Origin of the sequence: Micromonospora sp. NPDC049257 (genome assembly GCF_040678915.1) — a bacterium.
Taxonomy (GTDB): domain Bacteria; phylum Actinomycetota; class Actinomycetes; order Mycobacteriales; family Micromonosporaceae; genus Micromonospora; species Micromonospora antibiotica.
Genome location: NZ_JBFAQU010000001.1, coordinates 144,582 through 259,924 on the forward strand (window position 1 = coordinate 144,582; position 115,343 = coordinate 259,924).

Sequence of the window (115,343 nt, forward strand, 5' to 3'; positions counted from 1 at the left end):
TGTTCGAGCGCATCGCCTTGCAGATCGAGGGCTCATTACTGTTCGTTCACGTCTTCGCCCGTGCGCTCGAATCCCTCGGCCACGTGCAGATCCGTCGGGACCCTCGGAGCCTCGAGCCGCTCGACTGGGAAATTGCTCCGTCCACGCTGGCTGAGCTCGTTGATGGCTCGTACCTTCTGGTTGGTTACTGGCCTGCCGGGTACGTGAAGATGGTCGAGGACTGGATCACTGGCACGTCGGGTCGCCTGAGCGTAGAACCCGACCCAGAAGGACCGAGCCGGCGTACGCTGCGCGGCCTGACCACCGAACAGGTTCATGAGCTGGCGGCCGAGCTTGGGGTCAGCGTCGCGATCCGACCGGCGGCGGCGATTCTCGGCGCGGTGCCCGGGATCAGTGAGGTGCTGGCCGCGCTGCCTCGGGTTAGCATGCCGGGGGCGCGTAGCGTTCAGCAGTTTCACCTCGGCTCTGCCGCCTGGGTGACGCAGTCCCAGCCGGACGAGCCAGGTGCATACGCGTTGGAGTCCTTTGGCAGGACATACGTGTTCCGCGACGCTGAGGACGTGTCCGCCGGCACCGCGCGCCTCGGTGCTGCGAACCTGGTCAAGCATCTCGCCGCCCTGCAGGCCGGCCGCCCGCTGCTGGCCTACCGTGCGGAGGAGCGCGCCCTTGACGTGCCCCTTGGTGCCGAGTTGCCCGGGCTGTACGGCCGCGCCGCAGTGATCTGTTTCGGCCGCCCGCCTAGCAGATTCGACGACGCCTTACGGGTGCTGCGGTATCACGACGTGCCTGCCGAAATCGCCGAGATGTTGACCGCTCGTCTCACCAGCTGATCCACAAACCGCACCGAGATGAGGACTGAATATGCCGCAGAACGGCACCGCCACGCCAAGGCCGCGCTTCCCGGTGCCGACGCAGGTCTACCGAGAGCTGCAGGATGCATACCTGCGATACTTCGACACGGCCTACTGGCTGCGCGACAAGCCGCTGCGCGACGAGCGCCGGCAACTGCTGGAGACGCCCGGGCTGCTGTTCACCGACGTGCTGCTCGAACCCGTAGTCCCTTACGACGCCGACTACCCGCTGGCCGAGGCAGCGCAGCGAGGCGGCTTGGACCCGGTCGCGGCGCGTATCGTCGGCGAGGCGCTGTTCGGTGATTTCGTCAAGCCGGGACAGCAGATACTGCTGCGCCGCCACCAGGCCGAGGCGCTCATCCGTTCACTGAACGACGCTGATGACGAGCCTCGCAACGTTGTCGTCACCTCTGGCACGGGCTCTGGCAAGACCGAGTCCTTCCTGCTGCCCGTGCTGGCACGGCTGGTTCAGGAGGCCCTCACTTGGGCTAGACAGCCTGAGGCGGACCGCTGGTGGGAAGCTGGCGGCAGCGCTCTCGATTGGCGGCCGCTGCGTGCCCCGGAGACCCGGCCGGCGGCGCTGCGCACCGTCGTGCTCTACCCCACCAACGCGCTGGTCGAGGACCAAGTTTCCCGGCTGCGCCGCGCGCTGCGCCGGATTGCGAAGACCGGTGAGGTGCCGCCGCTGTGGTTCGGCCGCTACACGGGTGCTACCCCCGGATCGGGCGACCTGCCCGGACCTAAAGATAAGGATAAGGTGCGCGAGACTGCTGCCGAGATCAACAGCACCGCCCAAGACTTCCTGCAGCTGGCTAACGCGTACGAGAAGGATCCGGACCGCCGCGCCGTGGAGCAGATGCTCGCCCAATTCGCCGATCCTCGGCACCTGGAGATGATGACCCGCTGGGACATGGTCGAGTCGCCGCCGGACCTGATGGTCACCAACTACTCCATGCTCAACGCAATGCTGATGCGCGACATTGAACAACCGATGTTCGATGCCACCGCAGACTGGCTCGCTGCTAACGAAAACAACAACTTCACCATCGTCATCGATGAGATGCACCTATACCGCGGCACTCAGGGCAGCGAGGTCGCGATGGTGGTCCGGAATCTGCTGTCCCGACTCGGCCTTGATTCGGATTCTCGGCAGCTGCGCTGCCTGGCCACCAGCGCATCGCTCACTGATGACGACAATAGCGGCGCCTATCTGGAGGAGTTCTTCGGCGTCGACCGGCGCAGCTTCTTTGTCACCGCCGGCACCCCTCGAACGATCCCCGAACGCGAACCTCTATCACGCGCCGTTTTCGAGACGTACGCCAAGAGCCTGCCCGCCGACGGAGCCGACCGCGCGGCCGCGCTCAGCGCCTTAGCAGCCGAGTACCGGCTCTCCGAAGCCGTCTCCGCCGCTTGCCGCGCCGGCGCTGACGCGCCGATGCGCGCTAGCCGGCTGTCCGACATCGAGCGGCGCCTCTTCGACGAGCCGCCGGTCACTGCCGACGGCGTCACGAGCGAGGCATTCGACCTCGTGCTGGAAGCAGGAGCGGAAGCTTGGAGTGACCCAGCCACGATACCGCTGCGCGCTCACATGTTCGTGCGCCCGGCAAGCGGACTGTGGGCCTGCGCCAACCGGGCCTGCAGTGATGTGCAGGTGGAGCACGCGTACGCGGATCGGAAGATTGGCCGGCTGTACAGCCGGCCCGCCACAACGTGCCCCTGCGGCGGGCGGGTTCTCGAGCTGCTGTATTGCTTCGACTGCGGCGAGGTCAGCCTCGGCGGCTACGTCATCGACCGCGTCCCCGACAGCAACCCGCCAATGATGGCCCTCGGTTCGCTGGCCGACAAGATCCCCTCTGACCAGACCCGCCCGGTCAACCGCAGATCACACGGCGAGTACATCTGGTACTGGCCGGAGCCTAAGGTGCCAGCCGCGGGCAGGCCGTGGAACCATAAGCTTGAGGGCCCTGGAACCAAGGGACGCCAGATCACCTTCTCGTTCGCCCAGGCGCAGCTCGACCCGACTTCCGGGCTGATCGTCGAAAATGCCCAGAACCCTACCGGGTACGTTCTACGAGTCAGCCCGACGGGAGATAATGGGGCTAAGGCACCCGCGCTGCCAGAGAAGTGTCCGCGCTGCGGTGCCCAGAACATCAATAGCGACCTGCAGAAGTTCTGGCGCGGTATCGTGCGGTCGCCGATCCGGGCCCACCGTGCTGGGCAGTCACAGTCGATCCAGCTCTATCTCGCTCAGCTGTTCCGCAGCATGGGCACGACCGCCGCCGAATCGCGCACCATTCTGTTCACCGACAGCCGTGATGACGCAGCCCGCACCGCCGCCGGCGTAGCCAAGAACCATCACCGTGACCTCGTGCGCCAGCTCATCCGGCACGAGCTGGCGCAGCCCGAGGTCGACGGGGTAGATGCCGTACTGGCGATGCTCACCGGAGCCTCAACGCCCGAGGATCAGGCGGCGTTTACCGCCATGAAAAGCGGACATCCTGAGCTGTTCCAGGCGCTCATGATGAAGGTAGCGCTGGGCACCGCCCCACCTGGGTTGGAAGCGCTGATTGCGGCGTACCGGGCAAGCCGCAAGACGGCTCAGCTGCAGTGGTCGGTCGCGGCCACTCGGCTCGAGAAGGCCATGCTGCAGCGCGGCATCCATCCCGCCGGCCCCGGCGCGTCGATGCAAAAGTGGCATGGGGAACCCTGGTATCGGGTGTACGAGCCGCCGCAGCCGGGCCTCTGGACGCCACTCCACCCCGAAAATCAAATGAAGGGCTACGAGCGCTACCGCCGCGAGTTGGCCACGACAATGGCGGAGGCAATTTTCGACCGCGCTGCCCGCGACCTGGAATCCACGGGCTTGGTGGTGGTTGACCCCCGCAACCCGCGGCTGGACGATGCTGGCGTCCCCGAGGATGTCGCACTGCAGATCCTCCGTTCGGTAATTAGGATTCTCGGCATTCAAGGGCGCTACGCTGGCAGCAGGTATTTCTCGCCCGCCTTCGAGGTGCCGGGCTCCGTGAAGCGCTACCTGAAAGCGGTCTCCGAACGGCATGGCCTGGCCGGCTCGGGTCTCCTGGATACCTGGGTGGCACGTGAGATTGGTACGCGGGTGGCACCGGAGTGGGGACTACGCGTCGACAGTCTGGAAGCGCCATTCCTGTTAACCAGGGCGGGTGCCGAAGTGTGGGTCTGTCGCCGGTGCAGCTACCGGCATCTGCACGCCTCTGCTGGGGTATGCGCTGCCCGCAGCTGCCACCACCCAGATCTGGAACGGCGCGAGACTGTCGACCAGGAGAAGGACTACTACGCATGGCTCAGCGAACTGGAGCCGCGCCGGATAGCCGTTGCCGAGTTGACAGGGCAGACCAAGCCCTTGGCGGTTCAGCGGCAACGCCAACGCTGGTTTAAGGAGGCATTGCTCAAGGAGCCGCTCGAGAACCAGCTGACGACGCCGCTCGACGTGCTCAGCGTCACCACCACAATGGAGGTCGGCGTCGATATCGGTTCACTGCGCTCGACAGTCATGGCTAACGTGCCGCCGCAGCGGTTCAATTACCAGCAGCGCGTCGGCCGGGCCGGGCGTCAGGGACAGCCGTACTCATACGCCCTCACTGTCGCCCGTTCCCGCACCCACGACGACTACTACTTCAACGCCACTGAGAGGATGACTGGCGACGTTCCGCCGCAGCCGTTTCTTGACCTGCAACGTACCCGGATCGCCCGCCGCGTGGTAGCGGCTGAGCTGCTGCGCCGGGCCTTCGCAGTGTGCCTGCCCAAGCCGGTGCGCACCCGCGAGAGTATTCACGGCATCTTTGGCGTCCGCGACCAATGGGTCACTTCCTACCGGTCGCAGGTCAAGTTGTGGCTCGCCCAAGCGCCTGAGGTGCCGGACGTCATCGTCGCGCTGACCGTGCGCACCGGCATGACCGCGACAGAAGTCGCGGAGTTGGAACGCTGGGCCCGCCACGACCTCGTGACCTACATCGACGCCGCTCTCGACAACCCGTTTTATCAGCAGAACGAACTTAGCGAATTACTAGCCAACGCTGGCGTCCTACCGATGTTCGGTTTCCCCACCCGCGTCCGCAACCTCTACAAGGACTACCCGAGGGATAAGCGCGACCTCAGCGACTTGGTCGTGTCCGACAGGTCCTTGGACATGGCGGTGGCCAGCTTCGTGCCCGGCGCGGAGGTCGTACGCGACGGCGAGATCCACACAGCCGTGGGCTTCGCCGCCTACGAGGTTAAGGGGCGGCGAGTGCTGCCCATCGACCCGCTGGGCAAGCCCATCGACATCACCAAGTGCCAGAATTGCGGCCGGACGTCGGTCGGGGTGGACACCGGGCAATGCCAGGCCTGCCAGGAAGAACTCACCACGTTCGTGATGTTCCAGCCGCTCGGGTTTCGCACCGACTACCGCGCCCGGGACTACGACGTTGATGGCGAGACGGTGGCCGTCATGGGCTTCCCGGAGTTGGCCGTCGCTTCCAACCCCCACCGTTCGGAGACGATCAAGGGTCTGCGCGTCGACGTGTACGAGCTGGCCGACATTTTGCGCGTTAATGATAACCTGGGCCGGCTGTTCGCAATGGAGGAGGCGGCCGGCCGGTCAATCGTCGTCAATGACAGCTCGTTGTACGGCAACGACGTCAGACTGCCCAACACTTTGGGACACCGTATCGACGCCGCGATCGGCGAGGTCCGCAAGACTGATGTGCTGGTTGTGACCGCCGACCACTTGGACGTCCCCGGCAGCGTCGTGCCTACCGACCCGGCCGTGCTGCCCGCCGGTCTGCCGGCGATGTGGTCGTTCGCCGAGGTGCTGCGCCGCGGCGTGCAGGCCGAGCTGGACATCGACCCGAACGAGCTGTCTGCGGGCCTGCACTCCGCCCGGATCGCCAACGTCCAAGTGCACCGTGTGTTTCTTGCCGACGCTCTCGAGAACGGAGCCGGGTACGCAACCCTGCTCGGCGACCCCCAATTCCTCGCCAGGGTGCTGGAAGGCGCTCTCGACGACCTAGGCGCAATGTGGCAGTCCGGGCACCACGCTATGGAGTGCACCGCGTCGTGCCCGGATTGCCTGCGCTCCTTCGACAACCAGCGCATCCACGGCGCACTCGACTGGCGACTGGCCCTGGACGTGGCCGAGCTGGGGCTGGGCCGGCCGGTCAGCTGGGAGCGCTGGATGAGCCGCACCGGGCCGCTGGTCGCCGGGTTCATGAGCTCCTTCGCGTCCGTGGGCATCCAGCACTACGAGGTCGAGGGGATCGCAGTGCTCGCCCACTCGGGCAACCGCAGGGCGGTCATCCTGCGGCACCCACTCTGGCGTCCTGAGCCGGAGCTGCGTACGCCGCGTCATGAACGCGCGGCAAGCTGGGTCATCGATGAACTCGGCTACCAGATCGAGCGGGGCGACCTGTTTGAACTGGACCGCAACCCGATACGGATCGCCCAGCGCCTGCTGATGAACTGACCAGACCGCACACGAGGGGAGGATCCGAGACCGTTATTACCAGATGATGCTGCGTCATGCCGCTACGCGGGGCCACCCCCGCCGGATGTGCGCAAGGAGGACGGCCTGGTCCATCAGCTCATCAAGATGACCGCCCCCGTGCCCGATTCGGGTTGGCCATTGCGGAGTGCCGCTGCGAAGCCCTGCCGGCGGCAAGCAGGCTTCTGCCCGGCCGGCTTCCCTTATCAGATACGGCATGTTCAGGTGCCCTGAAGTACCGCTCCGCTTATCAGTCGTCGCCCCAATCTGACAGGCTTAACGGCTTCTTCGACGGGCTTGGACTGCATCGGCGATTCGGCGTGCTGCTGTCTCTGGGTCCTCATGTTCCCACACGATGATCAACAGCCAGCCGGCTTGCTCGAGTTGCTCGCGGGTCTGCACGTCGCGGTTGACGTTCTTGGTGATCTTCTCAGTCCAGTACTGGTTGTTCGCTGTTGGCGGGCGGTGGTGTTGGGGGCAGCCGTGCCAGAAACAGCCGTAGACCTCGACAGCTACGAGGGCTGAGTGGAAGACGATATCGATCTTTCGTGGGATGTGCGGCAACGGTTTGGCGCAGACCCGATACCGCAGCCCTTTGGCATGCAGCGCGCGCCGAAGGGCCATCTCGGGGCCGGTGTCGCGGCTGCGGTTACCCTGCATAGCTCGTCGGGTTGCCGCGCTTGAGGCCCAAGACCTTTCTGGCATACCACACGGTAGAACACGGGCCAAAGGCCTGCGGCGGTCGAGAGGGCGGTCCGCTCATGATCGCGGTGACGAGGCCTCGGAAGTCGCAGACTGCTGCGTGGGAAGGGAGCTGCGGGCTGGGCGTGGAACTCTAGGCACCCACCACCGCGAGTTGGGGCGGTTCGGCGGCGCGCAGCTCACCACGAACGAGAGGCATCAGGTACTCGCGGGCGAGCCAGGAGACCACTGGCACGCAGACAGCATCACCGAAGCCGAACAGCGCCTGGTTTGTGCGCAGCCCGTCGAGGCAGTAGTCGCCCGCACCCATGAGGCGGGCGTACTCACGGGGGGTCATCCAGCGCACACGAACCTGGCCGTGGCCGGCCTCGACGACAGCTTGTTTAGACGAGCCACCTCGGGCAGTGCGCAGGCACCCCGCGATGTCGTCTGGCCGAATCTCCCACATCGGCTTTCCGCCTCGGGTGCGGCGGTAAGCGGTGCGGCGAGAGATCCTCCGGTCCTTGCGCAGTGCTTCAAGCCGTTCAGCCTGGATGCGCGACAGGGAGTCGAGGAACGCAGTGCGGCGCTGGTCATCCCACCACAGGTCACTGCCGGGTGGCACCTTCTCCGCAAGCTCGGTCAGCCCAGTGGTCCGGGGAGGAGGCGGGGCCGGCAACAGCGCACGATGGGTCGTGAGACTCGGATCTCCGAACGGCGCTTGCAGCCAGTCGGGCCGCAGCTCGCTATTGGGCACCGGCTCGTCCTCAGGTGGCTCCAACGCGCCGACCAGAAACAGCCGTGGACGAGACTGCGGCACGAAGCGTCGCGCGTCGATCGTGAGCACGTCAACGGAGTAGTCAAGCTCGTTGAGCGCGCGGATCGCAGCGGCCAGGTCCTCCCCGCCGTGGCTGGTCGCCAAGCCCACCACGTTCTCCAACGCCACGACGGGAGGCTGTCTGTCGCCCATCTCCCTCAGCACCCGCTCGAAATGCCAGAACGTGCCCGACTCGCTGCCCGCCAGACCACGGCGAGCGCCAGCGAGCGACAGGTCGGTGCAGGGAAACGATGCCCACGCGAGAGTCAGGCCATCAACCATCTGAGAGCCCTTCACGTCCGCTACGTCCCCGGGCTCGAAGGTGTGCCCGCCCTCAGGATCGTCGAAGTGCCGCTCGTACATCTCCTGCTTGGCTGGTTCGATGTCGTTCGACCAGACCACCTTGAACCCAGCGTCCTCCAAACCCATCCGAACCAGCCCAATCCCCGCGAAAAACTCGGCTGCGGTGGGCTTGCTACTGCCGACATCGGAAGGGATCAACGCTAGCTGGGTCACGGGCCCAACCTTACAAACCTAAGCTTCGCTGGTCGCCTAGCGGGGCCGCAGTCGACCAGGCTGGTCAGAACACGTGTGCGCGATCATCGAGCGCCACGATCTGGGCTGGAAGTAGACACGGGCTTGGACGCCGACCCGCGCGAAGCCCGTCACAGATTCTCGGGCAGCTCGATCAACAAGGAAGGGTCTGTCTCCGCTGCGGCAGCGCGCTCGTTGTAGGTCTCCAACAGCAGGCGCAATCCCGAACGGATGCCCTGCTCACGGAACTCGCCCATCTCCTCGACGTTGGTGCCCACGAAGTCCTCGACCGACTGAACCACCACGTGCTCTCCCACCTTGGCCAAGTCCGCCAGTTGCACGGCGGCGGCGAGCTTGGACTCGGGGACCAGGACCCGGGACCGATACCCTGCGACACCGTTGGCTTTGCATCGCCCCTCGAACAACGGCTGTCCTGGACTCATCGTCACGTGGATTGCCGTGTCGCCGACCAGGAAGTCACCCGGACGGGAAGTCTGCACGTCGGCTGTCGTGTAGCTGTCGTTACCGATCGTCATCTGAGGAAACCGCAGGGCGAGCTTCGCGCCCACGAGATGCTGCGCCACTGCGCCCGCCGTGTTGCCGCCTCGCTCCTGCGCCGCCTTAAGTAACGCGGCGACAGCCGCCCTGACCGGGGCGGTGGGAGAGAAGTCCGCCTTGATCCGCTGCTTGCCGAAGTACTCGGCACTGATCTGCTCGACGAACCACGCCTGCAGAGTCCAGGCCACCTGGCTCAGTTCGGTGGCGGGCAGGGACCGAAGGTCCAAGGCCCTTGGATGAGCGTCCAACAAGGCAACGAGTTCGACCGCGACTTCCTTGGTCATCCGCGAGGTCCTGCCGCCCTCCTTCAGGAACGGCCGATCCTCGCCGTGCTTATGGAGGATGCCTTGGGCTGCCCGCCCCCCAGCCCCCTTCACCTGAGAATCCGCGAGGTAGTCGGACCGCTTCAGCGGATAGGTCCGGGCAAGGTGCTCCGAGACGTAGAGGCCTGCACAGAAGACGTTGGCGTTGATGCCGCCTTTGCTGTTGCGCTTGGCCTCACGCCAACTCTCCAGTCCGTCGATGAGGTCACTCGCTATGGCCTCCACGGCGCGAGAACCGGAACCCACGAGAAACCCCCCGGACTTTCGACTGCACAACCCCGAGCATGGTACTGAACGAGCGAGCGCTTCACCGTCGCGACGTGGCCTCGCGGAGTCGTCACGGTACCGGCTTGTTGAGCTTTCGAGGTGGACGAGTACACGCGTTTCATGCGCGAAGCGTCTGGCTAGCGCCATGGCGGCGGCTCGGGCTCAGTGATCCGGCGGTGCAGGGCTTTGCGGTGTTCGGCTGCGAGTTCGCCGGTGGCGAGTAGGTCCTTGGCGCACTCGTCGGTGCCGTCGAGGTCGCCACGGCTAGCCAGGATGTTGAGCTTCTCCTGGAGCGCCTTCAGCGTCCCGTATCCCGTCCAGGTCTCGTCGCACGCGGCGAGGGCCTCGTCGTAGCGTCCCGCCTCGCGAAGGACCTCGATCAGCAACTCCCCGCAGCGGGTGACCAGGCAGATCGCCGCAGCGTGACAGCGCCGTCGAGGTCACCGCTACCAGTGGCGTTGCGTGCGGTGTAAGCGACACGGTCGCCGTCGTCGAGATTCGCCAACACCGCCACCCGGTCGAGTTCCGTCGCGTCGAGGGTGCCGGCCACGCCTCGAAGGCAACGCGGAACACGCCCCACACACCTTCTTAGAACATTCGTTCTAGTTTCGCGGTTTCGTCCTGGGGTGACCGCTCCTGACGCGCCGCCCTGCGTCCCGGGTAGCGATGCCGCCGCAGTGGTCGGGCGGCAGCAGCGGCTCGATACGTTAGGAGTTCATAGCCACCCAGTGCGGCAACGGTCGCCGACATTCGATCATCCACCGATCACCGCCGGGGCGTCGCCACTCAATCCACCCGCGTCGTCGACTCGCCGAACGGCGCTGTGACCGTCCGCAACTGAGCCGTCGGCGGCACCACCAAGGTGGAGCCGACGGCAGGCTGTCAGTAGCCGGTGCCGTCGTTCGTCTCGATGTCCTGGTTTGCGAGGCGTTCCTGGCGGGTGAGGTCTTCGAGTCGCTGCCGGAAGGTCGGGAAGTCGGTGATGGTTCTTGTCGGGTCGGTCCGCAGGGTGAAGTCTCGCCGTAGCGCTGCGATCTTGATTCTGAGGTCGTCGTGGGCGGCGGAGTCGTCGAGGCTGCTCTCGATCTCGCGGAGACGGCTCTCGGCGATCGTGCGGGTGGCACCGTCGCGGTAGTCATCGAGGAAGCTGCGGACGATGCGGCCCATCCGCTTCTCACGCCGCCGCTGGGTTTCGCTGATCGCGGCGTCCTCGAGCAGGTCGGTCAGATCGCTCAGGAGCGCGATGAAGTTGTCTTCCAGCGTCTTGACCTCGGGCGGGCGTCTGCTGCTGAGCGGAACCTGGTTGAGGTGGCTAACGACTTCACGGGCGAAGCCCACCTTGTCGATCCCGGCACCTATAGCTTCGCCGAAGCTGTCCTTGAGGCTGTCCCATAGTGGCCGGCCCTTGTCGAGCCGAGTCTTGAGATCCGTCTCCTTCAGCTTGGCAGCCTCGTCATCGTTGAGGCCCAGCAGCCGGATGGCGTAGTTCCTCGCGGCGTAGACAGCGATGCGTACGGGAACGAGATCTTCGATCTCGGTCACGTCACCAGACTTGGTGGAAGCGGCGACCTTTATGTCATCGGGTGGTGAAGCTGCGCGTTTGGTAGCCCAGGTGTCGAGACAGACGACGAACTTCGCGTCCAGGACGGGCTTGCGATTCGCCTCGCTGCGCCTGATCTTCTCGACGGCCATCCGGCCGGCGCTGTCACCGTCGAGAAGCGCGACGCACGGGGGCTTGATCGGATCGCGTCCGCGTGCGAGGTAGGCGATGTAGGGGACGCTGTCAGCGCTGCCGGCCGGCACGATCGTGACTTCGTTGAGGTCCAGCATCCGGGCGACGTCGGGCCGCCGGATCCGCAGAGCGTTGGACATTCCGGCCAGCATCACCTGGTCGGCGGATCCTTCGACGATGAGGTTTTTGCCGCCGATGAAGGCGGTTTCGGCCACGTAGCTGCCGAGTGAGGAGCGCAGCGGCTCGTAGTGGGTGCGGGCAACGTCGCGGACGACGCGGGTGCCCTCTTCTTGGGTGCCCTTGTCGAGGACCCTCAGCCGCTCTGCGGCGTTCTTGTTGATCAAGAAGGGTGAGTGGGTGACATAGATGACCTGGTCGGCGCGGACGCGGTCGTCGGGAATCGCGAAGTTCTCCAGCACCCGCAGCAGGTCCTGCTGCCCGGAGTTCGACAGGTAGGCGTCGGGTTCGTCCATGAGCAGGATCTCGTCGCGGTCCCCGGCCGGCCGGTGGGCTTTGAGCTGGACAAAGTAGGCGAGGAAGTGGGTCAGGCCGCGGCTGCGTTCGCCGAAGGAGTACTCCGCTCCGGTGCGGTCGCGGATGGTGAAGACAAGTTCGCGTTCCCGAGTGGTGACCCGGAGCTGGAAGTCGCTGTCCTGGCTCCACCAGCGCGACAGGTTCAGATGCCGCGCGAGGCTTTCGTTGATCTTGCCTTCGAGGCCACTGACCTCGCCTTCCTTGCCTTCGATAATGGCCTTCTGGAGCTCCTTGAAGATGCTCTCGTCGACGCGGGCAACATCGACGACCAACTTCTTGGCCAACGCCTGCGCTTCACGCTGACGCTTCTGCTCACGGCTCTCCGTCGTCGGAGTGGAGCGGCGGAAGAACCCCCACAGGCGCTGACCCCAGGCCGGCACGTCGGCGTCGTCGGCGGCTTCCTCTGCGGCGTCGAGGAATTCTCCCCGGACGCGACGGTCGGCGAGGTTGCCCAGCCGGCCGCCCCACAGTGACGCGATCGGCACGCTGTCGGGCACGGCGATGCTGGTGGAAAACCGCAGGACCTGCGGCAGGATGGCTTCGAGGGCTTTCACCTTGGCCGGATCGTCGAGTTCGACGAGGTCTTCGTCGGCGAGGATAAAGGGGTGTCCGTGGCCTGGCCGCATGAACAGGAAGGTCTGGCCCACCTCCCTGGTGACTTCGAGTGTCGCAAGGGTCTCAGCGTCGGCCTGCCGGGTGACGGTGAAGACAGCACCGACGTCGGGTACCCGGACCTCGTCGGTCTCGACCGAGAACAGCTGCGAGTAGCGACAGAAGTCGCTGCGAGTGACCTCACGGACGCCCATCACGCATTCGATGGCGTCGAGCAGGTGGCTCTTGCCGGACTCGTTCGCCCCGACGATCGCGGTGATCTGCGGTTCGACGTCGAGGCGCACGTGGGGATACCAGCCTTCCGGCAGGACCTCCCACGGCTGGCGCTGGGCCCTCTCGTTGGCCCGGCGCTCGTAGTCGAAGTTGAACGACTTGAAGAATCTGATGTACACCCGCGAGAGGCGCACGGGCTCCTCCTCGACAACAACACATCCGCCTGGCACCGATGCCAGCGGCCTGCGAGGAATCTAGCCAAGGGGTACGACAGAAACGCTCATTCACCAGGGCGATCGCCTTCACCGGAACTTCGGTCGAAGCTCGCACTGGAGGTGAGACGCTATCGCGTCCGACCTGGGAGGGGGTCGGCTGCCGCCCCGGTCGGTCAAATGTCGATCTCGGCGGTGACGAGGTGGTGGTCGGACGGGAACGGTGGCCCGTCGGGGATGTGGACCTGGTAGCTGTTGGGGATGACGTGTGGGCGCATGGTCTTGTTGACCAGGAGGTAGTCGATGAGGTCGGGGCCGCCTTCACCGGGCTTGTCGATGACGGTGGGCGCGATGGCGAGGTCGGGGTTGGCGAGCCAGGTGAGTTCGGCGATGGCGTGGTAGCCGGCACCGTCGAGTCGGCGGTTGGCGGTGGGATCCCATCGGCCGATGAGGTGGTCGAGGGCGGCGGTGTCGGCTTCCCAGTGTCCTTCGGGGGTGCCGTCGTCGATCCGCTTGCCTTTGTGGGTGCGGGTGTGGTGGTTCGCGGTGTGCCAGTTTCGTTGGGGGAAATGCGGGCCGCTGGCGGTGGAGTTGAGGTCTCCGCCGCCAATGAAGGGGAGCGGGTCGTTGCCGTAGCAGTCGAGGAGTTTCGCTTCGTCGAGGCGGGCGGTGCCGCTGCGGGAGTTGAAGTGGGCGACCTAGGCGCCGAACTCGGCCCCGGTGGCGTTGGTGCGGAAGCGGCCGACGTTGCGTTTGTCGGGGAAGACGTCGGGGTCGTGGGGGTCGTCGCCTGGCCAGGCCAGGTGGGTGACGAGGTAGGTGTTGTAGAAGATGGCGGGTGGGATGGGTCCGTGTTGGCTGGTGCCGAGGAGGCCGGTGTAGGGGGCGTGGAGTGCCTCGGTGAGGGTTTTCTCCGCCAGGCGTAAGCCCTCATGTTGGTTTCGCCGGTAGTGCTTGGCCTCGCAGAACAGGATGATCGCAGGCGGAGTGTCGAGGCCGGCGAACGTCTGTTGCAGGGGCCGCATGTTGAAGGCTCCGTCGCGGTAGCCGCCCGCCTCGTAGTTGTAGGTCGCGATCAGCAGGCGCGTCATAGGTGGGTCCCTTCGGGAGTGGTGGATGGCGTTGACTGGCGCGAATGCCCCGTGGGGCCGGGCACAACGTGGGGGTGTGGGCGCAGAGCCGGCCCGCCTGGACGGTGCGGTGCGGGACGAGGTTCGGAGGGCTCGTTGTCGTCGGGACACCCGTTGTCGCTGCTGGTGCGGCGGTTTCGGTTCGCGGTGAGGTGGTGTACTCCGGTCCAGCCGCTGGGGATCTCCCATTGCATGCCGATGGCGTCGAGGGCGGCAATCTTGTCTCGGGGGAGGTTGTCGTCGCGTCGTGCGATGCGTTGGGTGTGGATCCACCGGGATAGGTCGATGTCGCCTTCGCGGTGGCCTCTGCGCGGGAGCAGGTGTCCTTCGCGGTGGGTGAACGTGGTAGCGGTGGCGAGGTTGCGGTGCCAAACGGCGTCGCGGATTGACCAGTGCATGCCGAGTGCTTCCAGGGCACGTGTGCGGTCGTCGTTGAGGCGTCCGAGTCGGTGGTCGGTGCGTCGGGCGGCGAGCCAGTCGTAGAGGTTGATGCCGTTGACGGTCATGCCGTAGGGGACCTGGATGTGGCCGTGGGTTGTGTGGAAGTGCTGCAGGGCCGCGAAGCCGACCTCGTAGGAGCGCTGTCTAGCGGTCCAGTCGATTCCGAGGGCGGTGAGGGCGGCGACCCGGTTGTCGGGGAGGGTGTTCTTGCGGTGGTAGCGGCGCTGTTGTCCTAGCCACAGGTTGAGGTCGAGTCCGTCGATGACGTGGCCGGTGGGCACGTCGAGGTGGCCGTGTTGACGTGGAACGCGCTGGCGGCGGCGATGCCCCGTTCCCAGGCCCGCGTCATGGGTGTCCAGTCGAAGCCGATGTCGTTGAGGTGCTGGACCCGGTCCTGGGGAAGCCTGTGTGCCTCGTGCTCGGCGCGTTGCCGGGCGACCCAGCGTTCCAGTCGCACCCCGTGGCTGACGTGTCCGGCGGGCACCCGCAGGTGTCCGTGCTCGGCGTGGAACGCGCGCAGGGCGGCGTACCCGACGAGCCATTCCGAGGTGGTTTCCTCCAGCACCCGCACGGTGAGCGTGCGTAGCAGGTCCTCGGAGGCGTAGCCGTCGGGGAGGCGGACGAGCAGTCGCGGCGGCAGCGTCGCGGCGCCCGTGGACAGCTTGGTGCGCTGGTTGTCGAGGTCGGCGGCCAGGCCCTGGTCGTGGGCGCGCAGCGCGCGCAGTACCTGCAGCAGGGTGGTCCATTCGGTCAGGTCCGCGTTCAGGTCGCTGGTGGTCTCGGCCGGGTCGTCAGGCAGCAGGACCGGCAGGAGGATGGTGGCGATGCCGGACCCGGCGGGGTTGCGGCGCAGTGTCCGGCCGACGGCCTGGATGACGTCGGGCTCGGACTCCTTCGGGGCGGTGAAGACGACGGCGTCGACGGCGGGCACGTCGACGCCTTCGCCGAGGCACCGCGAGTTGGAGATCACCGTCCAGCCGTCCTCGGGCGGGTCGGTGAGGTGGGCCAGGTGGATCTGCCGCTGCGTCATCGTCTGGGTGCCGTCGACGTGTCCGACGGTCAGGCGGCCCTTCGGGCGGTCCTGCTCGGGCAGGGCCGTCAGGGTGGCCGGCAGGGTGCGGGAGAACTCCTGGGACTGGGCCACCCGTGGGGTGAAGACCAGTATCCGGCGAAGGCCGAACTCGGCGGCGGCGCGGGCGAGCGCGGTCTGCACCACCGCGGTGCGCAGCGGCGCCGCCCCCGCACGGACGACGGCGTGGGGGTCGAGGCGACGCAGGTTCGACAGTGCTTCCGCGGAGGTCACCCCGATGACCACGATGCGGTAGTCGTCGAGCCAGCCATCGGCGATCGCGCTCGCGAACGGGTAGTCGTAGTGGACCGGGCCGAAGGTGTCCGCGTCGTCCATCGACAACACGTCCTCACCGCGACGGCCCGCGCGGCGTCGTGCGCTGAGCACTCGTGGTGTGGCGGTCATGTACAGCCGTCGGGTGGCGGGCAGGTGCTCGTCACGGTGCACGAGGGCGACGTGTTTGCCGGGCCATCCGGCGGTGTGGTGCGCCTCGTCGATGACCAACAGACTCGCGAAGGTGTCGGCGGCGTGCAGCCCTTCACCCACCAACGCGGCGGAGGCGTGGGTGACCAGGATGAGCCGCATCCGGTTGGTGGGGGTTCGTCGGACCCAGTCCGCGATCTCGCCCGGCCGGGTGGTGACCGGACAGTGAAGGTCGGTCGTGTGCACCGCCGTGTCGGCGATGGTGTCGTCGCTGCACACCGCGAGTACCTGCGCCGCCATGCCGGCGGCGGCCCACACCGTCAGGGTCTGCGCGAGCAGGGGCAGCGACGGGCAGGCCACCACCACCAGCCCGGTCGGGCACAGCCGTACGGCGGCGTGCACCGCGACAAGTGACTTGCCGCTACCGCAGGCGGCCCGGAACTGGCCACGACCACCCTCGGCCTGACCCTTCACGATCGCCTCGACGGCCTCCTGTTGGTAGTCCCGCAGCGGCGGCAGCTTCCCGACCGGTCGTGAGCCGCTCACCGTCGGGCCCTCCTCCGGCGCGTTCCGACCGATGGGTTGCGGGGACTGCGCAGCCCCAGCGCAACCGGGTCGACACCCTGATCCGGGCGCGAGGAGCCGCCAGGGGGCCGAAGATCCGGACGGGCGTAATCCCCGCCCACCGCTGCGAGACGTTGTCCTGCGCCTGCCCGGAGGGTGGGGTGCTGGCAGCCGGCCGCCGGGGTGTGGGTGTTCGGGGTGCGGCGGCTGTCGACGTAGAGCCGGTAGCTGGCCGCTTCGGCGATGATCACCGCTGGGAAGTCGGGTCCCAGGCGCGGGTCCTGGGGTGGGATGGGGCCGGCGAGGACGCTGTGGGCGGCGAGGAGGATCCCGCTGTGCTCGTCGATGGTGAGGATGTCGCGCCACGGCACGCCGGAGCGGTTGGTGTACGGGAGGATGACATCCATGCCGGGGCGCCCGACGCGGTCGGTGACGCCGCTCTGCGCGAGGAGACCGGGCTGCTCCGCGAGGAGCCGCAGGACCGCGGCCCGAACCGGCCGGGTGAGCGCGTGCCGTTCGTAGAGCATCGCGATGCCACCGACGATGTCCTGGGGGCGGGTCTCACCGGGACCGCCCGCGATGAGCAGATGGGTACGCAAAGCGTCGGGTTGTCTCGGTGGTGGCTGGTCGAACCGGTCCCCGGTCCGGCCGGCCCAGCTGCCGCTTCCGCCGTCGGGGATGCAGCTTCCGCTCTCGACGTGCACGCTGACCAGCCGCCCGTCGGCGGCATCGTCGGTACGCCACAGCTGGTCGACGCGGACCCGTTCGGGCCATCCGGTCGGGCCGGGTGGCCCGATGACGTCGCGGTACCAGGTGCGGCGCTCGACGTACTGGAAGTCGCCACGAGTGGTGTCAGCGGGTGCGTCGGCGAGGGTGCCGGCCAGGCGGGTCAGGACCGGTCCGGCCGGGACCGGTGGGGTACTGCTCGGGGGCGTTGTCGGCCCCGGCGGCGTGGGGTTCACCTCGACGGGCGGTCCGGCGCAGGCGGTGAGGAGAAGTGACACGGCGAGCAGCAGCGCGCCGGTCCGGGTTCGGGTCATCGCGTGGCCTGTGCCGTGTCGATCGTGGGTTCGTGGGAGCGGTCGACGATGAGGGTGTATGAGCGCAGGTGTGGTGCGTTCTTGTCCATGCCGGGTGGCGGGCCGAGGTCGGTGCTCTCGTGGGCGAGGACCCCGCCGGCTCGGTCGATGATCAGGGTGTCGCGGGCCTGTCGGTGTTCGACGGCGACGGTGATACCGGCCCGGCCGGCCCGGTCTGCGGCCGTGCCCTGGCAGATGACGGCCTCGGCGGTGGCGAGGAGCCGGAGCAGGGCGATCCGGGTGGCCGGGGCGGGGTGTTGGGTGAGATGAACGTCCACGACCGCGCGGATGATCCACTGCGGGCCCATCTCGGGCGGCTGGGCTGCGGCGAGGTGGGTGGCGAGGGTGTGCGGGTCGGTGGGGGTCGGCTCGGGGAGCGGTGCGGGGATTCCCCCGGCGGGATGGTCGGTGACGGTGTGGCTGGCGGAGCCGGGTGTGGTGCTGACAGTGCGACCGGACCCGTCAGCGGCCCGCCACTGCCACGTCTCGGTGATGATGATCGTGCGGCTGCTGGTCCCCGACGGGATCATGGTGTCCTGCGCGGCCCAGGACCGAGTGTGTGTGCGGGTGTACGCGGCGGGGCTCGCCGGGGTGGCGTTGGCCGAACGGCTGGCGTTGGCCGCCGTGGCGAGCGTGTCGGCCAACTGCGCGAGGCACGGTGCGGTGATGACGGCTGCGGCCGGCGTGCCGCCGGGGACGGTGCTGAGGCCTGCGGGGATCACCGCCGGCTCGGCGCCCGGGCGGTCGCCTCCGGTGCGGACCGGATATGCGATGACTGCCGTCAGGGCGATGGTGACGGCGACCAGGGCGACCAGCAGTGGCGGACGCCACGGGTTGCCCCTGCGCCGGTGCAGGGTCTGCGCGTCGAGTGGAGTCATGACTGTTGCCTCATCGTCGGTTGTCTGGACGTGACGGAGGAGCTGATCGGCCCGTGCCGCGGGGCTGGCCGGGTCAGCTAGCCGTGGCTGCGTTCCGGCGGTGCCGGAGAGAGAAGCTGCAGGAGGTCGCGGATGGCGTGGGTGACGGTGGGATACGAGGGCACGGTTGGTGGTTGCGGCGCGGTGGCCGCCGGCTGGCGGGTGATCCAGATCGGGACCATGCCGGCGGCGAGGGCGCCTTCGACGTCGGCGTGCCAGCTGTCGCCGATGTGGAGAAACCGGCTCGGGTCGACGTTCAGCGCTCGGCTGCACGCGTGGAAGAGTCCGGGGTCGGGCTTCGCGAGGCCGCTGTCCGGACCGCAGACGATGGCCGTGACGAACTCGGTGAGAGCCGCCTTGTCCAGCTTCCGCTGGACCGAGGCACGGTGCCCGTTACTGCAGACCGCTACCGGCACCAGGTCGGTCAGCTCTCGCAGGAGGCCACGTAGTTCCGGGTCCGGGGCGATCATGGCGAGCTGGGCGCCGACGCAGGTGTGTACCACACGGTCCAGGTCGCTGGTGTCCAGCGTGACGCCCACGCTCCGCAGAGCTGTCCGCCAGACGCGTCGACGAAGGTCTTGCAGGCCGCAGGCGCCCGCTGCGGCGGGATGCCGCCAGTGGGCGGCGAATGCCGCGTGGTAGGCGTCGATCAGTGCGCCTGGGTCGACGCGGGAGGTGAGGGTGGCCGCGAGTTGGGCTCCCGCCCGCACGCCGTGAGCCAGGCTGCTGCTGGCGTCGACGAGTGTGTCGTCGACGTCGAAGCTGATGGCCTCGAGTGGTCGTGGCGGCGTCGTGCCGAGTCGCGTGTGCAGGTACGCCGCCAGCACCGGCAGCGTGTCGGTGGGCTGGTCGCTGACGAGGGTGCGGGAGTTGGTCAGCATGCGATGGACCCCGTTGCGCTCGTTCCTGCCCGCGGCGTGGGCTTCACCTCGCCACGCTTTCGCCTCCGCGGGGGAACGGAGGAGTGGAACCGGGTTGACCAGGGTTGGTTGGTGGTGCCGAGGGCGTGTTCGGCCAGTCGGAGAAGTTGGATGTCCGAGGTGCCGGCGGGGGCGACGATGTGCAGGGCGTCGCGGAAGTAGCGTTCGATGGGCGACTGGGCGGGGTGGAGGCCGTGCGCGGCGTGGATCTCCATCGCGGTGCGGGCGGAGTCGATCGCGTGTTCGGCGTTGACCAGTTTGGCGTTGACAAGTTCCGCGTCGCAGGGCCGCCCGCTGTCGAGCAGGTGTACGGCGTGGTAAGCGGCCAGGCGGGCGGTCATCAGCCGGGACTGGATGGCGCCGATGCGCTGTTTCACCGTGGGCAGCTCGGCCAGGGGTTTGCCGTAGCGGCGCTGGCCGGTCGCGTACGCGACGGTGATGTCGAGGACGGCCTGGTGGATGCCGAGGGCGACGGCCGTGAGGTTGGGTCTGCCGTACAGGACGCTGGAGGAGTAGGCCACGTCGAGGCCGTCGCCTTCGGCGCCGAGCCGGTTCGCCGCCGGGACACGGCAGTTGTCGAAGACGATCTCGCCGAAGCTGAAACCGTGCAGGCCCATGCTCGGCTGGTGCGGGGTGAGACGCACGCCGGGCCGGTCGGCTTCGACGAGGAACGCGGACAGCCCACGGGAGCCGGGGCCGGTGCGGGCCACGACGCCGTGCAGATCACCGATGTGGCTGTTACCGACGAAGGTCTTCGTGCCGGTGAGGAGGTAGTCGTCGCCGTCGCGCACGGCGGTGGTGGTGATACCGAGGACGTGGCTGCCGGATCCGGGTTCGGTGACGGCGATGGTGGGCAGGCAGGCGCCGGCGGCGATGGCGGGCAGCCAGGTCTGTTTCTGCGCCTCGCTGCCGAAGTGGATGATCTTCGCGGTGCCGAGTTGGGATGCCTGGAGCATGGCGCCCATGGCGGCCGAGACCCGGGACAGCTCCTCGATGATGAGTGTCTTGGCGAGGTGACCGAGTCCGAGGCCTCCGTAGGTGGGGTCGATCGTGGCGCCGAGCCATCCTTGGCGGGCGATCTGCCGGGACAGGTCCTGCGCCACGCTGCGGTCCGCCTCCAGCTCCGTGATGCGGGGCCGGACCTCGGCCTCGGCGAACGCTCGGACCGTGTCCCGCAGTCGGGTGTGGCGGGGGGTGAGGTGGTAGCCGTCGACCATCTGCCGCTCTCCTCGTGGGTCGCCAACGGTGTCCGTCGGTGGCGGTGGGTTACGCCATGGGCAGGGCCGTGGCGGGGTCACCAGCAGTTCCTGGGATGTGAGCTGCCGGTCTGGGCAGCGAGGCGACGAAGGATGTCTCGTGCGCGGGGGCGCGATCAGGGCTGTCGGGCTGTGGGCCCGTTACCGGGGGTGGTGTTCTCGCTGGCTGATCCGTGCGGACAGCTCGGCCGCCCAGGTCTTGATGGTGGTGAGTCCCTGCTGTCCCCAGGTGCGGGATTCGGTGCCGACCACGCAGATCGTTCCGAGGGTGGTGCCGGTGTGGTCGATGAGCGGGGCGCCCATGTAGGTGCGGATGCCGAGTTGGTCGACGACCGGGTTGCCGGCGAACCGCGGGTAGGAACAGACGTCGTCGAGGACCAGCGCGCGTCGCCGGTGCACGACGTGCGGGCAGAATCCCTGGTCTCGTGACATCCGGCGACCGGTTTCGAGGGGCGTGGCCGCTGCCGACACGCCGGGCTGCGTGGTCCGGCCGGTGTAGAGGCCGGCGAAGAACTGGCCGTTCTCGTCGAGGAAGTTCACCATCGCCCACGGCATCTCCGTGACGTCGGCGAGGTTGCGGGCGAAGTCGTCGAACTCCCGCTCCGGTCTGCCGAGACCGAGCGCCCGCAGCCGGTGGAGCCGCTGGGGTGCCTCCGGGTCGGGCGGAGTCAGGGGTGGGGGTTCGAAGTTGTCGCTGGTCATGCGCGATCACCTACCTCGGTCGGTGCGGAGCTGGCGTGTGTGGGAGAGGGAGCGGCGAGCAGGTGCCGCACGAGTGTCACCAGGACGGTGGTCGCGGACCACCGGTCGCGGGCGTCACACATCACGATCGGTGCCGCGGGCGGCAGGCCGAGGGCTTCGCGCACCTCCTGCGGGTGGTGCCGGTAGGCGCCGTCGAACTCGTTGACGGCAACCAGGAACCGCATGCCGCGGGACTCGAAGAAGTCCACGGCGGCGAAGCAGTCCGGCAGGCGGCGGGTGTCGACCAGCACCACCGCGCCGAGGGCGCCGTGGCTCAGTTCGTCCCACAGGAACCAGAACCGGTCCTGCCCGGGCGCGCCGAACAGGTACAGCACGCTGTCGCGGTCGATGGTGATGCGACCGAAGTCCAGGGCCACCGTGGTGGTCGTCTTCGCTGCTATCCCGGCGAGGTCGTCGGTGCCGACGCTGGCGGTGGTGAGCAGTTCCTCGGTGCGCAGCGGCGGGATCTCGCTGGTGGCCGTGATGAAGGTGGTCTTCCCGACCCCGAACCCGCCGGCGACCAACACCTTGAGCGCGTTCGGCGCCCAGTCAGAGTCGCTGTTGGAGGCCGACAAGGAGCTTCTCCAGGATCGATCGGTCGGTGGGGTCGGCGGCCGGGCTGGGTGGGCGGGTCAGGACCGCGCCGACTGCGACAAGGTCCGACAGCACCACCTTCGTGACCGCGGCCGGCAGCCTCATCCGGGCGGCCACCTCGGCGACCGTGGTCGCCACGCCGCACAGGCCCAGCGCCACGTCGTGGTCCGGCTCCAACCGCCCTCGGGGACGCACACCGGTGGCGACCACCCACGACAACAGGTCCATCGCCGTGGTGGGGCGGGTCCGTCCCGCGCTGACCGTGTAGGGGCGCACCAGGCGCCCGGCCGCCTCGTCGAGCCACGTCTCTCGATGCGCGCTGCGGGAGGTCATGACGGGACGGGAGACGGTGCGCCGCTTCGGGCCGGTGTCGCCAGATACGGTCGGACGCTCTTGACCATCTGCGACATCTCGTAGCCGAGCACGCCGACGTCGGCCTGGCGGCCCGCCAGCACCGCCAGCACCCCGCCTTCGCCCGCCGCGGTGACGAACAGCAGCGTCTCGTCGAGCTCGGCCACCACCTGCCGCACACCAGAACCCCCGTTGAACATCTGTCCGGCGCTGCGGGTCAGGGAGAACAGCCCGGAGGCGATCGCCGCCAGGTAGTCCGCGTCGTCGTCGGCCAGTCCGTGAACGGCGCGAGGCAGCCCGTCGGAGGACAGCAGCAGCGCGCTGCGGGTGTGCGGCACCCGCTCGACCAACCCGGACAGCAGCCACGCCAGTTCCTGGCCAGACGTACCGGTCATCGCAGACAACTCCTTCTCCTATCAACAGTCAGTGGCGCGGGACAGTACGCGCGGCGGGCGGCTCGCCGCTGTCGGAACTGGCCCCGCGCAGGAAGTCGGCCATCAGCGTCGGGTCGTGATCACCAGCCGGCTGGTTCACCGCCCCCGGGCGGCTCCGCCCTAACGGGGCCGCCAGATGCGCCTGCCGAGTCCGGCGCGGCAGCAGCGGACCCGCGGCGCCGGCTTCCCTGGGCGCCTGTCCGACCGCGGCACCGTCGCGGGGCACGGGCGCCTTCGCAGGTGACGCGACCCGTGTCAGCGCTGGTGGCGGCGCAGGTGGGTGGTGGCGAGCGCCGATGGGCGAGGGCGGGGTCGCCGTCCCTGTCGGCTCGCCGCGCGGTGGCATCCGGCCGGCCTCCACAGCCGGCGGGTGGCCGGCGGTTCGGTCCCCGAGCAGGGGTGTCGGCAGGATCACCACCGCCTGCAGGCCGCCGTAGACGTTGCTCTGCAGCTTGACGGTGATGCCGTGCCGGCGGGCCAATGCCGAGACCACCCACGCCCCGATACGGCCGTCGCGCAGCAGGTCACCGACGTCCACCCGGCCCGGGTCCGCCAACAGCGCGTTCACCCGGTCCTGCTCCGGATGCGGCATCCCCAGACCGCGGTCGTCCACCTCAACCGCCACGCCGAGTGCCACCCGCCGGGCACGTACCGTCACCTCAGTGTGGGGAGGCGCGAACGCGGTCGCGTTCTCGACCAGCTCGGCGAGCAGGTGCACCACGTCGGCGCCCGCGTGGCCGCGTACCGTTCCCTCGACCGGAGGCACGACCCGCACCCGCGCGTACTGCTCCACCTCGGCGATCGCCGAGCGGAGTACCTCGACCAGCGGTAGCGGCCGGCTCCACTGCCGCCGCGGCACCGCCCCACCGACCACGGCGAGGTTCTCCGCGTAACGGCGGATGCGGGTCGCGAGGTGGTCGACCTGGAACAAACCCTTGAGCAGGTCGGGGTCCTCGACCTGCGCCTCCAGGACATCCAGCAGTTGGATCTCCCGGTGCACCAAGCCCTGCAGCCGACGGGCGAGGCCGACGTACACCTCCACCTGCTGCCCCACCACGGGCTGGCCCGCGGCAGGTGAGGCGCTCACCCTGGTGCGGACATGCGCTCGGGCGAGTCGATGAACGCACACGGCCGCGCCGGCAGTGATCGCTATGCTGGCCGCCGCCGCGCACACCAGGGCAAGGCCGGCCGCCGTCGGAACAGGTCCCGGTGACTGCGCAAGCGCCCATGCAGCCGTGCCCAGGGCGATCGCCGCCACCCCAGCGGCCAGTGCCACACACACCCACACCAGGCGAGCGGGCAGGCCAGCCCCAGACGGACCTCCGTCCGACGCGTCGAGTCGCACCCTGCCTCCCTGAGTCGCAGATGACGTTGCCAGCGGCTCCGCCGACGGTGGGGACCCGGCGGGCTCTGGCAGTAGCTGGCCAGCGCCGGACCTGATGGGCCGTGGCGTCGTGGTGATCAGTACCGCCGGAGTTCAGTCTTGGTCGGCGATTGGGCGTCGAACATTGCCGACGCGAGGAATTGGCGCGGATTCCGGCAGTCGCCCCGACCTGGTCGGTGTCGGTTATCGGCGTCGAGGGTGTTCGACACGAGTAGATGCCGGCCTACTGGACGAGGGAGTCCCGCGAGGTAGGCGAAGCGGTTTCGGCGCCTCCTGCGAGCGGGTCGGCGCTGGGAGGGTTCATGAGTAAACGTCTGGTCGTCGAGACCCACGCCAGTTCCTGCTACTTCCGCACGTCCGTCGACGACGGTGAGCGCAAGGCGCTGGTGCAGATCACCGAGCGGTGCAACCTGCACTGCGCCCACTGCTTTGTGTCCTCCACCGAAACCGGCACGGACATCGCGCTCCAGAAGATGGTCGAGGTGGTGCTGCCCCGGCTGCGGCGGGCCCGGGTGACCCGGTTGACGTTGACCGGCGGCGAACCGTTCGCGCACCCCCACCTGCTGGAGATCTGCGCCGCGGCGGCGCGGATGGACCTGCCCGTCAAGATCTGCACGAACGCCACCCTGACCAGCGACGAACAGATCACCGCCCTCGCCGAGCTGGGTAACGTGCGGGTCAACGTCAGCTTCGACGGTTTCCGGCCCGCCTCGCACGGCCGGTTCCGGGGCAGCCGCGACTCCTTCGCCGTCACCCGGCAGACCACGCGACGGTTCGCCGACGCGGGCCTGCTGCACGGGATCCTGTCCACGCCGAACGTGCTCACCCGCCCGCGGGAGTTCACCGAGCTGTGCGCGTTCGCCGCTGACCTCGGCGCGGCGTACGTGCTGATGAACCCGCTGTCGAGCTTCGGCCGGGGCGTGAAGTCCCACGGCCGGCTCGCCGCGCCCGAGGAGATGATGCGGGCGATCGCCGCAGCCACCGCCGCCCTGGCCGACCGCATCGAGCTGGTGCCGATCCGGTTCCCCAACGACACCCTGCCGTTGTCCGGCTGCGACGCCGGCACCCTGATCTACGTCTTCGCCGACGGCGACACCGCCGTCTGCCCCTACCTCGTCTTCGCCGCCCGCACACCCCAGTCCCGGCACGCCGACCGCGAGTTCCTGATCGGCAACATCCTCGACGGGGAGATCACCGACGCCCTCGACCGGTACCGCTTCCACGACCGCTACCAGGTCGGGGCCAACCCGACCTGCGGGGCGTGCGCGTTGAACGACTCCTGCGGCAAGGGCTGCCCCGCCGCGGTGATCGCCGCCGGGCAGCGCATCGGCGCGCCGGACACCGAGCAGTGCCCACCCGAGGCGATCCGGCTCCCGCTGATCCCGACCGCCCCCACCGGAGCCTGAACCGCCGTGCTGATCGCGGTCGAGGGACCCAACGGCGTCGGCAAGACCACCATCGCGAGACTGCTGGCCGAGCGGCTACGCCACCGCACCGGCCAGCCCGTGCACCTGACGACCGAGCCCACCCGCACCCGCCTGGGAGACCTGCTACGTGAGGCCGAGGCTGTCCTGCACGGCCGGGCCCTCGCCCTCGCGATCGCCGCCGACCGCACCACGCACATCGAAGACGAGATCATCCCCGCCCTCGACGCCGGCGGCATCGTCGTCACCGACCGGTACGTCCAGTCCTCGCTGGTGCTGCAACGCGTCGACGCGGTCGACCTCCGCGAGATCTGGAGCTACAACCGGTACGTCCTGCAGCCCGCCATCTCCCTCTACCTGGTCGACGACCCGCAGGTCATCGCAGGCCGGCTCGCCGCGCGCCGCCGGCTGACCCGGCTGGAGGCCACCGGCACCCCGCAACGCGAGTTGCAGCTCTACCAGCAGGCGTTCGACTTCCTCGACCGCCAGTCGTGGCACCAGGCGATGATCGACTGCTGCGGCCGAACCCCCGAACAGGTCGTCTCCGCCATCCTCGACACGCTGGCCCCGTTGCTCGCCCGCACTCCTGCGGCGTGAAGACTCGACGCCGTGTTATCGATCCTGACCCTGAACATTCAGGCCACCTCCCGGCGGCGCGCCGACGCACTGCTGCGCTGGCTCTCCGGCCGCCCTGAGCAGATCTTCCTGCTCACCGAGACCAGCGGCGGCGACGGCACCGCCCACCTGCTCGACCACTTCCGCCGCGCCGGCTACCAGGTCCACCACCCGCCGCTGCCCGGCGACCGGGGCACCGCGATGATCAGCCGGATCCCCACCACCGCCCGCCCAGACATCACCGCCGGACTCAGCATCCCCGGCCGGGCCGTCGCCGCCACCGTCCACACCGACCCGCCGGTCACCGTCCTCGGCGTCTACGTGCCCTCCAGCGACCGCGCCCCCGCCAAGGTCGAACGCAAACGGGCCTTCGTCGCCTCCCTTGTCACCGTGATCGGCGACCTGACGGCCGGCGAACGTGCGCACCTGGTCCTCGGCGGGGACTACAACGTCATCCCCCGCGATCACCAGCCCACCTACCCCGGGGTGTGGCTGCCGTTCGAGTACGACCTGTTCGACGCGCTGACCGCCGCCGGGCTCACCGACGTCCACGACCACCTCGCCCCTGGAGTTCAGCAGCACAGCTGGTTCGGTCGGGCCGGCAACGGCTACCGCTTCGACTACCTGCACGTCGGCACGGCGCTGCGCGATCGGCTACGCAGCGGCAGCTACCTGCAGGAGCCCCGCGAACAGCGCCTCACCGACCACGCGGCGGTCACCCTCGACCTGGACCTGCAGGTCGACGCGCTCGACGTAGGCCCCATTCCTTCGATGATCGAGCCGGCGACCCTCTTCTAAACCTCCGCCCGTGCCGCTCGGATCAGCGAGTCGTACGTGTCGGTGGTGCGTTCCAAGGACACGTCCAGAGTGGCGGCGAACCCGTCAAGCTCGGCCTGGATCCGCTCACCCGCCTCGCTGTCGGTGACGATCCGCTCGATCTCCACAAACGCCCCGATGCCGTCTACCTCGTCGACGCACAGCGACATCAGCCCGAGCGTGGCCGTGCGGCGGGCCTTGCGGATGCGGACCGTCGGGTAGAAACCCATCTGCCGGATCGCGGCGTCCATCTGCTCCCGATCCGTCACCTCGGTCTCGTGCTCGACACACGACAACTCGTTGGCCACCGGCGTCTTCACCGTCAACAGATGCCGCCCCCGCTCGGTACGCAGCCGGGCGAACGGCACCCCGATCTTCGACTGGCCGTACTCCCAGCCCACCGGCGCGTACGCCTGATCATCCTGCTCAACCGGCGCCGACAGGACGACACCACGCACCGTGAGGGCCGCCTCCAACGCGGCAAGATCACCGATCCGGTACTTGACCTCCACCTCGTACGCCGACGGCCCGGTCATACCTGTCGTCTGGAGCGTGTTCATGCCCGTCACGCCGTCGCACCCTACGGCTCGATCGCCCGGGTCGGCGTCTCGGCGCGCCCGCAACCGTGCACGAGGTGGTCAGCTTGCCGCTTTCATCAGCACGTCACGTGCCTGTGGGTGGCTGCATCGCGCGTCGCGGAGCTGCCGGACCACGTTCTGCAGGTATGTGGATACCCGGGGTGAGTCGACTGTTGTGGCTACGTCCAGTGCGTGGTCGAGCGGCTCGCAGGCGGCGATTGGGTCGCCTGCCCGGAGCCGGGCGTTGGCCAGGTCGCAGAGGGCGAGCAGGCGGTCCCTCGGGTATGCGTTCGTCGCGGTGTTCGCGCGTTGTGTCAGGTAGGAGGTGGCGTGGTCGGGTTTGCGCAGGGCCAGCCATGCTCGGCCGGTCGCCCCGTCGACGGCCGTCGGGGTCAGCCATTCCGTCCACCAGGGCTGATCGTCGTGGCTGGCGTCCTGGAGTTGTTCGTGGGCGTGGGTGCTGGCTCGTTCGACTCCGTCGACGTCGCCTCGGCGTCCGGCGATGGTGATCTCCCGTTGTGCGATCACGGCGCGAACGCGGTTCGGCAGCGTGTCGGGGTTGCGGGTGGCGGCGGTCGCGATCAGGGTGGCCGCCTCGGTGTGGTGGCCCAGCCAGGATTCCTGGTAGGCGGTGGAGGCGAGCAGGTTCGCGGTGGCCTGGTGCAGGGCGGGGTCAGGGCTCGCTTCGCGGGCTACCCGGAGTCCGGTCAGGTAGACCCGTTGGGCGCGTGCGTGTTCGGCGGCGTCGAAGAGCATCCAACCGTATGTCTCGGACATTTCGATGTAGAGGCGGTGGAGTTGTCGTCCTTCGGTATCGCCGTAGGAGCATCGGGTGACGATTTGGCTGAGCAGGCTCCACAGTCCGCCGGCCCACAGCAGCGCCGGTCTGCTGCCCTCGGTGTCGTCGAGTTCGCGGCTGCGTCGCACGGATGTCTCGATGTTGGCCAGTAGTGACTGGGACACGCGGTCGCCGTTGAGCGCTGGCTGGAGGCTCTCACCTGCCGGCAGTAGGAGGTCCAGGGCGCACGCGGTGACTGCGGATCCGGTGAGCAGTACGAACTTGCGGCGCTTCATGTCGTCTCCCTGGCTGGCCAGCAACAGCTCCCGGGCGGTGACGGCGTAGGGGTCGTCGAGAGCGTGCGACCGCCGGGCCGGTCTGTCCCAGCCTAAGTCGGCGGGCGTGAGACGCAAGCCTCGATGCAGGTGAAGGACGGCAATGATGTCGGTCATGGTCGCAGTCGACGGCTGGCGACCCTGCACCCACTTGTAGGCGGTCTTCGCGTGCAGGGCCGCCGCGCCGCGCTGACGGCGTACCTCGTTGATTCTGGCGATGAGCTGTTCAGGGCTCCATCCGAGGGCAGTCATATGTGCCCGCAGCGGCGATTCGTGCGTCGCTGTCATGTCGCTTCCAAGTCCTTGTGGCTTTTTCGCGTGCCCGAAGGTAGCACTGCTTTCAGGTCTTGTCCGGCCTGTCCTGCATGGATCAGGTGTCGTACACCTCTTCGGTGTCTACGCCGGTTGCACCCGGCACCCCGCCTCACCGTCTAGCCCCAGCGATAGTCGACGACCGATGCTGATATCGCAGCGAACGGTCGGCACCTCACCGGCTGATGGCGCTGCTGCTACCGGCCAAGGCCAGTGACCCAGCGGGCTTCAGAACCGTGGCGACGACTGCGGGCTGACGACCTGGAGCCGGGAACAAGGTGCGAGCGCAATGCGGACGCGCCACACGGCTGTCCATAACCGCCGCTATAAGCCGGCCGATCGAATTGTCAACCGGACGTCGCACAGCAATGGGACAGGGGAAATGATGATGCCGAAATCGGATGCGGCCGACATGCTCACCCTGCGCCGGGCCGCCGGCCACATCGGCGCGTACGTCGACGGCGTCGACCTCGCAGGCGCGTTGGACGAGCCGCTGATCGCGGCGCTGCGCGACGCTTTGCTGGCTCACAAGGTGCTGTTCTTCCGCAATCAGGATCTGGACCACGCCGCGCACATCGCGTTGGGTCAGAGGTTCGGGACGCTGACCGTGCGATCCCGGTCGCAGAGCAACGCCTCCCTCGACGTGTATCCGCAGATCCTGACGATCTCTCCGCAGATCGACCGGGACCAGTACGGGGTCGACTACGAAGCCCACTACCGCCTCCGGTGGGCCTCCGGCACAACCGGCTGGCACACCGACATGTCCCACGTGGTGAACCCGCCGGCGGCGTCGATCCTGCGGGCCGAAACGGTTCCGCCGTTCGGCGGCGACACCCAGTGGACCAACCTCGCGGCGGCCTACGAGGGGCTGTCGGCCCCGTTGCGGACGTTGTGCGACGGGCTCAAGGCCGAGCACAGCTTCTTCGCCGGTTATCGGATGGTTGCCTCCGATCCGGTCGACCGCGCGATCCTCGACATGATCGGCCCCGACGCGCCGGTCGCGGTGCACCCGGTGGTCCGGGTGCACCCGGAGACCGGCGAGAAGGCGCTGTTCGTCAACCCGTCGCGCACCGCGCGGATCGTCGGGCTGTCCCCGGCCGAGAGCAGCGCGCTGCTGGGCCTGCTGTTCGACCAGGTGACGCGGCCGGAGTACACGGTGCGGTTCGGTTGGGAGCCGGGTTCCGTGGCGTTCTGGGACAACCGGTCCACCGCACACCTGGCGGCCCCGGACATCGACCACCTCGACGGCGTGGAGCGGGTTCTGCACCGGGTGACGATCATCGGTGACCTGCCCGTCGGCCCCGATGGGTACACGTCACGGGCCCTCTCCGGGACGCCGCTGGGCGTGGACCTTCCCATGGGCGAGGCGCCTGTGGAAGGGCGCGTCCGGTGAGGGCCGCGCGGATGCCGAGCCAGCGCACGTCGCACGGCTTCGCCCGCGTCGAGCCTGGCTCCCTGACCAGCGCCGCCGATGCCGCGCACCTGTTCTCCCGGTTCCCGATGTACCGGCAGGGCCTGGAGTGGTTGGCGCGGTTCGTCACCCGCTCTCATCCCGACCTGGGCCGGCCCGGCGCGGTGTGTCCACGTCTGGCGCCCGCTCTGCGCACCGACACGGTGTGGTTGGTCGCGATCGCCCTCACCGGCGCGTCACCCGAGCACGCGGTCGAGGCCAGCAAGATGCTGGGGCACCTGTTCGAGGACCTGGCCACGCCGGAGCAGCGGCAGTCGGCGGCGCTGCTGGGCTTCTTCCCCGACCTGCCGGCGCAGAACGCCGCCGCCTTCATCGACGGCGGCCACCGGCTGGTACGGCCGTGGTTCGTCGAGCGCGGACTGATGCTCGGCGAGTTCCACCCCACGAGCACCGTCGGCGGCGTCCACAACCGCCACCTGCCGGTGATGCGGTGCCCGGCGCCGATGTTCGCGGTCCGCGCAATCACCCCTCACGACCTGATGTTCCTCGACCAGCCCGATACCCCGCCCGTCGACCGGCTGGCCTACCTGGAGGCGTTCGACAGGCACGTCGGCCCGCGCCTCAACCAGGCGGCCCGGGTCGGCCTGCAATCGCGGATCGACGAGGTCCGCGCCGCCCTGACCTCGGGAGGCCCATCGTGACCGTCCGACACACCCCAGCGCTCGCGGCAACGACCCTGACGGAGGCATTGGAGGCGACCTACCGCGACAACGAGCTCACACCGGCGGTCGTCACCCCGACCGGCACGTGGACCTACCGCGATCTGGCCGCTCGCGCTCACGGTGTCGCCGCAGCCGTGCGCACCGCGACGCCGGCCGCGGGACAGAGCCCGATCGTGGCCGTGGTGCTCGATCGGTCCCCCGATCTCGTGGCCACCGTCATGGGCGTGGCCGCCGCGGGTGCGGTGTATCTGCCGCTGGATCCCGGCACTCCCGACACCTACCTGGGTCAGATCTTCGACGAGTCCAGGCCGTCGATGGTCGTGACGAGCAGCGAACGTGCTCAACGCCTGCGGGGGTTGACCCGCGCCCCGGTCGTGACCCCCCTCGACCTGACCTCCTCCGCCGCCGGTGATGCCGCCGGCATCACCGGCCACCCGCCTGAGAAGCAGGTGAGCACGGCCGAGGTGGCGCCGCGGGACCCGGCGTACGTGATCTACACCTCCGGGTCCACCGGCAGACCGAAGGGTGTGGTGGTGTCGGGTGAGGCGTTGCTGAACGCCACGGCGGCCCGGGTCGACCGGTACGGGCCGGCGGGGCGGGTGCCGCTGCTGCACTCACCGGCGTTCGACCTCACCACCGGCGTGCTGTTCTGGACGATCCTGTCCGGCGGCACCCTGGTCATCGCACCGGGCGGGCTCGCCGACGTCGCCGCCACCGTGGCGCTGATCCACCGGCACGACATCACGCACCTGATCTACCCGGCGTCGCTGTACGGGGCGTTCCTGGACCGTGCAGCCCACCGGCCACCGGCCAGCCTGGTGGCGGTCGGGATCGGCAGCGAACGCTGGAGCCCCGTGCTGATCGAACGGCACGCCCGTGTGCTGCCAGCGGTATCCCTGGTAAACGAGTACGGCCCCACCGAGGCCACCGTCTGCTCCAGCTACGCCCTGCTCTACGACGGACCGCACGCCCGATCGGCGCCGATGAGCATCGGCCGGCCCGTCCGCAACACGGGCTACCTGCTGCTGGACAGCGACAGGAACCTCGCCACCGGTGCCGGTGAGTTGGCGATCACCGGCACGAACCTCGCCCTCGGCTACCTGAACAACCCCGGGCTGACCGCGCAGCGGTTCGTCACCCTCGCCAGCGGGGAGCGGGCCTATCTGACCGGCGACCTCGCCGAGCGTGATCCCGCCGGGGACTTCGTGTTCCTGGGCCGGGCGGACCGGCAGATCCAGGTCGGCGGGCACCGGGTCGAACCGGGCCACATCGAAACCGTGCTGATGGGGCACCCCGGCGTCATGCAGGCCCACGTGACCGGTCGGCCGGGCGGCGACGGCACCGGGTCGAGCACCCTCGTCGCCTACCTGGTGCCCCACCCGGACCCAAACAGGTCGACGCCCACAGCCTCAAGTCCCGTGCCGGCCCGTGGCGGGGAAGGGCAGATGGCGGGCGACTGCGACCAATACCTACGAGATCGGGTTCCGGCCTATCTGGTGCCGTCCGCGTACGTGGTGCTGCCGGAACTGCCCCGCACCCCGGCCGGCAAGATCGACGAGGCGGAACTGCCCAACCCCACAGTCGCCACCGCCGCCGCTGCCCCGACGGACCCGCTGCACCAGGCGTTGGTCAGGGCGGCGGCGGACATCCTGGGCGTGGCCACGGTGCCGGTGGACCAGCCGTTGACGTCCCTGGGGGCGAGCTCGCTGGTCCTGATCCGCCTCGCCGCCGTCATCGCCCACGACCACGGGGTCGACGTGCCGATCAGCGCGCTGTTCGGCGCGTCCGCCATCCACCAGATCGCCGAACTGGTCCGGGCGGGGACCCCGTCGGGCCGGCCGGTTCTCCGTCCGGCGGCAGGGGAGCCCGAGACCGTCTACGGGAGCGTATGGCCGCTGAGTGGTCAACAGCGCCAGATCTGGGTCCTGACACAGATGGCCCCCGACGCGCTGGCGTACAGCACCCAGTTCTCCCTGCGGATGTCCGGCCCGGTGGACGTTGACGCCCTGCAGGCGGCGCTATCCCATGTGGTCGCCCGGCACGAGATCCTGCGCACCACCTTCCACGACGGCCCGGACGGGCCGGTTCAGGTCGTGCGCGAACCGTGGGCCGCCCGGGTGGACCTGGTCGACCTCAGCGACCTCGACGACGACGCCCAGGCAGCGGAGCTGGACTGCCGGATGCGGGCGGCGGTGGCGGCCGGGTTCGACGTGGCGGTGCTGCCGCTGGTGCGCTGGCACCTGTTCCGGCTCGGGCCACGATCATGGCGGCTGCTCCAGGTCGAGCATCACTTCGCGCACGACGGATGGTCCGCGCAGCTGTTCCTGGCCGAGACGCGCGACGCCTACCGGGCGATCCTCGACGGCGAGGTTCCGCACCTCGACGCGCTGCCCGTGCAGTACCGCGACTACGCCACCTGGTACCAGCAATGGCGCAGCACCGGCGACTACGCCGACCAGGTCACCTACTGGCGGAACCGGATGCACGGCTGCCCGCCGGAAGGGACGACGTTCGCCCCCGACCGGCCCCGTCCGGCCGGACGGACCTACCGCGGTGGCCGTCTGGTCGCCCACATCCCACCCGAGACCGTGCGGCGTCTCGACGCGCTAGCCGTCGCGCACGGGGTGAGCAGATTCGCGGTGTTCCTGGCCGCGTTCGCCCTGCAGGTGTGGCAGCACACCCACGAACGCGACATGGTGATCGGGTCGGCTCTGGTCAACCGGCGTCAGGCCGGCACCGAAAGCCTGCTGGGCATGTTCGTCAACGCGCTGCCGCTGCGCCTGGACGTCGACCCCGACGCCAGCACCGCAGCACTGCTCCAGGCCACCATGACCACCCTGCTGGGGGCGCAGGACCACCAGGAGCTGCCGCTGCTGGACCTGCTGGCGCACCTGAACGTGCCCCGCGACCCGGGCAACCCGCTGTTCAACCTGATGTTCGCCTTCCACGACACCCCCCGACCGGATTTCCAGGTCGGGACGCTCAGCGGGCAGCTGGTTATCGAGCACAACGGGACCGCGAAGGCTGACCTCAACGTCGTGTGCGTGCCCGACCCACCGACCCCCGGCGAGGCGGAGCACCGGCCCGGGATGAGCATCCTGTGGGAATTCGACAGCGACCTGTTCGATCCCGACACCGCCAGGGAACTCCTGTCCGGCTACGAGCGGATCCTGCACGTCCTGCCTCAGACACCCGACCGGCCGGTCCGTGACCTGGACCTCCTGGGAACCTCCGAGACCACCCGGATCCTGGCCGCGGGAACCGGCCCGCACGACGCCATGCCGTCCGGCACCCTGCACGCGGGCTTCGACTCGGCCGCGGCCGCCCACCCGCACGCCGTCGCGCTCGAACACGCCGGCACCCGGTGGACCTATCGGGACCTCGACCTACGCGCAGGGGCACTTCAGCACCGCCTCACCGCCCTCGGCGTACGCCCCGGGCACATCGTGGCGGTGGCGTGCCCGCCGGGCGTCGAACTGATCACCACCATCTTGGCCACCCTGCGTCTCGGCGCCGCGTACGTGTGCCTGGACCCCGGACAGCCCTCGGCACGGACCAGGCTGATGCTCGCCGACGCCGACGTACGCGCCATCGTCACCACCCACCAGACCACGAACGGCCACGACACCGGATGGCCGCCCGCCGGAACGGCCCTGCTCTACGCCGACGACCCCGCACCCGGCCCCGAACCCGCCGGCCCGCCGCCGGCCGCACCTGGCGTGCGTCCGGGCGACCGCGCCTACCTCGTGTACACCTCGGGGTCCACCGGCACCCCGAAAGCGGTCGTGACCACGCACCGCAACGCCTGCGCCGCCCTGCACGCCCGGACCCGCCACCACGCGGTCACGTCCGCACCCGCGACGCCCGTGCGGACCCTGGTCACCCTGCCCGCGATCTTCGATGTCGCGCCGCACATGATGCTGTGGACGTTGCAGACCGGCGGCACGATCGTCCTGCCCGACACCGCAGAGCAGGCCCAGGACCCCGACCAGATTCGCGCCCTGGTCGACCGGCACCAGGTCACCCATGTCAACTTCACCGCGTCGTTCTACCGTGCCCTGCTCGGCACGATGCCCACCGAATGGCAGCCAACACTGCGGGTCGTGGCGATCGGCGGTGAGGCGTGCGCACCCGACGACGTCCGCGACCACGCCCGCCGGTTGCCGCACGTGGCCCTCGACAACGAGTACGGCCCCACCGAAGCCACCGTCTGGTGCTCCGTCGCGCGCCTGCACCCGCCGGAGCCCGACGCGCGATCACGGGTGACCGTCGGTCTCCCGCTGACCAACAACAGCATGTTCGTCCTGGGCCCGGACGGCGACCTCCTGCCCGCGGGCGCCGCAGGTGAGCTGTTCATCGGTGGCGCCGGTGTCGCCGCTGGCTATCACCGCCAACCCGACCTGACCCGGGCGCGATTCGTGACCCCCCAGCGGGGTCCGCTGGCCGGACAGCGTCTCTACCGCACCGGTGACCGGGCACGCCTGCGCGCCGGTCGATACGAGATCCTCGGACGCCTCGACGACCAGGTGAAGATCCGCGGCTACCGCATCGAGCTCGGCGAGATCACCGCCTGCCTGCTCCAGCACCCCGACGTCACCGATGCCGCCGTCACCGTGCAAGGCCGCAGCGACGCGGGGAAGCTGATCGCGTTCGTCGCCACCGCTTACCCCCAGGCATGCCTGCCGAATCTGCTGCGGGCCTGGACCGCGCAGCGCCTCCCCGCCTACATGGCCCCCGCCGGTTACGTCGTCGTCGACGAACTCCCGCGCACCGCGACCGGGAAACTCCAGCCCGAACGCCTCAGCACACTGAGCACCCCGGTCGCCGCGGCGGAGCCGATCGCCGTGCCGACCACGCAGCGCCAGCAGCGGCTGCTGCGGACGTGGCGCGAGCAACTCCAGCGACCCGACCTCGGCATCGACGACGACTTCTTCGCCTGCGGAGGCGACTCGCTGCAGGCGATCCAGGCAGCGGCCCGCGCCCGTGACCTCGGAATCGAGGTGACCGTCGCGCAGCTCGTGGCCGCCCCGACCATCCGCGCCCTGGACCGACTACTCACCACCCCCGACGACGAGCCCACCGTCGCACTGGCGGCGACCACGCGGCGTCCCGGCGGCACACCGCTCGCGCTGACCGCCATCCAGGCATGGTTCTTCGCCCAGGACTTCGCCGATCCGGATCACTTCCATCAGGCGCGGCTGTTCACCCTCGCCGACACCTGCGATCTGCCGAGCCTGCGCGCCGCCGCCAGGTGGGCGCTGCACCGCCATGACGCCTTCCGCACCCGCTTCACCCGCCACGACCACGCGTGGACAGCCGTCCTGGACGACGCCACGCCCGGCGACCTCATCCGCGAACACACCCTGCCCCCGGCCGGAAACCAGCCGACATCCGAACGGCTGACCCCCGTCCTGGAGGGTCTGCACGACGATCTCAGCATCGCCTCCGGGCGCCTGGCATCCGTCACGATCGTGAGGGACAACGACGGCCGGCAGCGCTGGCTGTACATCATCGCCCACCATCTGATCATCGACGCGGTGTCCTGGCAGATCCTCGTCGACGACGTCGAGAGGGCCTACCGCCTGCTGCATGCCGGCCAGGCCCTACCCGAGGGCAGCACGCCGGGCCTGCCCACCGCGCCCACGACCCCACCCAAGGTCGGCCCGGAACCCGACCCCCACTGGCAGAACCTGGCCACAGCGGCGAAACCGGTCCTCACCGGCACCGGCTCCGGCGGGCCACCGGCCCCGGTCGGCGCCCGCATCCGCGTGCGGCGGCGGCTGTCGACCCACGCCGGCAGGTACCTACGCCACGACGCCCACCGGCTACGCGGCGTCGGCGCCCAGGCCATCCTGCTGGCCGCGCTCCGACGAGCCCTGCAACCCTTCACCGACAGCCCCGACCTGTACGTCTGGCTCGAAGGCCACGGACGCTCCCATCACGGATCCGCCGACCACGAAGGCGTCGTCGGCTGGCTGACCACCCTCTACCCGGCCCTCCTCACCGCCACCGACACCCACCCGGGACGGCTCATCGACGTGGCCGCCGACTTCCAGCGGCAGCTCGCGGCGATCCCCGACGGCGGATCCGGCTTCGGCCAGGCCCGCTACCTGCACCCCGACTCCCCACTCGGACGCCAACTCGAAGCCATCGCCGCCCCCCAGGCCACCGTCAACTACCTCGGACACCCCCAATCCACCGGACGAAACCGGATCCTGCGCCCTGTCCCCGGCCCGACCGGTGCCAGCATCGCCGCGAGCAACGTGCTGCCCACACCGATCGACCTGACAGTCGCCGCCGATCCGGACGGCATCATGTCCTGCCGCTTCCTGATCGATACGGGCCTGCTCACCCCGCAAGCCGCCGAGGACATGGCCGACCGCTTCACCGACGAGGTCGAAGCAGCCGCCCGGCTCATCGCCCTCACCCCCATGCCCGTTCAGGCAGACGCGCGCACCCTGTTCCTCATCCACCCCGTCGGCGGAAAGATCGACTGGTACACCGATCTGGCCGCCGCCCTGGGACCTGGCTGGGACTGCTACGGCCTTCCGCACGACGGATCCACGGACGCAGACACCCTGCCCGCGCTCGCCCAGACCTACCTGGATCGCCTCCGCGCCGCCAAACCCGACGGCCCATACACCCTGGCCGGGTGGTGTCTCGGCGCGGTGCTGGCCTACGAGATGACCCAGCAGGCACAACGCGACGGCGATAGCCACCGCATCGACGACCTGTTCCTACTCGACCCGCCCCACGCCGAGCAGCCTCTCGACGCCGACGACGCGATCATCACCCACGTCCAGTACGCCCTCATGCAGCACGGCTGGCCCGACCAGCCCCGACAGGCGATCACCGCCGCCCTGGATGCCACGAAAACCCTGCCGATCCCGGACCGGGCACATGCCCTTGCCGCCGTCCTCGCCCCGGAGTCCATCGTCCCGCCGAGCTGGCCCAGCCAGCACGAATCCCTCCTGCACCAGATGCGGATCCGGCTCGTCTGCCATGCCGCGATGTCCGCATGGCACCCGGCCGGTCAGACACCGACGCTGCAGCTGATCCTCCCGCACACCGTCACCCCCGGAACCGAGAACGCGACACGGACGTGGCAAACCCGAAGCAGCGACCCGCACGTGACCACAGTCGCGGGCGACCACGAAAGCATGCTCACCGGGCCAGGGCTCGACCACATCACCACGCTCCTCCACGAACGGCATTCAGCGCGGCCGACACACCACGGCGCGGCGCGGCGCCACCACGACAGAACGGGCGTTTTCGGTTACAACGCACTTGCCTGATAGCGTCTTCCGATCGCCCACGCTGTGCGGCATCCCATTCTTCAAGGAGTACAAGCAGTGCGGATCCTGCCCGAGATCTCCCGCACCTTCGGTGAATACCTGCTCCTGCCCAACCTCACCGACGAGGCGTGCACGCCGGACCGCGTGGATCTGTCCGCCCCCGTGGTGCGACACCGGGTCGGGGAGCCCTCGACGCTGCGGATCGCCGTCCCGATGGTCAGCGCGATCATGGGGGCGGTGTCCTCACCCCGGCTCGCCATCGCCCTGGCCCAGTGCGGAGGGCTGGCGTTCATCCACCAGAACCAGCCGATCGCTGCACAGGCCGAGATGGTGGCCGCGGTCAAAAGACACAAGGCCGGCTTCCGGCACAGCGACATCAACATCAAACCGTCCGCGACCCTCGGTGAGGTCGGCGACCTGCTGGCCGCCGCCGAACGCGATGTCGCGGTCGTGACCGACGACGGAAGCCCCGGCGGAACCTTCCTCGGTCTGATCTCCACCAGCGACTTCAACGTGCACCGCCACGACCTCGGCGACAGCGTCGAGACCCGGATGCGCCCCGCTGCGGGACTGGCCACCGCGCGCACCGGCATCTCGCTGTCCGACGCGAACACCCTGATCTGGGACGCCCGCCAAGACGTCCTGCCGATCGTCGACGAGGACGGCCGCCTCACCTCGATCGTGCTCCGCCGCGACTACGAACTCCACAAGCAGTTCCGCAAGGAGAGCATCGACCAGGACAAGCGGTTCATGGTCGGCGCCGGGGTCAACACCCACGACTACCGCGAACGGATCCCGGCCCTGGTCGCCGCCGGAGCCGACATCCTGTGCCTCGACTCCTCCGACGGCTACTCGACCTGGCAGAGCACCGTGCTCCAGTTCGTCCGCGAGCAGTACGGCGACACGGTCCGCATCGGGGCCGGCAACGTCGTCGACGGACGCGGCTTCCGCTACCTCGCCGAGGCCGGCGCCGACTTCGTCAAGGTCGGCATCGGCGGCGGCTCGATCTGCATCACCCGCGACCAGAAGGGCATCGGCCGCGGCCAGGCGTCCGCCCTCGCCGACGTCGTCCGCGAACGCGACGCCTACGCCCGCGAGACCGGCCAGTACGTGCCGCTTTGCTCCGACGGCGGTGTCCTGCACGACTCCCACATGGCCATCGCCCTGGCCTTCGGTGCTGACTTCCTCATGCTCGGGCGCTACTTCGCCCGCTACGACGAAAGCCCCTCACCCCTGGTCAAGGTCGACGGGCAACTGTTCAAGGAATACTGGGGCGAAGGCAGCCAGCGCGCCCGCAACGCCGCCCGCTACGGGCAGGGCAAGGCCCTCGTCTTCGAAGAGGGCGTCGACGGATACGTCCCCTACGCCGGCAGCCTCTACGACAACGTATCCGTCACCCTCACCAAGATCACCTCCACGATGATCAGCTGCGGCTCCACCACCCTGCCGCAATTCCACCAGACGGCGACCCTCGTCGAGGTCTCCCACCAGAGCTACCTGCAGAACAGAGAAGACGTACGGCTACGCGATCGCCCCAGCGCCATCAGCTGATCCGGCGGGGTGACACTACCGACCAGCGCAGGTCTCGCCGGGCATCCCAGGTGCCCGCGTGCCCGGTGGCCTGAAGCCCGGGTGGACCCACGTCGGAAGTTTCGACGCCATCGCTGGCCGACGACCCCGCATTGGTCGAGGTGCCGGCCAGCGATGGCGCGGCCCACGTGGCGTTACGCAGCCTTCGGTCGGTTTCTGCGTGGGATGAGCTTGATCGTGGCCTCGGCGGTCGTCTTCTTCAGTTCGGCGAGGACGGAGGTGTAGATGTCGGCGGTCATCTTGTAGGACGAGTGGCCGAGGGTGTCCTGGATTTCCTTGATGCTGGCTCCGGCGGCGAGCATCAGGGTCGCGGCGATGTGCCTGAGGTCGTGGAACCGTACTGGCGGGAGGCCGCTGCGTTCGACGAGCCGGTCGAAGCGGCCGGTGACCGTCTCCGGGTGCCACGGTTGGCCGTCGCGCTTGCGGACGAAGAAGATGTCGCTGTCGGCCCAGGCGTCGCCGGCGACGACCTTCCACGCCGCCCGGCGGAACAGGTACCGGCGCAGACTTGTGACGGTCTCGTCGCCGAGGTCGACGATCCGGTCCCCGGCCGCAGACTTCACCCCTTTCTCGATCACCTGGTAACCGACGCTGGTGCGCTGCCCGGTGATGGTGATCGCCGCGGCCTCCAGGTCGACGTCGTAGTCGTGTAAACCGCACAGCTCGCCTCGTCGAGGGCCGCGGTGGATCGCCACGTCGAACAGGGCGTACAGCTCGGGCTCCTCGGCCTCGGCGAAGTCGAGGAACTGGCCCGCCTGGACAGGTGTCCAGACCATGACCGGGCTGGGCCGCTGCCGCGTGCGGCGCCACCGGTTGACCGCCGCGTCGGTCCACAGCCGGGGTCTCGGCGGCCTGCCGGAGGCCAGCTCGACCGACTCGGCGGGATTGTGGTCCACCAACTTGTGGTGATAGAGACGGCGGGCGTCGTTGAGCGCTTTGCGGAGGGTCGCGAGGATCCGCTGCTGGCTGGCGTCGCCGACCGTGCGGATTCCCTTGACGGCGTCGCGGATCTCTTTCACGGGGCTGGCCTTCGCGGCGCGGATCTCGTCGTTGCGGGCCTCGATCGTGGCGAAGACCGACTCGATGTGCGCGGCGGTGAGTTCCTGCAGCGCCACCTGCCCCAGATGCGGGGTCCAGTACTTGGTGATGTGGTCCTGGTAGCTGCGCCGGGTCGCGGGCGCGAGCCTGACCCGGTTGGTGATCCATTCGGCGAGGTACTCGCCGAGGGTGAGCCGGGTGTCGGCGGGCACGTCGGCGCGGATGCGGCGGGCGACGTGGTCGCGGTCCGGCAGCGGCTGGTGGGGTTTGCACGCCTGCAGCAGGTCGGCGATGCGTCGGCGTTGGATCTCGTCGCGGCCGGCGAGGTCGAGCAGCGCGCGGGCGTGGTCGCGTTCGGCGGCGGCAGCCTCGCGGGTGTCGAACCCGGTGCGGCGCATCTGCCTCCGTGCGTGGCCGGCGTCGAGGGGGAGTTCGAGTTGGTACCGCCAGGTGCCGTGGTGGGGGTTCCAGCCGTTGCCGCGGCGGAGTTTGGGGCACTGTGCGCCGAGGCGTCGGCCGTTGTGTCGGCAACCGCAGCGTTTGGTGATGGATCCGTCTGCCATGACGAGTTCGCTCCTCGCCGACGCCCGCTGGTGAGCATCGGATTGTCGGGTGTCCGTTGGGTGGTGATCACCGCTCGTTTCGGCCGGGTGATCAAGTCGTCGGTGGTGGGGGCGATGGGTCGCTACAGACGCCGAGAGCTGCCAGGATCGCGGCGACGGAGACCCGGTAGCGGGATCCGACCCGCAACACCGGCACCGGCAGCCGGTCGCGGCGCGCCAGCTCGTAGGCGCTGCTGCGGGACATGCCGAAGATCTCACCGACGGTCGCGACGTCCGTGACCGCTCCGAGCGCCCGGATGCCCTCAACGGTCCACACCGGCGGATTCTCTGCGGGAGTGCTGGCCTTCTTGCTGTCCATGGGATTTGGTCCTTCGCGCAAAGAGGGTGAGAGCCCGCCACCGTGGTGGTGGCGGGCTCTCGGGATGGTGGGGGTTTGTTGGTGTGGTGGTCAGCCGGTTGGTTCGGTTGGCTCCCACCGACGCCGGCCGATCTCGGCGGTGCCGTGGTCGACGCGGGGGCGGCTCGGGCGTGACCAGCCCGGCTGCGCCGGCCGGGAGGCGACCACGCGCCACCCGGCCGCCCGCAGGCTGGCCCCGCTCTCCCCGTCTTGGGTGTAGGTGACCAGACGTCGGTAGCCCAACGCCCGGGCGGCTTTCCACGCCGCTCCGTAGAGCAGGGAGCAGGCGTTGCGGGTTCCGTCCGTGGCCAGTCTGGTGACCTCGAGGGTCAGCCCGTCGTCGAGTCTGCGCGCGACGGGACGCCCGACGACGGCCACGCCGACCAGGACGTCGTCGCGGGCCACGCCGACGCTGAATTTGTGCCCCCGCGGCGGCCGATGATGGCGGTGCCAGTCTGCGACGAAGCCGCAGGCCTCGGCGAAGGTGACCGGCACCGTCCGTAGGCTCACCCGCTCTCCTCGCTCGACAGGTCGTCGGGCAGGTACGGGCCGAGCCGGGTCCGCGCCTCGTCGTGAAACGTGGCACTGATGTCGACCCCCACGTAGCGGCGGCCGAGCTGCAGCGCGGCGAGGCCGGTCGTCCCGGCGCCGGAGAACGGGTCCAAGACGATGCCGCCGGGTGGGCAGCCGGCCGCGATCGCCCGTAGCGGCAGGTCGATCGGAAAGGGGGCCACGTGCGACCCCCGGTAGGGGCGGGTCGCGATCCGCCACACATCCCCCGGGTTGCGTCCCTTCGGATGGGCGGCGGTGTGGGCGTACCCGAGCGGGACGAGGTTGCCCCGCCCTGCCCGAGGCTCGACCTGGACCTCCTCGGCACTGTACTTACCGGCGCCGTACGCGGTGGCGCTGCGGCGGCGGGCGGTCGCGCCGATCCCGCCGGTGCGGCCCTTGCGTGCCCCGCCGATGATCCGGGTCCCGTCGGCGGCCTCCGGCCGGACGAGCGGGATCCGGATCGGATCGAGGTCGAAGTAGTAGGAATGGGACCTGGTAAGCAGGTACAGCAGCTCGTAGCCGGTGCTCAGCCGGTCGGTCACGGACTCGGGCATCGGGTTGGTCTTCGACCAGATGACCGCGTTGCGCAGCCACCAGCCGCGCGCCTGCAGTGCGAACGCGATCCGCCAGGGCACGCCGATCAGGTTCTTCGCCGGCAACAGCGCGGACCACCCTGGCGTTGCGGTGATTCCGCCGGCGATGTCGTAGGCGCGACGGGCACCGCCGGTGTAGCTGTCGCCGAGGTTCAGCCACAGCGTCCCGGCGGGGTTGAGCACCCGCATCGCCTCGTCGAACACGCGCACCAGGCGGTCGACGTACTCATTGACGGTGGGTTCCAGCCCGTACTGCGGGTCTGCCCACGTCGCCCCACACCGGCGGCACACCGCGCCGTCGCGGCGTCGCCCCGCGGGTAGCGGGTGCGGGCAGGCGGGGGTGCCGCCGTGCCACGCACCGGTGCCGTAGTCCCGCAGCGACCAGAACGGCGGGCTGGTCACGATGGCGTCGACACTGCCGTCGTGCATCGCGGCGAGCACCTGCCGGGCGTCGCCGAGATACAACTCGACCGGCCCGACCTGCCGGTACCGGTAAGCGTCCAGCGAGGTGGGGTCGGTCATGCCGGCACCGCCCACCGGTGCGGGCACAGCAGCAGCCGCAACGCGACGACCGCCTGTTGCGGGACAACGCCGTTGCCGAGAACCCGCAGCGCGCCGGTACGCGGCAACGCGAACCCCGGGTCGGTGATCCACTGCTGGTCGAGGCCCATGAGCCATTCCACGAACGGCGGCGCCAGCACCGGTTTGCCGTGCCGCCCGGGTTGGGTCGGCTCCGGCACCGGCCGGCCGAGCAGCAGCTCCCACCGGGCTACCGCCTCGGCGTAGACGCCCCACCGATCGGCGTCGGGCTGACCGAGTCCGGCGACGGTGGTGCGCAGGTCCGCGCCGCCGTCGCCGTGCCGGCCGGGTCCCCGCGCGTCGGAGGCGCGCGGGGTGGGCAGGGTCCGGGCCGGCACCCGCACCGCTGCCGACGGCAGGGTGAGGTCCCCGTGTGAGCCGCGTTGGCCTGGGCAGCCCTTGGTGCCATCGGTGGCCTTCGGGGTCGGCAGCAGCACCTGTGACAGCGGTGGACTCCATCCGGCTCCGGCGCGCCGGCCGGGGGTGCCGGTGTCGCTGGCGCGCGGGGTGGGCAGCAGCGGCGGAGTCGTCGGCTTGCCGCCGCGCTGCGGCCGGTAGCCGCGGACCGCCGATTCCAGGGTCGGCCGCCAGGTGTCACGGTGGGTGCCGCTCATGTAGCCGGTGCCGCCTCCCTCAATGGGGGTGGGCAGCAGTTGCCCGGCGATACCGGCGAGGCTGGGCCGGCGGGTCGCCCCGGCCGAGGGGGACTTGTTCGACCCGTATGTCACTGCGGTTGGTGTCGGCAGCAGGTGGTGGCGGGTGCCGGTCGGTTCGACCAGGTCCGGTAGCCCGTACTGGTGGCCGGGGCCCTTGCCGTCACGGGCGCAAGGTGTCGGCAACGTCCGCACCCCCTGCCAGTCCTTCGGTGGGAGTGGCCAGCAGGAACAGGCGGTCGCGGCGGTGAGCGGCGCCGACGTCGGATGCGCGTAGGCACGTCCAGCTCGTGTCGTACCCGATCGCGGCCAGGTCGGCTTCGACGACGTCGAATCCTCGGCGCAGGAGCGCGGCAACGTTCTCCACGAAGACCAGCGGCGGTCGAAGCGCGCGAACGGCGTCGGCGACGGCACTCCACAGGCTGGAGTGCTCGCCGGTGATGCCGGCGCGTTTGCCGGCGTTGCTGATGTCCTGGCAGGGGAATCCGGCGGTGAGGATGTCGACGGGTTCGACCTGGGCCCAGTCGACGGTGCGGATGTCGCCGAGGTTCGGGATGCCGGGCCAGTGATGGGCCAGGACGGTGGCGGCGTGTCGGTCGGTCTCGGCGTACCAGGCGACCTGGCCGCCGAGCACCAGCTCGACGGCCAAGTCGAGTCCTCCGTAGCCGGTGCAGACCGACCCGACCCGTGGTACGGCGGCAGGTTCACCGTTCACGCCACCTCCCCACGCCCCGCGGCGGCGGGTGCAGTCGCGTCGTGCGGGCAGGCCCACGGCCCACAGCCAGGCGCATCCGCCGGCCGAGGACGTGGACGTAGCACCACCTCGTCGAGCGGCACCCGGGCTCGGTGCAGGAAGAACTGCCCGCGTAGTGGGTGCCCGTCGGCGTTGGCCTTCGCGGAGCCGTTGCGGATCGCCCGGTCGAAGGCGACCGCGTCGGCCCACTCCGCAGGGCTGTTCGCCCGCAGGTCGGCCCAGAAGCCGTCGTCGTGGAACGGGCATCCCACGCACGACGACTTCGGGGTGTCCCCGAGGTCCTGCTCGGCCAGGAAGCGGAGACAGTCGGTCCGTCGCCAGCCCAGGTCGAGCAACGGGAAGACGTTGCGCATGTAGTCGACGTCCGAGTCACGGGCCCGGCCGATCTCGTCCACGCTGATCCCGATCGCCATCCGCGCCCGCAGCCCAGCTGGCACCCGTGTCGGGTGCGGGTAGCCGAGCCGGCGCCGCACCTCGGCCTTGATGGGTTTGATCTTGTATTCGGAGGTGCATTGCCGTCGGGCCATGCCCCGTTCACCGTTCGGCCCGAGCGTGAACAGGGGCATGGAGGCGAAGCGGTGTGCCGGGTCGAGTGCGTCGGCCCGGATGTCTCCGGTACCGACGCGCACGACCTCGATGCCGGCAGCCCGGGCGATGCCGGTCAGACGGTCCAGGTGGCGGTAGACCGCCGTCGGCTCCCAGGACGTGTCGGCGAAGATCGCCGCGTCGAAACCGGGGATCGTGCCTTGGGCGGCGAGCAGTAGGAGTGTGGTGCTCTGCACGCCCGCGCCCAGCGACAGGTAGCGGTGGGTGGGTGCGCTCACGCGACCACCCCGGCGCTGTCCTGCGGTGATGGTCGCTTGGTGAAGATCAGGACGTCTTCGTGCGCGATGAGGTGCATCGGCATCCCGGCGACCCTGGCCTTGCGGACCTGTTGGAGTTGGAAGAACGACGGTCGGGCGACGAGGTGGTCGTCGCGGACGGCGGCGAGGAGGGCCACGCACCGTTCGGTCGGGACGAGGCCGGCACGTCGGCCTGCGGCGATGACGGCGCTGGGCAGGTCGATCAGCTCGGTGTGTTTGCGCCAGGGCCGGGCGGTGACCACGACGATGCCGCCGGGGCGCAGGAGGGTGGCGCAGCCGGCCAGGATCTGGGCGAATCCGTCGGTGAGGCCGGTCAGGTCGCGGTAGGCGAGGTTGCCCTTGTCCTCGCCGTCGTTGTACCGGTCGTCGTACTTGACGACTCCGTCCGCGCCGGGGCGGACGAGGCCGTGGACCGTGGGCCCGTACGGGGGTGAGGTGACCACGAGGGCCACTTGCCCGGTGAGGGCTTTCGGGACGAGGGACATCAGTCGGGTCGCGTCGCCGCGGATGACCGATGCGCGTCCGGTGGCGCCGTGGTCGTGGGCGTGGCGGATGTTGGCGTCGGCGATGTTCGACCACTGCGGCTCGTACTCGATGCCGAAGGCGTCGCGGCCGGCGTGGACGGCCTCGACCAGGGTGGTGCCGATGCCGCACATCGGGTCCAGGACCAGGTCCCCGGGCTCGGTGTAGGCGGTGATGGCGTGGGCGGCGATCGCCGGGAGCATCCTCGCGGGGTGCTTGACCGACTCCGGCACGTACCGGCCGCGTCGTTGGACGGGTCCGGTGGACTGTGCGGTGGTCCAGACGGACAGGCCGTCGGGGTCGGCGCGGTGGCGGCCGTCGTACTCGCGGTGCCGCCCCTGGTAGGCCCCGCGGGTGGCAGGGCTGGAGGTGTCCGGCTCGTGCGGGTCGGGGTGCCCCGTGGCGGTGGTGGGCTCAGGCACGGCGCTCACCCCTGTCGCGGTCGCGACGCCTCCGCTGCCCGGCCACCGGCGTGGGCTGTCGTGGGGTGAAGACCAGCAGGTCGGCGTGCACCCGTAGGTGCGCGACCTGCCACTGCTCGGGGTTGGCGTGGGCGAGGGTGAGCAGCTCCTCGTCGGTGACGACGTGGTAGAGGAACTGCTCGCCGTCGGTGTCGGCCTCGACGGCGACGATGTGCTGCAGGTAGCCCAGGCCGACCCGGGACGCGGCGGCTACGAGAGGGCCGAAGTCCTCGGGGGTGGGCTGCGTGCCGGTGGGCACGCCGACGACGAGGACGAGACAGCCGCCGGGGCGCAGCAGCCGCGCGCAGGCGGCGAGGAGCCAGGCGAGCCGGACCTGGGCGGTCGTGTCCGTCTCGTGCAGCGGCCAGGACGCGACCACCAGGCTGGTGGTCGCGTCCAAGGGGCCGTCGCCCGTCGGCTTGAGAACGTCGGTGTCGGGGCCGGGAAGGTCGGGGTCGGTGAGGTCGTCGCCGAACCACTCGACCAGCTCGGGTGCGTCGTCGTCTCCGCCGTCGTCCTGCAGGCCCGGGGGAAGCGGGTTGGTGTCGGGGCCCGCCGGCAGGGTCGTGGTGGCCGGGCCGATGAGCAGGCCGGAGCTGGTGTCGGTGAACCAGGCGCGGTGGTGCCGGCGGTGGCCCTTCGCGCAGGTCGCGGTCAGGGCGTGGTCGCGGGTGAAGTCGACGACCGCTTCCCCGGGCCGACTGTAGGCGGCGACGAGGCGGTAGGTCAGACGCGCGGGCAGGCTGGTGTGGTGCTCGGCGTCGGTGCGGGCCGTGCGCCAGACCGTGATCGGCACCGGCGGGTCGCCGGCGATCAGGTCGATGAGTGTGGGGTCGGCCGGGTCGATGTGGTCGGCCGGGGTGTGCTGGTGCGGCGTGTGCTCGCTCATGTGCTGTCGGCTCCGCGCCGCGCCGTGAAGCGCTGACACCCCCAAACCGGGGTTTGTGAGCCCCGGCGAACACTCGCCGCGCTCACCGCCGCTCACAGACGTCGCACCGCGTGGCAGCCCGTCCCTGTCCTTTCTCAGTTGACCTGCTCGTTTCTCAATGTTTCTGCTCCGATGGGCAGGTTTTCTCAGTCAAGGTGCTCTGGCTTCCTGTGAGCGGGTGACCGCCAGGGGGTTTCTCACAGGGCTGCGGCTCGTTTGTCAGGTTCGTGAGATTCTCTTCGGATTCCGTCACCGCTGCGCGCGTCATCGATGTGGCCGACTTCAGGGTCGAGTTCGTCGGTGAGGGCGGTGAGCTGCGCTGTGAGCCGTTGACGCGCTGTGGTGGGGTGCGGTTCGAGGACGTCGCGCCGGCGCGGTCGTTCGCGATGTTCAAGGGTCAGCGGAACTTCCCGGGCCGGTGGTGGTCGTCGACTGTTGTCGGGCATGTGGGCTACGAGTCGTGGCTGGAACGTGATCATGTGATGCTGCTGGACTTCGATCCGGCGGTGGTGGGGATCGCCTCGCAGCCGTTCTGGTTGTCCTGGCCGGCGGGAGACGGGGTGCGCCGTCATCTGCCGGACTACTTCGCCCGCGTCGACGACGGCACCGGGCTGGTGATTGATGTGCGCCCCGACGGGCGGATCAAGGCTCGTGACGCGGAGGCGTTCGCGGTGACGGCTGCGGCCTGCTCCGCGGTGGGGTGGCGGTTCCGCAGGGTTGGTGCCGTGGAGTCGGTGTTCGCGGCGAACGTGCGCTGGTTGTCGCGGTATCGGCATCCGCGGTGCGGCCGGCGTGAGGACGTCACCGCCCGGCTGGTGGAGGTGTTCGACCAGCCCACGCCGTTGTTCGAGGGCGCCGCGCGGGCCGGTGATCGGCTGTTGGTGCTGCCGGTGCTGTTTCACCTGCTCTGGCGGCAGGTGCTGGCGGCGGATCTGGCTGGTGCGTTGGTGGGCCCGGCGACGGTGGTGCACGTGGCGAGACCGCCGTGGTGAGCGGGCGGCGGCTGCCCCGGCTGCGTGCGGGGGATCGGGTGCGGTCCGCAGGTGTCGTGCGGACGGTGGTGGGTTGGTCCGGGACGTTGGTGCTGCTGACCGACGAGGCCGGACAGACCGAGGAGGTCCGGTTGGCGCATCTGCTGTCGGAGCCGGACTTCTCGGTGCTCGGGCAGCGCAGCGTCGCCGCGCCGATGAACGCGGCGACGTTGGATCGTCTGCCGCAGGACGTGGCGGAGCAGGCGTTGTGGTGGGAACGGCACGTGTTGGAGGTCATCCACGGTCTGGCGCCGGACGCGCCTGCCGGTGCGGTGGCCCGGCCCGGTTTCGACCCGGCGGTCACGACGGTGACCAGCCGGGAGAAGGCCAAGGCCGCCGAACTGCGGGAGGCCGGGCATGCCGTGAGCGTGGCGACGGTGAAGCGGCAGCGGCAGCGTTACGAGGCCGGCGGGGTCGCGGCGCTGGTCGATCAGCGGATGTTGCGGCAGCCGTCGCGGTTCGGCCGTGTGGATGAGCGGGTTGTGGAGGCGGTGCGGGCGGCGGTCGCCGAGGCCACCGACGACTCGACCCGCACGGGTGGTTTTGTGTTGTGGCGGGCGCGGCAGATCCTGGATGAGCGCCATCACGGCCTGGTGGCGATGCCGTCGCAGGCGACGTCGTATCGGCTGCTGGACAAGCTGACCGTCGGCCTGCACACGACGGGCTCGGCTCGCACCCGCCGCTCGGTGGCGGCAGCGCCGGCGGCGCCGTTTCACCGGCCTCGGGTGTTCGCCCCGGGTGAGCTGATGGAGATGGACTCCACACCGCTGGACGTGCTGGTCCTGCTCGATGACGGCACGCCGGGGCGGGTGGAGCTGACCGGGGTGATCGACGTCGCGACCAGGACGGTGACCGCGGCGGTGCTGCGCCCGAGCACGAAATCGGTCGACGCCAGCATCCTGCTGGCCCGGACCCTGACACCGGAGCCGATGCGGCCGGGCTGGACGCAGGCCTTGGCGATGTCGAGGTCGGTGTTGCCGCACCGGCGGCTGGCCGGCATCGACGAGCGACTCGAACACGCCGCCGCCCGGCCGGTTATCGTCCCGGAGACGATCGTGGTCGACCAGGGCAGCGTGTTCCTGTCACGCAACTTCCGCTCGTCCTGCGCCTTCCTGGGGATCAACTTCCAGCCCACCCACCCCGGTTCGCCGGCGGAGAAACCGCACGTCGAGAAGCTGATGTCGGCGGTCGGAACGCTGTTCGCCCAGTTCGTGTCCGGCTACGCCGGTTCCAACACCGAACGGCGGGGCCGCCGGCTGGAGGCCAAGGCGCTGTGGTCGATGCTGGAACTGCAGGATCTGCTCGACGAGTGGATCGTCGCGGCCTGGCAGAACCGGCCCCACGACGGCCTACGCGATCCGGCGACGCCGGGACGCACGTTCACCCCGAACGAGAAGTACGCCGCGTTGGTCGAGTCGACCGGCTACCTGCCGGTCGCGTTGTCCGGCGAGGACTACATCGCCCTGCTGCCGACCTGCTGGAAGGCGATCAACGCCTACGGCATCAAGCACCGGCACCGCACCTACGACGCCGAACAACTCAACCCGCTGCGCCGTCAGCCCTCGGGCAACACGACCCACAACAACCTGTGGCAGGTCCACCACGACCCCTACGACGTCTCCCGGATCTGGATACGCGACCCGGGCACCGGCGGCTGGATCACCGTGTTCTGGACCCACCTGCGCCGCGACGGGCTGCCGTTCGGGGAACTGGCCTGGGATCACGTCCGCGCGAAGCTGCCCGACGCGACCGAAACCGAAATCGCCGAGGCGGTGCAGGCGCTGCTGCGACGCGCCAACTGCGGCCCCGAGGCGGCGTCGTCGACGTCCAAGCGGGACCGGCGAGTCCGCGCCCGCACCCGCTCCACCACCCAACCCACCTGGCCACGCCCCGCACCGGAGGCCACCCCGGAGCCCGAGACCGGCCCCACCCACACCGACACACCCGACGACGACACCGGGCAAGCACTGGCCGAGGTCATCCCGCTGGGCGTGTTCGACCCCTACCTGGAGGCAACCAAACGATGGTGACCGCGGCCCACGCCCCCGCCGCCCCGCCGACCCAACCCGACACCGACGCCGAACACCTGCAGCTGACCACGCTGCGGGGATGGCGACGGTTCGTGCAGACCGCCCCGCACGTCCCCGACCTGCTCGACCATGACCAACTGGCCACGCTCACCGCCAGCCAGCGGCTGGCCTACGACGAGGCCCGGCTCACCCACCACGCCCAGCTCGTGGTCATCGCCACCGCCACCATCCGCCGGGTAATCCTTGAAGGCCGCCGGTTGACCTACCTCAACCGGCGCGCGGAAACCGGACGCTGCGGGCTGATCGTCTCCGGCCCCGCCCGCACCGGCAAGACCACCGCGATCATCCAAATGGCCAAGACCCTCGAGGTCATCCACCGGCAACGCCACCCCCACAACGGCGGGGACATCCCGGTCGTCTACATCACCGCCCCACCGGCGGCCACCGGCCGGATGATCGCCGTCGAGTTCGCCCGGTTCCTCGGCATCCCGCTGCTGCGCAGATCCAACATCACCGAGGTCATGGAAGCCGTCTGCGGCGTCTGCCTCGACGCCCGCACCAACCTCATCGTCGTCGACGAGATCCACAACATCAGCCTGACCACCCGCAACGGCGCCGAGGTCTCCGACACCCTCAAGTACTTCGCCGAACGCATCCCCGCCACGTTCGTCTACGCCGGCATCAACGTCGAACGCAACGGCCTGCTCACCGGCACCCGAGGCGAGCAGATCGCCGGCCGCTTCGGCATGGTTCCCACCGGCGCGTTCCCCCTCGGACCCGACTGGACCGCCCTGGTCAGCGCCGTCGAGACCAGCCTGCGGCTGCACCACCACACCCCCGGCACCCTGGCCGACCTCGACCGCTACCTGCACCACCGCACCGCCGGCATGATCGGCAGCCTCCTACGGCTGATCCGCAGCGCCGCCATCCAAGCCGTCATCGACACCACCGAAGCCATCACCCGCGCCAGCCTCGACAGCATCGCCGTCGACATCGCCGCCGAGACCACCCGCAGGACCCGACGATGACCAACCCCGACACCAGCAGCGATGTCCTGGCCGACCGGCCGCAGCCACTGCCGGTCATACCCCGCCCACACCGCGGCGAGACCCTGAACTCCTACGTCCGCCGCCTCGCCCACGCCAACCACCTACGACCCAGCTACCTACGCCGCTACCTCTGCGCCCCACCCGGCCACCAAGGATCAGTACGCGCCGCACGCCTGGCCGTGCTCACCAACCGCACCGTCGACGCCCTGACCCGCCACTTCACCGCCCTGCAAACCGAGCCCCGCCCCCACCGCCTGCACCCCGAACCCGAGCTGCCCATACCACGCCAGCCCGGACCCGACAGCCCTCCGCGCCGGCCGCGCAGCATCGCCAACCTGATCAAACGACGCGGCCAGCAAGGCGCCCGCGAACTTCTCGACGCCATCCGCCACGAAGCGAAGATCAACCCGTCGATGCGCGCCATCACCCGCAAGTTCAGGGTCCGGGCCGACACCGTCCTGCTCGCCCTCACCACCGACCCGAACCCGATGGCCTTCAGGCGAGCACCACCCCGAGGCAACCGCGTCTACGACCCCTACGCCCACATCATCGACGACCTCCTCGCCCAGAAACCGCCCCTCTCCCGCTGGGCGATCTGGGAACGCCTCGTCGACGAACACGACGCCGAACTGTCCTACGGCTCCGTCTGCCACTACATCACCGGCAAGATCCGCAACCAAGGCATCCCCCGGAAAAGAAGCGTGAAAGACCCAGCCGACAACGGGAACACGGGACGGATCGACTGAGAAGACCGACAATCAGCCACCGGCTGACCCCATCGGAAACGCGCCTACTTGGACGCCAACTGCTGCGCCAGCCGGTCCAGGCCGCCCTTGATCAGCTGCGCGTAGTCGTCATCACCAAGCGCGCCGATCCCCGCCTGCGCGCGTTGGAGGCACTCACGGGCACGGCCGAGATCGCCTAACTTGCGGTAGCACTCGCCCAGATTGAGATGCAACGACGGATACAAACCAGCCACCGACATCGGCACCCCAGCCTGCGCAACCCGGTCATCGGTGAGCAAGTCAGCCGCCGCCAGCGCTCGCTGATCCCAGATCAACTCCTGATGGACGTCGTCCTGCACATCGGCCATCGAGTGCGCGAGGACGCACACATGCAAGGGATCACCCTGCTCACCGCCGATCTCATCCCAGATCTGCGCGAACAAACCGCGAGCAGCTTCGCGCTGACCCTGATGATGATGCAACTGCACCCCTTGGTTGATACGCGTGAGCGTCTCATCAGTGATCATCAGCTGCTCCTGCACGGCTCATCTGGCGACGACGGCATGAATCGTACTTGCCTCAAGACCATCAGCAGGACCCCGACGCCACCGCAGGTTCGCCTGTCGCGTCCCAGACCCGATGGGAACCGTCCCGTGGTCGCCCGCGCCGCCGTCGATAACGCGCAACTCCATCGTGGAGAAGATCCGCCGCCATAGCGCTCTCCGGAGCAGGTCAACTGAGAAAACCAGCACCTAACGCCGACGCGGATCAGATCAGTTGAGAAAACTCAACCACCAGCTTTCTCAATCGAACTGATCCCCCCAGCTCAGCGCGCTGATCCCGGATCACCTCAACTGAGAACGGACAGTCCCGGTTCGGATAGCTTTCTCCGGCCCGTCCGCCATGGCGACGACCAGCGGAAGCCGCCGAGCGACCCTGAACTCCACCCCTTCTGCCACTTACCGAGCGTCACTGACAGAACGGGCAGGGATGCCGGCCTCGGCCCGTGGGGACGCCATAGGATCGGCGTGGATCACCGCGTTGACCAGCACTGTGAGAGTGGTGTGAGTGTCACCGGGGCAGCCCGGTTTCACCGCTGCGGCGGCACTGCCACAGGTTGGTCGTGTCAACGGTGGCAGAGCTTCTGCCGCTGACGCAGGTGCGTCCGGCGAGCTGGCACGGCCGGCCGGCAGCGACCGGTGACAGCAGTGTGTGAGCGGGCCGGCCTGTCACAGGCTCCCGTCCGCGAGCGCTGTGAGTGTCGTCGGCGTCGTGTCACGGGACCGTGGGCGGGCCGGTGACAGTGCCGCCGCGAGCCTGCCCGGTGGACTCTGTCAGCCTGTCACAGGGCAGGTCAACCCGCCTTTGTCAGATCCGATTCCAACGATCACATTCGATGGAAGGCGGTAGGGGTGGTCCTGACAGAAGCCGGCGGACGGGTGGCGATCGGAGGTCTGAGCAGCTCTGTCAGAGGCTTGTGAGGCTCGTGTGGCGGAATCGGTGCCACCGCTCGCCGCGATGACACCGGCGGCGGTCATCGCATCCCTTCACTGTCACAGGAGTATTGACATGAGCGTGTCCGACGCTACGGACTGGCCCACCTCCGCCCTTGACGCGGCGGCGACCGCCTTCGCCGCGCTGACGTGCGAACCCGCGCCGCTGGTGCTCGACGGTGCGGCGTTCGGCCCCGACGCGGGTCTCCCGCGGCGGGTGATGCCGCTGCCGGCGCTGCGGGACTGGCTGCTGCGCCACCCCCGTGCCTACACAGCGCGTGACGAGGTGTGGCGGGAGCTGATCCGCCGCGCCCGGCTCGACGGGCCGCACTGGGTCGTCGCCGCGGTCGGCATGGCGCTGCCGGCGCTGCGGCAGTACGCGGCCCGGCTCTGCGAGGGCTACGACGGTGACCCGGCGGACGTGGACGCCGAGATCCTGACCGGTTTCCTGACCGCGCTACGCGACCGGGCCGACCTGACCAAACCCGCGCCGTACGCGGGTCTGTGCCGGGCGGCGTGGCGGGCCGGGCGGGACCTGCGCCTGCAACGGCAGGAGTACCTGCTGGTGGAGGACATCGAACACGCCGCCGCGGGACCCCGGGCCCCGAAGACGCCCTACGGCCACCCCGATCTGCTGGTCCGCCGTGCGGTGACCCTCGGGATCCTCGACCCGGAAGACGAGCAGGCCTACATCGACGTGCGGCTCGGGCACCGGGCGATCGAACCCATCGCCGCCACGGCCGGCATCAGCGTCGACGCGTTGCGGATGCGGTTGTCGCGCATTGACGGCCGCATCGCCGAGGCCCTCGCCGACGGGCTGCTGACCGGGGTCGCGTCGCCGCAGACTCTGGCGCGCCTACTCGCGCACGCGCAGCGACGCGGCCAGCGGCGGGCCGGGCGGGCCGCGGCCGCCCGCCGCGACACCACCACGGCGCCGGTCACGGCGGCTGCCTGAACGCATACCACTGGTTGGTGGCCCGACGCGTCGCGTCGGGCCACCACCATGTCGGCATGCGTCGTCCTGCGGTACGTCGGCGGACAAATGCCGCAGTCCAGCAGGGCCAGGGTCGGATTGCTGTCGACCGGACCTGGCAGGCGGCACGTACGAGCAACCGGAAGGTCCGCTCCATCCGACAGGCGCCGGCTCTATTGGGGGACGTCCGGCAGTTGACCACTCCGGTATGGTTCGGCGGCGTTCCAGACGCTGGTGAACTGCTCGTAGAAGTAGTCGAACCACTCACCGTCCCGTTTGCGGATCAGCCGGAAGGTGGGGCGTAGCTCGTGGCGGCCACCGACGGAGCCGAGGCGAAGCTCCATCGAACCGTCGTTCAGACCGGGGTCGTAGGCGTAGAGCGTGTACGGGGGCAGATAGTCGACCAGGCGCACCTCCAGGCCGTTGCCCTGCGCGAGTCGCCCTTCGAGCATCCTGAGGTTGATGGACAGTCGCTCCTCCAGTCTCTGCCGGCCCCACGTGGGCCCGGCCCGAAAGGCCAGCATGGACATCGCCGCCCCGCCGGGATTGATCAGGAGGACCTTGACCCGGACGTCGCGGTCCAGCGCCTGACCGAGGTAGGTATCGATATAGGGAATGAGCAGCGCCAGGGTCGTCCCCCACAGCCACACCTCGTCCTCAGCCTGCTGGATCAGATGGGAGATCTCGGTGACGTCATCCAGTTCGGCGAAGAACCGGTAGGCGGACACGGGCTGCGTCAGGTCACGAAGAAGCCGTTGGCGGGTCTGGAGCGACTTCGACTTGTGGACGCGGTCGAGCGCGTCAAGCCACGCGGAGACCTCCCGGTCGTCGCGCACCTCGCAGGCGGCGAGGAGGTTGAGCAGGAGTTGGCGGCTGGGCGGCCGGGCCCCGGAGCGCGCGTCACCGAGGGACGTCCGCGGCATCGGCCGGTTGTGCGCGATCCCCCACGACTCCAGCTCCCGCAGGGACAGGTTCCCGCAGTGGGACAGGAGGTGACGGATGCACCGTGCCAGCCCCTCCACCGTCTGCACCAACGAAAGCTCCGTCGCCATGCTGCGGTCGGACATGTGTTCCTCCCCGACGAGATTCGATGCGGCGAGTATCGACGGCGGCCGGGGTGTCCGGCACCTGACCGAGCGTCCCACCGGACACACCCCGGACGGTCTGCTGTCCGGCGGTGCCCGGGGGACCGCCGGACGGCACCGTTGTCCTACGACGGTCGATGATCTTGCTGGACGGGTGCTCGCAGGAGCCTCCTGGTGACATGCCCTCCGACATGCCCCCCTCGCCGCGCACCTGCCGACACGACGCGTTCCCGGACGCCGACAGCGACCACACTCGCCGCCTGCGGGCCAGGATCGTTTCGGTGGTGACCGCCGGTGTCGCTTCCGGTATCGCCCGAGCAGTCACCGCCTGGCTTCTCGACCACCTCAGCCCCTAGCACGCTGCCGTCCACTGGTGAGCGTGCTGTGAGCGCGGCAAGTGTTCGCCACGGCTCACAAGACCCGGTTTGGGGGTGCGGGACTTTTCCGAGCGGTACTGCTGCTCGGTGGTCCCGTCCGCCGCCGGGTGACACGAGGAGCCGCGATCCGCGTGCCTCGGGTGCCGCGCCACGTTGATGCGCTGACACCACATTGATGACCGCAACCCACCCCTAAGGGAGGACGAGCTCCTCCCGGGGCTCGCGGTGTCGTCGGTTCCTTCACCTGCGCCCGGCGGCGGCCCTTTGGACCGTTTCGAGCAATCGCCGCGCCCCGAAGGGCGCGGCGGGAGGTGAACCACCATGTCCCGCACCCCACATCACATCCGTGCAACCCACCGGGCCAGTCGTGTCGCGTTGCGGGCGGTTGTGCCGCTGGCCGCCGTCGGCCTGTCCCTGACCATCCCGGCCGCCGCGTACGCCGACCCCGGTGGCGCCGTTCACGTGGCGGCGAACTCGCTGCCGGTGGTGATCGCCAATCTGCAGGCCTGGATCATGGGGATCCTCGCCGCGATCGCCACCCTCTTCCTCGTCCTGGCCGGTGTCTACTGGGCCACCGCCGGTGGTGACCCGTCCCAGGTGGAAAAGGCCAAACTCGCCCTACGCAACGCGCTGATCGGCTACGGCTTGGCGGTCCTCGCGCCGATCCTGCTGCAGATCATCCAGGGCATCGTCGGCGGCTGAGACGTCATGGGATGGTTCCTCGACCAGGCCCTCGACTGGCTCACCACCGCGATCCTGGCCTGCCTCACCGCGATCTTCGACCTGATCACCAGCATCCTGCTCCACACCCCGAAGGTCACCGCGCTACCGCAGGTGCAGGCCCTCACCGGCCGGTCGGTCTGGATCGTCGACACCGTCTTCGTCCTCGCGTTCGTCGCCGCCGGCGTGCTCATCATGGTCGCCGGCGGCGGCGAACAGTCCCGATACACGATCAAGGACCTCCTCCCCCGGCTGGTCGTCGGGTTCACCGCCGCCCACTTCTCCCAACTCGCCTGCGCCCAACTCATCGACCTGGCCAACGCCCTGACCGGGGCGGTCAGCGAGGGCGGCCCCGACGACACGGGGGCGTTCACCGCGATCCGGACGCACCTCACGGCGGCACAGAACCACATGGTCCCGCTGTTGTTCCTGATCCTGGTCCTCATCATCGCCGTACTGGTCGTGACGACCGCGTTCCAGGTGATCGGCCGGTTCGTGGCGCTACTGGTGATGACGGCCGTCGCGCCGCTGGCGCTGGCCTGCCACGCCCTGCCACAGACCGACCCGTTCGCCCGCCTGTGGTGGCGCTCCTACACCGGATGCCTCGCGATACCCGTCGCCCAAGCGTTCTTCCTCACCGCGGGCGAACAGACCCTCCTCGACCCGGCGGCCATGCTGCCGGTGTTCGGCCTGCCCGCCGACCCCGGCGGCACCCTGAACCTCCTGGTCGTCGTGGTCCTGCTCTGGACCACCATCAAGATCCCCACCCTCATGGCCCGCTGGGCGGGGCAGAGCGGACGCGGCACCGCGAACATGCTCGGCGCGGTCGTCCGCGTCGTCGTGGTCCAGCAACTCACCCGCGCCGTCCCCGGCCTCAACACCCTCCGAAGGACCATCCGATGACCCGACCCGACCCCGACAGTGACCTGACCCGGGCGCGGATGCCCGCCGACGTCGACGCCCCCGACAAGGTCGCCTACGGCCTGACGTTCCACCAACTGGCGATCGTCGCCGCCGGCACCCTGCTCTTCTACACCGCGTGGCGCACCCTGCACGATGTCGTGCCGGCACCGATCCTCCTCGGCGCGGGTGTGGTGCTCGGCGGGCTCGTCACCGGCCTGGCGCTCGGCCGCCGCGACGGCCTGCCCATGGACGTGTGGCTGCTGCACGCCATCCGCCACACCCGCACCCCCCGCTCGCTGTCCAACACCACCGTCACCGCGGACACCGGGCCGCCGGACTGGGTCGACACACCCAAGAACGGACGAGTGCCGCTGCCGGCGCCGTTGCGGCTGCCCGCCGACGCCATCGACGACGACGGGGAGATCAGCCTCGGCGCAGGCAGGGCGGCGATCGTCGGCACCACCACGGTGAACCTCGCCCTACGCACCCCCACCGAGCAGGCGGCCCTGATCGACGGCTGGGGCAGGTGGCTCAACAGCCTGTCGACGTCCACGCAGATCGTCGTGTCCGCCCAACCGGTTGACCTGGCCTCCCACGGCCGTGCCCTCGCCGCCGCCGCAGACGCCCAACCGCACCCCCAGCTGCGGGCAGCGTGCGCCGACCACGCCACGTTCCTCACCGACCTCGCTACCCGACGAGACCCGCTGCGCCGACAGGTCCTGATCGTCCACCGCACGGCGGCCGGCGAGCACAGCCCTCACGCTGGCCTGCGTCGCGCCGACGACACGGCACGGACGCTGTCCGGCCTCGGCGTCAGCCCACGGGTGCTGGACGGACCGGCGGTCACCGCCGCTCTGGCATCCGCCGCCGACCCCTACCGGCCACCGCGCCCGGGCGGACTGGCCGCACCCGACGCCGTCATCACCACCACCCCCGCCCCTGCCCGCACGAAGAGGAAGACCTCATGATCAGGAAGAGAGGAATCACGGGAGGCGGTGCGCAGCCGCGGCCGGCCTCGTTGGCGTCGGCGGTCGCGCCGGCCACGGTCGAGGTCACCCCACGGTGGCTGCGCGTCGGCGACGGATACGCGGCCACCCTCGTGGTGACCGGCTACCCGGCCGAGGTCGGCGGCGCGTGGCTGGAACCGCTGCTGTCCTGGCCGGGCCGCCTCGACCTCGCCCTGCACATCGAACCGCTGCCAGCACCGATCGCCGCTGCCCGCCTACGCACCCAACGGGCCCGCCTGGAGTCATCTCGTCGGGCGGACTCCGACCGGGGCAGGCTGGCCGACCCCTACGTCGACGCCGCCGCCGAGGACGCCGGTGACCTGGCCGAACGACTCGCCCGCGGCGCGGCGAAACTGTTCCGGGTCGGCCTCTACCTGACGGTGCACGCCCGCTCCGAGGCCGAACTGGCACAGGCGTGCGCGCAGGTCCGGGCCGCCGCCGCGTCGACCCTCCTGGACGTGCAGCCGGCGACCTGGCGGCAACTGGCCGGCTGGACCACCACCCTGCCCCTGGCCACCGACGGGCTGCGGATGCTCCGCACGATGGACACCGCCGCTTTGGCCGCCGCGTTCCCGCTGGCCAGCCCGGACCTGCCCGCACCGCTGCCCGGCGACCCACCCACCACCGGCGGGGTCCTGTACGGGGTCAACCCGGCCAGCGCCGGGATCGTCTGGTGGGACCGGTGGGCGCAGGAGAACCACAACTCGATCGTCCTGGCCCGATCAGGGGCGGGGAAGTCGTACTTCGTGAAACTGGAGATCCTGCGCAACCTCTACCACGATGTGCAGATCGCCGTCGTGGACCCCGAGGACGAGTACCTACGGCTGGCCGACGCCGTCGGCGGCAGCGTCGTCCGGTTGGGCCTGCCCGGCGTGAAGATCAACCCCCTCGACCTGCCCGACGGCGACCGCCGCCCCGACACCCTGACCCGCCGCGGCCTGTTCCTCCACACCCTCATCAGCGTCCTACTCGGCCACCAGCCGCCACCGGCGGAACGGGCCGCCCTGGACCGGGCCATCCTCGCCGTCTACCGGCAGGCGGGCATCACCACAGACCCCGCCACCCACCACCGGCCGGCGCCGCTGCTACGGGACCTCGTGCAGACGCTGCGTACCGACGACGACCCGGCCGCCGCGACGCTGGCAGCCCGGCTCGCGCCATGGGTGCAGGGCAGCTTCGCCGACCTGTTCAACGGCCCCACCACCCAGGTGCCGGTCGGGCACTTGGTCGTGTGGTCGCTTCGGCATCTACCCGATGAGCTGCGCACCGTCGGCACCCTCCTCGCCCTGGACTCGATCTGGCGCACGGTCGACGCACCGCGACGCCCGTCGCAGCGCCGGCTCGTCGTCGTCGACGAGGCATGGCTGCTGATGCGCGACGGCGAAGGCGCCCGCTTCCTGTTCCGCATGTCCAAGGCGGCCCGCAAACGCAACGCCGGGCTGACTGTCGTCACCCAGGACGCCGCCGACGTACTCGGCACCGAACTCGGCCAGGCCGTGGTGTCCAACGCCGCCACCCAGGTGCTGCTACGGCAGGCCCCACAGGCCATCGACGCCGTCGGGGAAGCGTTCGGGCTCACCGGCGGCGAACGACGCCTGCTGCTCTCGGCCCGCCGCGGCCACGGCCTGTTGATCTCCGGGGTGAACAGGACAAGCTTCGAGTCGATCTCCTCCGATGCGGAGCATGCGCTGTGCACCACGAACCCGGCCGATCTGGCCGAGGGCGACGAGGAGGACGACCTGTGACACCACCCCTCGACGCCCTGCGATCCGTGCTCGCGTCGCCGCCACCGGTGCCCAGCCCCACGTTCGGGCCGGGCACCGGTTCCGTTCTGCCTCCTACGGGAGTCGGGGCCGCCCTGGTCGACGCCGCCGTGTGGGCCACACAGCGGCCGTGGTTGGCGGCTGTCGCCGCCGGGCTGCTGGTCGTCTGGGTCACAGCCTGGAACATGGTCGAGATCTGGCGGCACCGCCACCACGCCCAGGGCGCGCGGCTTGTGACGATCGCGCCGCCGCCCGAGGTCGACCCGCGCAGCGCGGGCGCGTTGTGGGCCAACCTCGCCGGTGTGCTCACCCCGTCGCGGCGGCGGCGTCTGCTCTACGGCTCCCCGCACGTGGTGTGGCAGTACACGTGGTCCGGTCGGCAGTTGCTCATCTCGATCTGGGTGCCCGGCACTGTCCCGGTAGGGGCGGTCGAGACGGCGGTACGGGCGGCGTGGCCCAGCTCGGCCATCACCACCGACACCAACCCGCCACCGCCGATCCCCCTGCACGCGCATCCCGCCACCGGTGGGCATCTGCTGCCGGTGTTCGCGGAGTGGCTACCGCTTGCCACCGACCACGACGCCGATCCGCTGCGTCCGCTGATGTCGGCCGGCGCGCAACTCACGCCCGGTGAGTACGCGTGCGTGCAGATCCTCGCCCGCCCGGCCAACCCCCATCGGGCGGCACGAGCCCGCCGCGCCGCCGGACGGCTACGCGCCGGCAAGACCGCCGTCCCGGCGATCAACCCGGCCGCGCCGCTGCTGTGGCTGCTCGACGCGTTCCTACCCGGCAGCGGCGGTGGTGGCCGGGCCACCGTGCCCGCCGTCCGCCGGGATCCGACGGTCGAGCGGGACGTGCGGGCGATCCTGGACAAGACGGCGCACCCGTTGTGGCAGACCGGCATCCGCTACGCCGTCGCCACCACCCACCGGCGTCCCCGGGCGGACCCGGGGGGTCGGCTGCGGGGTATCGCCGACACCCTCGCCTCGGCGTTCGCCGCCCACACCGGCCGCAACCGGCTCACCCACCGGGCCCGGATGCCCGCCCCGGTGGCCGTTCTCGCCGCCCGCCGGCTCGGCCCCGGATTCCTCACCTCCGCCCCGGAACTCGCCGCCCTGGCAGCTCTGCCGCAGGACCTCGCCGTGCCCGGCCTCGACCGGGCGCGGGCGGCGTCCATGCCGGCACCGGTCGCCGTCCCCGCAGGCGGGCGTGGCGTGAAGATGCTCGGCGACGCCGAGATCGGTGGCCACAGTGTGGGGCTGTCGGTGCCCGATGCGAGGTATCACATGCATGTGATCGGTGCGACGGGCTCCGGGAAGACCACCCTGCTAGTCAACATGGCCCTCGACGACATCAAGGCCGGTCGGGGCACCGTGGTCATCGACCCGCACGGTGACCTGGTCCTGGACATCCTCGACCGGCTCCCCGCCAGCATCGCCAACCGCGTCGTGCTCTTCGACCCCGACCAGGAGAACCCGCCGACGCTGAACCCCCTTGAGGGCGATGATCCTGACCTGGTCGTCGACAACCTGGTCAGCATCTTCGGCAGCATCTTCCAGAAGGCGTGGGGGCCGCGGATGGACGACGTCATGCGGGTGGCGTGCCTGACCCTGCTGCGGCACAACAACGTGACCTTGCAGCACATCCCGCCACTGCTGAACAGCCCCCAGTTCCGTGCCGCGATGACGGTGGACCTGGACGATCCGGCCGGGTTGAGCGGCTTCTGGCAGTGGTACGACAGCCTCAACGACAGCCTCCGCTCCCAGGTCATCGGGCCCGTCCTGGCCAGGCTACGGTCGTTCCTGCTGCGCGACTTCGTCAAACGCACCATGCGCTACCCGCGCTCCAGCTTCGACATGGGCAAGGTCCTCGACGGCGGGGTACTGCTCGTCCGGATCCCCAAGGGTGTGCTCGGCGAGGACACCAGCCGGCTCCTCGGCTCCCTGATCCTCGCCCAGGTGTGGCAGGCCGCCACCGCCCGCGCCGCCACAGCATCCGACCGGCGACGCGACGCGACCCTGATCATCGACGAGGCGCAGAACTTCCTCACCCTGGCCAACAGCCTCGACACGATGCTCGCCGAAGCCCGCAAGTACCGGCTGTCGCTCGTCCTCGCCCACCAGGACCTCGCGCAGTTCCCGCGCGACCTACTCGCCGCCGCGTCCGCGAACGCCCGCAACAAGGTCTACTTCACGGTGGCGCCGGAGGACGCGAAGGTGCTGTCCCGACACACGATGCCCGAACTGGGCGAGCACGACCTCGCTCACCTCGACGCCTACACCGCCGCCGCGCGGCTCGTCGTCGACGGCCGACAGACACCGGCGTTCACGATGAAGACCCGGCCGCCGAAGCCGGTCGTCGGCGAGGCGACCGCCATCCGTCAGGCCGCCGCCGCGGCGGTACCGGCCCAGGACACCAGCGCTGTCGACGACCTCGTGGAGCGGCTCAGCCGCAAACCCGACGACCGGCGCAACCGCCCGAAGAGCGACCGCACCTGACCGTCCTCTGTAAGCCGGTGGCGTCGCCCGGGTCGCTCACCGGCTCGCCACCGGGATCGCCACCCGTGACCGCCCGACACCCGCCGCACATCCCCGACCTGGGCTGTCAGTGCCGCACACACCCCCTGACAGACCCCCGGTGCCGTCTCTTCCCGTGCCAGACACCCCTCCCGATCGGGAGGGAACACTCTTCCCCAGGAGCAAACACCGTGTATTCCCGTGTTCCATCCCTCTCCAGCAAACCCGACCCACTGGCGGTCTTCGGTCGTATCGTTCCCCGCGACCGCGCCCTGCTCGGGTTGCTCGCCGAGCACTACCTGCTGTCCACCGACCAGATCACCCACGCGTTCTTCGACAACCGCCGCACCGCCCAGCGGCGGCTCACGATCCTGCACCGCCTCGACGTGCTGCACCGCTTCGGCCGCAGCGGCGCCCACGGCCGCTACGGATCCCTGCTCTACACCCTCGGGCCCGTCGGCCTGCAACTACACCCGACGAGCTACCACGACCCGAACAGCCACGGCGGCAAGGCACCCCGCAGTTCCCTGGAACGCGCCAAGCGCATCGCCGCCAGTGGCCAGGTCAACCACCTGCTCGGGGTCAACCAGTTCTTCACCGACCTCCTGGCCACCGCCCGCTGTATGGACACCGTCCGGCTGTCGCGGTGGTGGTCCGAGCAGCACGCCACCACCGTCTACGCCCAGGCCGGCATCCGCCCCGACGGCCACGGCGTCTGGACCGTCGACGACACCGCGACCGGGTTCTTCCTGGAACACGACAACGACACCGAGAACCTCGCCCGCGTCGTGGCCAAGCTACGCGGATACGAACGCCTCACCACCTTCGGACCCCGCTACCCCGTCCTGTTCTGGGTACCCAGCCGCCGCCGCGAGACCAGCCTCCTGGGCGTGCTCGCCGGACTGCATACCGCCAGCCCGATCGCGACCGCCGTGCACGGACCCGACCCGGCCGGCCGGGTGTGGACCCTCGTCTCGGACCCCACCCACCGCAGGTACCTGCACGAACTGCCCTGCGACCACGGACCCGACACCGTCACCAACCCGCAACGCTTCGACGACCTTTAGAACTCACACCGCGGCACCGATCTCTCGAACCAAGGGCCTCCGCGCAGGTCGACTAACGGCCGCGTCTGTCACCGGCCAAGATCGTTTGTGAGAGTCGTGGAGTCTCACAGCGTCCGCGCCGACGACGGCTCAGCCTGGGCCGGAATGTCTCACACCGCAGGTCAACCCCACTCTTCGGCGACCATCTCGCCGCAGCGGCCTGACAGAACAGGCCGCTACCTTTCACGGCACCAACAGCACCCACATATATCCCCACCCGGTCCGGTCCCACCTCGGAACCACCGCCGCACCCACCGGTGCGCCACGCCCACCCGCCCCGCCCAGGGCCGGTCGGCACCGCGCCGCGCGGCGACCCCAGGCCACACCGCACCACCCCGTACCGCACCTCTCCCCTTCGACCGACCCACGTACCCGGTGGGCCGGTCATCTCCGCGCGCCCTCACGCGCCCACACCCCAGGAGGATCTGCCATGGCCAAGAACCCGACCCACAAGGCCACCCCGCCGGCCGCCACGCCCACAGCGACGGTCAGCACCATGATCGTCTGCGTTCCGGACGACCTGCCCCGGGAAGCCCTGACCACGCACCAACTCGACCGCAACTTCGGTGTGCAGGGCACCCTGTCGCCCCGGTTCTGGGCCACCGCCATGTACCCGTGGCAGCGCAGCCAGATGTTCGGCCTGCGCAAGGGCCGCCCCACCTACTGCGCGGGCGGACCGGTACGACTGCTCGACCTGCACGGCATGCGCCAAGCTGCCGGCATGGGAGCGGGCATTCGCCACCAGCTGTTCAGCCAGGTCGTGCACGGCACCCGGCCGGCCACCCCGTGGCACGTCTACGAGGCCCGCCACCTGGCGGACCCCACCAAGTACCCCTACGACACGGCAGCGGCGGACTTCACCAGCCAGCCCCGGGTCAACGCGATCCGGATGCACAACGCCGCCACCTACGGCACCGGGCAGATCGCCCTCGGCGAGCTGGAGATGTACCAGGCCGGCTCCATGGCCTACCAGCACCACAGCGCGCTGACCGCAGTCGCGGCCGACGCGCTGATCACCGCCGACGGCGCGAAGCTGGCCCCAACCAGCGACGCCATGGCCGACCGGGTCACCTACCTCGAACAGGCCCTCCGCCTGCTCACCACCATCGACCCCGATCAGCGGCTACTCGCCGTCGCGCTCTGACCCAGCCTCGACAGGAAGGACACCGCCGTGAGTCGCGTCATGTTCCTGCTCGACGAGGTCGAGCAACTCGCCGACGCCTGCATCCGCGCCCGCCGCCGGAACACAGGCGACCGCGATGCACCCCACCCGGCGCCACCGGCGCTGCGGGTGATGCACGACGAGTTCCACCAGATCTACCTGTCCGGCAACGGCACCTCCGTGGGTGAGCATCACCGCCTGCGGCCCGTCACCTCCAGCCTCACCGGCTGGCAGGAGACACCGGTGCTGGCCGGCGAGCTCACCGGCAGGCGCTACCGCCGGCTGCACCCGGGTCGTCTCGGCGACATGCCACTGCGCGGGCCGGAGAGCGACCTGTTGCACCTCATCCAGTCCGGCGTCGACGCCGGCTGGAGCACCTTCGTCGTCGGCTACATCGACGGCACCGTCATTCCCGGTGTCGGCCGCGGACGCTTCCGCGCCCCGCACTGACACCCCCCGGAACCGGCCGGGCCAGCAGCTGCCATCCCTGTACCCGAAGGATGCGCGCTGCTGCCCGGTCGGCCCCGCCACCCACCTCATGCCCCACGGGCGACCGCGACTGCCGCAGGTCCCCGACCAGCAGGCGATCCCCACGGGCGGTGTTCGCCGAGCACCTCGGCCGAGATCAGCCGACCCAGGTTCGCCGCCCCGGCCCAGACCCAGTCCTCGTACCCGAGACACGGCGCCGGGCCTGTGATCCGCCGGCCGCCCCTGGCAGGGGCACCCGTTGCGCTACCGGCCGGCGATGCGGCCGCCCTTCCCCTCTTCCACGACCACCACCGGCAGCGACACCCGCGAGCGCCGGTCACCCGCCGCCGGTCACCCCACCGAAGCCGACGGCGACCAGATCCTGGTCGCCGATATCACCCTGTCTGAAAGGACGAGCACCATGATTCAACTCCCGATCTGCCCTGTCTGCCGCGAGCTGGTGGTAGACCAGCCCGCCGAGCACTGGACCAGCGCCTACCGCAGCGGTGCCCGATGGTGGCACCTCGCGGACAACCGACCCATCTGCCCAGACGCCGACGGCAACCTCGCCCCGGCGGTCTTCGTCGAGGACCAACTGCCGGTCGACACCGCAACCAGCGCCTGGATCGACGCGATGACCGAGCTGTTCGCCCTCGACGGCCCCTCCACCCCCGCCCGACTCGGCAGCGCCATCACCGCCGCCGAACACCTCCACCGGTGGCTGCACACAGCCACCGGGCCCTTCAGCGCGCTGCTGTCCCTGCACACCGCCGCCGACGCCGCCTCCCTGCTCGGATACCTGCACCGCACCAGCCGGCTCCTCGCCCGGGTGCACGCACAGACCGGGTCCTACCTGCTCGACCAGGCTCGACAGACCCAGTTCACTGGCCTCGACGACGACAGCGACGTGCGGGATGAGATCATCGACGCCGCCGAAGACGTCCAGGTATGGCTGCGCGACGCCGCCGACTGGTCCGCCCAGTCGGCGCAGGCGACCGGTGTGGCCTGGTCCCGCATCCGCACACTCGCCACCCTGACCGGAGCAACGTCCGCACCGCGAACCGACGAGCAACCATCCGGCGGGAACAGTGCGAGCCCGGCCGTGGCGCAGGAGCCGCAGGAGGCGTCTCCCGAGCACCTGGGTGAGCTGGTCGGCTCGGCCTTCGGCGACGAAGCCGGTTTCAGCCCGGCGCTGACCCACACCGCCGCGCGGATGCTCGGCACCGCCGCCAGCTACCTGGCCGACTGCCTCGGCCCGGCCCGATCCGCCGCCATCCCCACCCCGCACGACCTCGCCGATCTCACCACCTCCCTGACCTACCTCACCCACACCCTCATGGGCGGGCTCCAGCACCTCGCCGGCAGCCCACGCGGCAGCGAGAGCGACGGCCTCGACGACGCTGACGCCACCGCGATCCGGGCATCACTCACCGACGCCGCCGTTGCCCTGCGCTCAGCCGCGAGCCACCTCGCCACCGCCTCCCACACCGCCGTCGGCCCCGAACAGCAAGACGAGGAGCAGCGGTGACCCGCGGCGGCACCCCCACCGGCGACACCGACACGAGCCCACGAGGCCTGACGGTGGTGGACCGGAGCTTCGGCGAACGCGGGGGAGGCTACGACCTCACCGAGATCCGCCGCACCAGCGGCGGCCACCGACTGCGGGTCCGGATCCACCGCGACCCCTACCCGCAGCAGAGCCACGCCCTCGTCGAGGTCCTCACCCCCGCCATGACCTGGACCGTGCTCGCGGACGAACCCCCCTCGGCCTGGCACCCCGCCACGCCGTACCGCAGCACCAGCCCGACACCGCTGGAGAACCTCGCCGAGCGGCTCTTCCAGCGGGCTGCCGCGATCCTTGACGCCGGGTAGGTCGTCAACCGGAAGCGCCAGGGTGAGGAGCGGTGGTCCGGCAGCGACCAGAGGTGTTGAGCGCGTGCCGGGTCCGCGGCTCTCGACGTCCCGCACCACGCCAACTCCGGCTGACGTCCAGTCGGACAGGCGATCACCCCGGACGTGGCCGTGCGGCCGTGCCCGTTCGGTGGGTGGCCGGGCCTCAGGTCCGGACGGCACCGGCGATTCGCCGAGCGGCCTGGGCGGGCGTGAGGTGCGTGGTGTCGACGACCTCGGCCTCGGCATGTAGCCACGTGCGGGCCGCCTCGGCATAAGGCTCGAGATAGCTGAGGCGGAACGGGGAGGGCACGGGATGTTCGCCCTCGATACATCCCCGCCGGCCAACAACTCATCACCACCCTGCACCGCGCCGGCTGCGCCGTGCTGTGGCTCCACCCCGCCGACCCACCCACCGACGGCGAACCGGTCAACCCCGACGAGGTCTGGGGCAACACCTTCACCCACGCCACCACGCTGACCGTCACCGACCCGGTCGAGGCCATCACCGCGATCGCCGACGCCGCCGTCACCGCCCTCACCCAGGCCTGAACACCGCCGGTGCGTGCCCGGCCGGGCGGTGGACCAGTCCGCATCCCGCGCCGCAGCGCTGCGACATCGGCGGCTGTCGCAGCGCCACGGGCCCCGCCCCGCGGCGTACCCGTCCACGGGGATCGCAAGGCCGACCACCCGACGACAAGGAATCAACGATGGACAACCCCACCCACCTACCAGAAGAACCAGATGCCGACCCGTCGGCCCGCCTCACCGTTGGCGACCCGGACCTCGGCAAAACCCGGCTGCTCGCCCGCGAGTGCGCCACCTGCATTTTCAGACCCGGCAACCCGATGCACCTCGAGTCGGGCCGCCTGAAACAGATGGTGACCGAGGCCTGCGGGAACGCCGGCTACATCATCTGCCATTCCACCCTGCCGTACGCCGGCAGCCCGATCCCACCCGCGGTCTGCCGCGGCTTCGCCGACCGCTACCGCACCTGGCAACTGCAGGTCATGCAACGGCTCTGGGGCTTCGTCGAAATCGAACCGCCCGACCGCGGCTCCACCCGTACCCCCGAATGATCAGGAGACAGCACATGCCGAGCATCGACGACGTCCTCCGACGCCAGGATCACCTCATCAATACCACCGGCTGGGCCGTCACGCACGTGCTGCCCACCGAGGACGACCCTGGCACCGCCCCGTTCACCTACACCGTCGGGCTCACCGCCCACGACCATCCGGAGCTGATCGCCGCCGGGCTGTCCCCCGAGATCGCCCACAGCCTGCTCAACGAACTCGCCCGCCGGGTCTACGACAGAGCCGAACGGTTCACCCACGGCCAGCGCATCCGCGACCTCATCGCCGGCTACGACGCCATCATCATCGACGGCCCACCCACCGACGACCTGCTACCGGGGATGGCGATCGCCCGCTACGGCCGCGCTCGCGTCCGCCTGCAGCAGATGGTGTGGCCCGACCAGCAAGGCCTGTTCCCCTGGGAAGCCGGGTACAGCCTCGACTCCGAGACACAGCCGCTGATCGCCAGCCTGTAGTCGGACAATCCTGCCGGCGTCGCCTGAGCCCGGACGCCCCGCAGGCTTCCCCGGACGGGCACCGCACGCCTCGCATCGCCCTCACCCCCCGATGGCCGGGGTGACCGCACCGGGGTCGGACGCAGGCACGGTTGCCACGATACGGGTGCGGAGCGGCCTCCGTAGATCATCAGGGGTGGGCTGAGCGGGCGGCCGCCCAGCCCACCCCTGAGCTTCGAGGAGGAAGCCGGTCCCTTTTTGCGTTGTATCGCCGATGGATGTCACTTCGGCAGGCGTCACTCGTGCTGGCCGGCACGCCGCACGGGGCGGGGGTGTTGTCGCGTCCGGTCTCTTGCGATTCCCGGTCGTCGGGGGTAGTCCGCTGGCAGGTGTCGATAGACCGAACGCAGCGATTTGCCGACCTTCTCGGCAAGCAGCTCGGGGTCCATGTTCGGTTCTCTGCGCAGCCAGTAGGCCACTGCCTCTGCGGTTCCCCGAGGAGCCTCGGATTCCCCCTCACCGCCGGCGACGTCTGTACCGGTCTCGTTGCGATCTTCCGGGGGCACGGCAGCCGGTTCGTCCGGCGGTGCGGACGATGGTGGCGGAACACCGTCGTGGCGTACATCAGGCGGGTGTTGCTCGTTGTGAGGGGCGGGCTCGGGATCCCTCTCCGGCTGCGGCTCCCATCCGTCGTCCGCCGGCATGTGCGCTGCGGGCGGGGCGGAGGCGGTTGGCGGATACGCGAGGGGCTGGGCTGCCCTCGTCATCTCGGTGTAGTCGTTTCGACGGTGCCAGCGACGGCGGCGGCCAGCAGCGTTGGCCGCGACGATGCGTTCTGGGGTGAGGTCCGTGGCGAGGAGTGTGGTCAGCCCGTGGTAGTCGGCGGTGGCGGTGAGGCGGGTGGCAATCTCGTCGAGGTCGTACACGCGCACGGCGATGTCGGCGGTGGTGGGGTCCAGGGCCGCGCGGATCTTGCGGTGCAGCAGCCGGGCGATCGCGGTGTTGCGGTGTTCGCGGCTGAGCGCGGTGCGGGCTTCCTTCAGGGATTCGTAGAGGTCGAGACCGTCTGTCTTGGCGATCGCCCGGGCTCGCAGGGTGAGGGCGGGATGCCGGATCCAGTGTCCGACGATCTCGTAGGCCGGTGGTGTGGGTGGGAGGTTCCCGGTGGCGCGGAGCCGGTCGCGGCGTTGGTTGCCGGCGTGGATGAGCCAGACGAGGTATCCGAGGGCGGACATGCCGGCGTAGAAGCCGCCGAGGAGGTGGTCGGGGTGGGCGGTCCAGTTGAACGTCACCGCCGCGGCGGCGATCGCCGCCGAGAGTAGGCGGGAGGCCAGTGCCCGCTCGCCGAGCCGGCGGCGTACGTCCGCGTCGGCCATCACCACCACGCCACCGAGTTCCAGGGTGGCGACGGCGGGGACGGCGACGGCCAGCGGAATGCCGAGGGCTTGGGCGGCGCCGGTCACCTGACCGATGAGGGCCACGGCCAGGACCAGGACGTAGAACGCCTGCCGGGTCCGGGTCGCGCGCCTAATGGCTTGGAGCACCTCGGCGTCGAGGTCGTCGCGGGTCACCGGGACGGCGTGGGATGGCCGGACGTCGGCCCGCCCCTGACCGGTGACGGGTGACGTTGTGTCGCCGGACGGGGGTGTGGCGCGGAGGTCGGGACAGCCACCGGTGGCGGGTGTCGCAGGTTTGGTCAGGGTGGTGGCGGACGAACCGGCTAGGCCCTGCGGGGTGGGAGGTGACGTCATCGCTGGGGTCCGTTGCCTCGGGTCCGCGGGTGGTCTGCGGGCCGGTGGGGTGGTGGGCCGGCGGTGAGTTGGTCGGCGAGGGCGAGGGTGTCCGTGCTCGGTTCGGCGTCGATCTCGGCCAGGCGGCGGGTGAGGCTCTGGCGTAGGGCGTGGACTTCGCCGAGGTGCCCCAGGGCGGCGTGGGTCCGCATCGCCTGCTGGTACAACGGTTCGGCGTAGGGGTCGTGTCTGATGGCGGCCTGAAGGACCGTGCGGGCCTCGTCCGGGTCTGGTGTCGTGGTGGCCAGGGCCAGGTGGGCGTCGAGTGCCTGTCGGCGGATGCCTTCGCGGTGGGCTTCGATCCACTCGTAGTCGAAGCCGTCGGCGAGGGGGCCGCCGTAGGCGTCTACGGCGCGGCGCAGCGCGTCGAGTCGGTCGGCGTCATCGGTGGCGAGGGCGGCGTCGCGCAGTGCGGCGCGCATGCGCCACAGGTCTGTGTCGATGTGCTGCCGGTTGAGGGCGTACCGGTGGGTGGGGTGTGTGAGGTAGGTGCCGTGGCCGCCGGTGCGGGTGAGGGTCTTGCGCAGCGCGGAGACGTAGGTGTGCAGCCGGTGCGGCGCTTTCGCCGCGGGCGCGTCGGGGAGCAGGTCGTCGAGGATCGCGTCCTGGGTCGCTTCGCCGTCGTGCACGGTGAGGTAGACCAGCAGTTCGAGGGCCTTCGCCCGCAGCGGCATGCCGGTGTCTCTGCCCACGATCTGAGCCCCGCCGAGGATCTGTACTCCCACCTGCCCGCCACGGAGCTCCGGTTGCCCGTCGGCGGCGGGCGATGGGGCCTGCGGGAGGTTGGCGTTCGTCGGGGCCACAGGTGTCGCGACGGGCACCGGTGGGGCTTCGTCGCCGGTGGGCGGGTCGGCGTCCGCTTCCGGCCGGCTCACTGGAGGAATGGTTCGTGGTTCCTGGGTATCGGCATACTGGCTCCGCGCCGTGAACTGGTGCGGGCCGGGGTGGGTGTCGGTGAGCGTCGTGAGTAGGTCGATGGTGTCCGCGGCGGTCAGGACTGTCAGCCGGTCAAACTTCGCCAGGTCTGCCTCCTGACTCCTGTCGCTGTCGGCGGCTGTGGTGGTTCCGTCAACGTCGACGGCGAGTGTGTCGCCGTGGGGCCAGGCACCGAGCAGGACGCCCTGGATGTCGAGGTGTTGTCCCTGGGTGAGCAGCGCGGCGGTGCTGGCGCGCTCGTGCGCCTCGGTGGTGTCGGCGATGAGCAACAGCGGGGGCAGTGCTTCGGCCGACGGGTGGGCTTCATGCAGGACGGTGATGGTGTCGACCTGGTAGTCGAGGCATATCCGGGTGCGGTGCAGGATCTGCTCCTCCACCACGGTCAGCGCGTCAGAGAGATTGCTGGTGACGGTCAGGTGAGGCAGGTCCCCGACGAGGTGGGTGTGGTCCTCCAGCAGGATGGCCAGGGTCGCGGCCGGGATGACCACGTGGCCTGGCCGATCTGGCGTGCCGGTGGCGAGCGCGGACACCAGGTAACCGCGTGCCGCCGCGTACGCAGCCGGGCCGGTCAGACCACGTCCCGCCGCCGGCCACACCCCGGACGCCACCTGACCGGTAGGAGCGGGGACGGCCGCGACCACACCCGGGGATCCGTGTCGATCGCTGCGAGACGCACTGGTCGAGACAGGGCCGGTGTCGACGAAGGGTAGGTCGGCGGAGGCCGCCGCAGAAACGGTTGTTGGTGTGGTCGGGCGGGAGGGGCGGTCGAGGGTTCCGCTGCTGGGGGCAGGGGTGGACGTGGGTGTGAGGCGGGGCAGGGCGCGGCGGATGTGGGCCAAGAGGGGCGGCAGCGGTGGCCGCTGCGGATCGTGCCCAAGGGCTCCGGGTGACGGGTCGCGCGGCGGGGTGTGGCGGTGTCCTCGGTGGGCGTAGGCGAGAGTGCCGGCGGCCAGCAGGATGGCGGCCAACGCCGCGTCGATCCATCCCCGGTCGCCGAGGGACACCCCGGGCCGGTCACAGTCGGCGGACACTTCGTCGGAGCCGGTGGCGATCGGTGTTGCCTGGGTGGTGGTCGGCGCGGTCGAAGGGCTGTTCGTGTCCGGTTGGTTCGGTGCCTTGTCCGGCGTGGTGTCAGGTGCGGGTCGCGGGGGCCTGGAGGACGGGCGTGGGGCGGGAGCGTTCGCTGGGGTGGGCAGACGCAGTTTCCAGCCGGGTTGGATGAGGTCGGGGTCGGTCAGGCTGCCGGTGGTGAACCGTGCGCCACGGTTGAGGGAGTAGATGTCCCGCCACCGGTCGGCGTCATCGAGACGGCGTGCGGCGATCGCGGACAGGGTGTCGCCCCGGCGCACCGTGACGGTTCGCCGGGACGAGGCGTCACCGTCCTGCGGCTTCGCTGAGGCATGAGCGGTCCGGGCGTCGCGGTCGCTGCTGGCAGGTGGTGGGGTGCTGTCCGGGAAGTCTGTGGCCGTGGCGGCGAGGACGGCGGGAGCCGTGCCGCTGACACCGGCGGTCACCGCGGTGGCTCCGAGCAGGGCCGCGGTCAGCCCTTGCAGTGGCCCGGGAAGACGCAAGGGGGCGACTCGGCGCAGGCGGCGGCCTACACGGTCAGACAGGTGGGTGAGGATGGTGGTGGCGAGCAGCGCCCAGATCGCCCATCCGACGGCGATCGCGAGGATGGCGAGGAAGTTCGGTGTCAGCGGCTGGGCGATCCACGCCCGCGCCTCGTCGCCGGTTGGCCATCGCATCTGGGAGCGGCCGAGGCCGTACAGCAGGAGCGCGGGGGCACTGATGACGGCTCCGCCGGTCAGTGCCCTGCCGACGCGCGCGGTGGTCCGGAGGCCCATGATGTCCCTTCCTGCCGCCCGATGAGGTGTGCGGGGAACGCTAAGCGCGGACAGGCCGGTGGGACGGTTTCAGCGGTTCACAGAAGGTCACAGCACCTCACACGACCTTACAAACGCAGGTCAGTGGGCTGTGGGGCTCTGCCCGAACTGGGCCGTCGACCGCCGCCTCCGCGCTCTGCTCACCGGCCCGGCCGGAGTCACTCGACCGGAGCTGGAGCCGCTGCTCGACGTGTTGAAGAACGGCGACGCGACGAGTGCCATGCACTGGCTGCGCAACCCCTCACCCCAGGGCGCCCTGCTCGACCTCGCCGCCGGCCATGGAGCGGTCACCCACGAGATCCTCGACCGGATGCAGCCCTACGGCACCGTCCAGCTGATCCGCGCCGCCCTCGTCACCGCCGGCGCCTTGCCGCCCCGCGACGAACAACTCGCCCGGCTGGAGGACCAGGTCCTGCGGATCGCCGCCCGGGTCAGCGACCCAGGGGACCGGCGGACCGTCCGCAGCTTCGCGACCTGGCACCACCTTCGCCGGCTACGGTGCCGGAAGCAGCCGGCCTCCTACGAGCAGATCAACAGCGCCCGGACCGAGATCAGGGCCGCCGCCGAACTGGTCAACTGGCTCCGGCAGCACGGCACCACCCTCGCCGACTGCCGTCAGCACGACATCGACGAATGGCTGACCGGCACGGCCTGGCTGCGCGTCTTGGCCCAGACCTTCCTGGCCTGGGCCGTCCGCAACCGGCACGCACAGAAGGTCTCTGTAGCGGGACAGGCCCAGCCGCTCACCGGGTCGTCCTTGACGCCGACCGTGTCGACGGCCTTGATCATGTGACGCTGCGGTACGGGATGACCACTTCGGGGTTGCCTCGGTAAGCGCCGTCGGCCATGATGAGCCTCCCGGTGAGTTTCTGGTTGATGCCGGAGGTGCTGTAGACAATGGTGTCGTTGCGGTTGCCGGGCTGTGGATCGCCGAGGGCCACGACGAGGCGGGTGTGGGCGTCAATGGCGACCTGCAGGTTCGTGCTGTAGCGGTAGTCCTTGCTCGGCGCGGCCAGGCGGTGATCCCTGGTCGGGACGAGAGTGCCGTCGACGATGGTGATCTGCTCGACCCGACGCCGTCGTCCCGGGGTGAGGGCGAGTAGGGGCCGAGGGTGTCGATGACCCCGTGGGCGGCGGAGTGCGACACTCCGAACAGTGGTCCGATCTGCCGCATCGTCAGGTTCGTGCGCCAGTACGCGGCGACTAGCAAAACCCGGTCGGCGAGGTCGACCGTCAACGATCGCGTCACCACCACGCTCGGCGACCAACCTGACCAGCCTAAGGAACTAGACGGGCTGCAGCCCGGTGAACGGGAAGATCCACTCCTGGTAGGCCGCCGAGATCACCTGCACCCCGACATGATCCACCATGGACCGCCCACCGAGTTACGAGACGTCTTTTAGGTAGACCTGCATCTGTCAGTCGCCAAAGCCGGGCGAGTTGACTGGTTGGCGGGGCAGCCCTGCCGTCAGCGGTATGGCGGAGGCCCTTGGAAAAGTTCCCCGGGATCGGTAAGGAATTCGTCGTGGGGCGACAAGTACGGATGTGACAGCACCAACTCGCGATTCGGAGCGGGCCGCCGCCGACCGGCAGCGGTTGACCGATATGTTCCGGCGGCATGGGGATGCGGTCCTGGCCTACGCCAGTTACCGGCTGGGCGTCCATGACGCCCAGGACCTCGTGGCCGAGGTGTTCGTGGTGGCATGGCGGAGGCTGGGAACGGTCAGGGACGGCCAGGAACGGCCCTGGCTGTTTGGGGTGGCCCGGCGGCTGGTCCTGCAACACCAGCGCCTGCGCGGAGGCGACGTGGCCCTGCAGGCACGGCTGCATGCCCAGCCCACTCCAGGTGAGGGCGACCGTCTGGGGCCGGAGGCCGCGCAGCGAACCGATGTGCTCCGGGCCTTAGCGGTCCTGGCCGAGGGCGACCGGGAGGTGCTGCTGCTGCGGTACTGGTACGACTTCAGCGGCGGCGAGGCGGCCCGAGTGCTGGGTTGCTCCACAGCAACCCTGGCCGTACGGCTACACCGGGCCCGCCGGCGATTCCAGGCCGCCTACGAGCGGGAACCAGCGGACACACCGGCGCCGTCCACGACCAGTCTGACGGCCTACACGAGGGGGCTCCAGTGAAGCGGTACGACACCGAACAGTCGATCCGGGAGGCGCGTCCCGACCATCCGTCTGGTTTCACCACAAGTGTGCAAGGAGAAGCGATGCTCGCAGCAGTCCTCGACACCACGCGGCAGCCCGCACAACGCTCCCGCCGACGGGCGTTGGGGATCGCCGGCGCAGTGGCGGCAGGCGTGCTGTTCACTGGTGGTGCAACCGCCGCGATCGGCGGTTACGACGCGCCCACCGCTCCCCGGGAGGCCCTCCCTGCGAATGGGGAGGCCTTCATGTGCGCCACGGCTGGGCTGCAGCGCATGGGTGATACTGCTGCCTCCGCCGACGCGTCCCCCCTGGATGCCTGCCGTAGAGCGTGGAGCGAACTCTTCGACGACGAGGCCCCCCGCCACCTGTACCCCTGCGTGAAGGCGATGGACGATAGCCCCTCCCCTGAGGCCAGCGCATCTCCGTCGACACATAGGTGGAATGGAATGCTATACGTCCTCGACGGAGACCAGTTCGCCAACGCACCCCAAACCTGCGGAGCGGTCGGGATGATGGTGGCCCCGATCGCCGAATGACAGCCCGCAGCCCGGGAGAAGGCTCGCCTTCTCCCGGGCTGCGGGCTGTCATTCGGGCTGCGTGGTCCTCCGGGCTACGGGCCCGTGCCATGGTCGAGCGGGCCGGGTGCGCCCGCGCTACCGGCACTGGCTGCGTGGTCCTTCAGGCTACGGCCAGTTCGGCTTCCACGGCGACGGCACCGCGCCGCACACGTGGACACCGTCGATTATGTCGTTCGGGCTACCGGAGCCGCCGTCCTCCCGTGTGTCCAGCGCGAGATTCGAGCGGTAGTTGCCGGATGCCACGGTGACTACCTTACTCCAGGAATTCGACCCGTTGTGGTTATAGAAGTATGAGGTGGTGCCGGACGACTGCTGGTTGGTGATGGAGGAGATGCGATCGTTCCAGTAACCACCGCCCGGGTAGGCGACGTTCCCGAGGTTCCATTCCCGGCCGCACGTGGTGAAGACAAGTTCCTCACCCCCGTACTGGCGGTTGGTGTAGACGCACACGTAGTAGATGTTGCAGCTCGCCAGCGCGGTGATTGGAGAGTCGGCCTGCCTCGCGCCGTCCTTTACCGGACTACGGAAGTTCATGAGGAGCCCGGGTGCGATCTCGATGGTCGTCGCGCTGATCTGGCGGGCGCCGGAAGTCCTGCGGAGGACGTCTTCGATGCCCTTCTGCAACTGCTCCTTCGTCGGAGCTACGGTCGCGTTCTTCCAGTCGTATGTGTTGGCCGTTGGCGAAGAGGATGAAGGCGACGGGGATACCCCTCCCTCGGTTGACGCCGCCGCAGAGTGAGGTACAGACATCAGGACAGCAGAGACCGAGGCGAGGGTGGCCAGCATGACCCGGCTGAGGGACGACTTACCGAGAAGCAACAGATTCTCCTTGCTAGAAGAAAGACACCGGACGCTAAGGACGATCCAGCCAGATCAGGGCTGCTGAATCGCCGACCCAGACTTTCATCCGTTTTTGTGACATACGAATAAAGCCAGTGAGCCCCCATTCCATACTCCTATTTACACCCCTACAATGTCAGTTCTCCAGCTGAAGAATGTCCTGAATTTCTATCACGAGAACGACCACCGCCGCCGCCCCAACAGCACCCCTAGGCAACAGACTGACCCCATAGGGTGATGGAACATACGTACTTAACACCCATTTCGGGAATTAGTTTCCAGCTAAAACTACGCTACGTGGCCAAATTGAAACATATCTTTAATATCGATGCGCGTCGCATAGTCACGTGTTATTGAATGCTCCATTGAACTATGCCGTCCCGGTCTGGCTGATGTTCCCCAGGCTTGGTGGCTTCGCTATGCGGTCTGGGCCTCCAGGGCGCGGGTTTCTGATCGCTCGCAGTCGATGGGTGATCGCCAGTCACAGTCGGAGTGCCGGTGTCGGCGGTTGCGCCGATACCTATCCGAGGGTGAGCGAAATCGGCAGCGACGTCACAGACGTCGCCTATATCGCGAAGCGAGAGCGACCGATCCACCTCGGCTGATCCACCGGCCGCCGAAACCGGTCACGCCCTGCAGCACACCGTGTGCGGCCTATCGTTGTTAGGACCCCTCGGATGTGTTGAAGTCTGCCGATGCGTTCAGCGACGGGTCGGCAGCGAGGTCCACCAGTTCGACCAAGACCCGCGGCAGCAGCGCTGCTGCCGTGCCGGGCTCCGGTCGGCCAGCCGCCGGGCTCGTGCCAGCCGTGCCTGCAGTTGCGCCCACCCCTCGGGCTCTGGTCGGCCGGGGGGTGCGGGTCCGCTGGGTCGATCGCTGGTGGGTCGGCCGCCGACCGGGCGATGATCAAGCCGGACAGCTCGTCCAGTGTGTGTTTCCCGGTAGGGCCGGCCGGTAGTGGGAGGGGTCGGCGGTGGCCAGCACCTCGCTGATCTGCTGGTAGGTCTCGATGTCGCTGGGGCGAACCTCGAACGGCACCTGCCTCTGCGGAGGTAGGTGGCGGGTGAGCGTCTCGTGGAGCTGTCGTTGTCGATCTCGCTCGGGGCTCGGTGGTCGGACCCGCAGGGTGGTGTGATGCCAGTCGTCCAGGCACAGCACTCGAGGCAGGTCCGGCGGGACGAGTTGACGTATCTCCGCGTTCGCGGCCAGCAGAAGGTCACGGTGCTGGGGAGCGAGGAGCCTGAAGAGGTCCTCTGGGCGGATCGTCGCAGCAGCGGCCACCGGTACGGCCTGCCCCCTGATGACCAGCGGCACCTGCCGGTACCGCACTGCCCCCGGATCGCCCTCGAACAGGTCCGCGAAGTTGTCGATGCGGTTGGCGAACCGCGTATGCCAGGCCTTGTCCGTGCCGGTGAGGCAGTTGCCGAGAGCGTGCAGGACGTCGACGACGTTGCCGGCCCGCGGGTTGTAGCCGACGATGTCCACGACCAATGCCCAGCGCTCGGCGTCACTGAACGCATGGAGCCGAGCCGCTATCAGATAGCTGTAGGGGTGTTCCGGCTCGGGAAACCGACGCTGCTCGGCAGCTCGATCGAACACATCGACGACAGCCTCCACCTGCACCATGCTCCGGATCGTAGGCAATCGCTATCGTGCTCGATTCCACAGCGGTGACCCGGCCGTCGCGTCCAGGACCGTTCGCTCGAGCGTCGCTGCAGTTTGCCGATCCTGCGTCACAGCCCATCTGACGTGCAGGTCGGCCCAGTGCAAGGCGTCCTTGGCCCAAGCCGCCGCACGCTTGGGTAGGCCGCCGACAAGTTGCTCAAGGTGCTCCTGCACGAATGTGACATCGGCAAGGGCCCGATCCAGGACGGCTTCCCCCAGCCCACTGACCGCTGCCTTCCCCCGGCGGTACACCGCGAGCCGTCCTCGAAGTCCTTGGCCGCGACGCTCGCCGGCCATACCCACGTAGACGAGACCACCTGCCGCCCCCTGCCGAGCGAGGTACACACCTGGCAGACGCGGCGCCGAGACAGCAGCATCATGGAAAGGCAGCCACGGCGACCACTCGGCAAGATCTGCGACTACATCGTCGGCAATCATTGGAGCAGCATGCCGCAGGGCAGACGGGGTGAATCTTTGGAGGTACCGCACTCTCACGCCGCGATCCGCGCGAGCGCGACCACCCCAGCAGTGACGGGTTGTAGCCGGCAGGGCGGTCCGTCGGGCACGGGAGGTGCTCGACAACCCTCGTCGTTCCCATTGGCACGTTGACTTCCCGTACCTGCTTGTGCAGCTGGAGCCGTACGCCGACAACCTTCTCAGGAGACCACACCGCACACGGCAGGGACCAACGAACGGCAGCCATCCGCGACCGGGCGTCTCCTTCACGTGAGAGGCAGCCACCGGAAGGACTATCTCCTGGCCACGGCGACCCATTACGTCAGGCTGGGGATATTCATGGGTGACGTGAGGATCTTATTCATGTTTGACTGACGTGCATGTCAGGGCAGGTGCGGCTGGCGATCGACTACGGGGCTACCAGCACCGTGGCGGTGCTGGCGTGGCCCGACGGTCGATGGGTTCCGGTGGCCGTCGACGGCAACCCGGTGATGCCCAGCGCCGCGTGGGTGGCCGAGGACGCGGGTGTGTGGACCGGGCAGCAGGCGTGGCAGGCCGCCGCGCGTCAGCCGCACCGGTTCGTCGCTGCGCCCCAGCGGTCCGCCGAGCAGACCCTCACCGTCGACGGGCAGCAGATCGAGGCGACGACGCTGGTGGCGGCGACCCTGCGCAGGGTCGCCGAACAGGCTGGGCAGGTGGCCGGCGGGCCGGTGGAGGATGTGCGGCTGGTGGTGCCGGCCGGGTGGGGGCCGCGACGGCGCACCTGGATGCGGCACGCGGCGCATCGCGCCGGGCTGGGGCAGCCCCAGCTGGTGGAGGCCCCGGTCGCGGTGGCGGATCACCTGGTCACTTCCGGCGCGCAGATGCCGGTGGGCGCGTACCTGGCGGTGGTGGACATCGGCGGTGGGGCGGAGGTGACGGTCCTGCGTCGTGGACCCTCCGGGTTCGAGGTCCTCGCGACCCTCGCCGACCCCGACGCCGGCGGGGACGCCATCGACCGTGCCCTCGCCACCGCCCTGGCCGGGCAGGCAGAGGGCGGGTGGGGATGGGTGTCGAGCGTGCGGGCCGCGAAGGAAGCCCTCGCCCAGCACACGGCGATCACCGTGCCGCAGCCCGACGGCACGGCGGTCGTGGCCACGACCATGGCCCTGGAGCAGGCGGCACGGCCGGTCGTGGACCGGGTAGGGCAGCTGACCTGCGAGGCGGTCGCCGCCGCGGAACTCACCCCGGCGGACCTGACCGGCGTCTACCTGGTTGGTGGCACGGCCCGGCTGCCGCAGGCGGCCACGATGATCGCCGAACGGACCGGCCTCATCCCGCAGGTCGCCCTGGATCCGACGCTGGCCGCGGCCCACGGTGCCGTCGGCGCGAGTCCCGCCGCCGCTGGTAGTGGTGATGTCGGTGGGCAGGAGCCGGTGCCGCAGGTCCGGCGGGTGCTGGGCATCGCGGTGCCCGGCTTCGCGTCGCTGATTCTGATCACGCAGATGCTGCTCACCGTCACCCGAGGCGGGGTGTACCCCCTCGAGTGGGCGGAACCCGCATGGGGACTGTTGGCGATGGCCGCCGTGTTCGCGGTCATCGCGTGTCTGTCCGCCGGCACGATCCTCGGATCCCTGGCCGCCGCCCACCACCCCGGGCCCGCGACCCAGTCGCCCGCGGGCACCGTCAGCATTGGCATCCTGTCCGCCGTCTCCCTGGGCGCGGCCACCGCGAGTCTCTACGCCGTGGTGGCCGCCCAGTACCTGAAGATGCCGGTCGGCCCGTTCCTGCGTTGGGCCCTGTACCCCGTCGCCCCGATCGTCGTGCTCGCCCTCATCGCCGCTGTCGTCGCCGCCCGCCAGCGGCGCACTCCACCCGGTGGATGGTCGGCGCTGTTGGCGTTCCCCACCAGCTCCGTCCTCGCCGCCGCCATCGGGATAGGCCTGGTCCAGTACTCGAACACCGCAGCACGGTGGCCCGACATGGTGGTCTGGATCGACCTCGCCGGCCGGGTCGGCGGACTGCTGCTCGGTGTCGGCACGGTCCTGGCCCTGGTCCGCCCGTGGGCGCTCCGGCTCGTCCTGGGCGCGCCGCTGGCGGTCATCACCGCCGCGATCACCGCACCCCGCATCACCGGCACCCTCGCCGGCATTTACGCCACCGCCGTGGCCGGATGGTGGGTGTACCGGCTGTGGACCCGCCTCGTCCGCGCCCCGGCAACCCCATGAGCGGCCACCACCCCACCACGCGCGGGCCCCACCGGTGCCGGCGCGTGGGCCGGCACGACCACGGTGGACGGACGCGGTGAGGTGGCCCCGCCAGATCGCCTCCGCGGCTGCGGTCACCACCGTCCTGGCCGGCCCACCGATCGTGCTCACCTACACCGCCGGCTGGCCCCTGCCCACCCACCCCACCCAGGAACACCTCCGCCAGTGGCTCAGCGACCCCCTCACCGAGGACACCCTCATCGCCGGCCTGGTACTCCTCGCCTGGATGCTGTGGCTCCTCATCGCCGCCCTCACCCTCCGTACCACCGTCACCCGCACGGCGGCGACAATTCGACGGCTGCGGCGCCTGCCGCTGCCCACCCCGATGCAGGCCACCGCGACCGGCATGGCCGGCGCCGCCGCCCTGTGGGCACCCACCACCACCGCCACCACGACCGATGCACCACCGGCCCCCACACCCACCAGCACCGGCGAACACCCCCACCCCCAGCAGGCCGCCGACGCAGGGGTGGACGTGCCCGGGGGATGGATTCCCGCCGACACCGCACACCAGATCGCCGCCGCCGGCACCCTGGTCTGGCTCCGCCGCCGACGCCTCTACCGACCCCCACCCCCCGGACAACCCCGCGACGACAGCGACCTGACCGCCCTGCCACCCACCGTCACCGCAGTCCAAGCCACCCTCGCCGACACCCCACCCACTCCCGCCGCCCCGCTGACGATCCCTACCGGGGGCATCGGCCTGACCGGCCCTGCGGCCGCCGATGCCGCCCGCGGGATCCTTCTCACCACCCTGCTCCAAGCCCTCCGTGACACCACGAACGCCACCACGGTCGTGACCAGCAACGCCGATTTGCACACCCTCCTCGGACCCTACGCCCTGCCCCTGCACGACCTGCCGGGCCTGACCGTCACCGACACCCCCGCCGACGCCATCACCACCATCACCCACCCCCACCACCCGGACGCGGCGCCCCTGATGCTGCTCACCCACGCCCCCACCGATCCCGACACCGCCGTCCGCCTCGCCACCGCCCTGACCCACACCCGGGGCGTGCTCATCGGCACCTGGACGCATGGCCCCACCTGGCACATCACGCCCGACGGACACGCCGAGCGCGGCACCGGCGACGACCGGACCCGACTGTGTGTCCTCACCGCCACCGCCGCCCGCGACCTCCTCGCCGTCCTCGCCCCCACCCCGCCCACACCACCGGCGGTAGCCGTACCCCGGCAACGACCACCCGCGCCCACCCCACCACCCGAACCGTCCTCACCGAAGCTGTTCACCCTGCGCGTCCTCGGCAACCCCACCCTGCGGGCGACCGGCAGACCCGTCACGATCCGCCGCACCGCAGCCCTGCAGGTCCTCGTCGCCCTCGCCGTTTATCCCGACGGCGCCACCACCCACGAACTCGCCACCACGATCTGGCCCGGCCTCCCCCGACACACCGTCGCCCGACGCCTCTACACCACCCTCAGCGACCTCCGTAAGGACATCACCGCCACCGGGCACCCTCACCCCATCGTGCACACCGATGACCGATACCACCTCGACCACCAACACATCGACGTCGACCTCTGGCACTTGAATGCCGCCATCGACCACGCCACCACCGCCGTCGCTAACCACGCCCACGCCCGCCAAGCGGTCATCGACCGCTACACCGGCGACATCGCGGCCAACCACACCTGGCCGTGGCTCGACCCCATCCGCGAGAACACCCGCCGCCACGTCATCGACGCCCACACCACCCTCGCCACCAGCGCATCCGACCCCCACACCCGCCTCCACCACCTCCAGAACGCCCTCCGCCTCGACCCCTACAACGAGCACCTCCACCACCAAGCCTCCGACACCTTGACCACACTCGGCAGACCCCACGACGCCGATGCGCTTCTCACCCGCTACCAACGACGACTCATCGATGCTGGCATCACCTCACCACGTCCCTTCACACGATGAGAGCCGCCTTCGCGCGGCCCTTGGCGATGATCAGCGCATTCCGCGTCCAGGGGCGGCACGGCGTTCTGACGGCGGATCGGACGGTCAGCTGCCGCCGGGCCGGTGCCAGTCACTACAGCAAGTCAACTACCGGACAGCAGCCCATCCGATCGGCTAGTGCCCGCCATCAGGCACCGCGACCACACTCCACCGGGTGACTTACCAACCGCCCGACGACAACACCTCGTGGCAGGGACCGCCACCAGCCACGCCGCAATCCGCCTACGGACCGCCACCGGCAGCACCGCCCCGCCGGAGACTCGGCACCGGGGCCATCATCGGCATCGCCGCCGGGGTAGTCGTTCTCGCCTGCTGTGGCATCACGGGGATAGCCGCCATCATGGGTGGTAGCACTCAGCCGGAGGCGAAGACCTCCCCGACAGCAGCGGCCATCGCCGAGCGGGTCCCACCAGCTGCGGACCCCACGCTGGTACCGACGACAGCAGCACCCCCCACCGACGCTGCGGCTGCGACAACCGCCCCAGCGCCGACGACACCCCCCGCAACGACCGCTCCCGCCGCGCCGCCCGCCCCGGCAAAGCTGACCATGCCGAACATGAAGGGCATGAACGCTGCCGTCGCCGACGACAAGCTCCGCAAGCTCGGATTCACCAACATCCAGTACGGCAGCCAGGACGAGAACGACACCGTGGTGCTGATGCTGCCCAACTGGACGGTAACCAAGCAGTCGGCGAAGGCCGGCAGCAAGATGCTGCCGGACGACCTGATCGTGCTGACCTGCACCAAGCAGGGCTGACGCCTCCCTTTGAAGGCTCCGGCCGCAAAGTAGGCAACCGACTGGGGCCTGATCTTCCTCAGCGAGGTAGCACCTCAGCTCCGCCGTTCATGGGCTCACTACGCCATGAACGGCGAGCGGAAGGTCAGCATCGCCGTCCCACGACCGGCAGGCTCAGCCGTAGTTGTTCAACAGCGCCGCCATGTCATGGGGTCACCGCCCGGAGCCACGCCTACCCGTTGGTTGCCCTCACCCGACCGTCGCCGAACACTCCCACAACACCGCTGAGGTGATCATGTCCTACCGAACGGTCTGCCTGCCGGCGGGCTCAGGAGGAGCAGGTGTTGAGCATGCTCTGCAGGGCGGACTTCTCCGATGACTGCAGCCGCAGGCCCCAGGCGTACTTCACGGTGATCCACATCTTGCTGTAAGTGCACCGGTACGACGACAGCGACGGCTGCCACGTCGACGGGTCCTGGTCACCCTTGGACTGGTTGACATTGTCCGTCACCGCGATCAACTGCGGGCCGGACAGGTCGTTGGCGAAGCTCTGCCGGCGGCTGGTCGTCCAGGAGTTCGCACCGGAGCGCCATGCCTCAGCCAGGGGGACCACATGGTCGATGTCGACGTCGGACGCGGCGGTCCAGGTCGCCCCGTCGTAGGGGCTGTACCAGCGTCCGGAGGTGGCCTGGCAGGAGGAGTTGACGACGACGGAGGTGCCGTCGCGCTTGAGGACCTGCTCGCGGGTGTCGCAGCTGCCGCTGATGGTGATCCAGTGTGGGAACAGGTCACGGGAGTAGCCGCTGGTGGAGCCCTCGCTGGAGACGGTGAGGGCGTTGAGCCGTGACTGCGCCGTCGCCTTCGACGGGATCCCCGGAGGCGTCGCCGCCGCAGTCCCCGCACTGGTGGCCGACAGCACCGCGCCGACAAGCGTGGCAAGTGCCAGCGTCACGGCACGCACACGAGGTCGGGCGAGGCCGGGCGTCTTCGCGGTCGGTCGTGCCATGCCATGCCTCCAGGTCACCATCTGCAGCAGCTGAAGTCACCATCGTCGATGATTGTGGCGCTGGGATGGCATTCCCGTGAAGAGCTGGAGAGGCCGGAGGTAATGCGTGAGTCCGATGGCAATCCAAAGCTTCGCCCGACGGCACACTGGTCGCGCTGCTGAAGCCGGTTACGGCGCCGGCCCTGGCGACTACTCCGCTATCGCGGGTCTGGCACTGCGCCAACGCTTACACCCGGACGCTCGGCTGAGCCGTATGATCCTGTCCGCCCGATGGTTCTGGCGTGCCGTGATCACCGGCGCCGCACCGTGGCAGACCACGGCACCGAGCACAGCCCTGGCTGCTGTCGCCGCGCTCCCGATGTCCGGCGCCGTCACGGCCTGGTCGCGCAGACGACACCACGGGCAGCTCCGACGATCACCTACTCCCCGGCCGAGGTGAACCGCGCTCAAGGCGACGGCATGTGCTCATGGGGGAGATCGTTGCGTGCAGTCGGCGCGAGCTGGGGCGACAACGCTGTGGTGGTCACCGCCTGGTCACAGAGATTCGCTACCGCGATCCACGCAGTCACCACCCGTGACCACGGGAGGCACGACAGGGATCCATTTTCCCAGACGCAATCGCGTCAATTGCGGTCCCGCGCCCGACAGAGCCCTGTTGGGCAAGCCGACATTCGGGCATAGTGGACACTGCCAGTGGGCGACCTCAACCGACATCCGGCAACACCTGAAGCTGGGACAAAGGGGCTGGCATGAACAGCTTGAACAGGTCGATCGTCTTTCGTGTTGCGATGGCCGTGACACTCGTCGCCGGTGCAATTGTGATCGTTTATGAGGTGTTCGCCTGCTACCCGGCTCGCGACGAGGCGGCCATGATCCGGCTGTATGAGGCTGACCCTCTGCTGGCCGTCGCGCCACACGACGGCCAACTCCTCGAGAAGGAGGCCAAGAGCTACACCTGCGACAACGGGCACGGGGGCAGTCCGACGAGTCCGGTGTTCGTTGAGGTTACCCGGCTGTACCAGACACCCGTCGCCTACGGTGCAACCCAACTACGGCAGCGCTTCGACCAACCGGCGGCAGCGGCGGGCTGGCACATGACCTCATACCGGGAAGACTCGAATTATCCGTCCGTCTCCTACTGCAAGCAGGTCGGTGGGCGGGCCGCCCACGCCTTCGTGTCCTCGACGGCACGTACGGTGTATCTCCCAGATGCCCCAGCGAGACCCGGCATCGAGATGATCGTTCGCGCCGCAGCCAAAGACGGCACGACGTGCGGCGTCAACATGGGCGGCCGGTGAATCGCAGGGCCACCCCCGAAAAGGCCCGGGAACGCCGCCCGTACTGTCAGCGTTCACCAGACGCCCGGTAGGCAGCCCATTCGTAGGTCCAGCATGCGAGGTCACGCACCCATCCCTCTGTACTCTGCCGTGACTTGTTGGCCCACTTCGAGGCGTTCCTCGCTGCGAAGTCGTCCAAGACCCCGGGGTCAGTCCCGGCCCAGGCGGGGAACTGGCTCAGCCAGTCTTCCGCCTGGGCCGGGGTGTGGCAGTTGCCGATCAGCCACTGAGTGAGCAACGCCAGCTCGACCCACGGTGCCGCCTTGGTCGCGTACGCCCAATCGACGATCCGAAGTCCCTCCGATGTCAGGATCAGATTTGCCGGGTTGAGGTCGGAGTGCACGAGCACATCGCCGTCCATCGCCGGATGGGCGAAGCTGAGCCGCCCCGCCGGGGCGAACAGCCGCACGTCCGGCGCGGCGGTCTCTTGCAGTCCTGTGAGGGTCGCGGCCAGTGTGTCGAGGTCGGGACTGCCGGGTGACAGGTCGGGGTGGGGGCCGTCCAGGCGTTCGACCCCCACCACCAACCAGCCGTCGGACTCGAAGTCCCACAGAACCGTAGGCGGATACCTGTCGATGGCTCTGGTTACCGTCAGTTCGTAGCGCAGTGACCGGACGCCCGGGCCCGAAGAGGCGGCCTTGACGAAGACGGTGCCGGTGGAGCCGATGACGGTCGACGCGATCTCCGCGTGGTCACCACTGGGAGCCGGGTACACGTCGACGATGCCGCCGATCCGTTCGGCGACCGCCGCCTCCACGGGCTCGGGTAGGGCGGCCCAGTCGCTGCGCATGGTCACCTCTCGTTGTTACTTGCCGGTGAAGTCCGGTTCTCCGGGTGGGCAGCACGACTCGGCTTCACCGTGCCAGAACTCCATGTCGACCCGGTACCCGGTGGCGTGCAGCGCCGCGAGGGTGAACGTGACGGCGGTGCCGTCCATCATCCCCTCGGTCAGGATGGGGATGTGGTGGACGAAGCTCCCGGCGATCTGCTCGCAGGCCGCGGCGTAGGGCACGGTGTGCTGCAACACGGAATGCCACACGGCGTCGACCGGGAGGGTCGGCACGACACGGCCGATCGACCCGTCGGGCAGCAACATCCCGAAATCCTCGCTCGTCACGGTGTCGGCGTGCGCCTTGAGGAAGACCAGGAACTGCTCCACGGCCCGCTCCGCGTACACGCGGGTGACGTGCCGGTCGGCAGCGAAGTAGTCGACCAGCTTCCCGAACACCTCGGGCGTGACGAGGGTCCGAGGGTCGAGGGCGGCCGTGGTCGCGGCCGTGGTCGGTTCGTGTGCGGTGACAGTCACGACTTCTCTCCTTACACCTGATGCGGTCAGCGGCGCTGGTCGACGCCGCGTGCGGGGCTGAGGTTCCGCATGCCTTTTCTCTGGTGAAGCGGTCATGAAGCGCAGGTGACTCGCGGCAGGGTCGAGGCCGGGGGCCCTCTCACCCGTGGCATAGCCCTCATCAGCGCGCCCTGGCCCAGGACATGAACCGCTCCGTCAGATCGAGCCTGCGGTCCGGGTGGAGCTGGTGAAGCTGGCCGCTCGCCTCGGTCATCAGCGCCCCGAGGAACAGCATCAACGCGGTCCGGTCATGCCGGTACTCCGCCAGCAGCGACAACCGAGCCGGCTGGCAAGGCCACTCGGCACCACAGCTGCGGCACCGCCAGAGCGGACGCATAGCGACATGGGGAATCGGCGGCCGGACCATCAGCACAGCCTCAGGGCGCTACGGCTGCCCAACCCCCGATGCCGGGCGACCTCTTCCGTGGCAGATGCGTGATCCAAGCCCATGGCCACCACCTCCCTCTCTTCAACGCCGTCCATCCCCAAGTCTCGGCGCGGTCTGGATGCACCTGCCGCGTGTCTCCCCTCGACGGGTGCCGCTGCGTCCGGAATGCCTCCTGGCGCTACTGATACCTACCGTCACTGGTGAGCGGCCACCCGCCGAACCCTCGATGTCAGAAACAAGTAGAAGCTGGGTCACGCACGTCGAACACCCTCGACACAAACCTTCGACACAGCCCGGCAGGCCGACCGTTCGGAGGGCATGAGGCTTGGACGAAGGATGCGTCCAGATCTCGAATTACAAGTCGACGCCGCCCCCTGATGTTGGTTGTTCCCTGGCACCGTCTGCGAGATCCGTGCCGTATAGAAGCCGGGCCGAACCGGCTGTTCCCATCCGTCAATGACATTGCTATGGTGACGGACTCACCCCAGCGTGGTGGGAGCAGGAATCGCGTCCTGCCCATCTCCAGCCGATCGCGGCACGCCGTGCGCTGCCGCCGATCGAGACGCCCTTTTGGAGATCTTGTCTATGTCGTACAAAGCGACACAGTCACGCGCGTCCTCAGTCCGTCCGTTGCTGGTCGGAGATGAGGTACACGGCCGGCCGATTCGCGGGTTCGCCTGGAAGGCGCCCGATCCCGGTCGACGTTCCGACCACACCGACGATCGTCTGCTGCTCGACGGCGACGAGTCCCTGCCGGCGCCACCGGACCGCCGCGTTCCCCAGTCTTCCGAGGGCGCGGCGGCGATCGCGCCGATGCCGCCGTCGGACCTGTCGCGGCCGGGCCAGGTGATCGGCGCGGCCGACCTCGATCCGGTGCTCTCGGGCCGCATCGACGCGCTGCTCGACCTGCACAGCGCCGGGTGGCAGCCGCTGATCCGACCGTTGGTGGCGGCGGTGCACGCCACCGGCCATCGGTTGTGGCTCGCCGGTGGGGCGGTGCGCGACGCCGTGTGCAGCCTCCCGCCGGAGCAGACCAACGATCTCGACATGTCCGGCACGGTGCAGGCCGGACGTTTCGTCGACATCACCTACCAGGTCCTTCGGGCGACGGGGAAGACCGAGTACCCGATCTTCGTGTGCCCGGACGACCTGGTGTGCAGCGTCAAGATCACCGATGACCGGACCATCATCGAGTACCGCGGGCTGTCGGCCGGCGGCTTCCAGTTCCCGGCGGTCGGCAGCAGCCTCGCCGAGGACGCCCGGCATCGTGATTTCTCGTTCAACTCGTTGGTCTACGACGTCATGGACCACAAAATCTTCGACCCCTCCGGCCACGGGCTGCCGGACCTGCTGGGCGACGTTCGACGGTTCCATCCGCTCAAGGAAACCGACGACCCGGCCCAACTGGCGTTCGTCGTACTCCGCGCGATGAAGTTCGCCCTCCGCTGGTCGGGAGCCGCCGACCTCGACTTCGAGCCGCTGCACCGATGGCTGGCGGGCCTGCCCGGGGACCTGTGGGCCTCGCTAAGCACCGACGACTGGGCCTACCTGCACCAGGAGCGGGCGAATATCGACGCCACGGCGACGCGTCAACGCGACTTCGCGGCCGGCCTGCCCGAGCCCGGGAGACAATTGCTCCTCACGTTGCTCGGGGGTGCGTGATGGCGACCCACCGTCCGCTCAGCGTCTGGGTGGCCCGACTCGTCGACGACGGCACCGCCCTCGGCATGATCAACAACGGCGACAAGCGCGCCGACGCGCGTCACCTCGAACTGTTCGACCAGGGATGGCAGCGCTACCCGGCCACCTGGAACGGGACCCCGGTGCTGGCGCTGCGCAGTGCCGACGACGGTCGTGTCGCCGTCGAGCTCGACGAGCACGGCACACCGATCGTCGCCAGTCCCGCGGCCGTCGGCGTCATCGAACGCGTCGAGCGGACCTGGCCGAACGTCGACGAGGATCTCCGCGCGCTGCGCGGCGAGCAGCTTCCGGTACGGTACTGGCTACTCGCGCGTCTGGACGCCGAGGGCGAGCCTCCCGACGAGGTGTTCGCCCTGCTGCCGTGGGAACTCGTCGACCACGCCGCAGCCGCGATCTCGGCCGCGCTCACGCCTGGGTCGACTATCGGCGACCTGGTCGAGATGCGGCACTGGTTCGCCCCAGCGGTAAGCGGGCTGACCGGCCCGATGGAGCAGCTGGACCACGGCCTGCGGACCGACGCACCCGAGATCGCCCGCATCGGCGCGCGCACCCTGCTCACGAACCTGCGCGACGTCCCGCTCGCGCGGATACCGGAGGAGACCCGGCGCCGGCTCGCGACGCTGGTGCAGCTCCTCGGCTGGGCCTTCGACGACGACCGGGAACTGACCGAGGTCGTCGGGCGCCGCCTCGCCGACGCCACGAGCGCGACCCCGCCGAACGTACCCGCTCTCCTGGTCGCGCTGGTGATGGAGGCGAGCTTCGCGGGTCCGGAAGACGACGGACCGGAGCCGGCCCCAGCCCGACTCGAGTTCCAAACTCCGGCGGACGCCTTCCTCGGGGTGAACGTCCGTGGACGCGTCATCCGACGGCCGACCGAACTCGTCGTGTCACTGACCAGGTTCGACACGGGCCCGCACCGGGTCAGCGTCGAGATCGACGAACCCGGCGCGGCGCCGGTGCTGCTCGAACCGGACGGCCGGACGCTGCGGGCCCGCCTGCCCTGGGACCGCACGGGCCTGCCGGCCCGGTTGATCTTCCGGGCGGTCCCGGCATGACGACGCGACCGATCAGCCAACGCCAGCTCGACGACGCCAAGGTGCGACTTCAGCGCGCCGCCTGCGCTAGCCATCGCCGCGGCCAACGGGTCGAGGCGACGCGCAACGTGGCGGCCCTTGTCCTCGCGGCCCTCGGGCTGATCGTGACGACGACCGGACATGACCGGGCGCTGGTGACGATCCTCGGGTTCTTCTGGTTCCTGGTGGCATCCTTCCTCCTCCGCAGAGCCATGTCGGCGATCGCGACGCAAGGTGCGGTGTTGCAGGAGCAGTTCGACACCGCCCTGTTCGGGCTGCCGTGGCGGCACTCGCTGGCCGGCGATCCGCTCGGCGAGTACGACGTCGCGCGTCTGGCCAGGAAGGTCCCGGTCGGGAGCCGGCGCGACCGACGGATCACCGCCGGTTGGTACGCCCGAACCGACGGGGTGCGGTTCCCGTACGACGTGTTCATCGCTCAGGAACAAAATCTCGCCTGGGACTCCCGCCTGCGGCGCACCTACGCGGCCGTCATCCTCGCGGCCGCCGCCGGATGGATCGGCCTTGGCTTGGTCCTCGTCGGATTCGTCGGCGGCGCCACGGTGCAGCAGATGTTGCTGAGCTTCTTCGCCCCATCGCTGGCCGCGCTCCAACTGGCCGCCGAGATATGGCACGGCCAGCGTCGGGTGGCCGACGAGCGAGACCGGCTCGGCAAAATCGTCTACGCCGAGCTACGCCTCGCCGCCCCCGGCCCGTCGAACCCGGCCGAGGTCCAGCGGCTCACCGCTGTGGCCCGCGATGTTCAGGACGGCATCTACCGCACCCGGCTCGACGTCGCCCGCGTGCCGGAGTGGCTCTATCGGCTCAACCGCGAGGCCGACCTCCACGACTTCGCCGACACGGCCGACAACCACCGCAGACGGCTCGCCACCCCTTAGTTCGCAGAAGCTTCAGGAGTCGCCATGGCCCCCTTCGATCAGAGAAGGTTCAACAAATCGGTACGGCAGGCGCTCGAAGCCGCGCGAACGGCGCCGGGTCGCAGCGTGGACACCCGGGATGTGCTGCTCGCGTTGATGCGGGTCGACATCCGGGGCGAATGGGACCGGATCGCGCTTGAGTTCGGCGGCGAGGATGCCGTCGCGATGGCACCCGTCGCCGACCCGCAGGAGTCCTCCCCGGTGACCTGGAACGGACTCGCCCTGTCGGGCACCTGCGCCCGCGCGCTCGACCTGGCCGTGCGCCTCGCCGACGCCTACGAGACCAACGACGTCTCGGCCGGGCTGATGGCGGTGGCGCTGGTGGCCGATCCGGCCGCGGCCGCAGCCGTGGCACTGACCCACGGCGACATGAACCGCCACGCGGCGCTCCTGGACCTGCTTCAGGACGCCGTGGTGGGTCACAGCCTCGGCGGCCTCGACAAGGCGCTGTACTCCTGGCGGTCCGGGCCGGCGCGCGGGCCGGGCGCCCCGAACGGGCCCGACGTCGCCGACGCCGGTGATGCCGTCGGCGTGCTCGCGGTGGCCCTCGACGCCGTCGAGGACACGAAGCTGCGTGACGCGTACGAGCGATTGAAGCTCGACGGCGAGACGATCCGGGAGATCGAGCCACTGCTTGCCGGGCTGCGGACGGTGAGTGCGAGGGAGATCGTCAAGCGGGCGAAGCTCAGGTACGACGTGGACCTTCCCGAGGCGCCACAGCTCATCGCGACCGCCATGACCGAGCCTGGCGAACGGCTGGCGCGGGCGCTGTGGCTGCTGGGCATACCGGCCCGGGCCATCGCCTTCGAGGCCGAGACGAGCGACGCCCGCACCCAACGGGTCGGCGAGGAGATCACCGACACCGTCAACGCGTTCACCCATCTCAATGCCATCCTGTCGGCGGCCGTTTCCCTCTTCATCGTCCGGCACGTGGTGGTCGAACACGACTGGTGGCCGGGTATCCCGGTGGCGCTCATGCTGATCTGGGTCACCTGGAGCGGCCTTATCATCGGCGACCTGATGCTGTCGGCCGTGCTCTGGTTCTGGCTCGGGCCTTGGTACGCCGCGTTGGCGGCCGCCATGGCACTCGCCGCCCACCTGTTGTCATGGTCGGAACGGCGCAACGCGTTCAACCGCACCGGAATGCGGCTGACGCGCAAGGAGTGGCGGCGTCACATCCGGCTGCGCACGGCCCGGCAGGCAGGCCCGGTCACCGCCGTCGTGCTGTGGCGCCGGCGGCGCCGGCTGACTCCGGCGATGGAAGGCGGCGACGCGTGAAGCTCATCGCCCGCCTGGGCCTCGTCGGCTCGGTGATCTTCCTCGTGTGGGGGGCGCTGGCCGTCATGCGCGGCGACTGGCTCCTCCTGGCGGTCTTCGGGTTGCTCTGGCTGATGTCAGTGCGCACGTCGGCCCTCGGAGGCCTCGGAGGCGTGGCCGGCGCCGCGGTCTCGGTCTACACCGGCGAATGGTGGCTCTTCGCAGTGTTCGTCCTGCTGGTGGTCAGCCGGCTGGTGCTCGGGCTGCTGCCGTTGTGGATGCTGCGCAAGCGGGCCGACCAGAGCCTGCTACTCAACGCGATCAACTCGGTCGACCACGTGACGGCGAACGCGCTGGCCCAGTCGTCGAGAGGCGTCCTAATCTCGACGGTCTCGCTGATCGCTACGGCCCGGGACGAGGTGCCCGGGCGGTGGGAACAGACGGTGGACCTGTCGGGTGAGGGGAGCTGGGACGGACCGCTGCTGCGGGACCGGATGGGCCGCCGGTGGACCGCGCACGCCGCCGAGGCCGTCGTCATCGCCGAACGGTTGACCGCCGAAGGCGCTCGACTGACGGCCCGGCAGACGCTCGGCGTGGGCGCGTTGCTCGTGCCGGAGTCGGCGCTGACCGACCTGCTACCCGCACAATCCAACCCGTACGACATCGCCGAGCGGATGGTCGGGTTCAGCTCCCAGGACATCCGCAAGATCATGATGTGGTTCGTCAAGTCGCCGGCCGGCGGCGATGCCATGCGCCGCGTCGAGCTTCGCATGACGATCGACCCCGAGCGCGACATCGCCGGGGATCTGCTGTTCACCGTCCGCGGACGCCGGTTTTGGATGCTGTACCTCGGCGTCAAGTTGATCGTGCCGATCGCGGTCGTCAGCGCCATCGGCGAAGGCATCGGCGGCCTGTTCACACGGCACCGGCGACCGGCCGCCGCCGATCGCCCGCCGGCACGCGAGCCGCAGCCGGCGACGTCCGCACCGCTGGCCCACGAGCCGCGACCGGCGACGCCCATGCCGAGATCCGAGCCGCAACCCCGCAAGCAGTCCACCCGCCCGGGCCGGGCCCGCCGCGTCGCCGACTATCTGCGGCTGTCGGCGGCGGCGACCTCGTGGTGGGACACTGTCCTGCTCCGCGTCGCGCGGCCCGCGCTCACCGTCGCGGCCCTCGCGGCCGCGGCGCTGACGGGCCTGCCCTGGTGGGGACGTGTCCTGGTCGCGCTCGGAGTGCTGCTGGGGCGTCCGATGCGGCACTGGTGGCTCGACCTCGTCTGGATGGTCTGCGCCGCCGCAGCCGGCCTCTTCCCGCTCGCCGTCGTGCTGGCGAGCCGGGCCGTCGTCACCGGCGTCGTCGTGGCCCGGCACGGCACGGAGACCGCCGTTGTCGGGCCGCGGCGCGTGTTCGTGTCGACGCTGACCGGCTCCGAAAGGGACCGGATCCTGCGGCCGGACGAGGCGTGGACGGCCTACCTACGGAGCCTGCAGAAGGACGACGAGTTCGGCGACGGCGCCGTCGAGTACCTGCTGTCGGCCTGGACCACCGGCGACGTGTCGGCCCTGGTGCGGGCCGGGCGCGACATCGTCCGGATCGAGGTCTTCGGCATCATGCCCGTCGCTCTCGGCCGGGCGTCGGTCACGCGCAAGCTGATCCGGCTCATGGTCCTAGAGGGCGCGACCGATATGGCGACGCGCCTGGTGACGGCCGTCGGCGCCGCGATCGCCGCGTGGATCGGGACCCCCGCCGGCGACCTGCTGAGCCATCCCGTCCGGGTGGCCGACGCCTGGGCCGCCGCAGCCGGGTCAGCCCTGTTCGCCTGGCTGGTCGCCCGCCGGCAGCCGGCCAAGGTCTCGGCCTCCGTCCTCGGCCTGGTGCTGCTGCTGTGGCTCGGAACCGCCGCGCTGCCGACGCTGGCGACCGTCATCGTCGGCGCGTCGCTCGGCTGGACGGCCAGGAGGGCGTTGACACGTCATACGCTCAACATCGCGCCGCGACTGTCCTGGGTCGGCCGGCGCGTCACCGGCCTGCGCCGGCACGCGGACTTCCAGGCGGCCTCGGCGCTGGACACCGCGGGCCGGCCCGGTGTCGCGATTGGCGTCCTCACCGACGCGGCCGCGGCGACGGCGTCGCGCCGACCGGCGGCCGCCGCGGTGGCGCTCGCCCACTGCGCGCTGATCGAACGGGACCGGGGTGACGTCCAGCGCGCCGTCGAGCACGCCGACTCCGCGCGCGAAATGGCCGTCCGCACCCGCTCGTGGGTGGCCAACGGCGTCGTCTCGTACGCCGAGGGCATGGTGATGTTCGCCGTCGGCGACTATCCCGGGGCCAAGGAGGCCCTGCGGCGGGCCGAGCCGGTCCTGCGCCGCCGGCCCGAGGGCAGCACCTGCGCCGCGATGCTGGCGCAGGTCCACGCCGCGCTCAATGAGACCACGGACGCATTCGCCGCCGCCGGCAGGACCGCCGGCCGGCTCACCACACCCGGCCAGCTGCCAGCGCTGGTGGAGTCGCAACTGGCCGCCGGCTGGGCCCAACTGCGCACCGGCCAGGCCGCCGAGGCCAAGGAGTACGTCGAGGACGTGCTGAAGCACTTCGAGGACCCGTTCGGTTCCGACGAGGCGGATCCGGACGAGCGGACCCAGGACCTGTGGCGGCGGCTGATGGGCGAGGCGGGCCTGCTGCTCGGCCGGATCCACCTCGCGTTGGACGAACCCGCCGCCGCCCGGGCCAGCCTCGACCGCGGAGCCGGGCACCTGCGCCCGACCGCGGCGTCGGGCCTTCTCGGCATGACGCGGATCTATCAAGGTCAGTGCCACCGGTTGGCCGGGCAGTGGGCGGCGGCCCGGGAAGCCGTCGCCGCGGGCATCGACCTGTTGGAGGAGCGGCGCGGCGAGCTCCGCGCCGGCGCCCAGCGGGCGAGCGCCGTCACCTCGGGCACCGACCACTACGGCACTGCCCTGGCGGTCCTCGTCGAGGCGCAGCATCACGGTGACGCCGAGGCCGGCGTCGTCGCTGCAAACCTCATCGAGTCGTTGCGCCGCAACGCCCTGGCGACGATGCTGCGGGATGAACGGGCCGCGCTGGTCGATCAGCTCTCACCCGAGGCTCTCGACACCATGGCCGAGATCACGCGTCTGGAAGGCCGGATGGACCTGGCCGGCAGAACGTCGGACGGTGAGGACATCAGCGGCCAGATCAACGAGCTGCGCGGCCGCCTCCAGCTGCAGGTGTCCCGGGGGTTCGCCGCGGCGTACTCACCCGACCGGGTCGACTACGCCCAGCTCACCACCCAGACCAGGCACGCTCACGTGCTGCAGTACGAGGTGCTCGAAGCCGGGCCGCACCGGTGGCGCGGCTACCGGATGTGGATACCGCCGTTCGGCAGCCCGTGGGTGGACGAGATCGTCATCATCGACCCGGAAGCGCTGAGCGTCCTGGAACCGCTCTACCGCGGCAAACGGGCTTCCGTGATGTTCCAGGAGTTCGACGACACCATCGGCGTCTGGACCGCCCTCGCGCGGGCGCTGCTGCCCGCGGGCCTGGTGACCGAACTGCGGCAACGACCGGCCACCGATCCGGTGCGGCTGCTGGTCGTACCCGGGGAGCATCTGGCGTACCTGCCGTGGGCACCCCTGCTGCTGGACGACTCCGGCGAGGCCGATCTACTACTGCACAAGGCCGTCATTCACGTCGTCCCCTCACTGAACCTGCTGCACCCGGCGACAAACGCGGCACCCGGGGGCCAAATTCTCGCCTACGCCGACGCCTGGGCCCAGGAGATGGTCCAGCGCGGCGGCGCGTTCGCCACGCCCTGGCGGCACCTGCGCGAGTCCCTGCCCCTGATCGTGGTCGGTTCGCGGGAGGAATTCGAGCGGTACCTGTCCGATCCGCGCGTCAACGGCATCTACCTCGCGGCCCATGGCGACGGCACGGGCCTCGCGCAGAGCATCAACTTCAGCCAGGGCGGCAAGTTGTCGGCGGCGTCGGCGCTGCGGTTTCGGTGGCCGCGATCGCTGGTGTTCGCCTCCTGCTTCGTCGCGAAGGTCGAACACCAGGCGGGCCACGAACCGCTGGGCCTGGCCATCGCGTGCATGCTCGGCGGCTGCCGGTCGGTCATCGGTGGCCTAGTCGAGGTCGAGCGCCAGGCCACCGGCGAGATCACCACCGATGTGACCATCGCGGTGGCGGCCGGTGCCGACCCGCCAACCGCACTGCGGGACGCCCAACGCGCGTACCTCGATCGGGAAGGTGCCCTGATGACGAATGAGTGGGGCGGACTCGTGTGCATCTCGACCGAGTGGAGGTCGGCGTGACCAGTGAGCGTTGTAGGAGTGACCTCAGTGGCCGGTGTCGCTTCGAAGCACCGCAAGGGTGTTTGCGAAGGAGGCGGTGAGGCTGGCGAGGACCGCTTTGCCCTTGGTTGCTGTGGCGAGGGATGGTTCGCCGATGACTCCGGTGTCGGTGTAGCCACGCATGCCCAGAATGAGTAGGTCGGGACGTTCCGCACGGTGGTCTGCAGTCCGATAGGTGTCGCGTACGACCTCCGGACACAGGTGTAGTAGGAGGGAGGTTTCGATCTCCCCGGCGTGCATGTCGTCGTGGCTGCTACTGGCTAGTCCGGCCTCCCGGCGGGCAGTTTCCCAGTCCTCCCGTCTAGGGAACAACGCCATGCGGCGCCCATCGACGTTGGCTTCCTGCACGACGTTGGCCAGGATGTAGTTCCCGCCATGGCCGTTGACCACGACCAGCCGATCGACCCCCGACCCGCGCAACGATGCGGCGACGTCGGCGATGATGCTGGCCAGAGTAGACGAGCGGATGCTCACCGAGCCGGGCCAGCCGGTGTGTTCCTGCGAGCAGCTCACGGTCACCGGGGGCAGGAGCATCAGGTCGTAGGCGGTCGCTGCGGCCTTCGCGATGGCGCAGGCGACGATCGTGTCCGTCAGCAGAGGCAGGTGATCGCCGTGCTGCTCGAAACTACCCACCGGCAGCACCGCGACATCCGCGTGGCGGTTGGCCTCGTCCGTGGTCGTGGCGGTGGTGATCAAGTCCATGGTCAGAGTCTGACCGTGGAAGCGACGAGGGAGAAGGCGCTGTTGAACTTGACCGCCTCGTCGGACGCCGTTTGCCCGGCGAGCCGGGCATGCAAGTGATGCAGCGGGCGCATCGCGCGTGCGGAGTTCGTGGTGGCGGTCAGAGTGAGTGCGTGACTTCCCTCCACGCTCGCCTCGGTCAGTCGGCCGGCAGCGGCGTAGGCCAAGGCGAGCCAGGCACGTGTCAGTGCCTCGTCCTGGCGGTAGTCGGCGGGCCATCCCTCCAGGATTTCCTTCAGCGTCCGCGCCGCCGGACCGACCAGGCCGAGGCGTAGCAGACAGTAACCCTCGTAGGCTCGAAGGTAGGCGAGGGTGCAGTGGCGGCCGATGGTGTCCGGGTCGTCCTCACCGACTTCTGCCGCACGGTCGACGAGCCGGTGAGCGGCGTTGATCGCCGTCAGTGAGCGTGTCTGATCGCCTTGAAGTGCGTGTCCCTGGGCTTGGCGGATCAGACACAGCGCCCGGTCGCGATCCGTGAGCGGCACGAGGGACTCAGCAGTGGCGGCGAGCGCTACGGCGTGATCTCCATCGAGACGATCCGCAGCCTGCTGCGCCTGCCTCATCAACACGTAAGCGGCCATCCGCTTGTCCGCGGCCCTGTGCGCCAGTCCGAGAGCTCGATCGAGCCAGTGCGTCGCGGCCGTGACGTTCCCAAGGTTGTCGGCGGCCCATGAACCGAACTCCGCCCACCTGGCCTCCACCGCCAAGAGGCGAGGCTTGACGTCTGCGGTCGCGTCGTGCCGGTACCGGCGGATGACAGACGACTCCCGACAGACGATCTCGTAGATCTGCCGAGGCCCGAACATGTTGTGAGAGACCGACAGGAGCCGGAGCATCTCGATCCAGTGCAGAGCCAACACCGGATCCACACCGACCGGGGCATATCCCACGCCGGGCCACACGACCCGGACGTCGGCACCTGCCTCGTGGTCTACGCCGGTCGAACTCCCGCCGGACGCTGGCACCTGCACACGGGCGACCTCACCCCACCGTGCACGTTGCCCAGCCTCGGCCTTCTCCTCGTCATGACGCTGCTTGAGTCGCCGGTACTCGTCATAGCCGGCAAGCAACTCACCACCGGCGCGCAGCGCTTCATCACAACGCTGCCAGAACACCCGATCCGCCACCTGGCTACCGCACTCGACCCCGGCAACGGTGCTCCGCGTGCTGTGCACCCGCGCCGCCACATCCGCCTGCGTCACACCCAACGCACGACGGCACTCCGCAAGCCTCACACCGAGAGCCCGCTTCACCTCTCGGACCTGCCGCGGATCGATCACGACAACCTGACCCCCACGACGTACGCCGTCAGCACGAAAGACAATTGACGCAGAGCGAAGCCACCGTAACCGAACTCCACCCCACCAGGCGAGCCTCCACCGTTGCCCACCCGCACCACACCGCAACGCCTGCCATCACGAACACGCCCGCGCACCCAACCGGACGCCACCCGACAGGACCGGACGCGAGGGATGCTCGTCGCACGAGCACCCACCGAGCACCCAACCGACCACAAGGGACACAAAAGCAAAGGGGCCTGACCGCCATATCGGCAGGTCAGACCCCACATGATCTTGTGCGCCCGAAGGGACTCGAACCCCTAACCTTCTGATCCGTAGTCAGATGCTCTATCCATTGAGCTACGGGCGCCCGGTGCTCGACCAGTCTACACAACCGGTTTTGCGCGGAGACTCCGGGATTCGAACCCGGGAGGGGCTTTAAGACCCCAACCGCATTAGCAGTGCGGCGCCATAGACCAGACTAGGCGAAGTCTCCTCGGTGACCCTGCGGACCACCGCGGACGAGGATACAGGTCCGCCCCCACCCGGGGCAAAGCGACTATCCCGACCGACTGCAAGCCCTGCTGGGGATCGTGCCGGAGGGTCAGCCCGGAGGTGGCTGCGGGGCGGCGGCCGCCCTCCCACGACACCGCCCCGCACGCGTATTCCCGCGTGTGCCAGGTCACGTTCGCGACTACGCTCCTGTCCCATGCAGGAGCAGCCGCCGAGCGACCCGCCCCGTCGCCCCGCCAGCGACCGGGCGCGTCGCCGCTCGCCGGAGGCGACCTTCACGCCGCCGCCCGTACCGCCCCGGCAGCAACAACCTTCCGATGACGAGGCGACGCCCCGGCCGAAGCGGAGTCGCCCCACGAAGGCGGCACCGGCCGTGCTGTTCCAACCCCCCGCCGACGGGTCGCCCGTACCATCGCCGCCGCCTGCCGCCCGACCACGCCGCGCGGCCGACGGTCCGCCGGCAGACGAACCGACCAGCACGGCCGACGGTCCGCCGGCAGAGGAGCCGACCAGCACGGCGGGCGGTCCGCCGACCGCACCCGCGCAGCGCGGAGGGGACGAGAGGTCGGTACGCGACACCGCCCCCGCCGCGGGCAGCGCGCCGGCACCCGCCGCGATCCCCGGGTCGCCTGCCGCGCGACGCACCGCCCGCAGCCGGGCGGCGGGGGCGGCCGCCGGCAGCACCACCTCCCCACCCCGGCGAGAACTACGGCCCGACCCGGCCGAGGGGCCCACCACAGTCCCCGGCACCCCCGATCCACCGCCGGAGACCGCTGTCTCGCCGGAGACGCCGGAGACGCGTGTCTCGGCGGAGACGCCGGAGTCAGCTGTCTCGGCGGAGACGAGCACGCCGACAGAAACAGCCGCTCCACAGGCACCGGTTCCGCCACCGAAAACGGCCAGACCGGCACAGAAGTCCACGGCTTCGCAAGCGGCCACACCGACGACGACCACGCCGGTGGTGCCGGGCACGCCGCCACGGAAGCGGGCCCCCCGGAAGGCGGCCCCGGCGGAGGAAGCCGGCCCGACCACCCGCCGGGCTGCGCCCCGCAAGCGGGCGACCTCACCGACGAAGAAACCGGCACCGCCGGAACCCGCCCCGGCGGCGACCACCAACCCCACCGGGGAACCCGACCCGACCATCGGGCAGCACCCGGTAGCAGGGCCCGACCTGGCGGGCGGGCAGCGTCCGCCCGCCGGATCGGAACTCGGCACCGCGCCGACCGCCCCCGGGCCGGCCACCGCCGACCTGGCGGAGCACGGCCCACGAGCCGTGCCCCCACGGCCCGACGCCACCGGCGCACCTGCCGAGGCGGCAGCGGACCCGGACGGCGTGCCATCGGGGCGGGTCGAGCTGGCGGTGCTCCGGGCCCGGCTGCTGGCCCACCCGGGATTCGCCCCGGAGCTGCTGGCCCTGGCGGCGGTCGAGGGGATCGGGCCGCGCGCGCAGACGTGGGCGCGCGGGCTGCGGGAGGCGTACCCGGATGCCGGTCCGGACGGGCTGGCCCGGCTGGCCACCCGGCGGTTCGTCAGGTGGGCCGGGGTGGGTGGGGCGACGGCGGCGGTGGCCGGGCTGTTCGCGCCGGTGGCGGAGCTGACGGCGGTGCTCTGGACGCAGTCCGCGCTGGTGCTGCACGTGGCGGCGGCCTACGGGCGGGACCCGCTCCACCCGGACCGGGCGGTGGAGTTGCTGGTGCTGACCCAGGTGCACCCGGACGCGGACAGCGCCCGTGCCGCATTGGACTCGGCGCGGGCGGCGGACGGGCCCGGTGACGGGCCATGGCCGCGTGCGGCGGAGGCGGCCTGGCGGTTGGCGGCTCCGCTGGCCGCGCAGGCCGGGGGCTGGGCTGCGCTCCGGCTGGCGGCCCGGCTGCTGCCGGGGGCGGCGGTACTGGCGACGGCGGCGGGTGACGCGGCGGCAACCGAACGGCTCGCTGCCCGGGCGGTGGCCTCCTACCGGCCGGCCCGGGTCGGCCGGTAGGGCCGGCCCCCACCGAACCCGCTCACCGTCGGCGGCCTCCGCGGCACTTCAGTGACCACCGCCGGAACATCGACAGCGGAGCGGCGCGGCGACAGGAGGGCGGCGCGGGCAGTGGGTGGCGGCGGTCAGAGCCAGTCGAACCAGTCCTTGGGCAGCAGCGAGTAGCCGACGAAGGCGACCACGTCCAGCAGGGTGTGCGCCACGATCAGCGGCATCACCCGCCGGGTGCGCAGGTAGAACAGGCTGAACACGACGCCCATCACGGCGTTGCCGACGAACGCGCCGAAGCCCTGGTAGAGGTGGTAGGAGCCGCGCAGCAGCGCGCTGGTCGCGATGACCGCGCCGATCCGCCACTGGAGCTGGCGTAGCCGGGTGACCAGGTAGCCGACCACGATCACCTCCTCCAGCACGGCGTTCTGCACGGCGGCGAGGACCAGCACCGGCACCGCCCACCACAGCGGCGGCAGGCCGGCGGGGACCAGGGTGGCGTTGATGCCGAGCTGCGCCGCCACCCAGAACAGGGCCAGGCCGGGCAGGCCGATCAGCGCGGCCAGCCCGGCGCCCCGGGCCAGGTCGGACCCGGGCCGTCGCAGGTCCACGCCGAGGGTCCGCGCCGGGTCGCCGGGGTCCCGTGCCAGCAGGTGTACGGCGAGCAGCACCGGCAGCAGCGCGAAGACGATGCCGAGCAACTGGTACGTCAGGTCGAGCCAGGGCCGGGCGGACTGCGAGGTGTTGAGCGAGGCGGTCTGTTTCGACAGCGGCCCGTCGGCGGTCAGCTTCGCGGTCAGCGACACCACGGCGTAGACGGCCGACTGCCCGAGCGACAGGCCGAGCACCAGCAGGGTCTCGGTGCCGAGGACCCGCCGGGTCACGGGGCGGGTGGGCTGCTCATCGGTCACCGCACCACTCTGCCCGACGGGGTGGCCCGATGGCACCGGCCGGTGGCCCCGGACGAGCCGATCGCACATTCTGTGCGACCGCTATATACGCTCCGTGGACATTCTATCGGGGCCCGATCCGCCGTCAGGAGGAGGACCGCCCCCCGTGGACAACTTCGCTCGGCTGTTGAAGGAGAGTTGGACCCTGGTCGAGGAGGACCGGAACCGGCTGAGCGGTCGTTTCTACGCCCGGCTGTTCCTGCTCGATCCGGAGCTGCGCCGGCTGTTCCCGGCGGAGATGACCGGCCAGGGTGACCGGATCCTGGACGCCATCGTCACCGCGACCCAGGTGATGGACGATCCGGAGAGCTTCGACGAGTACCTGCGCTCGCTGGGCCGGGACCACCGCAAGTACCACGTCGACGCCGCGCACTACGCGACGATGGGGGTGGCGCTGCTCGACGCGTTGCGTACCACCGCCGGTGACGGTTGGAGCCTGGAGTACGACCAGGCGTGGCGGGACGCGTACGCGGCCATCACGGCGACCATGCTGGCCGGGGCGGAGTCGGACGAGAATCCGCCGTTCTGGCACGCGGAGGTCCTCACCCACGAGCGGTACGGCACCGACACCGCCGTGTTGACCGTCCGCGCCCTCCAGCACCCGCTGGTCTGGCGGGCCGGCCAGTACGTCAGTGTCGAGGTGCCCCGGCACCTGCCCCGGGTGTGGCGGACGTACTCGGTGGCGAACGCCCCGAACGATGACAACGTGCTGGAGTTCCACGTCCGTACGCCGGCCGGCGCGGGCTGGGTGTCCGGGGCGTTGGTGCGCCGGACCAAGCCGGGTGACCTGCTGCGGGTGGCCGCTCCGATGGGGTCGATGACGGTGGACCGGGATTCCGGGCGGGACATCCTCTGCGTGGCCGGCGGGGTCGGCCTGGCGCCGGTGAAGGCGATGGTGGAGGAGTTGGCCGGCTGGAACCGGGCCCGCTGGGTGCACGTGTTCTACGGTGCCCGGCACGCCGACGAGTTGTACGGCCTGGCCGGCCTGGAGGAGCTGGTCGCCGCGCATCCCTGGTTGTCGGTGACCCCGTCGTGCAGTGACGACCCGGGCTTCGACGGCGAGCGTGGGGACGTCCCCGAGGTGGTGGCCCGGTACGGCCCGTGGACGTCGCACGACTGTTACGTCTCCGGCTCAGCCGCGATGGTCCGGGCGACGTTGCGGGCGCTCGCCGAGGACGACGTCCCGCCGCAGCACATCCGGTACGACACGTTCGGCAACCTGTAGAGCTTTACTCCCCCCGAACCGGGGCGCGTGCCCCCGCCCCCTGGGGCACGCGCCCCGGTCCCCTCCGTGCCCACCCGGATCAGCGTCCGGGGCAGGGGTTCAGGCGTTGCTGTCGCGGTACTCCTCGACGGGGACCAGCGGCACGCCGGGTGCCATCCGGTCGGTCCAGGCCCGCCCGTCGAGGTGGTCGATCTCGTGGGCGACCAACCGGGCCATCCCGTACGCGAACGAGGTGATCATCCGGCTGCCGTCCCAGCGGGCGTGTTCCACGTCGACGCGCAGTGGGCGGGGCACCAGGCCGCGGTGGTCGGCGGTGGCGAGGCAGCCCTCGTACTGTTCGACGGTTTCCGGGCTCTCGGCGACCAGCCGGGGGTTCACCAGGACGACCGGCGGGGCGGTCCGGTCGGGGGGGCGCACGACGGCGACGGCGACGTCCAGGCCGAGCTGCGGTGCGGCGAGGCCCATCCCGGCGCTGAACGTGTGCACCTCGTCTGCCTGGGCCAGCAGGTCGGTGAGCCGGCCGGCCACTTCGCGGGCGGCGGCGGCTTCCCGGGGCAGGTCGAAGGGGCGGGCCGGCCGGCCGGACGCGGTGGCGTCGGGGGGCAGCACGCCGAGGGCGCGCAGCCGGTCGGCGGGGCGGGCCGGCACCTGCGGCGTCGTCTCCGCCGGCTCCTGGCGGAACCGCCACTGGAGGCGGAAGCGGGTGTTGAGCGGCGGGTCGTCGGTGGACCAGTCGAAGACCACCCGGTCGCCCCGGTCGTGTCGGCGGACCGGGGTGCGCAGTGGCCCCTCGTCGGCGGAGAGCGAGGTCTCGACCCCCCAGACCCGGGGGTCGAGGGCCGCCGGGAGGTCGAGCCGCACGGCCAGGTGCCGGGTGGGCAGGCGGACGGCCCGTTGGAACCAGGGGCCCCACTTGACCCGGCCGACCCGGTAGGCGTATTCGACCTCGGCGCGATCGCCGGGGTGCAGCGGGAACGGCCCGTCGGCGTTCTCGAACAGCAGCCAGATCTCCTTGTACGCGTCCCGGTCGTGGCGGACCCGCCAGTGCATCGGTTCGCGGCCGCCGTCGTCGTGGTGGATGGCCCGGAAGCGCAGCTCGGCGAAGGTGAGCGGGTGTTCCCGGTGGTGCCGGTTGGAGCGCCCCGGATCGTCGGGCCACCGGTCGACGGCGACCCGGACGAGGTAGCGGGTGACCGGTTCGGTGCCGGCGTTGTGCAGTCGACGACGGATCACGCACCGGTAGGTGCCGTCGACCAGGGTGAGGGTGGCGGTCTCCTGTTCGACGACGAGCCCGGTGCCCGGCGGGAGCCACCGCCCGGGGGGTGTCGGTTCACGTTGCCCGGGAACGGCACGGGCCTGGCGGAGCTGGTCGTACTCGCGGAAGCACTGCCAGATGACGCCGCCGGCGTCGAGGACGGCTTCGGCGCGGCGGGCGAAGTCTTCGGTGGGCCGGTGCCGACGCCCCTCGACGTGACTCACGTACGACGGGTCGAAACCCATCAACGTGGCGAGCTGTTTCTTGGTCAGCCCTCGCCCCGTCCGGTGCCGGGCGAGTTCCGCCGCGAACGAATCGGCGGCCCGCTCCAGGGGAGAGGTCGTCATCAGCTTCCTCACGCAAAGCAGCCGGGACGACAAGTCTTCACGTTTTCTCCGTTTCCCCGTACCGAACTGGCACGTTGTCGACATATGCCTTGACACCGCCGGCGTTTTCCGCGCCTTCGGTCGGGTAGTAGCCGAACCGGGCTGATCCGTGCCGACCGGACGGCCATGGTGATCCCGACCTCCCGATCCGCTGCCGGAGAGGCTTCCCTCAGGACCCCAAGCATGGTTAGGCTAGCCTTAGCTTCACGGGCGACCCCTCCGGCACCGGAGTGGCCGACGAGACCTCCGCCACCCACGGCGGACGAGCGGTGACGGGAGGGGGTCGGGATGACGGCGGTGATGCCGGGCCAGGATCTCGCCGGGCGGCTCGCCCCGGTCACCACCACCCTGCGGGCCATGTTCGGCACCGACGCGCTGCCCGGCCTCGCGCCGGGTCTGGTGGTGGCGGACGAGTTCGGCTGGAGCCCCGCCACCACCCTCGTCGACGGCACCCGGATGCCCGAGTTCCTGCGCGCCGCCGCCCGCCGCTGGGGTGGCACCCCGCACGCCTGCGCCGCGCTGGCCTGGAAGTCCTACAGCTACTGGACGGCGCTGCCGGTGGTGCTCGGGTGGGCCTCGGCCCGCCGGGTGCCGCTGCTCGACCCGGCCGACGTGCTGATCCACTTCGAGGACCACCGGCAGCTGCTCACGATGGGCCTGCGCCGCTCGACGACCGTCGCGGTGCTGCCCGGTGACCCGCTCGCCCTCACCGGCCAGCCCGGGGTCCGGGTCGCCGCCGACGAGGCCGAGCTGCTCGGCCTCCTGCGCGCCTCACTGCTCGACGCCCATCTCGCCCCGATGGTCACCGCGATCCAGGCGGAGGTGCGGGTGGGCGCGCGTACCCTGCTCGGCTCGGTGGCCTCGGGCATCGCGCACGGCATCCTGCGGGCGGCGGACGCCCTGCCCGGCCCGTCGGTGCGCACCATCGACACCCTGCTCGACACCCTCGGCATGGCCGACCTGGTCGAGCTGGTGCCCGGCCGGGGCGGCGAGCCGACCGTGCAGCGGCGCACCTGCTGTCTCGCCTTCACCCTGCCCAGCCCCAAGGTCTGCCAGGGCTGTTGCGTCCGCGCGGCCTGACCGGCCCGCCCCCGCTCAGCCCGTGAGCGGCCGGACGTCCCAACGCCACACCCCACCGGTCCAGACGGGGGTGATGCCGGTCACCGCGGTCATCGCCCGGCGCAGCGCGTCGGCGTGCGGGTGCGGGCCGAGGATCACCACGCCGGCCCGCCAGTAGCGCAGGTCGGTCACGGCGGCCCGTCGGTCGGCGGCGGTGACCGGTGGGATGGTGCCGGTGCGCGCGATCCCGCCGAAGAAGTTGCTGGTCCGCCGGTACGGCGCGGTGAACAGGGCGGCGTCCGGCTCGGGCGACCACGGCCGGGTGTCGGGGGCCAGGAAGTAGCCCCGGGCCAGCGGCATCTCCAGCCGGGTCCGGGACGACCACCGCAGCGGGTCGGCGTAGGTGTTGTCGGGCAGCGGCAGGGTCACCACGCTGCGGCCCCCGGTGACGTAGGGGCGCCACCCGCCGGAGGTGACGAACGCCGGCACCGGGTCGAGGCGGGTCGCCGGCAGCGGGGTCGGCAGCAGCGGCAGCAGGGCCATCAGCAGGACGGTCGCCGTGACGAAGCGGATCTGTCGCCTGGCGGTCGGGTGCCGGTGGGCGAGATCCCGGGCCCGCTGCACGCCGAGGGCCAGCAGCACGCCGATGATCGGGGTGATCGCCAGCGACCACCGGGTGGGCACCACGGAGTGCAGCAGGGGCAACTCCTCCAGCAGCGCCCAGGGGGCGGGGACGCCGGTGTTACGCCCGTTGAGCTGCACCTCCCGGCCCAGCGACAGGACGGCGAAGAGCAGCCCGAGCGCGGCCAGGCCGAGCACCAGGGCGTTGCGTCGCAGCCACCAGACCAGGGCGACCGTGAGGACGACCAGCGGCCAGCCGAAGAACGCGTTCTCCTCGGTGGGGTTGCGGGCCAGCGGGTCGGCGGACCGGGCGTCACCGGCCAGGGACTCCCGCGACCAGCCGACGAACGCCCCCAGGTCGGTGCGGTAGCCCCGGATCAGCCGGGACAACCCGTGGTAGGAACCCGGCCCGAAGAGCTGCACGTACAGCGGGTAGGCGAGCAGCACGGCGGACAGCAGCGCGGCCACGCCCAGCCCGGCGAGGAACGGTCGGGCCGCCGTACGCAGCTGCGGCCGGCCGATGACCAGGGCGCCGGTGACCGCGGCCAGGGCGATCGCCGTCATCAGCAGGATCTCCAGGTTGAGGAAGGCCTGCCAGACGATCAGCAGGCCCAGCAGGAGCCCGTTGCGCAGCCACCGGCCCGGCTCGGTCAGTCGCAGGGTGCGCCAGATGATCAGCGGTACGACGAACTGGGAGACGATGTTCGGGTGGGCGTTGGCGTGCGACACCATCGCCGGGGCGTACGCGCAGAAGGCTGCGCCGAGCCAGGCCGGCCCCCGGGACCGGGTCACCACCCGGGACAGGAAGAAGTACCAGGCGGTGCCGGTGGCCGCCATTCCGAGGGTGAGGAAAAGAAGAAAGGACCAGTGCGGCCCGAAGAGCATGGTGACCGGGGTCATTGGTATTGAGATGGATAATACGGAGGTATTCGCCATCAGATTCACGCCGTCGGGCACGTTCATCCGGTCCGAACCGAACGGATAACTCCATTCCGTGACGACCCGAGCGCCGTGCGCCATCATCCACTCGAACTGCGCCTGGTCCGACCGGTTGTCCCGCACCCCGGCCCCGGGGTCGCGCCACAACCGGGCCGTGACCCACATCGCCAGCGCGAGATAGCTGGCCATGGCGAGCGCGTCCCGCCGCCACCCCGCCCTCGCCGGACCCCCCGCCGCCGGGGCAGGTGGGCGACGCGGGCGGCCCGTCGGGAACACCCGCCGCCACCTCCGCCGGACGACACGCCGGGTCGGCACCGGCTCGGCGTCCCCGACGCCGGACCGACCGGCGACAGGCTCCGATTCGGAAGTAGTCATGACAATTCACAGCGTAGTTGGCCTATGGCGGGCACGTGACATGTTTCGGGTACTGCCGTACTATGTGCCGGGTTCGCCGACCGCCGATCACGTGCCCTCCCCCGACCACAATTCGGCCTTCACAGTGCCCCGTTTCCTCCGCCCCTCGCGCGGATGATTCACTCTGTCGGTCCAGGCGCGGGTCAGTCATATCGTGAGGAATCGACGCATGGTAGAAATCACTGGGGATCAGCGCGTCCAGTCAGAGGTCCTGGAGGGCCTCGCCACCGCGGTCAACCACCGCCGGTGGTTCGTCGAACTGGCGGTGCCCCACCTCGGTGACGACCCGATCGAGATCGGCAGCGGCCTGGGCGACTACGCCCTGGAGTGGGCGCGGCACGTCCCCCGTTTCACCGCCACCGAGGCCGATCCGGACCGGCTGATCCTGCTCAAGGAGCGACTGGTCGACGAGCCGACGATCGAGGTCCGCGAGATGCTGCTGCCGCACCCGGGCGGCGGCGACTACAGCGCGGCCGTGTCGTACAACGTGCTGGAGCACATCGAGGACCACGTGGGTGCGCTGCGCAGCATGCGCGACCTGGTCCGGCCCGGCGGCGCGGTGATCATCATCGTGCCGGCGTTCCAGTTCGCGATGGGCCCCGCCGACATCGCCACCGGCCACGTGCGCCGCTACACCAAGAAGACCCTCGGCGACGCGATGACCGCGGCCGGGCTGCGGGTCGAGACGATGCACTACGCCAACGCCCTCGGCCTGATCGGCTACTTCATGGCCACCAAGGTCTTCCGGCTGATGCCGAAGGAGGGCCCGATGGTCAAGGTGTACGACACCCTCGTGCTGCCCGCCACCAAGGCCGCCGAGCAGCTCGTCCGGCCGCCGTTCGGCCAGTCCGTCTTCGCCGTCGCCCGGGTACCCGGCTGACCGTGCCGCCCGCCGGCCCCGCCCACGCGGGACCGGCGGGGCACCGCTCACTCCTTGATCTGGTACGTCGGCCGGATGACCGCCCGCGCCAGGGTGTGGAACGCCAGGTTGAAGCCGACGTACGCGGGGCTGGCGTCCGGCCCCACGCCGAGCGTGTCGACGTCGACCGCGTGCACGGCGAAGACGTACCGGTGCGGACGGTCACCCGGCGGTGGGGCCGCGCCGCCATAGCCGGTGTCGCCGTAGTCGTTGCGGACGCTGAACGCCCCACCCAGGTCGGCCTCCTGCACGCCGGTCGGCAGGCTGGTCGTCGAGGCGGGCACGTCGACCAGCACCCAGTGCCAGAAACCGCTGCCGGTCGGGGCGTCCGGGTCGAAGCAGGTCACCACGAAGCTCTTCGTCCCGGCGGGGAAGCCCGACCAGGCCAGGTGCGGGGAGACGTTCTCGCCACCGGTGCTGCCGTGCGCGTACCGGGCGTCCATCGGCTCGCCGTTGTGCACGTCGTCACTGGTCAGGTCGAACGACGACACGGTCGGCAGCAGCTCGTACGGGTCCGGGGCGATCGGTCGTTCCAGGGTCATCGGGAAGGTCCTTCCGGTGTGCGCGTTTTCCTCTGCCCCTTCTTACCCCGCCGGGCGGGGACGACGAACCGGAAGCACCGCGCACCGTCGGGCCGCCAGAATGAGGGGACGCGGCCGACGGGCCGGTCGACGACCGGGAGGGCACATGCGGGACACCGAACGTGAGGCGGAACTGTTGGAGGCGGAGCGCCGCCTCCAGGCCGCCCAACGGGCCGGCGACGTGGCAGCACTCGACGCCCTGCTCGACGACCGGCTGATCGCCGTCGGGCCGGACGGTCGCACCTTCGGCAAGTCCGACGACCTGGCCGCGCACCGCAGTGGCAGTTCGGTGCTCGACGAGCTGGTGGAGGAGGAGTTGGAGCTGCTCGTCGCCGGGACGACGGGGGTGACGTTCTTCCGGGGGCGGGTCAGCGGCACCTTCGAGGGTTCGCCGTTCGCGGCGCGGCTGCGCTACACCCGCACCTGGGCCTACGACGACGGGTACGGCTGGCGCATCCTCGCCGCCCACCTCAGCCCCGTCCCCTGACTGCTGACGTGCGGGCACCCATCCAGCGCCGTCAGCCGCCACGCGGGACGGACGTGACCCGTCGTGCTGGCGGCCATCGGGGAAGGTCTCCCGGAATGGGAGGTACTGACGTGCGTCAATGAGCGTCGTTGCCTGATTCACTGGCCCACCGGAGTGCAGGTGCGCACGCCACGCCCGCCTGCGCGTGTCCTGCCACCCCGAGCCCTCATCCGCGGGCTCCTGGTGCTGCACGATCCGGCCAGACAACAAGCTGCACACATCCGGCCAGCAAACAAATGTAGTCGCGCCGGAGCAAGAATGACTCTTCCGCCGCCACACATCGCTGATGTTCGACCGATCTGGCGCAGTTCGTCATACGGTTCCCCGCTCGACTCGACGCGGCGCAGCGGCTCGATACGTGCGCTGATCGACTCGGACGCACCGCGAAACGCGAAAAGGTCCTGCCCGACAGACTCGTCGGGCTGGAATGGCCGGAAGCGGGAAGCGATCCGTAATCCACTCGACCCTGTCGGGACCGATCGACTCCATCTTGTCGACCACTGGCCGCCAATAGCCGAGCCGACTGTACCCAGGCTGGCGCGAAGACCGTCGACGGTGGCGGTACGGCGGTGTCAGCGCAGAGCACCGCATCACACCACTGCGGGCATTTTGTCTGATTCACTACTTAAAAGCGATAGAACCGCTAGGTTGCACCTTGACAGCAAGAAGGAGGGTAACTGTCACCCCGCAGCTCCAAGTGTCGGACTTCCGACACTACTACCGGTGCACTTTCGGTAACTTCATGCAACCCCTGCTCGATGAAGTTACCAAAGGCGGACCCTGAGTGCCCCGTGGAAAAGGCAGCGCAGCCGAGGTCCAGTACCTGCGAGACGGCGTCGAACTCACTCAGTACGGAGAGGAAGGAGAGGATTTCCGCAACTTCCTGCGGGTAGACATCGGTGAGACCGAGATGTCATTGATCATCGGCAGGCAGTCCAAGATGGCGGTGGCGCTCCTCGTTACAAAAGCTGCACCACCTTGGGCCAAGGCTCGGTACACCACCGTCGGCGCGCTGCGTCAAGCCGGCTTCGAAGTCGTCCACTCACCCACCCGGGGGAATCCCCTCCATGTCTCGGTCTTCCCACCGTCTGGGCCATATGGGCCTACCGAGTGGGATGACGGTATGGCGATGAGCTTCGACAAGTGCTTCACTGAGTCCACGGGAGGTGATACTCGTGAGTAAGTCGGTTCTCCCAAAGTTGGGCAATCTAGCGTGGGCACCGGTCACCTCGGTGGAGGAGGTCGAGATATTCGATCGCTACAACGGCGTACCCACCCTCGGCATATTCAGAACGGGCGGCCAGGCTCATCTGTTCTGGCGCACACTCGGCTACACCGGGGACATCTCCCTCTGGCTTTATGTTCCGCTGTCAGACGGAGATCAGGAGGCCCTCGGTGACGACGAGGGTCCCGGCCTGCTGGACGGAATTGTCTACCAATCGGCAAGGCAGCGCTGGGTGACTGTCGGCGTCGCCGACTACTACCGGCTCATCTTCGAGCGCGAGTGGAGCATTCCGCCCAACGCGAAGCACGGCCAGATTCTTCGATCGCTGATCGAGGATGTAACGGCGGCCCTTCAGCTTGCGATCGATGGAGGACTTCCGCCCGGCAGGAAAGAGAACTTCAAGAAGGCGCAGGACGCTGTCCGCCATCTTGTGGCCTGCTGACCACCCTCATTGCCGCTTCCTGCCGACCGGCAGGAAGCGGCACGCGCCCCGAGAAGCACTCCGGTGACGCTTCGCGACCTCTGGTGACACGAAAGGACGCTCCTATGGCGTGTCAAGTGGGTGGGGTGGGTTTTCGAGGCGTCGGTAGAGGTCTCGGGCGATGTAGCGCTTGAGGCAGCGTTTGATCTCTCGGTCGGTTTTGCCTTGGGCTCGGCGGCGGTCGGCGTAGGCGCGGGTGCGTTCGTCGTAGCGCAGTCGGGACAGTGCGACGGTGTGTAGTGCGCGGTTGAGTTGCCGGTCGCCTGAGCGGTTGAGGCGGTAACGGGTGGTCTTGCCGGAGGAGGCGGGGATCGGGGCGGTGCCGGCGAGCATGGCGAACGCGGCGTCGTTGCGGCAGCGTCTGGGGTGGGACCAGGCGGTGAGTACGGTAGCGGCGACGATTGGTCCGACGCCGGTGAGGTCGAGCAGGTCGGGCCGCCAGGAACGCACGATCGCGCGGATCGCCGTTTCGTGGCCGGCGGCTTCTGCTTCCAGTGTCCGGATGCGTCGGGCGAGGTCACGCAGCACTGTCAGCGCGGTGGTGGCCTCAATGTCACCGCTGGTGGTGGTGGGTCGCAGCCGGCTGGCGGTGGTGATCATCGCGCGGGTGCTCTGCCCGCGGAAGCGGGTGCGTACTGCCTCCGGGGCGGTGATGACCATCGCGTGTAGCTGCCGTTGTGCGGCGGTGGCGGCTTCGACAGCCGCTCTGCGGGCGGTCAGTCGCATCTGTAACGCGGCCCGCTGAGGCCCGGTTTTGGGCTGCGCCAGTGTGGTGCGGGCCAGGGCGTCGCGGGCGGCGCGTTCGGCGTCGATCGGGTCGGACTTCGCCCCGGCCCGGCGGGCGGGCCGCTTCGGGCGGTCCAGCTCGATGACCAGCTCACCGGCATCGGCCAGGTGGCGGTGAAGGCCGGCGCCGTAGCCGCCGGTGCCTTCGAGTGCCCAGGCCCGCAACCCCGACTGCCCATCGGCCAGGGCCACCAGCTCAGCGTAGCCGTCGGGATCGGTGCTCACCGTGACCCTGGCCAGGACCCCGCCGGTGCGGGTGTCGAGCACGGCGGCGGTGTGGGTGTCTTTGTGGGTGTCGACGCCGATGACGACCTCGACCAGATCTGCCAGCATGGACATGCGTTCTCTCCAAACCGTGGGGACGCAAGGGTCCGGTCCGGTGCGGAGATGGCAGGACTGTGATGAGACACGCCAGCCGCTAACTGGCGGTCAAGCTCCTGATCAGGCCAAACGTCTCCCGCCGGGTCGGACGCCGGCAGTAGCAGACGGACAAGTCCGGCCGAAGGCACGAAACCAGTCAGGCGAAGGGTCACACCTGCTACTGCCGACCATCAGCTCACCACTGATGAACCGACCCCGCCATGCTCACAGTCAGCCGAGGACGTGCCCGCGCCGTTCGAGCAGGCTCCATGAGCGGCTGAAGGCGGGCACGCATGGACGGCGCACACTGCGAGACGCCACCTGGCAGGGTCAACACTGGTGAGGGTGCGTTGCTGCGGCTCTGGACGCGGAGGGTGTGGGATTCGAACCCACGAAGACATCGCTGCCTTACCGGTTTTCAAGACCAGCGCCATCGGCCACTAGGCGAACCCTCCCGGACCGCCACCCACGGGTGCGCGGCCTGTGCCTAGTCTGCCACGAACCGCGTCCGGGCGAGCCGGCCCATCACCGTCGGGCGGGGTTCGGCGTACCGGAAAGGGGTCCTTGATCCATGGCATGACCAGCGTGACCTCACCCGGTCGGTCCACTGTGGCCGAATTTCCGGCCGTCCTGGGCGAGCGGTGGCCCGCCCCGGACGACGGGTGGTGGATTTTGCCGACCGAAGGTGGCCGCAGTGGCAGTTGTCGTCAGACCGACGTGTGTCACCGCACCG

The 115,343-nt window shown here is 69.9% G+C and carries 91 protein-coding genes, 3 tRNA genes and 1 pseudogene (1 of these 95 only partly in view); 45 read left to right on the forward strand and 50 right to left on the reverse strand.

What is annotated here, in order from left to right; all coding sequences use genetic code 11:
• Positions 1-830 carry the end of a hypothetical protein gene (locus tag AB0K25_RS00540; protein WP_363817406.1) on the forward strand. Its footprint begins 2,284 nt before the window's first position, so only the last 830 of its 3,114 coding nucleotides appear in the window; its start codon lies beyond the left edge, outside the window; its stop codon occupies positions 828-830.
• A gap of 31 nt (positions 831-861) precedes the next feature.
• Positions 862-6,330 (forward strand): DEAD/DEAH box helicase, encoded by a 5,469-nt coding sequence (locus AB0K25_RS00545; protein WP_363817408.1) that lies wholly within the window; start codon positions 862-864, stop codon positions 6,328-6,330.
• Between the two features lie 294 nt (positions 6,331-6,624).
• On the opposite strand, the gene AB0K25_RS00550 is transcribed toward AB0K25_RS00545, so the two are convergent.
• The 18 genes from AB0K25_RS00550 to AB0K25_RS00635 form a co-directional block, all read right to left on the reverse strand.
• Positions 6,625-7,053, reverse strand: a complete 429-nt coding sequence (locus AB0K25_RS00550; RefSeq protein WP_363817411.1) for a very short patch repair endonuclease — start codon at positions 7,051-7,053, stop codon at positions 6,625-6,627.
• A 130-nt stretch (positions 7,054-7,183) separates the two neighbouring features.
• Positions 7,184-8,362, reverse strand: coding sequence for a DNA cytosine methyltransferase (locus AB0K25_RS00555; protein ID WP_363817414.1), 1,179 nt, complete (start codon positions 8,360-8,362; stop codon positions 7,184-7,186).
• A 149-nt stretch (positions 8,363-8,511) separates the two neighbouring features.
• The gene (locus AB0K25_RS00560) at positions 8,512-9,507 is read right to left on the reverse strand and encodes a DUF4928 family protein (RefSeq protein WP_363817417.1); all 996 of its coding nucleotides are present in this window, start codon (positions 9,505-9,507) and stop codon (positions 8,512-8,514) included.
• A 158-nt stretch (positions 9,508-9,665) separates the two neighbouring features.
• Entirely contained in the window at positions 9,666-9,914 is a 249-nt protein-coding gene (locus AB0K25_RS00565; protein ID WP_363817420.1) for a hypothetical protein, read from the reverse strand.
• On the reverse strand, positions 9,908-10,078 hold the full coding sequence (locus AB0K25_RS00570) for a hypothetical protein (protein WP_363817423.1): 171 nt from the start codon (positions 10,076-10,078) through the stop codon (positions 9,908-9,910). Before AB0K25_RS00570 ends, AB0K25_RS00565 begins: the two co-directional genes overlap by 7 nt.
• A gap of 332 nt (positions 10,079-10,410) precedes the next feature.
• Entirely contained in the window at positions 10,411-12,813 is a 2,403-nt protein-coding gene (locus AB0K25_RS00575; RefSeq protein ID WP_363817426.1) for an AAA family ATPase, read from the reverse strand.
• Positions 12,814-13,529: 716 nt separating this feature from the next.
• Positions 13,530-13,922, reverse strand: a complete 393-nt coding sequence (locus tag AB0K25_RS00580; protein ID WP_363817429.1) for a hypothetical protein — start codon at positions 13,920-13,922, stop codon at positions 13,530-13,532.
• Positions 13,919-14,683 (reverse strand): helicase associated domain-containing protein, encoded by a 765-nt coding sequence (locus AB0K25_RS00585; RefSeq protein ID WP_363817432.1) that lies wholly within the window; start codon positions 14,681-14,683, stop codon positions 13,919-13,921. Before AB0K25_RS00585 ends, AB0K25_RS00580 begins: the two co-directional genes overlap by 4 nt.
• Positions 14,635-16,440 carry a Helicase associated domain protein gene (locus tag AB0K25_RS00590; protein WP_363817435.1) on the reverse strand — a complete coding sequence of 602 codons (1,806 nt, stop codon included), beginning with the start codon at positions 16,438-16,440 and terminating at the stop codon, positions 14,635-14,637. The genes AB0K25_RS00585 and AB0K25_RS00590 overlap by 49 nt, the downstream gene beginning before the upstream one ends.
• On the reverse strand, positions 16,437-17,498 hold the full coding sequence (locus AB0K25_RS00595) for a hypothetical protein (protein WP_363817438.1): 1,062 nt from the start codon (positions 17,496-17,498) through the stop codon (positions 16,437-16,439). Before AB0K25_RS00595 ends, AB0K25_RS00590 begins: the two co-directional genes overlap by 4 nt.
• Positions 17,495-18,415, reverse strand: a complete 921-nt coding sequence (locus AB0K25_RS00600) for a hypothetical protein (RefSeq protein WP_363817441.1) — start codon at positions 18,413-18,415, stop codon at positions 17,495-17,497. The genes AB0K25_RS00595 and AB0K25_RS00600 overlap by 4 nt, the downstream gene beginning before the upstream one ends.
• A 77-nt stretch (positions 18,416-18,492) precedes the next feature.
• The gene (locus AB0K25_RS00605) at positions 18,493-19,335 is read right to left on the reverse strand and encodes an HAD family hydrolase (protein ID WP_363817444.1); all 843 of its coding nucleotides are present in this window, start codon (positions 19,333-19,335) and stop codon (positions 18,493-18,495) included.
• On the reverse strand, positions 19,329-20,591 hold the full coding sequence (locus AB0K25_RS00610; protein ID WP_363817447.1) for an acyl-CoA dehydrogenase family protein: 1,263 nt from the start codon (positions 20,589-20,591) through the stop codon (positions 19,329-19,331). The genes AB0K25_RS00605 and AB0K25_RS00610 overlap by 7 nt, the downstream gene beginning before the upstream one ends.
• A 180-nt stretch (positions 20,592-20,771) precedes the next feature.
• On the reverse strand, positions 20,772-21,332 hold the full coding sequence (locus AB0K25_RS00615) for a GAF domain-containing protein (protein WP_363817450.1): 561 nt from the start codon (positions 21,330-21,332) through the stop codon (positions 20,772-20,774).
• On the reverse strand, positions 21,329-21,946 hold the full coding sequence (locus AB0K25_RS00620) for an ATP/GTP-binding protein (RefSeq protein WP_363817453.1): 618 nt from the start codon (positions 21,944-21,946) through the stop codon (positions 21,329-21,331). The genes AB0K25_RS00615 and AB0K25_RS00620 overlap by 4 nt, the downstream gene beginning before the upstream one ends.
• Positions 21,921-22,298: a DUF742 domain-containing protein gene (locus AB0K25_RS00625; protein ID WP_363817456.1), complete on the reverse strand. Its 378-nt coding sequence runs from the start codon at positions 22,296-22,298 to the stop codon at positions 21,921-21,923. The genes AB0K25_RS00620 and AB0K25_RS00625 overlap by 26 nt, the downstream gene beginning before the upstream one ends.
• Positions 22,295-22,711 (reverse strand): roadblock/LC7 domain-containing protein, encoded by a 417-nt coding sequence (locus AB0K25_RS00630; protein WP_363817459.1) that lies wholly within the window; start codon positions 22,709-22,711, stop codon positions 22,295-22,297. Before AB0K25_RS00630 ends, AB0K25_RS00625 begins: the two co-directional genes overlap by 4 nt.
• Positions 22,712-22,739: 28 nt before the next feature.
• Positions 22,740-24,095, reverse strand: coding sequence for an ATP-binding protein (locus AB0K25_RS00635; protein ID WP_363817461.1), 1,356 nt, complete (start codon positions 24,093-24,095; stop codon positions 22,740-22,742).
• A 341-nt stretch (positions 24,096-24,436) separates the two neighbouring features.
• Here AB0K25_RS00635 and AB0K25_RS00640 point away from each other — a divergent pair, with 341 nt between their 5' ends.
• The 3 genes from AB0K25_RS00640 to AB0K25_RS00650 are packed head-to-tail and all read left to right on the forward strand — an operon-like array spanning position 24,437 to position 26,971.
• Positions 24,437-25,540, forward strand: coding sequence for a radical SAM protein (locus AB0K25_RS00640; RefSeq protein WP_363817464.1), 1,104 nt, complete (start codon positions 24,437-24,439; stop codon positions 25,538-25,540).
• Positions 25,541-25,546: 6 nt separating this feature from the next.
• On the forward strand, positions 25,547-26,155 hold the full coding sequence (gene tmk / locus AB0K25_RS00645) for a dTMP kinase (RefSeq protein WP_363817467.1): 609 nt from the start codon (positions 25,547-25,549) through the stop codon (positions 26,153-26,155).
• A gap of 12 nt (positions 26,156-26,167) precedes the next feature.
• Positions 26,168-26,971 carry an endonuclease/exonuclease/phosphatase family protein gene (locus tag AB0K25_RS00650; protein ID WP_363817470.1) on the forward strand — a complete coding sequence of 268 codons (804 nt, stop codon included), beginning with the start codon at positions 26,168-26,170 and terminating at the stop codon, positions 26,969-26,971.
• On the opposite strand, the gene AB0K25_RS00655 is transcribed toward AB0K25_RS00650, so the two are convergent.
• Complete coding sequence (locus AB0K25_RS00655) at positions 26,968-27,549, reverse strand: CYTH domain-containing protein (protein ID WP_363818228.1); 582 nt, start codon at positions 27,547-27,549, stop codon at positions 26,968-26,970. The genes AB0K25_RS00650 and AB0K25_RS00655 overlap by 4 nt on opposite strands.
• A gap of 78 nt (positions 27,550-27,627) precedes the next feature.
• Positions 27,628-28,968 (reverse strand): hypothetical protein, encoded by a 1,341-nt coding sequence (locus AB0K25_RS00660; protein WP_363817473.1) that lies wholly within the window; start codon positions 28,966-28,968, stop codon positions 27,628-27,630.
• Positions 28,969-29,281: 313 nt separating this feature from the next.
• Between AB0K25_RS00660 and AB0K25_RS00665 the strand changes: the two genes are divergently transcribed.
• Genes AB0K25_RS00665 through AB0K25_RS00680 form a run of 4 tightly spaced genes read left to right on the forward strand, consistent with a single transcriptional unit; the run spans position 29,282 to position 39,971 of the window.
• Positions 29,282-30,385 (forward strand): TauD/TfdA family dioxygenase, encoded by a 1,104-nt coding sequence (locus tag AB0K25_RS00665; protein WP_363817476.1) that lies wholly within the window; start codon positions 29,282-29,284, stop codon positions 30,383-30,385.
• 11 nt (positions 30,386-30,396) lie between these two features.
• Positions 30,397-31,104 (forward strand): DUF6875 domain-containing protein, encoded by a 708-nt coding sequence (locus tag AB0K25_RS00670; RefSeq protein ID WP_363817478.1) that lies wholly within the window; start codon positions 30,397-30,399, stop codon positions 31,102-31,104.
• Positions 31,101-38,420, forward strand: coding sequence for an amino acid adenylation domain-containing protein (locus tag AB0K25_RS00675; protein WP_363817481.1), 7,320 nt, complete (start codon positions 31,101-31,103; stop codon positions 38,418-38,420). The genes AB0K25_RS00670 and AB0K25_RS00675 overlap by 4 nt, the downstream gene beginning before the upstream one ends.
• A gap of 57 nt (positions 38,421-38,477) precedes the next feature.
• The gene (locus tag AB0K25_RS00680) at positions 38,478-39,971 is read left to right on the forward strand and encodes an IMP dehydrogenase (RefSeq protein WP_363817484.1); all 1,494 of its coding nucleotides are present in this window, start codon (positions 38,478-38,480) and stop codon (positions 39,969-39,971) included.
• A gap of 173 nt (positions 39,972-40,144) precedes the next feature.
• On the opposite strand, the gene AB0K25_RS00685 is transcribed toward AB0K25_RS00680, so the two are convergent.
• From AB0K25_RS00685 to AB0K25_RS00725, 9 genes are all read right to left on the reverse strand, one after another.
• Positions 40,145-41,611 (reverse strand): tyrosine-type recombinase/integrase, encoded by a 1,467-nt coding sequence (locus tag AB0K25_RS00685; RefSeq protein WP_363817487.1) that lies wholly within the window; start codon positions 41,609-41,611, stop codon positions 40,145-40,147.
• A 91-nt stretch (positions 41,612-41,702) separates the two neighbouring features.
• Positions 41,703-41,969 (reverse strand): helix-turn-helix domain-containing protein, encoded by a 267-nt coding sequence (locus tag AB0K25_RS00690; protein WP_363817489.1) that lies wholly within the window; start codon positions 41,967-41,969, stop codon positions 41,703-41,705.
• A 90-nt stretch (positions 41,970-42,059) separates the two neighbouring features.
• Positions 42,060-42,518: an XF1762 family protein gene (locus tag AB0K25_RS00695; protein WP_363817492.1), complete on the reverse strand. Its 459-nt coding sequence runs from the start codon at positions 42,516-42,518 to the stop codon at positions 42,060-42,062.
• On the reverse strand, positions 42,515-43,675 hold the full coding sequence (locus tag AB0K25_RS00700) for a site-specific DNA-methyltransferase (RefSeq protein WP_363817495.1): 1,161 nt from the start codon (positions 43,673-43,675) through the stop codon (positions 42,515-42,517). The genes AB0K25_RS00695 and AB0K25_RS00700 overlap by 4 nt, the downstream gene beginning before the upstream one ends.
• Entirely contained in the window at positions 43,672-44,571 is a 900-nt protein-coding gene (locus tag AB0K25_RS00705; RefSeq protein WP_363817498.1) for a hypothetical protein, read from the reverse strand. Before AB0K25_RS00705 ends, AB0K25_RS00700 begins: the two co-directional genes overlap by 4 nt.
• The gene (gene dcm, locus AB0K25_RS00710; RefSeq protein WP_363817501.1) at positions 44,549-45,100 is read right to left on the reverse strand and encodes a DNA (cytosine-5-)-methyltransferase; all 552 of its coding nucleotides are present in this window, start codon (positions 45,098-45,100) and stop codon (positions 44,549-44,551) included. Before dcm ends, AB0K25_RS00705 begins: the two co-directional genes overlap by 23 nt.
• Positions 45,097-45,963: a hypothetical protein gene (locus AB0K25_RS00715; RefSeq protein WP_363817504.1), complete on the reverse strand. Its 867-nt coding sequence runs from the start codon at positions 45,961-45,963 to the stop codon at positions 45,097-45,099. The genes dcm and AB0K25_RS00715 overlap by 4 nt, the downstream gene beginning before the upstream one ends.
• Positions 45,960-46,955, reverse strand: coding sequence for a DNA methyltransferase (locus AB0K25_RS00720; protein ID WP_363817507.1), 996 nt, complete (start codon positions 46,953-46,955; stop codon positions 45,960-45,962). Before AB0K25_RS00720 ends, AB0K25_RS00715 begins: the two co-directional genes overlap by 4 nt.
• Positions 46,939-47,874, reverse strand: coding sequence for a hypothetical protein (locus AB0K25_RS00725; RefSeq protein WP_363817509.1), 936 nt, complete (start codon positions 47,872-47,874; stop codon positions 46,939-46,941). The genes AB0K25_RS00720 and AB0K25_RS00725 overlap by 17 nt, the downstream gene beginning before the upstream one ends.
• A gap of 311 nt (positions 47,875-48,185) precedes the next feature.
• Here AB0K25_RS00725 and AB0K25_RS00730 point away from each other — a divergent pair, with 311 nt between their 5' ends.
• From AB0K25_RS00730 to AB0K25_RS00745, 4 genes are all read left to right on the forward strand, one after another.
• Complete coding sequence (locus tag AB0K25_RS00730) at positions 48,186-48,905, forward strand: TnsA-like heteromeric transposase endonuclease subunit (protein WP_363817512.1); 720 nt, start codon at positions 48,186-48,188, stop codon at positions 48,903-48,905.
• A 65-nt stretch (positions 48,906-48,970) separates the two neighbouring features.
• Positions 48,971-50,974 (forward strand): integrase, encoded by a 2,004-nt coding sequence (locus AB0K25_RS00735; protein ID WP_363817515.1) that lies wholly within the window; start codon positions 48,971-48,973, stop codon positions 50,972-50,974.
• Positions 50,968-52,002 carry an ATP-binding protein gene (locus tag AB0K25_RS00740; protein ID WP_363817518.1) on the forward strand — a complete coding sequence of 345 codons (1,035 nt, stop codon included), beginning with the start codon at positions 50,968-50,970 and terminating at the stop codon, positions 52,000-52,002. The genes AB0K25_RS00735 and AB0K25_RS00740 overlap by 7 nt, the downstream gene beginning before the upstream one ends.
• Positions 51,999-52,769, forward strand: coding sequence for a TniQ family protein (locus tag AB0K25_RS00745; protein ID WP_363817521.1), 771 nt, complete (start codon positions 51,999-52,001; stop codon positions 52,767-52,769). Before AB0K25_RS00740 ends, AB0K25_RS00745 begins: the two co-directional genes overlap by 4 nt.
• Positions 52,770-52,813: 44 nt before the next feature.
• Here the strand turns inward: AB0K25_RS00745 and AB0K25_RS00750 are convergent, their stop codons facing one another.
• Positions 52,814-53,275 (reverse strand): tetratricopeptide repeat protein, encoded by a 462-nt coding sequence (locus AB0K25_RS00750; RefSeq protein WP_363817523.1) that lies wholly within the window; start codon positions 53,273-53,275, stop codon positions 52,814-52,816.
• 1,042 nt (positions 53,276-54,317) lie between these two features.
• Between AB0K25_RS00750 and AB0K25_RS00755 the strand changes: the two genes are divergently transcribed.
• Positions 54,318-55,196: a hypothetical protein gene (locus tag AB0K25_RS00755; protein WP_363817526.1), complete on the forward strand. Its 879-nt coding sequence runs from the start codon at positions 54,318-54,320 to the stop codon at positions 55,194-55,196.
• 191 nt (positions 55,197-55,387) lie between these two features.
• Here the strand turns inward: AB0K25_RS00755 and AB0K25_RS00760 are convergent, their stop codons facing one another.
• Positions 55,388-56,281, reverse strand: a complete 894-nt coding sequence (locus AB0K25_RS00760; protein WP_363817529.1) for a hypothetical protein — start codon at positions 56,279-56,281, stop codon at positions 55,388-55,390.
• 716 nt (positions 56,282-56,997) lie between these two features.
• On the opposite strand from AB0K25_RS00760, the gene AB0K25_RS00765 reads away from it, so the two are divergent.
• From AB0K25_RS00765 to AB0K25_RS00825, 13 genes are all read left to right on the forward strand, one after another.
• The gene (locus AB0K25_RS00765; RefSeq protein ID WP_363817531.1) at positions 56,998-57,378 is read left to right on the forward strand and encodes a pilin; all 381 of its coding nucleotides are present in this window, start codon (positions 56,998-57,000) and stop codon (positions 57,376-57,378) included.
• 6 nt (positions 57,379-57,384) lie between these two features.
• On the forward strand, positions 57,385-58,299 hold the full coding sequence (locus tag AB0K25_RS00770; RefSeq protein WP_363817534.1) for a conjugal transfer protein TrbL family protein: 915 nt from the start codon (positions 57,385-57,387) through the stop codon (positions 58,297-58,299).
• A 38-nt stretch (positions 58,300-58,337) separates the two neighbouring features.
• Positions 58,338-59,267, forward strand: coding sequence for a PrgI family protein (locus tag AB0K25_RS00775; RefSeq protein WP_363818232.1), 930 nt, complete (start codon positions 58,338-58,340; stop codon positions 59,265-59,267).
• Positions 59,264-61,051 carry a DUF87 domain-containing protein gene (locus AB0K25_RS00780; RefSeq protein ID WP_363817537.1) on the forward strand — a complete coding sequence of 596 codons (1,788 nt, stop codon included), beginning with the start codon at positions 59,264-59,266 and terminating at the stop codon, positions 61,049-61,051. The genes AB0K25_RS00775 and AB0K25_RS00780 overlap by 4 nt, the downstream gene beginning before the upstream one ends.
• A 113-nt stretch (positions 61,052-61,164) precedes the next feature.
• Positions 61,165-63,567: an ATP-binding protein gene (locus tag AB0K25_RS00785; RefSeq protein ID WP_363818235.1), complete on the forward strand. Its 2,403-nt coding sequence runs from the start codon at positions 61,165-61,167 to the stop codon at positions 63,565-63,567.
• 209 nt (positions 63,568-63,776) lie between these two features.
• Positions 63,777-64,652, forward strand: a complete 876-nt coding sequence (locus AB0K25_RS00790) for a replication-relaxation family protein (RefSeq protein WP_363817539.1) — start codon at positions 63,777-63,779, stop codon at positions 64,650-64,652.
• Positions 64,653-65,121: 469 nt separating this feature from the next.
• The gene (locus AB0K25_RS00795; protein ID WP_363817542.1) at positions 65,122-65,835 is read left to right on the forward strand and encodes a hypothetical protein; all 714 of its coding nucleotides are present in this window, start codon (positions 65,122-65,124) and stop codon (positions 65,833-65,835) included.
• 27 nt (positions 65,836-65,862) lie between these two features.
• A complete protein-coding gene (locus AB0K25_RS00800; RefSeq protein WP_363817545.1) occupies positions 65,863-66,303 on the forward strand; it encodes a hypothetical protein in 441 nt (146 codons plus the stop codon).
• 439 nt (positions 66,304-66,742) lie between these two features.
• On the forward strand, positions 66,743-67,849 hold the full coding sequence (locus tag AB0K25_RS00805; RefSeq protein ID WP_363817548.1) for a hypothetical protein: 1,107 nt from the start codon (positions 66,743-66,745) through the stop codon (positions 67,847-67,849).
• The gene (locus tag AB0K25_RS00810) at positions 67,846-68,193 is read left to right on the forward strand and encodes a hypothetical protein (RefSeq protein WP_363817551.1); all 348 of its coding nucleotides are present in this window, start codon (positions 67,846-67,848) and stop codon (positions 68,191-68,193) included. Before AB0K25_RS00805 ends, AB0K25_RS00810 begins: the two co-directional genes overlap by 4 nt.
• 402 nt (positions 68,194-68,595) lie before the next feature.
• Positions 68,596-68,763 (forward strand): hypothetical protein, encoded by a 168-nt coding sequence (locus AB0K25_RS00815; RefSeq protein WP_363817553.1) that lies wholly within the window; start codon positions 68,596-68,598, stop codon positions 68,761-68,763.
• Between the two features lie 158 nt (positions 68,764-68,921).
• Positions 68,922-69,290: a hypothetical protein gene (locus AB0K25_RS00820; protein ID WP_363817556.1), complete on the forward strand. Its 369-nt coding sequence runs from the start codon at positions 68,922-68,924 to the stop codon at positions 69,288-69,290.
• 14 nt (positions 69,291-69,304) lie between these two features.
• Positions 69,305-69,763, forward strand: a complete 459-nt coding sequence (locus tag AB0K25_RS00825) for a DUF4262 domain-containing protein (RefSeq protein ID WP_363817559.1) — start codon at positions 69,305-69,307, stop codon at positions 69,761-69,763.
• A 275-nt stretch (positions 69,764-70,038) separates the two neighbouring features.
• Here AB0K25_RS00825 and AB0K25_RS00830 read toward each other — a convergent pair whose 3' ends face one another.
• The gene (locus AB0K25_RS00830) at positions 70,039-71,313 is read right to left on the reverse strand and encodes a hypothetical protein (RefSeq protein WP_363817562.1); all 1,275 of its coding nucleotides are present in this window, start codon (positions 71,311-71,313) and stop codon (positions 70,039-70,041) included.
• Positions 71,314-71,489: 176 nt separating this feature from the next.
• Complete coding sequence (locus tag AB0K25_RS00835) at positions 71,490-74,312, reverse strand: BTAD domain-containing putative transcriptional regulator (RefSeq protein WP_363817565.1); 2,823 nt, start codon at positions 74,310-74,312, stop codon at positions 71,490-71,492.
• 130 nt (positions 74,313-74,442) lie between these two features.
• Here AB0K25_RS00835 and AB0K25_RS00840 point away from each other — a divergent pair, with 130 nt between their 5' ends.
• The gene (locus AB0K25_RS00840) at positions 74,443-75,144 is read left to right on the forward strand and encodes a hypothetical protein (protein ID WP_363817567.1); all 702 of its coding nucleotides are present in this window, start codon (positions 74,443-74,445) and stop codon (positions 75,142-75,144) included.
• 4 nt (positions 75,145-75,148) lie between these two features.
• On the opposite strand, the pseudogene AB0K25_RS00845 reads toward AB0K25_RS00840, so the two are convergent.
• Positions 75,149-75,703, reverse strand: a pseudogene (locus AB0K25_RS00845) (transposase family protein); the annotation flags it as partial.
• A gap of 253 nt (positions 75,704-75,956) precedes the next feature.
• Between AB0K25_RS00845 and AB0K25_RS00850 the strand changes: the two are divergent.
• Both AB0K25_RS00850 and AB0K25_RS00855 read left to right on the forward strand, forming a co-directional pair.
• Positions 75,957-76,478, forward strand: a complete 522-nt coding sequence (locus AB0K25_RS00850) for an RNA polymerase sigma factor (protein ID WP_363818238.1) — start codon at positions 75,957-75,959, stop codon at positions 76,476-76,478.
• Positions 76,475-77,035: a hypothetical protein gene (locus tag AB0K25_RS00855; RefSeq protein WP_363817570.1), complete on the forward strand. Its 561-nt coding sequence runs from the start codon at positions 76,475-76,477 to the stop codon at positions 77,033-77,035. The genes AB0K25_RS00850 and AB0K25_RS00855 overlap by 4 nt, the downstream gene beginning before the upstream one ends.
• 147 nt (positions 77,036-77,182) lie before the next feature.
• Here the strand turns inward: AB0K25_RS00855 and AB0K25_RS00860 are convergent, their stop codons facing one another.
• Positions 77,183-77,701, reverse strand: coding sequence for a hypothetical protein (locus AB0K25_RS00860; RefSeq protein ID WP_363817573.1), 519 nt, complete (start codon positions 77,699-77,701; stop codon positions 77,183-77,185).
• Positions 77,702-78,823: 1,122 nt separating this feature from the next.
• Positions 78,824-79,543, reverse strand: coding sequence for a hypothetical protein (locus AB0K25_RS00865; protein WP_363817576.1), 720 nt, complete (start codon positions 79,541-79,543; stop codon positions 78,824-78,826).
• Between the two features lie 875 nt (positions 79,544-80,418).
• Here AB0K25_RS00865 and AB0K25_RS00870 point away from each other — a divergent pair.
• From AB0K25_RS00870 to AB0K25_RS00880, 3 genes are all read left to right on the forward strand, one after another.
• Positions 80,419-82,245: an Hsp70 family protein gene (locus AB0K25_RS00870; protein ID WP_363817579.1), complete on the forward strand. Its 1,827-nt coding sequence runs from the start codon at positions 80,419-80,421 to the stop codon at positions 82,243-82,245.
• 76 nt (positions 82,246-82,321) lie between these two features.
• Positions 82,322-84,211 (forward strand): BTAD domain-containing putative transcriptional regulator, encoded by a 1,890-nt coding sequence (locus AB0K25_RS00875; protein ID WP_363817582.1) that lies wholly within the window; start codon positions 82,322-82,324, stop codon positions 84,209-84,211.
• A gap of 595 nt (positions 84,212-84,806) precedes the next feature.
• Positions 84,807-85,007, forward strand: a complete 201-nt coding sequence (locus AB0K25_RS00880) for a PASTA domain-containing protein (RefSeq protein WP_363817585.1) — start codon at positions 84,807-84,809, stop codon at positions 85,005-85,007.
• 307 nt (positions 85,008-85,314) lie between these two features.
• On the opposite strand, the gene AB0K25_RS00885 is transcribed toward AB0K25_RS00880, so the two are convergent.
• On the reverse strand, positions 85,315-85,992 hold the full coding sequence (locus tag AB0K25_RS00885) for a DUF1524 domain-containing protein (RefSeq protein ID WP_363817588.1): 678 nt from the start codon (positions 85,990-85,992) through the stop codon (positions 85,315-85,317).
• A 749-nt stretch (positions 85,993-86,741) separates the two neighbouring features.
• Between AB0K25_RS00885 and AB0K25_RS00890 the strand changes: the two genes are divergently transcribed.
• Complete coding sequence (locus AB0K25_RS00890; RefSeq protein WP_363817591.1) at positions 86,742-87,290, forward strand: hypothetical protein; 549 nt, start codon at positions 86,742-86,744, stop codon at positions 87,288-87,290.
• A 46-nt stretch (positions 87,291-87,336) separates the two neighbouring features.
• Here AB0K25_RS00890 and AB0K25_RS00895 read toward each other — a convergent pair whose 3' ends face one another.
• The 3 genes from AB0K25_RS00895 to AB0K25_RS00905 form a co-directional block, all read right to left on the reverse strand.
• The gene (locus tag AB0K25_RS00895) at positions 87,337-88,119 is read right to left on the reverse strand and encodes a phosphotransferase (RefSeq protein ID WP_363818241.1); all 783 of its coding nucleotides are present in this window, start codon (positions 88,117-88,119) and stop codon (positions 87,337-87,339) included.
• A gap of 15 nt (positions 88,120-88,134) precedes the next feature.
• Entirely contained in the window at positions 88,135-88,635 is a 501-nt protein-coding gene (locus AB0K25_RS00900) for a hypothetical protein (protein ID WP_363817594.1), read from the reverse strand.
• A 160-nt stretch (positions 88,636-88,795) separates the two neighbouring features.
• Positions 88,796-88,951: a hypothetical protein gene (locus tag AB0K25_RS00905; protein WP_363817596.1), complete on the reverse strand. Its 156-nt coding sequence runs from the start codon at positions 88,949-88,951 to the stop codon at positions 88,796-88,798.
• A 603-nt stretch (positions 88,952-89,554) separates the two neighbouring features.
• On the opposite strand from AB0K25_RS00905, the gene AB0K25_RS00910 reads away from it, so the two are divergent.
• The 5 genes from AB0K25_RS00910 (at position 89,555) to AB0K25_RS00930 (ending at position 98,341) form a co-directional block, all read left to right on the forward strand.
• Positions 89,555-90,724, forward strand: coding sequence for a hypothetical protein (locus tag AB0K25_RS00910; RefSeq protein ID WP_363817599.1), 1,170 nt, complete (start codon positions 89,555-89,557; stop codon positions 90,722-90,724).
• Positions 90,724-91,818: a hypothetical protein gene (locus AB0K25_RS00915; RefSeq protein ID WP_363817602.1), complete on the forward strand. Its 1,095-nt coding sequence runs from the start codon at positions 90,724-90,726 to the stop codon at positions 91,816-91,818. The genes AB0K25_RS00910 and AB0K25_RS00915 overlap by 1 nt, the downstream gene beginning before the upstream one ends.
• Positions 91,815-92,732, forward strand: coding sequence for an S-4TM family putative pore-forming effector (locus AB0K25_RS00920; RefSeq protein WP_363817605.1), 918 nt, complete (start codon positions 91,815-91,817; stop codon positions 92,730-92,732). The genes AB0K25_RS00915 and AB0K25_RS00920 overlap by 4 nt, the downstream gene beginning before the upstream one ends.
• Before the next feature lie 24 nt (positions 92,733-92,756).
• Positions 92,757-94,049 carry a hypothetical protein gene (locus AB0K25_RS00925; protein WP_363817608.1) on the forward strand — a complete coding sequence of 431 codons (1,293 nt, stop codon included), beginning with the start codon at positions 92,757-92,759 and terminating at the stop codon, positions 94,047-94,049.
• A 3,449-nt stretch (positions 94,050-97,498) separates the two neighbouring features.
• Positions 97,499-98,341, forward strand: a complete 843-nt coding sequence (locus AB0K25_RS00930) for a CHAT domain-containing protein (protein ID WP_363818244.1) — start codon at positions 97,499-97,501, stop codon at positions 98,339-98,341.
• 24 nt (positions 98,342-98,365) lie between these two features.
• On the opposite strand, the gene AB0K25_RS00935 is transcribed toward AB0K25_RS00930, so the two are convergent.
• The 4 genes from AB0K25_RS00935 to AB0K25_RS00950 form a co-directional block, all read right to left on the reverse strand.
• Positions 98,366-99,082 (reverse strand): creatininase family protein, encoded by a 717-nt coding sequence (locus AB0K25_RS00935; protein WP_363817611.1) that lies wholly within the window; start codon positions 99,080-99,082, stop codon positions 98,366-98,368.
• Positions 99,083-99,084: 2 nt separating this feature from the next.
• Positions 99,085-100,401, reverse strand: a complete 1,317-nt coding sequence (locus AB0K25_RS00940; RefSeq protein WP_363817614.1) for a helix-turn-helix transcriptional regulator — start codon at positions 100,399-100,401, stop codon at positions 99,085-99,087.
• Between the two features lie 297 nt (positions 100,402-100,698).
• Positions 100,699-100,771 (reverse strand) — tRNA-Arg (locus AB0K25_RS00945).
• 35 nt (positions 100,772-100,806) lie between these two features.
• A tRNA-Ser gene (locus AB0K25_RS00950) sits at positions 100,807-100,897 on the reverse strand.
• 978 nt (positions 100,898-101,875) lie between these two features.
• On the opposite strand from AB0K25_RS00950, the gene AB0K25_RS00955 reads away from it, so the two are divergent.
• Entirely contained in the window at positions 101,876-102,895 is a 1,020-nt protein-coding gene (locus AB0K25_RS00955) for a hypothetical protein (protein WP_363817617.1), read from the forward strand.
• Between the two features lie 125 nt (positions 102,896-103,020).
• Here the strand turns inward: AB0K25_RS00955 and AB0K25_RS00960 are convergent, their stop codons facing one another.
• Positions 103,021-103,794, reverse strand: a complete 774-nt coding sequence (locus AB0K25_RS00960) for a CPBP family intramembrane glutamic endopeptidase (protein ID WP_219465237.1) — start codon at positions 103,792-103,794, stop codon at positions 103,021-103,023.
• 145 nt (positions 103,795-103,939) lie between these two features.
• Here AB0K25_RS00960 and AB0K25_RS00965 point away from each other — a divergent pair, with 145 nt between their 5' ends.
• Positions 103,940-105,058, forward strand: a complete 1,119-nt coding sequence (locus AB0K25_RS00965) for a globin domain-containing protein (RefSeq protein ID WP_219465239.1) — start codon at positions 103,940-103,942, stop codon at positions 105,056-105,058.
• Positions 105,059-105,157: 99 nt separating this feature from the next.
• Here AB0K25_RS00965 and AB0K25_RS00970 read toward each other — a convergent pair whose 3' ends face one another.
• Positions 105,158-106,660: a peptide deformylase gene (locus tag AB0K25_RS00970; protein ID WP_363817621.1), complete on the reverse strand. Its 1,503-nt coding sequence runs from the start codon at positions 106,658-106,660 to the stop codon at positions 105,158-105,160.
• A 339-nt stretch (positions 106,661-106,999) separates the two neighbouring features.
• Here AB0K25_RS00970 and AB0K25_RS00975 point away from each other — a divergent pair, with 339 nt between their 5' ends.
• Positions 107,000-107,779: a hypothetical protein gene (locus tag AB0K25_RS00975; protein ID WP_357538213.1), complete on the forward strand. Its 780-nt coding sequence runs from the start codon at positions 107,000-107,002 to the stop codon at positions 107,777-107,779.
• Positions 107,780-107,794: 15 nt separating this feature from the next.
• Here AB0K25_RS00975 and AB0K25_RS00980 read toward each other — a convergent pair whose 3' ends face one another.
• The gene (locus AB0K25_RS00980) at positions 107,795-109,507 is read right to left on the reverse strand and encodes a hypothetical protein (RefSeq protein WP_363817624.1); all 1,713 of its coding nucleotides are present in this window, start codon (positions 109,505-109,507) and stop codon (positions 107,795-107,797) included.
• A 394-nt stretch (positions 109,508-109,901) separates the two neighbouring features.
• On the opposite strand from AB0K25_RS00980, the gene AB0K25_RS00985 reads away from it, so the two are divergent.
• Positions 109,902-110,612 (forward strand): methyltransferase domain-containing protein, encoded by a 711-nt coding sequence (locus AB0K25_RS00985; RefSeq protein ID WP_219465242.1) that lies wholly within the window; start codon positions 109,902-109,904, stop codon positions 110,610-110,612.
• A 47-nt stretch (positions 110,613-110,659) separates the two neighbouring features.
• Here the strand turns inward: AB0K25_RS00985 and AB0K25_RS00990 are convergent, their stop codons facing one another.
• The gene (locus tag AB0K25_RS00990) at positions 110,660-111,193 is read right to left on the reverse strand and encodes a YbhB/YbcL family Raf kinase inhibitor-like protein (protein WP_219465243.1); all 534 of its coding nucleotides are present in this window, start codon (positions 111,191-111,193) and stop codon (positions 110,660-110,662) included.
• Between the two features lie 145 nt (positions 111,194-111,338).
• Here AB0K25_RS00990 and AB0K25_RS00995 point away from each other — a divergent pair, with 145 nt between their 5' ends.
• Positions 111,339-111,719 carry a nuclear transport factor 2 family protein gene (locus tag AB0K25_RS00995; RefSeq protein WP_219465244.1) on the forward strand — a complete coding sequence of 127 codons (381 nt, stop codon included), beginning with the start codon at positions 111,339-111,341 and terminating at the stop codon, positions 111,717-111,719.
• 1,271 nt (positions 111,720-112,990) lie between these two features.
• Complete coding sequence (locus AB0K25_RS01000; RefSeq protein ID WP_357538201.1) at positions 112,991-113,425, forward strand: hypothetical protein; 435 nt, start codon at positions 112,991-112,993, stop codon at positions 113,423-113,425.
• A 102-nt stretch (positions 113,426-113,527) separates the two neighbouring features.
• On the opposite strand, the gene AB0K25_RS01005 is transcribed toward AB0K25_RS01000, so the two are convergent.
• On the reverse strand, positions 113,528-114,589 hold the full coding sequence (locus AB0K25_RS01005) for an IS110 family transposase (protein ID WP_219468313.1): 1,062 nt from the start codon (positions 114,587-114,589) through the stop codon (positions 113,528-113,530).
• A gap of 389 nt (positions 114,590-114,978) precedes the next feature.
• Positions 114,979-115,065, reverse strand: a tRNA-Ser gene (locus AB0K25_RS01010).
• Positions 115,066-115,343 lie beyond the last annotated feature (278 nt).

Bases quoted from the DNA above. Each gene is read 5' to 3' on its own strand.
- AB0K25_RS00545 (WP_363817408.1), top strand. From the start codon at position 862: ATGCCGCAGAACGGCACCGCCACGCCAAGGCCGCGCTTCCCGGTGCCG.
- AB0K25_RS00550 (WP_363817411.1), bottom strand. From the start codon at position 7,053: ATGCCAGAAAGGTCTTGGGCCTCAAGCGCGGCAACCCGACGAGCTATG.
- AB0K25_RS00580 (WP_363817429.1), bottom strand. From the start codon at position 13,922: ATGACGCGCCTGCTGATCGCGACCTACAACTACGAGGCGGGCGGCTAC.
- AB0K25_RS00595 (WP_363817438.1), bottom strand. From the start codon at position 17,498: ATGACCCGAACCCGGACCGGCGCGCTGCTGCTCGCCGTGTCACTTCTC.
- AB0K25_RS00600 (WP_363817441.1), bottom strand. From the start codon at position 18,415: ATGACTCCACTCGACGCGCAGACCCTGCACCGGCGCAGGGGCAACCCG.
- AB0K25_RS00605 (WP_363817444.1), bottom strand. From the start codon at position 19,335: ATGCTGACCAACTCCCGCACCCTCGTCAGCGACCAGCCCACCGACACG.
- AB0K25_RS00610 (WP_363817447.1), bottom strand. From the start codon at position 20,591: ATGGTCGACGGCTACCACCTCACCCCCCGCCACACCCGACTGCGGGAC.
- AB0K25_RS00615 (WP_363817450.1), bottom strand. From the start codon at position 21,332: ATGACCAGCGACAACTTCGAACCCCCACCCCTGACTCCGCCCGACCCG.
- AB0K25_RS00625 (WP_363817456.1), bottom strand. From the start codon at position 22,298: ATGACCTCCCGCAGCGCGCATCGAGAGACGTGGCTCGACGAGGCGGCC.
- AB0K25_RS00630 (WP_363817459.1), bottom strand. From the start codon at position 22,711: ATGACCGGTACGTCTGGCCAGGAACTGGCGTGGCTGCTGTCCGGGTTG.
- AB0K25_RS00640 (WP_363817464.1), top strand. From the start codon at position 24,437: ATGAGTAAACGTCTGGTCGTCGAGACCCACGCCAGTTCCTGCTACTTC.
- AB0K25_RS00655 (WP_363818228.1), bottom strand. From the start codon at position 27,549: ATGAACACGCTCCAGACGACAGGTATGACCGGGCCGTCGGCGTACGAG.
- AB0K25_RS00660 (WP_363817473.1), bottom strand. From the start codon at position 28,968: ATGACAGCGACGCACGAATCGCCGCTGCGGGCACATATGACTGCCCTC.
- AB0K25_RS00665 (WP_363817476.1), top strand. From the start codon at position 29,282: ATGCGGACGCGCCACACGGCTGTCCATAACCGCCGCTATAAGCCGGCC.
- AB0K25_RS00670 (WP_363817478.1), top strand. From the start codon at position 30,397: ATGCCGAGCCAGCGCACGTCGCACGGCTTCGCCCGCGTCGAGCCTGGC.
- AB0K25_RS00685 (WP_363817487.1), bottom strand. From the start codon at position 41,611: ATGGCAGACGGATCCATCACCAAACGCTGCGGTTGCCGACACAACGGC.
- AB0K25_RS00690 (WP_363817489.1), bottom strand. From the start codon at position 41,969: ATGGACAGCAAGAAGGCCAGCACTCCCGCAGAGAATCCGCCGGTGTGG.
- AB0K25_RS00700 (WP_363817495.1), bottom strand. From the start codon at position 43,675: ATGACCGACCCCACCTCGCTGGACGCTTACCGGTACCGGCAGGTCGGG.
- AB0K25_RS00725 (WP_363817509.1), bottom strand. From the start codon at position 47,874: ATGAGCGAGCACACGCCGCACCAGCACACCCCGGCCGACCACATCGAC.
- AB0K25_RS00740 (WP_363817518.1), top strand. From the start codon at position 50,968: ATGGTGACCGCGGCCCACGCCCCCGCCGCCCCGCCGACCCAACCCGAC.
- AB0K25_RS00745 (WP_363817521.1), top strand. From the start codon at position 51,999: ATGACCAACCCCGACACCAGCAGCGATGTCCTGGCCGACCGGCCGCAG.
- AB0K25_RS00750 (WP_363817523.1), bottom strand. From the start codon at position 53,275: ATGATCACTGATGAGACGCTCACGCGTATCAACCAAGGGGTGCAGTTG.
- AB0K25_RS00755 (WP_363817526.1), top strand. From the start codon at position 54,318: ATGAGCGTGTCCGACGCTACGGACTGGCCCACCTCCGCCCTTGACGCG.
- AB0K25_RS00760 (WP_363817529.1), bottom strand. From the start codon at position 56,281: ATGTCCGACCGCAGCATGGCGACGGAGCTTTCGTTGGTGCAGACGGTG.
- AB0K25_RS00765 (WP_363817531.1), top strand. From the start codon at position 56,998: ATGTCCCGCACCCCACATCACATCCGTGCAACCCACCGGGCCAGTCGT.
- AB0K25_RS00770 (WP_363817534.1), top strand. From the start codon at position 57,385: ATGGGATGGTTCCTCGACCAGGCCCTCGACTGGCTCACCACCGCGATC.
- AB0K25_RS00775 (WP_363818232.1), top strand. From the start codon at position 58,338: ATGCCCGCCGACGTCGACGCCCCCGACAAGGTCGCCTACGGCCTGACG.
- AB0K25_RS00780 (WP_363817537.1), top strand. From the start codon at position 59,264: ATGATCAGGAAGAGAGGAATCACGGGAGGCGGTGCGCAGCCGCGGCCG.
- AB0K25_RS00795 (WP_363817542.1), top strand. From the start codon at position 65,122: ATGGCCAAGAACCCGACCCACAAGGCCACCCCGCCGGCCGCCACGCCC.
- AB0K25_RS00805 (WP_363817548.1), top strand. From the start codon at position 66,743: ATGATTCAACTCCCGATCTGCCCTGTCTGCCGCGAGCTGGTGGTAGAC.
- AB0K25_RS00820 (WP_363817556.1), top strand. From the start codon at position 68,922: ATGGACAACCCCACCCACCTACCAGAAGAACCAGATGCCGACCCGTCG.
- AB0K25_RS00825 (WP_363817559.1), top strand. From the start codon at position 69,305: ATGCCGAGCATCGACGACGTCCTCCGACGCCAGGATCACCTCATCAAT.
- AB0K25_RS00835 (WP_363817565.1), bottom strand. From the start codon at position 74,312: ATGGGCCTCCGGACCACCGCGCGCGTCGGCAGGGCACTGACCGGCGGA.
- AB0K25_RS00850 (WP_363818238.1), top strand. From the start codon at position 75,957: ATGTTCCGGCGGCATGGGGATGCGGTCCTGGCCTACGCCAGTTACCGG.
- AB0K25_RS00865 (WP_363817576.1), bottom strand. From the start codon at position 79,543: ATGGTGCAGGTGGAGGCTGTCGTCGATGTGTTCGATCGAGCTGCCGAG.
- AB0K25_RS00870 (WP_363817579.1), top strand. From the start codon at position 80,419: ATGTCAGGGCAGGTGCGGCTGGCGATCGACTACGGGGCTACCAGCACC.
- AB0K25_RS00880 (WP_363817585.1), top strand. From the start codon at position 84,807: ATGAAGGGCATGAACGCTGCCGTCGCCGACGACAAGCTCCGCAAGCTC.
- AB0K25_RS00885 (WP_363817588.1), bottom strand. From the start codon at position 85,992: ATGGCACGACCGACCGCGAAGACGCCCGGCCTCGCCCGACCTCGTGTG.
- AB0K25_RS00890 (WP_363817591.1), top strand. From the start codon at position 86,742: ATGAACAGCTTGAACAGGTCGATCGTCTTTCGTGTTGCGATGGCCGTG.
- AB0K25_RS00895 (WP_363818241.1), bottom strand. From the start codon at position 88,119: ATGCGCAGCGACTGGGCCGCCCTACCCGAGCCCGTGGAGGCGGCGGTC.
- AB0K25_RS00915 (WP_363817602.1), top strand. From the start codon at position 90,724: ATGGCGACCCACCGTCCGCTCAGCGTCTGGGTGGCCCGACTCGTCGAC.
- AB0K25_RS00920 (WP_363817605.1), top strand. From the start codon at position 91,815: ATGACGACGCGACCGATCAGCCAACGCCAGCTCGACGACGCCAAGGTG.
- AB0K25_RS00925 (WP_363817608.1), top strand. From the start codon at position 92,757: ATGGCCCCCTTCGATCAGAGAAGGTTCAACAAATCGGTACGGCAGGCG.
- AB0K25_RS00930 (WP_363818244.1), top strand. From the start codon at position 97,499: ATGTTCCAGGAGTTCGACGACACCATCGGCGTCTGGACCGCCCTCGCG.
- AB0K25_RS00935 (WP_363817611.1), bottom strand. From the start codon at position 99,082: ATGGACTTGATCACCACCGCCACGACCACGGACGAGGCCAACCGCCAC.
- AB0K25_RS00970 (WP_363817621.1), bottom strand. From the start codon at position 106,660: ATGACGACCTCTCCCCTGGAGCGGGCCGCCGATTCGTTCGCGGCGGAA.
- AB0K25_RS00975 (WP_357538213.1), top strand. From the start codon at position 107,000: ATGCCGGGCCAGGATCTCGCCGGGCGGCTCGCCCCGGTCACCACCACC.
- AB0K25_RS00980 (WP_363817624.1), bottom strand. From the start codon at position 109,507: ATGGCCAGCTATCTCGCGCTGGCGATGTGGGTCACGGCCCGGTTGTGG.
- AB0K25_RS00985 (WP_219465242.1), top strand. From the start codon at position 109,902: ATGGTAGAAATCACTGGGGATCAGCGCGTCCAGTCAGAGGTCCTGGAG.
- AB0K25_RS00990 (WP_219465243.1), bottom strand. From the start codon at position 111,193: ATGACCCTGGAACGACCGATCGCCCCGGACCCGTACGAGCTGCTGCCG.
- AB0K25_RS00995 (WP_219465244.1), top strand. From the start codon at position 111,339: ATGCGGGACACCGAACGTGAGGCGGAACTGTTGGAGGCGGAGCGCCGC.
- AB0K25_RS01005 (WP_219468313.1), bottom strand. From the start codon at position 114,589: ATGTCCATGCTGGCAGATCTGGTCGAGGTCGTCATCGGCGTCGACACC.